The organism is Pseudoalteromonas sp. AWH4_217, assembly GCF_056161105.1.
Genome location: NZ_JBSWYM010000019.1, coordinates 1 through 115,343 on the forward strand (window position 1 = coordinate 1; position 115,343 = coordinate 115,343).

Here is a 115,343-nt window from a genome sequence, read left to right on the forward strand (position 1 = left end):
GCCGGGTGGCTCGCTGAGCGAAATTGGCAGCAATGCGCTGCTTCAGGGTCTTGCGGGGCCGCTTGGTCCGGTGATGTCGCTGACATCCAAGTTTTTTGGTGAGGACAAGTCGGCCACTGGGCCTGCATCGGCAGAGGCTGAACTGGCAGGCAAAACGCCGGGTGGCTCGCTGAGCGAAATTGGCAGCAATGCGCTGCTTCAGGGTCTTGCGGGGCCGCTTGGTCCGGTGATGTCGCTGACATCCAAGCTCTTTGGTGAGGACAAGTCGGCCACTCAGCCTGCATCGGCAGAGGCTGAACTGGATGGCAAAGCGCCGGATGACTTGTTGAACGAAATTGGCGACAGTGCGCTGCTTCAGGGTCTTGCGGGGCCACTTGGTCCGGTGATGTCCTTGTTCGCGCAGCGTCAGGCAAAGCCAGAAACGGGTAAAGCCAATGTGCGCTCAGCTAAGTCGATTAAAAGCCGCTTGTCGGGTCAGGTCGCCAAAGCGCTCAATGGTCGAGGTGCTGATGCGCCGTTAACCGCAAAATCCAAAACAAATACGACTGTTCTGCAACCTGAACTACCTGGTTTTAAATTGCCTGTGGCAGCGAATGACTCAGCATTCTTGGCACAACAAAGTCAGTTGAAAACGCCAGTGGACGGTGTGTTAGGCGCACTGGGTATAACCGCAGGGCCACTTGGCGCGGCGCTGCAACTGGTGCAGGGAGGTCAGTCACAACCTGCCTCAGCCAGTGCAGCTCAATCTGGCCCAGGTGGCAGCCTGATCTCGAAGGTGCTGGGGATGGCACTGGGTCCCATGGGGGGCGCTGCGACGAGTTTATTGGGTGGTTGGTTCAACAAAGGTGCCGGACAGGAAAGGGCTGAGGGCTTGCATAGTCTTGTGTTACCCGATTCATCAGCGCCGAATTTTGATGGCGCAAGTAGCGTGTTTACTCAGGCTGAAGGCTTTGTCAAAAACCAGTTTATTAACCCCTTTAATCTGGTTGCAGGTACGGCTTCGGCTTATGCAGGGTTGCAAGGTCAGCCACGCAGTCCTGCGCATAAGGTTGCCAAAGTCGGCAACCTGGCGGGGGACGCACTGAACTACCATACCCTTTGGCAGGCGGCCAATGATGATGCTCTGAGTGGCTCGCAAAAAGCGGGTGTGATTGGCGGTACGCTGGGCGGCATGTTCTCAGCCAAGGCCGTGAGCGGGTTGATGGAAAACAGCCGCAACCCCTGGCTTAAGATGGCAGCACCGTTGGCCGGGTTTGCGACCAATGCACTGATGGGCTCACAAGTAAGCAGTTGGTTTGGTGATGAACCAAAGGCGAACGCCAAAGGTAATGTTACCGCCCAGACTGCGCCGCCGTTTGACCCGGACGCTCTGTGGCATTTGTCAGACTCCGAAGCGGCGCGTAGCGCGTCTGAGTCTTCACTTCTTGCATCCGATAACCGCAGCGCACAGGTGACGGTGAACGCCAATATTACAGTCAATGCACGCAGTGGCGAACAGGCGCAAGACATTGCGATTCAGGTCAAGCAGCTACTGGAACAACAGCAACAGCAGGCCATTTTGGACCTCAATGCTGGCTATTTCAATCATGTGGCTTGATAGCCCAATCCACAATTCAGGTGAACTATGAGTAATACCAATCATGCCAGACACATGATGCAGCTGGGCAGCTATAAGTTCTCGGTCAGCTCGGCTGCATTTAATAAGTTGAAGTACGACACACAATACCGCTGGAAGAGCCTGGAGGCACCAACGGATGACAACAGCCCGTTAATGCAGTTTATCGGCGTGGGTGAGCAAACGCTTGACCTGGAAGGGACTATTTTCCCGCAAATGGTAGACAACGGGCTTAAACAACTGGACTACATGCGAGAAGAGGCCGCCAAGGGGCAGCCTTTAACGCTGGGTTATGTAGAGCAAAGTGGCAACACCAGCCCCAGTGTGGGGCGGGTGCTGGGTAAGTGGATCATCAACAGCATCAGTGAAACGCGCACTTTGTTTTTTAACGACGGTATTCCACGTGAAATTCAATTTTCTATGCGACTGGGTCGCTATCAGGCGATCCTCAGAGAGCCTGAGTAGGAGGTATCATGAAAGGCGTAAGTTATGTAACGCGCGATGGTGATTGTTTGGATCTGATCTGCTATCGCCATTACGGACAAAGCTCAGGTACGGTGGAAAAGGTGCTGGGGGCTAATACCGGCTTAGCCGGGCTCGGTGCGATTTACCCGGCTGGCATTGAGATCTTTCTGCCGGAGTTGCCCAAGCCTAAGACCAAACATGTGATCAATATTTGGGATTAGTTATGAATCAGCAACCCTATTTTTCTATCAAAGCCAATGGCAATGAAATCACCCAAAGACTGAAAGATCGGATCGTTGAGGTCGAGGTAACGCAGCGAACGGGTTTGCTCAGTGATGTGTGTAAGGTGCGGTTTGATAACCTGGAAGAGTTTCCTATCCAGCTGCCAGAGCCGGGAAACGTGCTGGAAATCGCGATGGGGTACAAAGATGGTACGCCGGATACCCATGCTGCGCTTACCCCGGTGGGCAAGTTTGATGTCGGGGCGTACGAACTCACAGGGCCTGCCAGAGCACTGACTTTATATGGCAACAGCATCATGTGGGATGTCGACTTTAAGTCGCCCCGGTTTCGTTCCTGGCCGCAGCAAGGTAGTGAAACGCCCATCACATTGGGAGATTTGGTGGCGCAAATTGCCTCTGAATATGGCTTACAAAGTGGGGTCAGTGATGCATTGCGTAGTATTACTCTGTCACATCTGGAGCAAAGCGAAAGCGACATGCAGTTGCTCACGCGTCTTGCTTTGCGCTACGACGCCGTGATGAAAGTGGCGGCCGGTAAACTGCTGTTTGTGACCAAAGGAAGTGGGCAGTCGTTGTCCGGTCAAACCGTGACCTCGGCCACGCTGAGTAAAAACCAAATTATACACTGGGCCAGAGTGAGTAATCATTATCACCTGGTAGGGGCCGTACAAGGCTTCTACCACGACTCAGACCAGGCGCAGCGGATGTCGGTGCAGGCTGGCAGTGGCGCGCCTGTGATTAAGCTGCCTTACCTTTATCCGGATGAAGCCAGTGCACAAGCGGCTGCTGATAGTCAGCTGACGCGTCTTAAGCGCGCCCATGGCGCGGTTCGACTTACTGTGCCTGGCAATCCAGAGATTGTAGCCGGTGCATTAATCTCGGTTGATAGCTCAGTGGATCATCTTGAAGGCGATTTTTTTATCACTGAAGTCACGCATCGGCTGACATCAACGGGGTACATTAGCCTGATCAAGGCAGAGCAACCCAATTAACCCTGCCCTCATGTCGGCCAGACGTGATTTAGTCCATTCTCTTTTCCTGCCTCCTCATTACCTGGCGTGACTAATATGTCAGGTAATGCCTATCCCTGCGCCAAACTAGAATAACTCTATATCTTCACCTGGGCTTGCTTGTTCCTGCCTTTCCTGCAGCATATCCAGTACCTCTGTCAACTGCTCTTCTATCACCAATCCGGACTGTACTTTTTCTTCAGCAGCGCTTTTGGCTGTTTGGATCATGTTGACCAGCAACTCCTCTGAGGCTTCTGAAATATCGTTGTCGATACTGAGGGTGGAGAACAAAACTTCTAATTGTATTTCCATATCGTCAATTAAAGTGACAATACCATTCTTAATGTCGGTATTTTGTGCTCTGAAATCCTGAATGGTTTGCTTCATGGTTTGTTCTGCCAGTACTTTGCCAGTGCATTGTTCCAGCCCGTCCATCATATAGGCCAGGTAATCTCGCATCGAGCCGGCTCTGTCCGGATCTTCAGGCATGTTTTTAACCAGCAAAGAAGCATGACGCCAGTTAAATGCACCTCTGTGTTTGCCAAATGTCATTATCCGGTTTGCGCCTTGTAAGGACTCCAGTAAAGCAGCATCAATATTTTTGGCAATCTCGTCATCAAAAAAACAGGGGTTGGCTTTTTGATCGCGGAAAATCAGCGAGCACTTCAGCCCAAATCCGCGGGTGAGTTTAAACACTGCCTGAGCAAGATGTGTTAAATCATGGCAATGAAAACTGTCTCGATAAAACCCCATCACAAAGCCGAGTGATGACAGATCGGACAGTGCTTTAACGGCGACTTCGTCGGCATGGCCTGAGCTCGCTTTATGTGCTTTGAGCAGAATAGATATTTTTGTCAGCAGCTCCTGTTCATCAACCGGTTTGGCAATAAAGTCGTTGCCACCGGCATCGTAAGCCTTTAACCGCTCTTGCAATGAGTTAAGGTTTGAAAAAAACAGAATGGGCATGGTATGACCGGCAAGCCTGATTTTATAGGCTGCTTCATAGCCATTCATACGTGGCATCTGAATATCCATCAAAATAAGACTCGGCGGACGTGAATCGACCAAATTAAGCGCCGCTTCGCCGTCTTGCGCGACTTCTATCCGGTACAATGGTGACAGCATATGTGTATGATATTCTAAAACAAAGTCGTCATCATCAACGATCAGGATTGTCTCCATTCAGCTCACCAGTTTAGTTAACATCGTCGAGGCTGACAGGTGCAATATGCTGCTATTTACTTCGTTCAGCCCCCAGGCTCTCAATTCAAGACTAGAATACAAAAAGAAACTTTACCAATGACCTGGTGGATGGGGAAGGCCGTGAAACTTTTGTTGTTAGCACTCGTATTTACGCTGATTGCCGGGTGCTCTGATTCATCTCGCACGCAGCTCAGAGTCGGGTTTAATCTCTGGCCGGGCTACGAGACACTTTATTTGGCCAAGCAAAAAGGTCTGTTGAAAGAGAATATTAAGCTGGTTGAGCTGCTGTCTGCGACCGATACCATGGATGCATTTCGTCATGGTCGTATTGAAGTTGCGGCACTGACGCTCGATGAAGCCTTACTGTTGGTTGCTGAGGGGATTGCACTCAAAATCGTCCTGATCATGGACATATCAAACGGGGCCGATGCGGTGGTTGTGCGTGAGTCAGTCTCTGAACTGGCACAACTCAAAGGTAAGCGCATAGCATATGAACAAACTGCAGTTGGTGCCTTGATGCTGCATGAAACTCTGGATGCGGCACAACTGAGTATGGCGGATATTGATGCGGTGCACTTGCCTGTCAATCAGCACTTTAGGGCCTTTCAGTCACGTGCTGTTGATGCGGTAGTGACATTTGAGCCGGTCACCACTCAGCTTGTGAATCAGGATCATAAAGTCATTTTTGATAGTGCGCAGATCCCGGGAAAAATCGTCGATGTACTGGTAGTGAGAGCGGCACATCTTGCCCACTATCATGAGGCGTTGCAGACATTGGTTTCGGCTCAATTTGCGACGCTGGCATATATAGAAGCACACCCGGAAAACGCCGCACAGCTGATGTCTCCCAGGCTTGGACTGCAACCACATGAGCTTTTGGCAGCACTCGGTGGCATTGCGTTAGCCGATGCCCCGATCAACCGCACTTTGCTGGTGGGGAAGGGGACAGAAGCGCCTTTGTATTCAACTGTAGAGCAGCTGTTATCTGTACTGGTAGAGCAGAATATGATTGAAGAAGTAACAGATGTGCGTGGCCTGGTTGATGCGAGGTTTGTACTGCAATGAGGCAGCCAGGTGTGCCAACGTCCCTGGCATTTTGGGTGCCTGTGGGCGTTTTGTTACTGTGTCTGGCTGTACTGAGTCTGAGTACTATGGTGATTTACACCGGTAGTCGGGATGCCTCTTATTCAAGCCATCAGTCACATGCCAATTATTTGCTGATGACGTTGAAACGACATGTAGAAGTAAACCTGAGCTCGGACAGGCCTGAAGAGATCCGCCATGATTTATCTGTTATAGGCACGGTGCCGGAAGTCGTCAGCATTGCGGTTGCGGATCATACCGGGCAAATATTATTCAGCAATCAGTTTGTCGAGATTGGTAAACCTTTACAGGACATTGCCAGTCACGGCTCGGATCAGGCGGTCAACGTTGCTCTGAACAGCAGTATGCCGCTGTTGACCTTTTCAGCTGATCGTACACAGCTTGAGGCGTTTCAGAGCTTTGCCTTGCCCTCCAGTACTGAACTTCGTTCTACCCGCCTTGGTATCATTTATCTGCATTACAATCTGGCGCTGAGTGAACAGGCGTTGTGGCGCAATATCCGGTTTAACCTGGCGCTGATGTGGATAGGCTGTGGGGTATTAATCCTGATGGTAATGATACTGCTTAGAAAGCGGGTCATTGCACCTTTGGGAGAGCTTGCCAGACAGGCCTCTTTGCTTGCTGATGGGACCTATACGCATCAGACAGTAGAATCCGGGTTTAAGGAAATTGCCACGCTGACGGAGACGTTTAACTGGGCCGCTAGCGCCATCCGTGAACACCTTGCCTTGTTGGATAAAAATCAGCGTGAGCTTGAATCCCGCGTTACATTGCGTACCGCGGAGCTACAAAGCGCGAATCTCAATTATGAGCAGGCACAAAAAATGGCGCGTCTGGGACGCTGGGAGCTTGAACTGCAAAGCGGTCTGGTTCATTTGTCTCAGGAGGCCTACGAAATCATAGGTGCATCTCCCGCGCAGCCTGTGACCGTATACACCTTATTTGGTCATACCAATAACGTGAGCGGACCGGCGTTGCAAGCGATTTTTGATAACCAGCAACAGCACCATGACTTTAATTATGAATTACGTGACAATGATGGAGTTTGTCGTTTTATTCGGCTGGTGGCTGAGCGTTATCTGGACAGCAGTACGGGACACTATAAGTTAGTGGGCATTGTGCAGGATATCTCTGAGCAGATGCACAAAGAACGCTCACTGATAGAAAATCAGGCCATGACACGTGCCATCATTGATACGGCAGCTGATGCCATCATAGTGATCAATACTCAGGGGAAAGTGCAGGAGTTTAGCCCGGCAGCCGTGGAGATGTTTGGTTACACGCGTGATGAAGTGTTAGGAAACAACTTGCGAATGCTGATGCCAGAGCCATACCGAAGCAACCATGACCAGTATATACAAAACTATTTTGATACAGGCGTAAAAAAAGTTATAGACAACAAACGTGAGGTGACCGCACGTAAGAAAAATGGTCAGTGTTTTCCCATCGACCTGGCCGTTGCAGAAACTAAAGTGGGAGAGGCGAATTATTTCACCGCCATCATTCGGGACATTACAGAGCGCAAAGACGCAGAGAAAAAACTCCTTGAAGCCATGCAGGCCGCACAGAGTGCTACCCGTGCTAAGTCAGAGTTCCTGGCCAATATGTCTCATGAAATTCGTACCCCTATGCATGCAATTACGGGATTAACCCATTTGGCGCTCAAAATGGATACGTCGCCGAAAATGCATAACTATCTGAAAAAAATACGTTATGCAGCAGATAACCTCCTGGTGATCCTGAACGACATTTTGGATATTTCTAAAATTGAGGCGGGCAAATTGAGTGTTGAGTCGGTCCCTTTTCGCCCGAAAACCCTGATTGAGCATGTTAGTGGTCTGGTTACGGCTTGGGCTGAAGAAAAGCAGCTGGACTTTGATGTGAGTCAGGACCCTACTTTACCCGAAGTACTCATTGGCGATTCGCTCAGGCTCAGTCAGGTATTACTCAACTTGCTCAGCAATGCAGTCAAGTTTACCCCTCAGTATGGCAGCCTTTCTCTCGAGCTGACGGTGAGGTCCCTGACAGAATCGAGCGCGCACATCAGGTTCACGGTATCTGATTCCGGCATTGGTATCTCTAAGAGCCAGCTACAATCATTGTTCACCCCGTTTACCCAGGCAGATACGTCGACCACCCGGCAATATGGTGGCACCGGACTGGGCCTGGCAATCAGCAAGAATCTGATAGAACTGATGCACGGTCGGATTTGGTGTGACAGTGTCGAGGGGAAAGGCGCACGCTTTTTTGTTGAGGTTGAATTGCCACTCGGTGAGGCGATGGCCGAGTCTACGGCACAAGCCAGCATACAGCTTGAACAAGGGGCGATGTATGGTGTGCTTGAAGGTGCAAAGGTGTTACTGGTGGAAGACAACGATATTAATCGTGAGATTGCCCAGGAAATTCTGGCGGATGCAGGTATGCAGGTCATTACCGCAGAGCACGGCAAAGAGGCCCTGGCGAGATTACAGGAAACACCTGTTGATTTGATCCTGATGGATTGTCAAATGCCGGTAATGGACGGCTATTCAGCCACCCGGGAGATCAGAAAAAGGCTGGTCTGCCGACGACTCCCGATTATCGCCCTGACAGCCAATGTCATGCCACATGACCTTCAGGAGATAAAAGCCTGTGGTATGGACGACCATATTGCCAAGCCGATTAATGTTGAACTGGCCTATCAAAAAATCTACCACTGGCTGAGCCGCAAACCGGGTAAGGCTGAGCCAGAAAGGCCCTTAGCCAAAGAGTCAGAGCAATCTCGTATGACACGACCCGAGCCCACCCCATCGCCAAATCAAGCCGCAGGAGATTTACTCGATAGGGCGCAGGGACTCAGGCATGTAAACGGTAACGAAGCTTTTTACCGCAAAATGTCGGATAAGTTTATTTTGAGACAGGAGGCATTTTGTGTGCAACTGAAAGAAAGGTTGCAAGAAGAGGACATCGAAGCGGCTGCCCGAATGGCACATACATTAAAAGGGCAGGCAGGTTATCTGGGGCTGGTGCGCTGTGCTGAGCTTGCGGCGCAGCTGGAGCAGGCCATTGCGCAGCAAAATCCTCTGCAGTCAAACTTGATTCTGGAACTTGAAGACGTATTGACGCGTTCCTGTCAACTGCTTAAAGCGTCACCGTAGGGGCCGGGTGACAGAATGTTTAATTTGGACGGCTAAACATCTAGAAGTTGAAATTTATTCCCGTTGCTTCATAATGTCGCAAGTTAGCGGATCTATCTTTAAAGGTCCTAGTCACTGAGGGGAATATCATGCCAATCACAGTCACCGACGATTTACCTGCCATCAGCCATTTGCGTCATGAAAATGTCTTTGTGATGCCACAAAGCCGAGCCAGTACGCAGGAGATCCGGCCTATGCGGCTGGCGATACTCAACCTGATGCCCAATAAGGTGGAAACAGAAGTACAGTTTATTCGTCTGCTGGCCAATACGCCCTTGCAGGTGAACGTGGATCTGTTGCGCCTGGACACCCACCGCAGCTCCGACAATTCCGAGCAGCATCTGAATATGTTTTACCGTTATTTTTCGGATGTCAGAGAAGAAAACTACGATGCGCTGATTGTAACCGGTGCACCACTTGCTCACCTCGAGTATGAAGAAGTGACTTACTGGGAAGAGTTGCAGGCATTTTTCGACTGGGCCGAACACCATGTAACCTCAACGCTGTTCTCCTGCTGGGCGGCACATGCCGGCCTGTTTCATCATCATGGCCTGAAGCGGGCGCTTAAAAAAGACAAGCTGTGCGGGGTGTTCCGCCATCACTGCTACTTTGAACATGGTGCACTAACCCGTGGCTTTGATGATGAGTTTTTGGTACCCCATTCACGATACGGCCATATTGAGGCCAGCCAAATTGAAGCATGTGACGAGCTGGTGACACTGGCTGGCTCTGAGCGAGTCGGGGCCTATTTAATTAAAAATGTGTCTGGCAGCCAGGTGTATATTACCGGGCATCCGGAATATGATGCCGATACCCTAAGCAAAGAGTATTTTCGCGATTGCGAAAAAGGGCCGGATGCACCCAAGCCGGAGAATTACTTCCCCGAGGATGATGTAAACGCCAAGCCATCAAAGACATGGCAAAGCCATGCCTTTTTGTTATTCTCCAACTGGTTAAACTACTATGTTTACCAGACCACTCCGTACGATATTAATCTGGTTAGCCAGGATGTAAGGACTAACAATTATGCCGAATAAACATATCACCACCGCGGCTGATGGTGCAGCCATTGCCGATGCACTTAAAACGGCCATGCAACAGCGTATTTTGATCCTCGACGGTGCTATGGGCACCATGATCCAAAAACACAAATTTGAGGAAGAGGATTATCGGGGCGAGCGTTTTAAAGACTGGCATGTCCTTATCAAAGGTAATAACGACCTGTTAAGCCTGACTCAGCCTGACGTGATCCGCCAGATCCATCGTGAATATCTTGAAGCGGGTGCGGACATTATTGAAACCAATACCTTTAACGCCACCACTATTTCGATGGAAGATTACGATATGGCCAGCCTGAGCCGCGAGATCAACGTCGAGTCGGCCCGTCTGGCACGGGCTGTATGTGATGAGTTTACCGCCAAAGACCCGAGTAAGCCGCGTTATGTGGCCGGTGTTTTGGGGCCAACCTCAAAAACCTGCTCGATTTCACCTGATGTGAATGACCCAGGTTATCGCAATGTCTCGTTTGATCAGCTGGTGGCGGCCTATATTGAGTCGACCGAAGCCTTAATTGAAGGTGGCGCACATCTGATCCTGATTGAAACCATCTTCGATACGCTGAATGCTAAAGCGGCGGCTTATGGGGTGGAAGAAGCCTTTGAGCGCACCGGTATAACCCTGCCGGTGATGATCTCCGGGACCATTACCGATGCGTCAGGGCGTACCTTGTCGGGCCAGACAACCGAAGCCTTTTACAACTCTATCCGTCATATCAAACCGATTTCCATTGGACTGAATTGTGCACTTGGCCCGGATCTGCTGCGAGCCTATGTCGAAGAATTGTCGCGGGTGTGCGAAACCTATACGTCTGTGCACCCTAATGCGGGCCTGCCGAATGAGTTTGGTGAGTACGACTTGGAAGCCCCCGAGATGGCACAGGAAATCATTGACTGGGGTAAGGAAGGTTTTATTAATATTGTGGGTGGTTGCTGCGGTACAACACCCAACCATATTCGCGCTTTTGTAAAAGGGCTGGAGCAGGTGGCACCGCGCACTTTGCCTGAGCTTGAAGTAAGAATGCGCCTGGCGGGCCTTGAAGCCTGTAATCTGAATTAGGAAGTACTGATATGACGCAATCTACAGCCATTTTTACTAACGTTGGTGAAAGAACCAATGTGACCGGCTCGGCGCGTTTTAAGCGTTTGATCCTGGAAGAAGATTATGAAGCCGCGCTGGATGTGGCGCGCAGCCAGGTGGAAAACGGCGCCCAGGTGATCGACATCAATATGGATGAGGCGATGCTGGATTCTAAGGCCGCCATGGTTAAGTTCCTGAACCTGATTGCCTCAGAGCCGGATATTTCCCGCGTGCCAATCATGGTCGACTCTTCCAAATGGGAAGTGATTGAAGCGGGCCTGAAATGTATTCAGGGTAAGGCCATCGTCAACTCAATTTCACTCAAAGAGGGCCGAGAGCCGTTTGAGCGTCAGGCGAAGATCATTAAGCGCTTTGGTGCGGCTGTGGTGGTGATGGCGTTCGACGAAACAGGCCAGGCCGAAACAGCCGACCGCAAGTTTGAGATCTGTGAGCGTTCTTATCGTATTCTGGTGGATGAGCTGGGTTTCCCGCCGGAAGACATTATTTTTGATCCTAATATCTTTGCTGTGGCAACGGGGATCGAAGAGCACGATAACTATGCTGTCGAGTTTATTGAAGGCACCCGACGCATCAAGCAAAACCTGCCGCACTGTAAAGTGTCGGGCGGGGTGTCGAATGTGTCTTTCTCGTTCCGCGGTAACAACCCGGTGCGTGAAGCCATTCACTCGGTGTTTTTATATCATGCCATTCAGGCCGGTATGGACATGGGCATTGTCAACGCGGGTCAGCTGACGGTATACGATGATATTCCCGATGAACTGCGCAAGGCGGTAGAGGATGTGGTCCTCAACACTGACCCCGGTGCCGGTGAGCGTCTGGTAGAGATAGCGCCTAATTACTCGGGGATGGCACAGGCTGAGAAAGCGGAAGATCAGGAATGGCGCAGCTGGCCTGTGGCCAAGCGCCTGGAGCATGCGCTGGTTAAAGGCATTACTGAATTTATTGAAGAAGACACTGAAGCCTGTCGTCAGCAGTTTGATAAACCCATTGAGGTGATCGAAGGCCCGCTGATGGATGGCATGAATGTGGTCGGCGACTTATTTGGTGCCGGTAAAATGTTCCTGCCTCAGGTGGTTAAATCTGCACGCGTGATGAAACGGGCAGTGGCCTATCTGGACCCTTACATTGAGGCGGAAAAACAGGCTGGCCAGAGTAATGGTAAAGTCATCATGGCGACGGTTAAGGGAGATGTACACGACATAGGTAAAAACATTGTGGGTGTGGTGCTGCAGTGTAATAACTATGAGGTTGTGGACTTGGGCGTGATGGTGCCGGCAGAGAAAATTCTGCAAACCGCCATAGATGAAAATGCCGATGCCATTGGTTTATCGGGTTTGATCACGCCTTCGCTGGATGAAATGGTGCATGTCGCCAAAGAAATGACCCGTCGAGGGTTTGAGATCCCATTGCTGATCGGTGGCGCAACCACCTCTAAAGCGCATACGGCGGTGAAGATTGAACCGCAATACGACAAGGGCGTGGTTTATGTGAACAATGCCAGCCGCGCGGTGGGTGTGGTTTCCAGTTTACTGAGTGCCACGCAAAAGCCCGGCTTTTTGGAAAAAACCGCCAGTGAATACGTTAAGGTGCGGGATCAACAGGCGCGTAAAAAGCCCCGCTCAAAACCCGTGACCTTAGCCCGCGCGCGCGATAATGCGGTTAAGCTTGACTGGGACAATTACACCCCACCGGTGCCCAAAAAGCTGGGTATCACTGAGTTTAAAGACGTCAGTATTGCCACCTTGCGCGAGTATATCGACTGGACGCCCTTTTTCATGACCTGGACGCTGGCAGGCAAATACCCGCGTATTCTGGAAGATGAAGTGGTGGGTGAGGAAGCGAAAAAGCTTTTTGCCGACGCCAATGCCATGCTCGACGAGCTGAGTGCTAAAGGCAGTTTACAACCGCTGGGCGTAATTGGCCTGTTCCCGGCCAATCGGGTGGGCGATGACATTGAAATCTATCGCGATGAAAGCCGTGAAGAAGTGCTGCTGAAGTCTTGTCAGTTGCGTCAGCAAACCGAAAAAACCGATTTTCCAAACTATTGTCTGGCCGATTACATCGCGCCGAAAGGCACGCCGGATTATTTTGGTGCGTTTGCGGTTACCGGTGGCCTGGAGGAGGACGATTTAGCCGAGATGTTTGAGCAGCAGCAGGACGATTACAACAAAATCATGGTGAAAGCTGTGGCAGATCGTCTGGCCGAGGCCTTTGCTGAGTACTTGCATGAGCAGGTGCGTAAGCAATACTGGGGCTTTGCTGAGGACGAAAAGCTCAGCAATGAAGAACTGATCCGCGAGAACTATCAGGGGATCCGCCCGGCGCCGGGTTATCCTGCGTGTCCTGAACACACTGAGAAAGACAAGATCTGGCAGCTGCTTGATGTAGAAAACCGCATTGGTATGAAGCTCACCAGCTCTTACGCCATGTGGCCGGGCGCGGCGGTATCTGGCTGGTACTTCTCGCATCCGGATTCTAAATACTTCGCTGTGGCAGCGATTCAGCAAGATCAGGTAGAAGATTATGCCCGGCGCAGTAACATGACGCTGGCAGAAGCTGAGCGCTGGCTGTCGCCCAACCTGGGGTATGAACCTCAGTCGTAATTGTGCATATGCAGGGTGCCACTTTGGCACCCTGACTTTTTGTCGGCAAAAAGTCAGTAAATTTTGCTTGCATTAAACCACTTTTTCGATATTATTACTCCCTTGCTTTAAATAACCTCTGATTTAAAGCGTCATAGAAGTAATGCCCTCTTGCCTTGATCCAGTAAGCCCGCATTAAAAATTACAAGTAGAGCTTATTATAGTCAGGCGATATACCACTGCAGTTACCCCAGCCGGGGACGTTGTGAATGCAGATATTAAGATCGCCAGTACCATTTCCTTTGAAGCGCTTCGGTTTGTTGACTCAAAAGTGTCGAGAAATTGTTCGCAGATTTTTTCAGGTTTGGTATCAAACTGTCATAAAGCTCGTTTATTGTCTAAAGCGTTAGCCCTCAGGCTACGCATTATAAAAGTGAGTTTTATTATGTCTTATACATACAACGGAACAGAGATCCGTGTTGAGCAACCAATTCGCTCAATTTCGGTGAACAAATCAAAAGTCGTTTTTGCTGATGGCACAGGCCGCAAACAAACGCAATTTTCAAGTGGCAGCGAAGCCCGTCACTTCCTGAACTGGTTGACGCGTGCTTGCTAAGTAAAACAAGCATATCAACTCAGACACAGCGCCGAGGTAACTGACAAGTTACGTCGGCGTTTTGCTTTTAAGCATTGCACTTGTTGCTTTTCTAATGTACCTTCCCGTAGTTTTCATGGGGACATGCCATGAAGACGTCAATAATGTGAAAACGAAAGAAAAACGATATTAGGAAGCCAACAATGGACTCGACTTCTACCACCACTGCTGCCGAACCGAGCAGTCGACCTACACCATCCCAACTGCAATTCACCGGTACTGGCAAAGAATATTTTGGTATCTGGATTGTCAACCTGTTACTGACGCTGGTGACACTGGGTATCTATTCAGCCTGGGCGACGGTACGGACTAAGCAATATTTTTATGGCCATACCCTGTTAGACGGGCACCGGTTTGACTATCTTGCTACACCAATTCAAATACTCAAAGGCCGCTTACTCGCCGTAGGCTTGTTTGTGATCTACAGTGTGGTGTCGAGTTACTTCCCGCTAGTGGGCGCGATGATGGCATTTGCACTGGTATTGCTGGTGCCCTGGATGATCAATCAGGGGCTTAAATTCAGCATGCGCATGACCCGTTACCGCAATATTCGCTTTGCTTTTAAGGGCAATTTGGGCGAGGCGATGGTGAACTTTGTGGTGCTACCATTTGTCAGTATTTTTACCATGTATCTTTTGATGCCCTGGGTGCTCAAGCGTATTGATGCCTACATTCACAGTAATATTCGTTACGGCGATAAGCCAGTACAAGTAGAGTTAGAGGGCAAAGAATACTATGCAGCCGCATTACTGGTGATGTTACTGGGCATCCTTGTGATGATGTTGCTGGGTCTCGCATTTAGCCTGGCAGGTGGTATCAACATTAACCCTGATGAGCTGGGAGCGGTCAACTTTGGCATGTTCCTGATTGTGCCTTTGTATTTGTTTGTGATTTCTGCATTGCAAGGCATCTACCAGGCGCTGATCCGCAATCATATTCTGAACAATGCGCAAATTGATGAGGTTGCAGAATTTAAATCAACTCTGGCACCGCAGCGTTATGCCTTGATTCTGGCAACCAACGCAGCTGCGATTGTATTGACAGCTGGCCTGGCATTCCCCTGGGCTAAAGTGCGTAAAGTCAGAGCACTGGCTGAGGCAACTCAGGTGGTGTTGCTGCCAGGTGCAGACCATGTCCTGGATAGTGCGCAGCAGGCTGAGTCTTCCTTTGCAGAAGAAGCCGCTAATGTGTTTGACGTTGATATCTCGTTGACCTGATGATCCGGGGATATTTTTACCAGCCAAACAGCAGCCGGGTGCAAGAAGCAGTTGCCCGGCTCAGCGACAGTCACATTGCCATTTACGTGGACGATGAGTGTGTGTGCGAAAGTGCGGTTGAGACACTGACCGTTTCGGCCCACTTACCCGGGCAGGCCAGTGAGCTGACTTTCACTGACGGGGCGCGCTTTGTGCCGCTGGATGTGTCACATCGTTGGGCATTTCAGTCAGGTAAGAGTTCGCTACTGGCTAAGCTTGAGTCCAATCTGGCCCTGATCATGTGTGCCTTGGTGGCGACGCCTGTGTTGCTGTATGCTTTGCTCTTTAAGCTGGTACCCGGGATTGCGGTGACTGCCGTACAGACCATGCCAGATGTGGTCGTGGAGCAAATGGGCCAGCAATCTATGGCGCTCATTGAGCGTACAGTGTTGTCACCCTCGGCACTTTCTGAGCAAGAGCGCTTGGTCATTGAACGACTGTGGCAAGACACCGTTACTCAGCTTGACCTGTCAGCAGAGAAATATCGCGTTGATGTCTATCACTCTGAGCATTTTGGCGCCAATGCTTTTGCGCTGCCACATGGGCAGGTCGTGGTGACCGATGAGTTGGCAAGACTACTGGCCGACAACCCTGATGCGCTCAGAGCCATTCTGTTACACGAGATTGGTCATGTAGAGCGGATGCACAGTGTACGCCTGGCGTCTCAGGCGGCGGTGGCCAGTATTGCCATTGCCATGCTGGTGGGTGACATGGACATAGTTGCTGAAGTGGTATTAGGATCGGGCAGTGCCTTGCTGGATCTGCAGTTTTCTCAAAATATGGAGTGGGAAGCAGATAACTATGCGCTGGCGCAGCTTTATCGTCTGGGATACAGCGGTGAGCATTTTGCTCAGGCACTGGAGTCACTTGCTGAACTTGGTGAGGAACATGAGCAAAGCTGGTTAAAGTACCTGTCTACGCATCCCAGTTTGCAGGAGCGCATTGAGCACGCCAGAAGTTACACCCCATCTCCTTGATAGAGGAAGACAATACGATTTGCTATTGATGAGCGTCTGTTTGCACATCGAAATCGCTGTTTTTGTAAGGCCTCAGTGAGGCCTTTTTCTTTTTTGGTTAGCCATCCACTCATTTTCTATAGCAAAAATCCCCAGACTTTTAAATGAACTATTTTATTCTCTTTTAACCCTTTATTATTGTTCCAAAAATCGCGATTTGCCGGGGGTTTTTACGGCATTGTGCTTATCTTTTGTTATTTTCAGGTTAACTTATGTTCGTTCCTTCCTGTATACTAGAGGATGCTGTGATTGAACTGTGTGCTGGGGAGGCAAATGAAGTTTTTGGTTTTGTTATTGCTCGTTGTGTCGCAATGTGCCAAAGCCCACAACCCTTTGATTGTTGATATCATTAGCAGCGAGAATTTTTCTCAGCGTTATCAGGCATTTTTACAGGGCCGCTCAGTGCTTGATGTCACCGATTTTCGGCCAACCACGCAAGGCTCCCACATTGAAATCATCGAAATGGTGTTGTTGCAGCAAGCCTTGTTCCTGGGCGGCGAAACCCGGGAGGTGGTGTTCAACCCTAAACCATCAGTCAATATCCTCGAATTCACAGACATGATAGCTGGAGAGAGCCTGATCCTGGCGCGTACCGTCTGGCATGAAGATGTGATTAATTATCGTGGCTCAGTGTATGTCAGTGATCCGGTCGTCAAATTCGGAGAGTATGAAGCCGGAATATATGTCGCGAAACGTAATCAGGCGTTGCATCAAACTACTCAGGACGGGCTTGAGCAACTGACGCTGGTGGCTAATCCTCGCTGGCGGGTAGACTGGCACGCCCTGACAAACAGCAACATGAACCTGGTGAGCTTTATTGGCCCGTGGGAAAGCATGCTTAACATGGTAGAAACCGACATCGTTGATGGCATGTTGGTAAATTTTAGTGTGAGTGAATCTTTGCAGCTGGTGTTTGAAGGGCGTGACTATGTGCCTATAGAGGGTGTGAAAATGGTATTGCCTGACTCACGCCACTTTATTGTCAGCAAGCGTCATCCCGAAGGAAGTCAGATATTTGCTGCATTAAACCGCGGTCTTAAAGAGCTCAGACGTCGTGGGGTTATCCGCAAAGCGTTAACGGAGTCGGGGTTTATTAATCGTAAGGTACAGGACTGGAACGTTATCAATCGCGCTATGTTGCCGCAGGAGTCCAGACCATGATCCGCCTGGGCGTTCTGACGGGCTGGTTGCTATGTATCGTGTTCAGTGTGTGTACTGCGGCAACTGAGCTGGCGTCACCCAGTACACTTGAAAAGTCGTTGGCCAAATTAAGTGCTACGCTTAAAAGCGATTTTGACCTCTCGCTATTACCTGAACTCAGAGCGTTGCGACGCGATGCACAGGCGATTGACGCGCTGGAAATTGTTGCGCAAACCTTGTTGCTGGAAGGTCAGATCCGTCAACAGTATGGTGACTATCAGCAGAGCCTGATATTGCACAACGATGCGTTACAACTAGCTATTAAGCGAAAAGATTTGGCGTTGATGGCACAAAGCCGGCTCGCTATCGCCAAGTTAGAGATGGACCTTGAGCGCTATAACTATGCACAGCGCTCTTTGGATGATGTACATCAGTTGATCACCCAGTTGAACAATCATGCTCAGACCATGCCCTATGTCGCTCAGTTACTGCTATTAGAGCACAGGTTATGGCAAGGCTACTTGTATGTGCTACTGGGGAGCTATCATCAGGCGGTGGCTGAATTGCATACCGATGACCTGGTCGTCACGGGCGCACCAGAGTTGGTCGATAAACTGTATCTGGTACGGGCCTGGGCATTGCTCAAACTTGGTCGCTTTCAGCAGGCGCAGCCTATCCTCAATCGGGTCGCGCAAAGCGACACACTCATTCGTAATCAAAGAATGAAGATCCGTTTCAAGCTATTGCAGTCCATGGCCTGGCTGCAATCGGGCGATTTTCAGCAAACACTGGAAACGGCCATGCCTGCGTTAAAAGCAACCTTTGCAACACGGTTTTTGGAGGAGCAGGCCGACTTGCAGTTTGTATTATCCAATGCCTATGTACAGCTGGGTGATTATCAACAGGCACACCTATATCTGAAGCGCTACGCACTGACCAAAGATGCGCTTAACTTTCAAAAACGCAATAACAAGTTGCTGCAACTGGAATCGCAGTACGCACTGGCAACACAAAAGCAGCAACTGAGCTTACTGGAAAAAGACAATGCCTTGCAGGCGCAAGAAATCTTTCGTCACCAACAAATTCTTGAGAACACCCGTCTGGCGCAGCAACGCGGCGCATTGTTACTGATCCTGGCATTGGCATTATTAGGGTTCTTATACTGGCGATGGCAAAATAAGCGTAACCTGTCGTTACTTGAAGAGCAGGTAAAACAGAGAACGGCTGAACTGGATGAGCGGAATCGACGACTGCAAACCCTGAGCTACTCCGACAGTCTGACCGGTTTGCACAATCGGCACTACTTCTTCAGTGAGGCTGATAAACTCCTGACGCAAGCGCGCAGTGCATCGCAGAGCACAATTTTTTGTCTGATAGACATCGACCACTTTAAACAGATCAATGACAGCTATGGCCATGCAACGGGCGATCTGGTGTTACAGCAATTTGCTGAGGTCGTTACAAAAACGCTGAGAGAGCAGGATGAGCTGGTTCGCTGGGGGGGAGAGGAGTTTTTATTGGTGATGCCCCAGACCGATATGTTAACCGCGCAACAGGTGGTTGAGCGGCTTCACAATGCGGTGGCACAGTTTTCGTTTTGTCAGGATAGTCAGCCGCTTAGCTGCACCTGCTCGATTGGTTTTGCCGCTTTCCCGTTACGTTTGGCTGAGACACAGCATGGCAGTTGGGAGCAGGTGTTGGAGTTGGCGGATAATTGCCTGTATCGGGCTAAACATGGTGGCCGTAATGCCTGGGTTGGCCTGAACCTGCCAGCCCAGCCTCTGGGTATGACGTTGCAGCAAGTGCAACAGAATTTGGATGCATTTACCGTAAGCAGCACAAAACTCGCCGGGTAAGCCTTGTTAGTCAAAGGGTGGTGAAGAATAAAATATTGCAGTAGTTGAAGGATGGGGTTTTAAACTGGTGAGCTTGGTCTATGCTCTTTAGATAAGGGAAATATAGATGACTCGCTTGTGATACTTAATTTGCCGGACAACCCCAGAATACTGATTGTTGACGATGATCCCAGCAGCATTCTGATCATCAAAAAAGCCGTGAGTGATTTAGGCGAGGTGTTTTCAACTTCTGAAGCCAGTTATGCGGTGACGCTGATAAAAGAAGTAAAGCCGCATGTGATCTTGCTTGATATCGACATGGGCGAGTATAACGGTGTGGATATTTGCCGTCTGCTCAAAAGTGACCCGGACACCGCGCATTATATCATTATTTTTATTACCGCTAGCCGCGACCCTGAGATCGAGTTTAAGTCGCTGACTGAAGGGGGCGCCGATTATATTCCCAAACCTATAGACCTGAAAATCTGCCGAATGCGGGTCTATAACCAGCTAGCCATACTGGCCTATCAGCAAAATCTGGAGCGCACTTCGCAAGCGCTTTATCAGGAAAAGCAACGCCTGAAAGTGACACTCAATTCTATAGGCGATGCCGTAATAGCGACAGACACACAGGCTGTGATCACTTACATGAACCCCATTGCCGAGCGCCTTAGCGGGTATGCCGCAAGCTATGCAGTAGGAAAGCACATTGAAGATATTCTCGATTTGCGTGATGCATCGTCACAAAGCCGCTCTTTTAACCCCGCCGTGATGGCACTGGAAGAAAAACGCAATGTGGCGATGGCACTCAACTGCCAGCTGCACAGCCGCGAAGGTCAAATTTACAGGGTTGAGGATTCTGCTGCACCTATTCGCGATGAAGACAATACCATCATCGGGGCCATTATGGTGTTTCATGATGTCAGTGAATCGGTGGCGATGGCGGTAAAAATGAACTTTCTGGCCAATAACGACCAGCTGACCGGATTACCTAATCGTATTTTGTTGCATGATAGGTTGCAGCATGCCATTGCCTGTTCCAAGGCCTCCGACACTTACACTGCGCTGTTACTCATAGATCTTGACCATTTTAAATACATTAACGATGCGCTGGGCCACTTTCTGGGCGATGAATTAATCAAGAAAGTGGCAAAACGGCTGGAGTCGGTGATTGACCCAAACGCAACGCTGGCACGAGTTGGTGGTGATGAATTTGTGTTGGTCTTAGAAGAAGTGCGCTCCGTCAATTATGTGGCTGTGGTCGCCAGCAACCTGATTGCCAGCTTTAAAGAGCCTTTTATGCTGGAGCAAAAGGAATATCAGATTTCGGTCAGTATTGGCGTGAGCATGACGGAGCTGGATGCGAATGAGGAAGAGGTCATGATGCGCCATGCCGATGTGGCCATGTACCGGGCGAAAAATCAGGGACGCAATGCGGTATGTTTTTTTTCTCAGGAGCTGGAAGCAGAACTGATGAAACGTCATGGGCTGGAACACTTGCTCCGCGAAGCCCTGGAAAAAGAAAGCTTAAACGTGCTGTTTCAGCCTCAGATAGAGATAGCATCAGGACAAGTGTGCGGCTTTGAGGCGCTGGCCAGGCTGCAGGACAGCGACGGAAATTGGATTTCACCACTGGAGTTTATCCCGCTCGCTGAGGAGATAGGTCTGATTGATACTTTGGGCCATCAGGTGCTGCAAAAAAGCTGTGAGTTTGCCAGCCAGTTGGTGACACTGAGCAGGGATCTTAAAGTGAGTGTTAATGTCTCTGCGCAGCAGATCCGTAACCGGCAATTTATTGACTATGTTGTCCAGTGTCTGGAGTCGAGCCAGGTCCGTAGTAGAATGCTGGAGCTGGAAGTCACCGAAAGTGCCCTGATTGAAGATTTTGAGCAGACGCGAAGGACGTTGTTGGCGCTGTCGAACATGGGGGTCAGCATTGCCATAGACGATTTTGGTACGGGCTATTCCAGTTTATCTTATCTGAAATCGTTTCCGCTTGATGTGCTCAAGATAGACAGGGCGTTTATTATGGATATGAGCACTGACGAGCAGAGCCTTGGCATTGTGCAGACCATTGTTTTGCTGGCTCAGGCACTGGGCCTGAAGCTGGTTGCAGAGGGGGTCGAAACGCACTCTCAGCTGACTGAACTAAGCAGCCTGAACTGTGATGTGGCACAGGGATATCTATATGCCCGACCACTTGATAGTCAGGCGGCCTATGAGTTTGCTGAGCACAATTTGGCAGCGGGTGCCAAGCCAGGGTGATAGCGGGTAAGGCTAAACACGGTTCAGCTAATAGTGAAAAGTCTTTGCGGGAGTCATGTAAAGTGTGCACCATAGACTATAGTTTGAGTGTAGCAGCTGTTTTTAAAGTTATTTTTTCGGTCAAAGGCCAGTCTGTGCAGGCTTATGACCGAGCTGACATCAGTAAAAAACCATTAGAAAACACCCTGTATACAGGGGCAAAGGTCATACTATGATAAGGATCCTGTCGGCAAAACAAGGTAAGCAAACGCGTTGGTTTGCAGGCGTGTTCAGCCTGTTTTTGCTTCTGTTGATTGCACTGGCGTTGTTTTTCTTTGAGCGCAAGCTGCAACGCGAAGTACAGCTTGAAGTAGAAAGCCAGCTCAAACTGAATACAGCGCATATTGCAGAACAATTTGAGCGGCGCTATCGGGCTGATTTAAGCTATCTACACTTTTTGAAAGACACCCCGCCTTTTCCGGGCATAGCCCGCGCATTGAAAAACAATGGCGTTGATCCACAGGACAGCCAGCCCATTGAACTATGGAAAACGCGCATCGCCACCATCTTTAAATCTCTTATTCATAACAACTCCGAGTTATTGCAATTGCGGATAATCATGCCGGATGGCCGGGAGTTTGTCCGGGTGGACAGGCTAAGGGGCAAAGTTGCGCGAGTTTCTGAAGCCAAACTGCAGGATAAATCGAATAAAGATTATGTTCAGGAAACTCTGGACCTGTCCGAAGAAATGCACTTTGCATCGCGTATTTCGCTGAATTTTGAGAATAACAAAGTTCAGCGACCGTTTACCCCTGTGCTGCGTATCGCCATGCCTTTGTTTGATGCAGACAACGATCTGTTTGGTTTATTGGTACTTAATTCCAGTGCCCGGCAGCTGATTGAATTGCTCAATGATGACACCGCAGAGTATTATCTGACCGATCATCAGGGGCACTATATTTATGGCCCTGAGCCGGTGTTTCATTACACCCGGGATCTGGCCAACCCACGTCTGTTTGATGACGACTTTAGGTTACACAGCACGGCAAAAGGGCGGGTTGACGGTGCGGCAAAACACGGCTCTTTGGCAATGCAGGTTGCCATACAGCGAGAGTTAAACAGCGGTTATCAGGGACCTGGGCAAGAAATGGTTATTACCGCCATTGCCCTGCCGCAGCGGGCTGCGGTGCTGTTAAATGAGCGACGCTTGTCAAGCTATATGCTGCTGGCTGTTGTGACCTTGGTGTTGCTATTGTTTATGGGAGGCATTGTACTTTTTTATCGTAATCGTGAGCAGTATCAGGAAGACAAGGCGGTCTATGAGTCTATTATTGACGGGGCTGATGAGCCTATTATCAGTTTTGATACTCAGTTGAATGTGCAGACCTACAACAGCGCGTCTTTGCTGATTTTCCCCAGTCTGGCAGCCAGCGAGCGGCAGCACAAAATTACCGACTTAATTGAGTTACCCATGGATCGTTTGCAGGACGCTGTGTCTTTCTTCAAAAATGAAGACGGCACAAAAGACACAGACTGGTACGAAAGCTACACGTTACAAGACCAGATCCGGCATGTAAATTTTACCGTTTCACCTGTACGCGGTCCCGACAGTCATCTGGTTGGGATCACCTTATTTGGTCGCGACACAACCAAAGAGAAGCTTAGCGAGCAGCAAGTTAAAAGTGCCAACGAAAGTTTGGAGCGTTTGGTACAAGCGCGCACGGCAGAGCTGGAAGCAGAAAAAGCCAAGGCGGTAAAAGCCTCGGCGGTTAAAAGTGCCTTTATCTCTACCATCAGCCATGAAATGCGCACGCCACTAAATGGTATTTTGGGCACGCTTAACCTCATTCGTCGTGAACCGCTCACCAAAAAACAGCTGTCTTATCTGGAAATGACCGAAACCAGTTCGTCGACACTGGCCTCTTTGATCAACGATATTCTCGATTTATCAAAAATTGAGGCCGGTAAGCTGGAACTCGAACAAGAGCCGCTCAATCCTATTTCAGTGGTAGAGCATGTTGTCACTTCCATTTCGCTAAAAGCCTATGAGAAGCAACTGAGCCTGGTGGTGGACGTAACAGATGTTGGCTTTGTTGAGCTGGCAGGAGATGCCGGACGGATTAAGCAAGTCGTCTTCAACCTAGTAAGCAATGCCATTAAGTTCACCAGCAAAGGGTGTGTTTGCGTACGTGCTCAGACTACGCAGGAAGAGGGTAAAGTGTTCCTGACGGTGACCGTGGAGGACACCGGAGTTGGGATAGATAAACACAACCACCATAAAATTTTCTCTGCTTTTACGCAAGAAGACAGTGGTGTCAGTGCGGAGTTTGGTGGCACCGGGCTGGGTCTGTCGATTTGCAAAAATCTCTGTGAATTAATGGGCGGAGAAATTGGCTTTGAGTCGCAGAAAAACGTTGGCAGCAAGTTTTATTTTACTCTGCCGTTTGCGCTGGATACAGCCAAGCCTAAGCCCCATGAAAATACCCTGGATGGACGGCGCTTCGAGCTTTATGTGAGAGATACCCGCGAGCACAGTTATCTTTCACATGTGATAGGTAAATATGGCGGTATTGTGGTGGAGCGCGATGGTGAGTTTGTCGTGCTTGATCATGACCACCCCCATATGCAGAATGTGGTCGATACCCCTATATATGAACGAACCATAGTGTTGTATAGCGAGTTTACGCATCAGAATGTTACACAGGGGTATCTGGCTAAACTGGTTAAACCTATCCGTTTGGGGGCTTTTTTGTCGGTCTTTGACCAGGATGCGATTGCCAAGATGCTGAAAAATCAGCATCAGGTCATGGTACCCAGCATACAATGTACTGAGCAGAACGACCTGGGCGGTGCAACGGTGATGATTGTAGATGATAATCAGATCAACCGGGAAGTTGCCCGGGGGATCCTGCAGGGGATCCATACCCAGGTTGTGACCTGCCAATCAGGCCACGAGGCACTGAGCGCACTATTAAACGCCGAAAAGAACAACCTGCCTGTATTTGCCGTTTTAATGGACTGCAATATGCCAACTATGGATGGCTACCAGGCAACGCGTTTAATCCGGGAAGGAAAAGGGGGTGAGTCTTTTCGTCATATCCCGGTGATTGCGATGACGGCCAATGCGATGTCGGGAGAGCGCGAACGGTGTCTGGCTGCGGGCATGGATGACTACGTGACTAAGCCCATACAGCCCAAGTTGTTGTTTGATGTGTTGTCTAAGTTTAAGTCTTACCAGCAGCCAGCAAAGGATTATTATTCATCACATCAGCCCGCCAATACGCCTTCACCTGTCCCCTCTGGGCAGAGTGTGCCAGTTCAGGAGGCTGGGCAGGCGCCTGAACTGTCGGGTAAAGTGCTTGAGGTGGATGGAACCATTGCACGTTTGCAAGGCGATTCTGAGCTGTATCTGCAAATTTGTATGCTGTTTTATAATAAAGCTCCTCAGAAATTGTTATCTCTGAAGGAACACAGCAAAAAACAAGATCATGCTCAGGTGAAGCAGATCAGCCATGCCTTGCGCGGACAAAGCGCAGACATAGGAGCACAGCGGCTGACCCAGTTACTGGCCAAGCTGGAAGAAGGCGCCAGCCATGAAGATGGAGCCGATTACGACACGCTGGTCGACAGCATTGAAGCTCAGTATCAGGTCCTGGAGCAGGTGCTGCAAGAAGACGTGTTTAATGTGTCACCGGCTTCAAAACAAAGCAATGAAAGTTAGCGACTCGACACAAAGGACAAAGTGCCGGGCACTTCAAAACAATGGCGGGGCGAAATAAGGCGAGTAATGTGACAAACCACCTGGATGCACCACAACAGAACAGCAGGCCACTGTGGCAGCTGCTTTGGCCTTTATTGCTCGTCATGGGGTTGGGCACCTTGGGTGGCTGGTATAGCCACCAGTCTCATCTACAAGGTATTGATACGAGGATAAGAGAGGCGGTAACAGCCGACCTGACACAGCTTACTCAGGCTGTGCAAGAGCGGATGGCATTGTATCGGTATGGCCTGGCAGGCTTGCGCGGTGCTACTCAGACTGTGGGGGTAGAGCACTTTGACTACACGCGTATGCAGCGTTATGCCGGCAGTCGCTATCATGAACAGGAGTTTCCCGGTGCCCGGGGATTTGGTTTTATCCGGTTTGTACCTTTCGAAAATAAAGCGGAGTTTGTGCAGGATGCGCGACAGCAACGCCCTGATAAACAATTTGATATCAAGCAGCTAACGCCCCACGAACAAAGTTTGTATGTGATCCAGTTTATTGAACCTGAATCGCGCAATAAACAGGCTGTAGGGTTGGATATTGGCTCTGAAACAATGCGCCGGGTTGCGGCAACTGAGGCCGCCAGACGTGCCGAAGTAATGCTGACGGCACCCATCACTCTGGTGCAGGCCAATCAGAAAGTACAGCATGGCTTCTTGATTTTAATGCCGGTTTATACCCAAAGTGATGCACCAGATACCCCGGCAGAGCGCATGTCGCAACTTGCGGGCTGGAGTTACAGCCCAATATTAATTGATGAAGTACTGGGTTCATTAACCTGGATTAAACGCAACCTGGTTCTTAAGGTCAAAGACATAGACCGCCAGGCCAGTACCTTGTTTTTTAGCCGCGGCGAAGCACAGATACAGCTCAGCCAGTATCGGGCACATAGTGTGATGCAGTTGTACGGTCGCACCTGGCGGCTCGAACTTAGCCCTACGGCCGATTACATTCAGGGACTTGGGTTACCCAGCCCATACCGGGCATTGCGCGAAGCGGTCATGATCACTCTGGCATTGATGCTGGTGGTATTTTGTGTGCAATTGCTGGTCTTGCGTGCACATCAGTCTAAAGCACATCAACTGGACTTGTCTGAAACCCGCGAGAGGGCGCTATCTGAAGCCAATGCCGTATTAGAGCAAAAAGTTCAGGCCCGAACCGCTGAAATAGAACAAGTGGGTGCACTACAGCGCAGTATTTTAGACAGTGCGACCTATTCGGTGGTGGCAACCGACGTGGATGGGGTCATTACGGTGTTTAACCCTGCGGCCGAGAAATTGCTGGGTTACAAAGCTGAGGAAATGATTGGCAAACTCACGCCCGCAGTGTTTCATCTGGAACTGGAAGTGGTTCAACGTGCCGAAGAACTATCACAGGAGTTGGGTTATCCTGTGGAGTCAGGCTTTGAAGCCTTTGTGGCGAAAGCGCGGCTTGGCAAAAATGACATCAACAACTGGACCTATGTTAAAAAGAGCGCACAACTCACCCCCGTGCGGCTGAGTGTATCACGGTTACAGGATAATCAAGGCCAGCTGGTGGGATTTCTGGGGGTGGCGTATGACCTGACTGAACAACTGGAGCATGAACAGGCTCTGGCAGAAGCCAAACAAGTGGCAGAGCAGGCGACCCGGGCTAAGTCTGAATTTTTGGCCAATATGAGCCATGAAATCCGCACACCCATGAACGGTTTGTATGGCACTTTACAGCTACTGAATGAAGAACCCCTGTCCAGCAGAGCGAAGGAATACCTGGAAAAAGCGACTTATTCAGCCAGAGCTTTGATCACTATTATCAATGATATTCTGGATTTCTCAAAGATTGAGGCTGGCAAGCTGACGTTGGAGGTTCGGCCGTTTAACCTGAGTGAGTTGATCAGCCATATTCAGGCAGATTTGCAAACGGTGGCCTCTCAGAAAGGGATCTACTTATCTGTGACGGGCAGCTTTGAGCACGCTAATTGGGAGGGAGATGCCGTTAGGATCCGACAGATACTACTTAATCTGCTTTCTAATGCCATTAAGTTTACACAACGCGGTGGTGTAGATCTCGAGATTGAAGAAGTACAAGGTGAGCCAGGCGTGGTATTTACCGTGCGCGATACTGGTGTGGGCATTGGCAAAGAAGCGCTGGAGCGCTTGTTTCAACGCTTTGAGCAGGCCGACAAATCAACCACCCGAAAATTCGGTGGCACGGGTCTTGGTTTGTCTATTACCCATTCTCTGGTTGAATTGATGTCAGGCAGTATTGATGTGCAAAGTATGGAAAACGTGGGTAGCGTGTTTACGGTATTTTTACCGTTAGAAAAAAGTGCCAATACACAGGTGCGTTTTTCAGAGGAGTTGGTGGCACTTCCTGAGCTGTCTGGTGTTCGGGTTTTGGTGGCTGAGGACAACGAAATTAACCAGTTGGTGATCCGTGCCTTGCTTGATAAAAGTAACGCGGATGTGGTGCTGGCAGCAAATGGCCAGGAAGCGGTCACTCAGGTAAAACGCCAGCGCCCTGATTTTGTCCTGATGGATATTCAGATGCCTGTGATGGATGGGCTTGAAGCCTGTAAGTTAATAAAACAGCAACATCCGACATTGCCAGTGATAGCCCTGACTGCTAATGTGTTAACCGAAGACAGACAAAAATATCAGCATGCAGGTTTTGATGGTTACATTGCTAAGCCCATTGAGCAAACAGTGTTGTGGCAAGTGATTACTGAATGTGCTTTGCAGCCAGATAACGCGCTGGGTCGGTTGAAATCTGTATAATAGGCTATGATTGTAGTGTTATCCTCGTTAATTAACTCAGGCTGTTTAACCTGTCTTAGTGTTGGGGGAGAATGGCAGAATCCGAGGTAAACGGGATGGAATTCGATGTTTGAAATTGTACACAGTATCGAGAGTTGTACGGTATTGGTGGTCGACGATTCAAAGCTGGTCCGTAAGCTGGTCAGCAGAATACTAAAGCCAGTTTGTCGCACAGTCAGCTTTGAAAGTGCAGAAACAGCGTTAAAAGTGTGTCATAAAATTAAGCCAGACTTAATTGTTATGGACATTAATTTAGAAGGCATGTCAGGGCTTGAAGCATGCAAAGCGCTCAAGGCACAACCTGAACTTGCCGATATTCCACTGCTTTTTATCACCTCAAACCAGGAGCCAAAAGTACAGGAAAAATGTTGGGATGCAGGCGCTGTAGATTTCATTGAAAAACCGCTCGTTGCCAGTACGCTGGTGAAACGTATTACAACCCACCTCAAGTATAAAGTGCAGGCCGATATCCTGACCAACCAGTCGTTTGTAGATGGTCTGACCGAGTTGTATAACCGTCGCTTTTTTGATATCGAAATTGACCGTCTGTTAAAAGATAGCTTACGGCGCCGTGTGCCCTTGACCTTGTTGCTGATAGATATCGATTTTTTTAAGAAATTCAATGACAGCCTGGGCCATCTGGAAGGGGATCAAGCACTAAAAAGCGTGACCAGACAAGTATCTGAGTGTACCCGGCGCCCCGTAGACTTGGTTTGTCGCTATGGGGGGGAGGAAATTGCGGTACTGTTACCAGATACATCAATACACAGTGCCCAACAGTTTGCATCTGAGGTAGTACAAAGCATAGTGGATCTGGCCATTGTCCATCCGTGTTCTCCTCACAATTTTGTGACTGTGAGTGTGGGCTTGTCGTGTACAGGAAGTACCAAAGCTGCTACGCCTGCCGAACTGATTGAACAGGCAGATAGCGCGCTGTATAACGCAAAAGAGTCTGGCCGCAACCAATACCAGGCATGTATGGCTGTGTCGTCATAATAAACCTTTCAAGTTTTGACTATTCACCTGCTTGCAGAGTTAATGTTTTGCTTGATATGGCAGAGGCGCTTTGTTCACTTACTAAAAGGCTAGCCGTTACTTTCTTGACAATACTCTGATGCACAGTGTGCGTGCGGTCTCATCCAGTTTGGAGCCGAACAGTTCAAAGAATGAAATATTGCAGTGTCGTATGTATCCGATACAGGCCAATGCAAGGAACAACCAAATAAGGTGATTTTGCCAGGCATTCAGAGCCCACTGGCCCTGCCAGGTGTATCCGGTCTGATTGAACGGATATAAGTACTGGATTGGCCATTGATACCCACCCGGCCCTCTTGAACCGGTTAGATCGGTGAGCAGGTGTAAATGAACCGCGAAAAATGACATCAGCCATACACACATTTTTTGGGTTCGAGCCAGTAAACTTGCACAAGTTGCGATACTAAGCGCAAACAGCAGGTTATGGCCTAAAACATGATGCCACTGGTGATAGAATCTCGTTGTGCCTGTGAGCCAGTCAGCCAGCAGGCCGATGCCATCTGTGTCAGGGGACAAGCCCGCTAAAGTGATAAGTATCCGTTCTCGCTTCGTTGAGACTGTACTGGCACCGCATAGCCAGCTCATCATCAGGTGCCCACTCGGTGTCATGTATTCCTCTGGTGGTTGTGTTTGTCTATTTAGCAACGCGGCGTCGGACTAAGATTACGCAGCATGTTACATGGCAGGGGTAATCCCATTCAAACAAGTAGCTGTCCACTTTTTCAGGCCAACGCTGAGCTTTGCCGAGGGCTACCCAGATTAAAGCTACAGACATTTTGCGGTTTTAGATAATACAAAACCTGAGGGCGCCTGCACGACTACTAGCTTTGAATGAGTCACTTTTTTGAATGGGTTAGTATAAACTAGCCCCATATTAGATTATACAAAGCAATAAAAATGAGTACAGTGCTACCTATCCAGGCCGTTTATGATCAACTGCTATCGCAACTCACTACGCAACCCCGAGTCCTGTTGCAAGCGCCACCTGGCGCGGGTAAGTCGACCTGGCTGCCGTTGCAACTGATGCTGGATGGACACTTTAAGCGCATCATAATGCTGGAACCCAGGCGACTGGCTGCACGTAATATTGCCCGTTTTCTGGCTGCGCAACTGAATGAGGCTGTCGGTGAGCGGGTGGGTCTCAGGATCCGCCAGGAAGTGAAAGTCTCCGCACGTACCCAGCTTGAAGTTGTGACTGAAGGCACGTTAACACGCCTACTTCAGGCAGATCCTGAGTTGGAAGGGGTCGATTTACTTATCTTTGATGAGTTTCACGAGCGCTCTTTAGCAGCAGATACGGCATTGGCATTTGCACTGGAGTCACAACAGGCTTTGCGTGACGACCTGCGTATACTGGTTATGTCGGCGACTCTGGATAGTGAGCGATATCAGCAATTTCTGGATTGCCCGGCAGTGCGCTCCGACGGACGTAGCTTTCCGATTGATGAGATATATACCCCGCTCAAAGATGAAAGCCGCTGGCTAGAGCAAATCCCGTCCATAGTGCGTCAGGCACTCAGTGATCAGACTGGCAGTGTACTGGTGTTTTTACCTGGGCAGAAAGAGATTCGATATGTATCCGATGCACTTCAGGACACGATTGTTGCTGAACCACATCTGTTGTTAGCAACATTATCCGGGGAGCAGGATAAGCAAACTCAGCAGGCTGCCATTGCACCTGCACCTAAAGGAATGCGTAAGGTGGTACTTACTACCAATGTAGCCGAAACCTCATTGACGATAGAAGGTATCCGTGTTGTCGTAGACAGTGGCAAGCGGCGGGCAGCGCATTACAACCTGCGTACAGGCGTAAGTGAACTGATAACCCAGTCTATTTCTCGTAGCTCCGCGGTGCAACGAGCGGGGCGGGCAGGGCGTATTGAAGCCGGGGTCGTTTATCGGTTGGGGAGTAAGGCGTTGTTTGAACGTCGAGATGCCCATGACCGGCCTGATATTCTGTGTAGTGATCTGAGTGGTCTGATGCTTGAAGCTAAAGTGTGGGGCAGCGAAATTCACGAACTGGCGTTACTGGATATGCCCACAGATGCGCAGCTTGCAAAGGCGAATGAGCTGTTAAGCGCTCTTGAGCTGATAGATGATCGTGGACGGGTTACGCCATTGGGCAAACAGGTCCAGTCGCTGGGGACGGATCCTCGCTTCGGGCATATGTTATTAAAGTCACAAGAGTTGGAAGCTGAATATCCGGGTATTGTAGAGCTTGGCTGTTATTTTGTTGCGCTATTAGAGAGCCGGATATCGGCATCCGCTGAACTCAGCGTTGCCCTGCAGCAGCAAGCTTCTCGCCCTCACCCTGCGTTTCGCCAGCAACTGTTATTCTGGTTACGCCGCGCACAGTTACAGCATAGATCTGGTGAACTGGCGATAGAGCATTTACCGCTGGTGGTTGCGCTGGCGTTTCCGGACCGCCTGGCAAAACGTCGTGGGCAGGGCTGGGTGCTGGCAAATGGGGCCGGTGTGAGTGCGCACAAGGAATATTGGCAGGATGCCAACTACCTGGCAATTGCCGATTTAGGCGGACATAAAGGTCAGCAGATATTTAGCGCAACTGCTTTTGAGCCCAAACATGTTCAAAACGCCTTGCCTCATTTGTTTTGTGAACGTGATGTATGTGAGTTTGAGCAAAAATCAGGACAGTTTGTACATGAGCAACGACTGTATCTGGGACATTGGATCTATACCGTGAAGCCTGCGCCCGGCCCGATAGACACTGAGTTACGAACTGAGGCCTGGCTGACTCTGGTTCGCCAGCAAGGTCTGTCGATGTTTAAAGACTATGCGGACTGTGAAGACTTATTGACCCGGATGGCGTTAGTACAAGCGCTATACCCTCAGGAGTTTCAGGCAATTGATGAAGCCAGCTTGCTGACAAAGGTGGATGTTTGGCTTGCGCCCTATCTGAACGATGTGAAACAACTTCCCCAGTTAAAAAAGCTTGATTTACACGCTGCCTTGTTAAGCAATCTGGAGTGGTCGCAACAGCAGCGTCTGAATGCGTTATTACCTCAGCGAGTCACTGTACCAAGCGGATCAAATATACGTATTCACTACCAGCTTGATGGTCCGGCCCGTTTATCGGTGCGAATGCAGGAAGTATATGGAATGAGTCATAGTCCGGTATTATGTGAGGGTCGTCTGCCGGTACTGATGGAACTCCTGTCTCCGGCGCAGCGCCCGTTGCAACTCACCCAAGACCTGGCGCATTTCTGGCAGTCCAGTTACCGTGAAGTACAAAAAGAGATGAAAGGACGCTATCCTAAGCACTTTTGGCCAGATGATCCGGCAACGGCTCAGGCAACGAATCGGGTAAAGAGCCGTATGTGATCCCTGGCTGGCGGGTTGTTTTCAAAAGCAGCTTTAATTCATCGCGTACCGGGCGTCAGTGCGACGCTTTTGTCATCAGAGAATGTCGTTGTTTCGATGTGTATTGGGGTTGCTTCCCGTCGCCATATTACTTAAACCAATGATGGTTGAATCACAGTATGTATTGTTGTGATTCTCGCAATGTTTTGGGGTTGTGCTATTCTGAATAGATCTATCACACAGTGTTTCGGGCGCATGTGAAATTAAAACACCTGCTTATCGCAACCTTTATCGTAGTGACGGCATTACCCCTGTTTATTGGACTGTACTCTCTCAACAGTTACACGGGCGTGCAGTATCGGGAGCAGGTTAAGTCTAATCTGAGTGCGATTTCACAAATAGCCAAACTGCGGATCCTTGCTGGCGTAGAACGCGCAAACGACAATGTGGCGCAAATAGCCAGCAGAACGCAGCTGCGCCGATCATTGGCGTTGTGGAATAACACGCAGGAAACCCAGCACCAGGCGCAAATCACCCGGATCATTAATGATGCCGCCATAGACAGGTCTTACCTTAAGAGCATAGGCGTGTTTGATAGTCAGGGACAGTTTGTTACTGCAACCAATGGGTTTGAAAAGCTCGATAGCCTGGCAGCTGCACAATTTGAAGATCGTCCCATACGTCTGGAACAGCATAATGGGCAGGTGCAGTTAAGCCGTGTGGCGCCTTTGTTGTTAGACGGACGACTGGTAGGCTATGTTAAGGTGAATTTTTCGACTCAATTCCTTAATCAACTGGTCAGAGACCGAACCGGTTTGGGTCAGACTGGGGAATGGCTTATTGCTGTACAGGACAGCAATGGCGACGCCCTGTTTGCGACGCCTCTCAAGTACGACCCTAAAGCCGCGTTCACGCGTACAGTCTCCTTTACCGAAGGCACTGTGCCCATTATACAAGCCTTGTCTGGAAATGAACTCGTCCTGGAGCAGTCCCCTGACTATCGTGGCGTCCCCGTGCTCGCATCAACTCGTTACATCGAACAGTTGGGCTGGGGACTGGTGGCCAAAATGGATGAAAGCGAAGTGAATGCCATGGTCTATGCCAATCGAACGGTTATCTATGCCGCTGAGCTGGGTATTGTGTTAATGGCTGTGATTGTGGGTATTGGGTTGTCGATTTACATTTCTCAGCCCATTGAGAACCTCAAATCCTATATCGAAAAAGTAACCCATGAGGGGGAGCTGAGCGATCCACCAAGGGTCACGCGTGGCTGGCAAGAGGTTCGTGAGCTGACTGCCCACTTTAGCTATATGATGCGCACACTCAGGGCACTGAATGATAACCTGCAAGACAAAATTGATGAACGTACGGCGGAGCTCACTAAGGCGAATGCTTTGCTGGAAAAGACCGCCAACCAGGATCCATTGACGAACCTGTTTAACCGACGTTTTTTTACATTGCGTTTTGAGCAGGAGTTGGACCGTTCATCCCGTTACGGGTGTTTGTTTGCGCTGGTTTTGCTCGATATTGACTATTTTAAGCAGATCAATGACCAATGGGGTCATGATATGGGTGATGAAGTGCTTAAAGAGGTTGCACGGTTTTTATTGGCGTCGAGTCGCAGCTCTGATTTGGTCGCGCGTATTGGTGGCGAAGAGTTCTGCATTTTGATCCCTGAATGTGAACAGGACAAAGTGATTGTTTATCTGGAACGTCTGCGTTGCGATCTGACTGAACTAAACTTTACCGCAAAAGATACCTTGTTTACCATTTCAGCCAGTTTTGGTGTGGCATTTTACCAACCCGGTATGGACAGTGGAAAAATACTTTTAAAACAGGCGGATGAAGCACTTTATGATGCAAAACGCGCAGGTCGTAACCGAGTGCGCATTTTCCAAGGGGAGCTTCATGCCTAGCTTTCAAGCTACTCTTTTTTGTAAACATCACCCGAGCGGCCTGGTATGGCTACCTTCTGGTAAGCGCAGTAGGTGCTTGCCACTGAGTTCCTAAATTGCATTTTAGTGGATTGTGTTTTTTTACAATGTCTTTAATATTAATATTTTCATGGTAACTTAGCTTTAAACGTCCCTGCTAACTATGTCTGATCTTACTTCTTTTGGTTAATTTTGTGTTAAATTTAAGTTGAATATCCAGCTGTGCTTGTTTAACATGATTGCGGCAGGTGGCTGAGATCGTTCTATTCAATAAGAAATGAAAGGAAAAGCCCATGAAAGCTACTACCAAGAAAAACGACCATCGTTTAAATGTGAAAGCAAAGAAATTGAAGCAGTTAAACGGTTATGGCTTGTCAAAAAAACAACTTGCTAAGGTATTTGGCGGCATAACTTCTGATGGCGACCAGCCCAGAGACTGTGAGCAGAGTACTTTGTCGTCGCAATACTGCTAGTGTCGCGCTATATAAAGGACAAAACATGAGTGAGTTTTATCTAGTAACGGGATGGACGTTACGATGTTTACAGCTGATGGTTGTTATATATTTGTTGTATTACTTCAAGCAGTACAGGTTAAATCTTCTGTTCGGTGGAAAAGCGAGTCTTAAAACAATCTCAGATCATAAACTTCATTCATGTTTCCTGACTGCTCTGACGTGTCTGATTTTCAATATAACAAGTGGCCAACTGGCATCATTTATCCTTGCTTTGGAAATCGATTTGCAGATAAAGATCCAGATATATTACTTCACCTTGGTGTGTTGCGGGGTTTCTTATGCGGTTACTCTGTATATTGTGCACTTGATCCGAGGTTGTTTGTTCACACAGGCTGCACGCTATACATTATATATTACTTTCTTACTGGTTCTGTTGAATGCGTTACAATTAATATTGAGAGGTTTCCTTGAAAGCAATACAATTTATGCGTTTTATGGTCCAATAACCGTTTGCGCCAATATTATGATCTGGTTAATTGTTGCCAAGTATCCATTCTATAAGTTTATGGAATCGCGGATCAGACAGGAGGCATAAGCATGCTATTGTTAGCATTGACAATTATTGCGCTATTTTTATTGCTTGCCATTATGATAGGGGCGTGTATTCAGGGGACTGAATTACATGGACCCGAGAAAAAAGTGCAGAATTTCTTTATGCGTTTTCGGGCTGAAGAAGATGCTAAACAAGAACTATATGAATCGGCGTATCGGATCGTTATGGATTTAGGTGATGCACTGGATGAAGAAGATATTATCGCGCAATGTGATGCGGTTCGCAGTGCACATGACCGAGCCCGAGCCTTTCGTGCCAGGGCGGCAGATAACGCCATGCCTGTGTCTTCTTCAGTATTGAGGCAGGGCCTCAAGGTCGTCAAGTAACCCGGTTCTATAATAGGGTTTTATAGACAATGCTGACCTGTGCTCATCAGGTCAGCATATGGATTGTGTTGTACATTTTTAGAAATTAATGACTGTCGACACGGCTTCTTCTTTCGCAGTTTCTATCGACAGCTTAATGGTGCGTTTTTGCCAGTCTATATCTAGCATGCCGTAGTTGCTGCCAGATTTGTTGATCAGGTGACGATTGCTGGTAGTCAGGTCCGCAATATCTTTGCTGACTACACCAACCTGGCCGGTTGGAATCGTCGCACCACTGGCCGCACAGTTACCCCATTCACCTTTTATGCCATTGCCATTCTCGTCTACCTCGGTGTAGCACCAGGGCTTATCATGGTCCCGGGTAATACAACCCTGATAGGTCACGGCAGCGTACTTGGCTGGAAACTTACATTGCTTGGTATAGTTGCCATCTCCTTTGGTATCTGCGTATACAGGCAAGCGCAGCGGGTTCTCAATATGATAGGGCCAGTTTTGACCAAACCCGGAAGCTGTTACCTCATAGACTCTGGCCATTTTACCGTGCTCTGTACTGGCGGGGATATCTTTTTGTAGTAGTTCACCCCAATGCTGGTCGCCGGATAAGAAAATCACGGCCTTTGCGTTGCCTGCATTGATTGATTTTTGTACTAATCGTAACAGGCGTTCTCGCTCCAGAGGAACCTCTGCCCAGGACTCATAGCTGGTGCCTGACATCTCTGATTCTTGCAGGTTACTCAGTGCTTGCTCAAACTTTTTACCATCACCATATGCACAGTAACTGTTACGACTGCGACCCTGATATAAGGGGGGAAGGACTTGGATCCCGCTGGCAATGAGCTTTATTTCAGAGGGCTTGTTGAGCTCCTGTTCCAGCCATTGCCACTGTTGCTCACCAAGTATCGTCGTGGCGTCGCCTTCACATGCGCCATAATTAGAAAAGGTGGGAGAGCGGAAATATCGCGCGTCCAGTGTTATGACATGGGTTTGCTCGCCTTTCTGTCCCAGCATTTTGGCTTCATAAATGCCCGCCCGGCCATTTAGTCTGGGATCATCTGCGGGCGCATCAAAGTGTCTTAAGTATTCGAGCTGGCTTTGTGCACGTTTAGGGTAGTGTTTGCCATCATTATTGCGACCAAAGTCGTGGTCGTCCCAGGTCGCCATGACCGGGATCCCGGCTGCCAGAAATTTTTGATATTCAATATTGCGTTTCTTATCATCATATTTCTGCCTCATGGTGCTCATATCTGTGGTGTCGGCATAGATATTGTCGCCCAGCCAGAAGAATAAATCGGGTTGGTGTCCTATCAGGCGTGCCAGCGCTTCAGGCATATCGCCCTGTGTTTTAAAGCAAGAACCCAGTGCAACCCGGTCAAGGCGTTTGTTCGGTTGAGGGTGAGTGTGGCTTATGAGTGGTTCAGGCTCTTCGGTGGCACACTCTTCCCAGCTACCTTGTTCATCAACATAGCACCAGGGGGCACTATGATTGCGTGTTGTACAACCATAAAATTGCTCTCCCTGATAGTTGGAGGGAAGGTTACAGCTTTTTCCTGTGACTGTGGTAAACGCTGGAATGGTCTCAACTCTGACATTACCCCAGCTAGAGCCGTCAGTGGCTTGCTTCAGGTAACACCATTGGCTACCTGAGTTATTTTTATCGGTGGTACCCTGATAGCTGGCACCCAGATAGCTAAAGGTACTCTGACATTGGTCGTAATGTACCTCAGGTGCACCAAGAGAGTGGAAACTGCTGAGTGCAGCGCTGATGCTAAGTAATAAGCGTATTTTTTTCATTGTTTTACCTGGTATTAACGTAAGCAGCGCGACACGTTTGTGCTCGCACATTCTGTTTGTATTTCCTTTGTTAATTCAACCCAGATTGCCTTTGCTAATTGTAGTGTGTTGGTGCTCGGGTCGTTCTCTTCCTGCTGAGAAGGCGCTATTTTAGAGACGAGATGTGAAAAAATGCTTTCAACTTTATGTCAAAATCATGTTCTGATGCTTTGTGCGTTTTATTGTTGTGTTTTCTTGTCAGTTTGATGTGGAAAATTAATTAATGCCGTATGTGTAATGAGGGGATGATTTATGAGACCTTATTTTTTGTATCTATTTTGTTGCAATGGTTCTTTATTTGTTTCTAATCAATTTTTATGAATATTTTCATTGCTAATTTTGTTTTTGTTGGGTAATTTATTTCTGCTGATTTAGTCTTGTTGTCTATTGCTTTTCAGTGTTATTTTTACTAAATAAGGATGATTTAAATGAAACTTAAACTAAACAAAAAGAATCTTGCGACTCTATCTAATAATGCCAAACCATTTGCGAAAGAGTTAACACCCCAGGTTGCTGGTGGTGCGCCGGTTAAGCCTTGTACGGGTTGTGTAAGCGGGTGTGGTATTATCCCGGAAATGTAATTATTTAATGTTGTATTAAACGGGCGTTGAAGCGTATTTTATACAGCCCGTTTTTTATCGTTAAAGTGTTTGACAAGTTTTTGTTTTATGTGTTTTATTGGTTTTGGTTAGTGAGGGTAATATAAAATTAAATTTAGATGGAATTATCTTTTATAAAACAAAAGATAAAAAATCTAAATCAAAAAGGAAAATTAGCCCTCAAGGAAACTAAACGTATTGGTGGTGGCTGAACAACTCAAACTGGATGTTATGAAGACGGTTGAGAGCGTCACTAAATCTATTATTCAATAATACGCTATCACATTAGATCCAACCCGTTTGTACCATAAAGTGAATTTGCGTGTTTTAGCACTTTGTAACTTTAATCTTTAACTACAATGTGTTTATTCGAAGTAAATGACCGCTTATTTTAATTGGTATATCCGATCTATTTAAACAGAAGGAAACTCGTTATGAAACTAGCAGTGAAAAAACAAAAACTTAAAAACCTGAATGACAGCATGAACATCAATGCCAAAGAAACAATTAAAGTTGCAGGTGGCGGTACAGCGACTTCAGCTTTGAGTGGCTGCAGAGAAGAGCCTTGCCAGCCGTTTTAAAATAACTGGGTGGCGACTTTTACATGGCTCACTTTGTAAGTTTGAGTATGTAAAGAAAGTCTCCTGTCATTTTTTAATCGGGCCACAGATGTGGCCCGATTTTTATTCCGCTTCTTAACACCTTAACTTAGCCCGTCTTCATTGGTCATACCTGATTGACATCAAAAACCAATCTTTTATTACTAGTATCAAAGTATTAAAAGGTGTAGGTTAGTTCATGCATCAAATTAATTTTAATAACTAATTCATGTCAAGGATGCGCTAGTTATGACAGCCTGTTCACTAAGGCAGGGTCTGGCTATTGTCTGACATGGTGTATGTGCCACTTCTGATGTTGTTAAAGCGCCTGCTTGCTATACAGGGGTTACATCAGGGGTGGCTGTGGTATACATTTTGCCGGTTCCCCCAGCCTGGAACTGAGCTGCTTTGTGCTGTAGGAGTTTACGTGCAATTAAAAAACCGTTTGAGTATCGTTGCTGTTCTGCTTGCTGTAATTCCCTTACTTATCACCTGCTTTGTTATCGGCTTGCTGGCATATCAGGAAGGAAAGGCCGCCGTAACAAAAGAAATTGAAAATAACCTGGTATCGCGTCGCAACGCGATGCAAACTCAGGTTGAACGCTATTTTAAAACGATTTCTGATCAGGTCGTGACCCTGGCAGGATCCACCATGGTGATAGACGCCAGTCGGGCTTTTTCCCAGGCATTTACAAGTTACCCACTTGCCACCTCGGATGAAGGTCCCGCTCTGAGTCGTTATTATAGTACCCAGTTTCTCCACCAATACGAGCAAAAAAATCGCGGTGATAGCCTGAGTATGAGTCGGCTGCTCGCAGGTTTGAGCCCCACGGCCCGGGCTTTACAAACCCACTATATCGCAGCTAATCCCCACCCGTTAGGCAGTAAAGATCAGCTTCTGGATGCAGGTGACAATAGTACCTATAGTGCGGTGCATCGACGCTATCACAAAGCGTTACGAGAGTTTCAGGCGCGTTTTGGCTTTTACGATGTGTTTATTACAAATCCACAAGGGGATGTCGTGTACTCCGTATTTAAGGAACTGGACTTTGCCACTTCCTTAACCGTTGGGCCGTTCCGGGAGTCTGGTTTGGCAAAGGCCTATGAGGCGGCTCGTACACAACAGGTACGCCAGGGTCACTTTGTGGATTTTAGTCCCTATCTGCCTTCTTACAATGCTGCTGCTGGCTTTGTCAGTTCCGCGATTCTGGCTGATGATGGCACGCTACTTGGTACTTTGATATTCCAGTTACCTGTTGATGAGATTAATCGTATGTTGACGCTGGATGGACAGTGGCGTGCTCAGGGGCTGGGAGACAGTGGTGAGGTGTATCTGGTCAATCAGCGCAAGCTGTTGCTGAATAACAGTCGATTTTTTGTCGAAGATCCGGGGGGCTTTATCGCGCAGCTCAGAACCTTCAATGTTGATACAACCATGGTTGATAACATTGAGCAGAAACACACGACCATAGGTACACTCCAAATTGATTCTCCCGGCACCCGCGCTGCGCTGGCAGGCCAAAGTGGTTTTGCTATTTTTTCGGACTATCGGAGTGTGCCTGTGGCATCAGCCTATGCGCCGTTGGATATTGACGGATTACATTGGGCGATTGTGAGTGAAATCGATGAAAGTGAAGCGTTTGCAATGATTTCTGAGCTGAAGTATTCCGTGCTCAGTTCCTCTGTTTTGTTCGTTTCTGTGGCTGCGATCATCGCAAGTCTGGTTGGTTTCTATGTGGCGAATCGTGTTACACGACCAGTCATTGCTGCCAGTAAGGCGATCCGTGGCATTGCCGATAATAACGACTTCAGACTGCGTGCGCCCGATGAAGGAGATGATGAGATCCGTGATTTAAGTCGTTCAGTAAATAGCTTGGTTGAGCGGTTGCAGCATAATTTCGCTGACTTGCTACACAGCGCTCATACACTCAAGGAAATGTCAGTGGCGCTCTCTGATCGCGTGGCAGGCCTCATTGATGGTGTCAATAAGCAATCGCAGGATTGTGAGCAGTCGGCTACGGCCGGGCAACAAATGCAATATACGGTACAGGAGGTGGCCAGCAGCGCACTCAATACTTCAGAACAGACCCACCAGGTGAGTTCTTTGACCAGCCAAACTAATCAACTAGTGGAGCATTGCGCTGAGGTCTCAGAGCAGCTGGCTGAAGAAATGGACAAGGTCGGGGATGTGATGAATGGCTTGTCGTCTCAAAGCGAACAGATAGGAAGTGTGCTGGATGTGATCCAGTCCATAGCAGAGCAAACTAACTTACTGGCGCTGAATGCCGCCATTGAGGCTGCTCGGGCTGGTGAATCCGGGCGAGGTTTTGCTGTGGTAGCAGATGAAGTACGGGGGCTGGCGCAGCGCACTCAGCAGGCAACCGAAGAAATTGAGCAGATGATTAAGGCGTTGCAAAGTGGAGTGGGCGAAGCTCGTCAGTCCGTGCAGCAAAGTCGCGAGCGCTCTGTTGATAATGCAGAAACTTCTGAGCGGGCAAAAGACTCGTTGATCGATGTGTCTGATGCCATTGAGCAGATTGTGGCGATGAATACTCAGGTTGCGACGGCAGCAGAAGAGCAATCGGCGGTTGTGGCACAGATCAGTCAGGCCATCAGTGCCATTAGTGAGGAGGCCAATGGTAATCTGGGGCGTAGCCAGGATATTGACGACCGATCACAACATCTGGCGAAGCTTGCCGTTCAGCTGGACGATATTCTGGCACGTTATCAGGTATGATTTTTACTGTCTGTTGCGAAGAGGATCTTTAGCAATATAAGCCACCTCTCCCAGTGGGTTGTAACTACTGGGTTTGTCTATTTGGAACACTGCCAGACGCTGATATAAATGTGGGATCAGTAGATGAGTAAAGCCACCGCCATTGTGCTGTGTGCTGTCTAGCCAGGCGTTGAGCTCGGCAGGCGAAGGTGGCAAAATCAAAGGGCTGGCTTTGTCGTGGTAACGGCGTAGTTTAGGGTGTGCAGGCAAGGTGATCACTGAGCAGGAGTAGTGTTTTTGCCCATTGTCCGGGTGGTGCCACACTTTATATAACCCGCCTAAGCATAATGCGCCATCAGGGGCGATAAAATCATAATAATGCTGTGGCTTGCTCTTGGTGAAAAGGGTTTCGCCAAAGCCTTTTACCACGATAATACAGCGGCTGTAGTGAAATGGCAGATAGGCAGCGCTGCCTTTAACGTGAAGTTTGTCATAGCGACTGTTAAATGACGTGTATTTGGACGGTTTAAAACCTTGCCCGGGCTTTGGCTCTAGCAACAGCCACCAGGTTGCGCTACTGAGTTGCCGCTGGCCATTTTCTTCATGCACAATACTGATGCTGTCCGCTGCTTTTTTGAAGCGGCCAAAGTGCATGTTTTCTCTCGGGTTCGCAATGCCCAGCCCCTCTAATATCTCGATCACAAAGGGATCATCGGTGATATTTAATCGCCCACACATAATACGCTCCTGTTGTCTCTGTTACTTTAACTGACTCTGGTTGTCACTGCTTGATCTGGATTAACCGTTATGTGTTCTCTGTGCTGTTTAGTAGGTCTGCCTGCAGCGAGATACACACAGCATGCTTGCACTTTGGTCAACAGTAATTATACTGTATAAATATACAGGTTGAGGTGTGTTATGAGCAATTTAATTGAACGATTACAGCGTCAGGATTTGGTTTGGCAGGGCTCAGGGCTTATTGGACGTCAGCAACACAGTAAAGAACTCACGGCGACAGGATATACAGAGCTGGATAAACTCTTACAGGGTGGCTTTCCTAAAATCGGCGTCGTGGATTTGCATACTGAGCTAGGCATTGGTGAGCTGAGATTGTTATTGCCCAGTCTGATGCAACAAAGTGGTTTAACGGCGGTCATTAATCCGCCGGCTCGCCTGAATGCCGATGCTTTGCAGCGTATCGGAATGGACACCGGCAAATTGCTGGAAATCACCCCAGGGTGCCCGCAAGAAGCACTATGGGCTGCTGAGCAGTGCCTGAAAAGCGGCGCCTGCAACAGTGTCTTGGTATGGCATGGAGCACTCCAGGTGCATCAGGTCAAGCGTCTGCAGCTGGCAGCTCAGACTGGCGAGGCGTGTCTGTATCTTTTACGTCGTGAACACTATGGCGAGGGGACCTTGCCGGTGTCTTTAAGCCTGGGACTTAACCCACATACCAAAGGTCTGAGTATCACAGTTAAAAAGCGCAAAGGCGGCTGGGCTCAGTCCCAATTTGCACTGGATATGTCACTGCTCTGGCCTGAGCTGACCGAACAATTTCATACTCAGAGCAAGGAAGTACCAGATGTTGCACAGCAGTATTCTACAGGCAGGTAGTGGTAATGACTTTGTGGTTGTATTTACACTTTCCTGCTATTCAGCTCGATAAACTGAAAATCGCGGAGCAAACGCAAAAATCGGATGAGACAGAACCTGATGGTATCACCACTGAGTTATCTCGGCCCTGCATCATTGTCGGTGGGCGTGACAACAGGGTGATGCAGCTGGATCAGGCTGCTGCACAACTGGGGATATCGACGGGTATGGGACTGGCGGCCGCCGCGGCCCGCAGTCGAGAGCTGGTTGTACATCCCTATGATGAAGCCGATGAAAGCCGAACGATCCGTGAAATTGCCCAGTGGTTGTATCTGATCACGGCAGATATTGCTCTGTTTGCGCCTCAGGGCTTATTACTGAAAGTCAGCGGTATGCTCGCCATGTACCGGGATTTATCTCACTACCTGAGCACGTTGCGCTCACATCTGGATACACAGTCCTTTACCTATCGGTTTGCATTTGGCTACTCCCCGGAGGCCGCCCGGTTGCTGGCAAAACAGCATGGCGCTTTGGCACATCAGAACCCCGAAGCGCTTGAAAAAGCCTTACATGGCCTGCCGTTGGTGGCCTTATCACTGCCTGCTAAACAGCTTGAGCGGCTACAACGGGTTGGGTTTAAAACTGTCGGCGAGCTGTTCGCGTTGCCTCTGGTGGAGCTGGGAAAACGTTTCGATTGTGAGCTGGTACAGTATGTGTCCAGGCTGCGCGGGAAAGTGCCTCACCCTGTGACTTTTTATCAACCAGAGCCAGAGTTTGAACGCTATTTGCCACTGTTGTACGACATAGAAAACCTGGACTGGCTGAATAAACCGCTGCTTAAACTGTTGGTGCAACAGGAGCAGTTTTTACGGTTACGTAATCGACATGCCAGACAATTAATACTGACCTTGTATCAGCGCGATGCTGAACCCCTACAGCTTGAAGTGGGTCGTGCAGAAGGTACAGATCGGGCCGATCTGTGGCTGAACTTATGCGACCTCAAACTCAGCTCAGTGACGCTCAATGGTCCGGTACAGGCAATAGGACTAAAAGTTGCACAGATGTGTCAGCCCGATGAACTGATGCATGACTTGTTTGCCGAGCAACGCGGTACGATGACGTCTGCTGGTCTGGTCGCTGTGTTGCAGGCTAAATTAGGTGAGCGTGCGGTACAGGGACTGACAGCCTGTGATGATTTGCGCCCTGAGCTGGCAACTGGATACTGTACGCCACTGAGTATGCCGGGGACACCTTTGTCGGGGACACCTTTTCCGAAGGTACCTTCGTTATACCCTGAAATGGGCTATCTCAGACCCGCCTTTTTACTGCCGAGTATCCAGCCATTACAGCATAAAATTAATGTCCACTTAGGCCCTGAACGGATCTGCACTGGCTGGTGGGATGCTCATGAGGTTGAACGAGATTACTTTGTGGCTCAGGATGCACAGGGGCGCTGGTTATGGGTGTTCCGAGATCGTCAGCAGCGCTGGTTTTGCCATGGGGTTTTCAGTTGATGGCAACGAATAAGTCAGCGATGTTCGCCTTACCCGTTTCTTCACCGGGGATAAAACAGACGGTTGGCCAGGGGACGGATGAGCCACCCGGAAGCGAAAGGCTGCCTGGTTATGCTGAGCTGTTTTGTCAAACTAACTTCTCTTTTTTAGAGGGCGCATCGAGGCCAGAAGAACTGGTGCGCCAGGCTGATTTTCTCGCTTATACTGCGCTTGCCATTACCGATGAATGCTCCTTGGCTGGGGTAGTGAGGGCGCATACGTTAATTAAGGAGCTGCAACTTGATTTACAACTGGTTGTGGGCAGCCTGATGCGTTTTGAGTCACTGGACATGGTGTTACTTTGTCCGGATAAAGCAGCCTACAGTGAGTTATGCCGGGTGATCACCAATGCCAGGCGACGTGCTGAAAAAGGTCACTATCAGCTGGCCGAATGGGATTTACTGTCGTTACGTCACTGCCTGCTTATCTGGTTACCTAAAGGAGATGACCGAGATGAGCACTGGGGAGCCTGGTTGGTACGTCATCATAAACATCGTAGTTGGGTGGGCATGCAGCGCCATTTAGTAAACCAGGAGCAACGTTTTATTGCTCACTGCGAGACATTAGCTGCGCGCTATAAGTTACCCATTACGGCATGTGGTGGTGTGTTAATGCATAGCAGTGAGCGACTCAGACTACAACAGACACTGACGGCCATTCGGCTTAATCTGCCGCTTGAACAAGTCAAAGGCCGGTTATTGGTTAATGCCGAACGCGCCTTGCGTAGCCGGGAAAAACTCAGCAAGCTGTTTAAGGCACCCTGGCTGGCAGAATCTTTACGCATAGCAAAGCGCTGTCATTTTAATCTGGACTCTTTGCGTTATCAGTATCCGGCAGAGCTGGTGCCCGCAGGAAAAACGGCGATGCAGCATTTACGCGATTTAGTAAAACATGGGCAAAAAAAGCGCTTTCCACAGGGCGTGCCGCCAGAGATAGCCGAGATCATAACTAAAGAGCTGGCACTGATTGAGGAGCTGGACTATCCCTACTTTTTTCTCACCATTCATGATCTGGTACGTTTTGCACGTAGCAAAGCGATTTTATATCAGGGGCGGGGCTCGGCAGCCAACTCAGTGGTGTGTTACTGCCTGGAGATAACAGCGGTAGATCCACGCCAGGTGTCGGTGTTGTTCGAGCGTTTTATTAGTAAAGAGCGTAACGAGCCGCCAGATATCGATGTGGATTTTGAACATGAACGTCGTGAAGAGGTGATCCAGTACATTTACCATAAATATGGCCGTAAGCGCGCCGCGCTGGCTGCAACGGTGATCAGCTACCGCTTTAAGAGTGCCGTCAGAGACGTCGGGAAAGCGCTGGGAATTGAAGCAACTCAGCTGGACTATTTTATCCGCAATGTGAACCGTCGTGACCGTGGTCAAAACTGGCAAACTCAGTTGAGTGAGCTCGGCTTGCAGCCAGATTCACTGAAAGGGCAGCACTTCATCAGCCTGGTTGAAGAAATCATGGGTTTTCCCCGCCACCTTTCTCAGCATGTGGGCGGCTTTGTGATCTCTGCTGGCCCTTTGCATGATCTGGTACCCATAGAGAATGCTGCTATGGCAGAGCGCACAGTGATCCAGTGGGATAAAGACGACCTTGAAAGCCTTAAACTGCTTAAAGTCGATGTACTGGCATTGGGTATGCTGAGTGCCATTCGTAAAACGTTTGCACTGATCGCACAGCACACATCAAGACAGCTGGATTTGGCTGAGTTAACCCGGATGGGTGACGACCCTCAGGTATATAAAATGCTTCAGCGGGCAGATACTGTCGGCGTATTTCAGATAGAATCCCGCGCACAAATGAGCATGCTGCCCCGATTAAAACCCGCCTGTTATTACGATTTAGTGATCCAAATTGCCATTGTCAGGCCGGGGCCAATTCAGGGGGATATGGTGCATCCTTTCTTAAAACGTCGTAATGGTGAAGAAGCCGTGACTTATCCTTCCGAGGAGGTGAAGTCTGTGTTGTCTCGCACAATGGGCGTCCCTATCTTTCAGGAGCAGGTGATTAAACTGGCGATGGTTGCGGCAGGCTTTTCCGGTGGGGAGGCAGATCAATTGCGCCGGGCAATGGCGTCGTGGAAAAAAAGTGGTGAGTTGATGCAGTTTAGAGAAAAGCTGATCAACGGGATGCAAGCACGGGGCTATGAAGTGAGTTTTGCTGAACGTATTTTTGAGCAGATCTGTGGTTTTGGTGAGTATGGTTTTCCGGAAAGTCACTCCGCCTCGTTTGCTGTGCTGGCTTATGCATCAGCCTGGTTGAAACACTATTATCCGGCGATGTTCTATACCGCACTATTAAACAGTCTGCCAATGGGGTTTTACAGCGCCTCACAATTGGTCCAGGATGCCAGGCGTCATCAGGTGGAGGTTTTGCCTGTGTGTGTCAATGCCTCTGAGTACGATCATCATATTTGCCAGCAACAGCAGCGATTTGCGATTCGACTTGGGTTGCGTCTGGTAAAAGGCTTACAACGTGACAATGCTGAGCAGTTACTGGCTGCTCGCCCGGGTAGAGGGTTTCAGAATATCGGTGAGCTAAAGCGCATCGGGTTGTCTGGTAATGCACTGGAGTGTCTGGCGTCTGCCAATGCGCTTAAAGCGTTACAGGGCGACCGTTATTCGGCTCGCTGGACACTGATGGATCAGGAACAGGCCTTGCCATTATTTGCCACACGCACGGAGCCTGACGGTACGCATTCGCTGGCGGAATCGCAATCTTGTATTTTTCAGCCAGATGACATGGACGACCTGGTGGAAGATTATGCGGCGCTGGGTCTCACTCTGGGTCAACACCCGGTAACGCTGCTCGATAAGGCCGGTAAACTGGGTCGTTTTACTCGCATGGCGCAGCTCAGTGCTTGTCGGCATAAATCTGTGGTGACTGTGGTAGGGATCGTGACTGGTAAACAGGCGCCGGGCACTGCGGGTGGGGTGACCTTCTTTACGCTTGAAGATGACACCGGCAATATCAATGTGGTGGTATGGGCGGGCACTGCACGTGCTCAAAAGCAGGCTTACCTCAGTGCTAAACTGCTGGAAGTAAAAGGTATTGTTGAAAAAGAAGGCGAGGTGATCCACGTCATCGCCGGTCGGCTGGTTGACCGCAGTGAGATCCTGGGCACCTTGCACAGTAAGTCCCGGGACTTTCATTAAGCTACAAATCAGCCAAAACAAAGCTCAAGACTGGCACAGCAAAAAGCGCTGCGCCAGAATACCTAGGTAAAATTAAGTTCTGAGTCTGAATTTACGAACCAATTGAGCCAGTTGCTCGGCTTGCTTATTGAGCTCCTGTGCAGACAAAGCTGCAACCTGAGTATCCTGCAGTGAACTTTGGCTGGATTGCTCTATTTTAGAAATGTCCCGAGCCATTTCACCAGCCACGACTGATTGTTCCTCGGTTGCAGTCGCTATCGACTGGATCATAGAGGCAATTTCAGACGCACCACGAACAATGTCATCCAGCTGAGCTCCCGCAGCTTCAGCCATAGATACACTCTGGTCAACTTGAGACACGCTGTTTTGCATTGAACTGACGGCATGTTCCGTCTGAGACTGGATCGACTGAACTGTAGAAACCACTTCCTCCGTCGCTTTAGAGGTACGCTCAGCCAGCGTTCTGACTTCATCGGCGACTACGGCAAAGCCACGCCCCTGTTCGCCGGCTCGTGCAGCCTCAATAGCGGCATTTAAGGCGAGCAGGTTGGTTTGCTCGGCAATACTGCCAATCACGCCAATCACGTTACCAATCTGACTACTCAGTTCGCCCAGGTGAGTCACATTTTCAGCGGTTTTCTGCACGTTTTGTGAGGCAGTTTTAATTTTACTGACGGTTTGTCCGACGGTATCTCCGCCTCCTGAGGCCAGTGTACGCGCCTGGTCGGCGTGGCTGGCTGCGACCTGGCTCTGTGACGCAACCTCTGAGACTGTGGCGCTCATCTCCTCAATGGCGGTGGCAACCTGAGTCGACTGATCGGCCGATGAGCGGCTGCGCGAAGCGATTTGGTCATTGGCTTCGGCGATGTCATGGCTCGAAGTACGCACATCATCTACCACCTGAGCAATTGAGTGTAATAGCTCGTTCAAAGAGCGAGCCATTTTATTGGTGGCTTCGGCCAGTCCGTCAATTTCGTCCTGGCCTTTGTGCACGATGTCTCTGTCTGAGATATCACCTGCACTGATCCGTTCAGCGACTCCCAGTACCTGATTTAGTCTGGATACGATTGAGCTGCTAATAATATAGGCAATGGCCATACCCAGAATTGCAGCGATCAGTGTGATCACAATAATCACGATAGAGGTTGAGTTGAGCCCCTCAACTAACAGCTCCAGTGCACCAGTGGCATCATCGATTTCCTCTTTTGCAGAGACATCGAGGATCTTTGCTATATCCTGAATGTATTTTCTGTCCAATTCGCTGAGCGTCGCTGTTGCCTGTTTAAAAGCTGTTGGATCATAGCTGCTGAAGACGGTAGCCGCTTCATCGCGTATGGCTTTATATAAGCGTTTAATGGTCGCGATATCCTGTAACTCATTCGGTTTTTGTTCTAGAGGTATCAAAAGGTTCAGATATTCTTCAAAGCTGGCGGCATCGTCATTAAAGTCTGCTTCTGCATTCGCATTACCCGTTGTATGTGAAATAATCGCGGCTATCATATCGCCGGCTTCATCCACAAGCTCTAAATAGTAACGGACACCCGGCAGGTCATCGTTGAGTGACTCCTGTAAATCGGTCGACTGCATAGCATCGTTAAACTCTTGTTCTTTAAGCTTATCTAGCAGAGACTCTAACTGTTCTCCGGTGGTCGACTCAAGGCGGTCAACCCGGGTTTTTATACGTTGATAGGCATCGGGATCATAGCGACCAAAAACATCCTGATTGACTCGCTGGTGGTAAGTCGTGATGCTTTTGAGAATGTGAGCCATTTTTTCCCGGTCAGCCTGTTTGGCTGATTCATAGCGGTATAACTCGGTGTGTACTTCCTTGAACTTTCGAAATACCTCATTAAACATGGACTTCTTACTGGTATCCCCATTCATATATTCGAGCGCTGCACTTTTGAGCTGGTGTTCGGTGTCGAGCAAGCGGCTATAGAGGATCATGCCCGGGAGGTCATCGCCTGTGACTTCCTGAGCCCGGGCTGTTTCGGTTGCAACTTTAAACCAGACGAGTGTACTGGACATCACCATCAGCACAATAAGAACACCAAAGGCCGAGTAGAGTTTGTTACTGAGTTTCATAGAATCACCAAGTTCGAAAGAGGCGTCATCCGTGGCGTACTTTTCATTGTATTGTCGTCCATAATTAAAGTCGTTAATTGCAAAAAATGACAAGTTTTATCTGCAGTCAGAGTATGAGTGATAGGCAGGCTTGTTGCTTTTTGCTGATTATTTTAAAATTTTGTTTTTGAATCGTTCCAATTTTGTTCCAGTTAAAGAGAATATCTGGTTTATTCTAAAAACAGGGCTAAAGTAGTCTGATTAGAACGGCTCTAAATAACGTGAAATTCATCATATATCTTTGTTTATTATAAAATATTTAAGGTTGAACGCGAAGGGGGAAGTGAGGTTTTACAGCCAATCAGAGCAAATAGAGAAAAACTTATTGTATTTACCTGTCAGGTTATGAAATATTTTATATCTGTATTGTGCTGACCTGGCAGGCGAAGTTATCAGGTGTGCCAGAGATATACGCATGCTGTCCCGGTGATGCCTCTTACACGATTTTTGTTGTAAAAAGGGTAATATTCACTCTCCAGGCTTTCACTCTAATTTGATGATATTCATGTATAAAGGGAACAAAGAAAACAGTGAAACGGGGCTGAACTAACTGGTCAGATGTGTTAGGGTGAGGTGTTATCTAAATCCAACAGGTAAGCGTTATGGCAACACCCTTATTAAAAACCTATAAGAAGTTTAAATGGTTGCCCTTTGGCAACTGGCTATTCAGCAAGGCGGTCTGCAAGCGAGCGCCTTATTTCGGTACTATTAAACCTAAGATCACTCACCTCAGTGAAGGGCGGATCACGGCGCAAATGCCCAACAGAAAAGCCGTGCACAACCATATTGGCACGGTGCATGCGATTGCGCAGTGTAACCTCGCTGAACTATGTGCTGGAGTGGTGACCGATGCCAGTATACCGTCGAAAACACATCGCTGGATCCCCAAAGGAATGACAGTACAATATCTAAAAAAAGCGGATACTGATCTGCACGCAGAAGCGACGATTTCACTTCCACGCGAGTGGCAGGATAAAGAAGAGCTGATAGTCCCGGTTGAGGTGTTCAACAGTGACGGGGTGAAGGTATTTCATGCCGATGTGACTATGTATATTTCGGCGAAAAAATAGTCATTGGCCCGCGAGCAGCGGGCATTTTTCTATCAGAAAGTATAGCGATACTTTACTTCTGCCTGGGTGTATTCCACACCGTTGGTGTACTCCAGCACCGCAGCGGAGCGCTGCGTAAGGTCCAGGCGCAGGCCGATATTAACAAAAACACCATCGTCATCATCTGTAGAGTTATCCAGTAACTCATAGCCCGCTTGACCATAGGCGCTAATGTGTTTGGAGAAGGCGTGCTCGTACTCACCGTAAAGGCGACGTGTATCTGCGGTTGAGTTAGAGCGATTAGTTGACACTTCAAACTCACCAACCTGAGCGCCAACTGCCAGGCGTCCACTGTCCGTTGAATGCAGAATGTAGCCCAGATTAAACGTCGTTTCGTCAACGTCGTATTCCCCATCACTAAGATTGTCGAAGAATGCCAGGCTGTCCGAATGCTGATCGATTTTGAGTCCCATAAAGAGACCGCTGGCAAATTCATAACTGCCCGCAATCATAAATCCCCGAGGAGTAACTGAACCCGGTGAACCATCCAGCTTGGTCTTACCATAACCCACTTCCAGGAAGCTTTTACTCAGTTCAGCAGCCTGAGAGCCTAAAGAGGCAGTAGCCAGTAGCAGGCCTAAAATATGCTTCTTCACTTTATATCCTTTTATTTGCTTAGTATGGGATTAAAAAAACGAGCCTAACAAGCTCGTTCTATTAAAGGCCTGCAATGAGCAGGCCTTTTTTCAAATCAGAAAGTATAACGGTATTTTACTTCCGTTTGGTCATACTCCACACCGTTGGTGTATTCAACGACAACACCTGAGTGAGCAGTAAAGTCAAATCGCAGACCGGCATTGAAGTAGACGCCATTTTCGTCACTAATAGCAGTTGGGAAGTCCAGCATCTCATACCCAGCCTGGGCAAATGCGCTGAAACGTTTGCTAAGCGCATGCTCGTATTCGCCGTAAACTCGACGGGTGTCTATTGAAGTACTTCTGCCGTTTAGGGAAACCTCAAACTCACCTACCTGAGCACCTGCTGCAAATCGACCATTGCCGGTCTTGTGCAATATATAGCCCAGATTAAAGGTGGTTTCATCAACGTCATAGTCGTCACTGATTAAATCATCAAAAACATTTAGGGTATCGGAGTGCTGGTCGATTTTTAGTCCGATGAAAATGCCGTTAGTAAATTCGTAACTCCCTGCAAAAATAAAACCTTGTGGATCTGAACCACTTGGGGCGCCATCCAGGCTCGTTTCACCATATCCTACTTCCAGGTAGCTTTTACTTAGCTCGGTAGCCTGAGAACCCAAAGACGTGGCAGCGAGTAGTAGACCTAAAATATGCTTTTTCACTTTATATCCTTTTATTTGCTTAGTATGGGATTAAAAAAACGAGCCTAACGAGCTCGTTCTATTTTTATAATATGCGTGAAATGTATCACTATCAGATACAAAAGTGAAAGGCTAAGTCTATGTTTTGTGTTAATAAATGTTACCGATGATACGCTTTGGGTGCGCTATTCAACCTTCGCTGGCTTTATCCAGAGGCGTGACGTTTGATTGCTCTGCACGATGGTTTAACTGGCCTTGTATATGGGCACCAGCCTGAATACATAGCGTATCATGTTCAATGTCCCCGGTGACTCTGGCACTGGGCTCCAGCGTGACGCTGTCGGCGCTGATACCACCCTGAACTTGTCCTCGTACCTGAACCTGGTTTGCAACGATATTACCCTCGACAACACCCGTTTCACCAATGATCAACTGAGTCACTTGCAGATCGCCAACGACTTTGCCATCAACCTGAATTTCACCATCACACTGGATGTTACCTGTGATTACGGTGTCGGGGGAAATAAGCGAGAAAGGAAATGAATTTTTCTTTTTATTGAACACGTTTGAGCACTCTTGCCAGTTTTACAGGGTTTATATGCTTTTTATCCTGTAACACCTCATAATGCAAGTGCGTACTGGTACTACGACCTGTGCTGCCCATCAGCGCAATCACGTCTGACTGCTTGACCGTCTGGCCTTTTTTCACTTTGATGGTGTGCAAATGACCATAACGCGTGACAATGCCGTTGGCATGTTGAATTTCAATAAACTTACCGTAGCCGCCATTTTTACCGGCTTTGCGCACCACACCATCGGCTGGCGCAATGATCTGGGTTTTGTGCCAGCCTGCCATATCTACGCCTTTGTGGTAGGCGCGACGGCCAGTGATGGGGTCTTTACGAAAGCCAAAAGCGCTGGAAATATAATATTTGTCGTGCGCAACCGGCATCATTTTAGGCGTTGAATGTAATAGGTTTTCTAACTGATTGAGTTGTACAGAGTCATCTATTAGCCGGGTGTAGTGTGCATTTAACAGCGTGGCATCAACCTGATGATACGGACCACCCTGTGCGGTGTTATTGTCCGTTGTCAGGGATAAGCCGGCTTCGTTAAATCCGGCCATTAGCTGGTTATGGCGCGCCGAAATAATCGTTTGCAATGTCTCAAGCAAAGCGGCCTGTGCATCATCCAGGTCATTGCTGTGTGCCTCAAATTCATGGCTGTCATTGATATCACCAGCGGCAGGCTGCGTATCATTCTGTTGTGTACTCTCTGGCAGAGATAGCGCTGCGTCTGTCTGCTCAGTGATGGACGTCGGCAGAGCACCGACAATTTCACTGAGTACAGTATGCTGTTCGTTTAAGGTGACAAGCTGTGTATGTTGTTCAGTCAGACGTTCGGCCAGCAGCTGTTTTTCTTTTGCCCAGGCTTGCTGTTGAGTCTGTAGTTCAGCCTGTAGGGCATTAACCGTTTTTTGTTGTTTAAAAAACGCTGATGTACTGATAACTAACCAGGTAAGAGCACCACAAACCAGCACCAGTGCAATAAATTGCAACCAGCCGGGCACAACCATCATACTAACCTGACCATTCTGGCGCATCATTAGCTGTTTAGGTTGAAATAGCGATGTGATCAGGCGTTTGATATAGCGAAACATAACACGTAAAAATTTAAATTAACGACTCACTTTAACAATTTTTATGCAAAAAGCCAGTATTTACTTACAAAAAAAAGGTGTACTTAAGCACACCTTTGTTTTGTATAGAAAAGCTTTTGCGTTTGCGATTACTTCGCTGGCAGGATAGTGCCTTCGACTGAACCGAAACCGATACGTGCAAAGCCGTTGGCTTCACACCAGCCACGCATAATGACCTTGTCGCCGTCTTCTAGGAACTTACGCTCTTCACCATTGTCCAGGGTGATGGTATCTTTACCGCCACGAGACAGCTCAAGCAGTGAACCCGCTTCTTCGTGCTCTGGACCAGACTGAGTACCTGAACCCAGCATGTCGCCCGGCAGGAAGTTACAGCCGTTTACTGTGTGGTGAGTGACCATTTGTGCCACTGTCCAGTAGCTGTGCTTAAAGCTTGATTCTGACAGCTTGCTTGGCGCTGCATTGGCTTCACGCATTTTCGCTGTTTCAAGTAGCACGTCCATCTGGATATCAAACGCACCCGATTCACGGTTTTGTGCAGACTCAAGATACTCCAGAGGCTGAGGGTCTTGTTCATTACGGTGCCAGTTAGTGCGATACGGCGCCAGCGCTTCTGTGGTGACAATCCACGGTGATACAGTAGAGGCAAAGTTTTTCGCCAGGAACGGGCCTAACGGCTGGTATTCCCAGGCTTGCAGATCACGGGCTGACCAGTCGTTGAACAGACAGAAACCGAACACATGGCTTTCGGCATCTTCAATCGAGATTGAATCGCCCAACTCGTTCCCTTTACCCAGGTAGATACCCAGCTCTAGTTCGTAGTCCAAGCGCTTACAAGGACCGAAAGACGGTGTATCTGCATCTGGCGCTTTAGTCTGACCTTTAGGGCGTGGGAAGTTTTGACCTGACACGTCAATCGATGAAGCACGGCCGTGGTAACCGATTGGTACCCACTTATAGTTAGGCAGCAAAGGGTTGTCCGGGCGGAACAAGCTACCTACCGCTGTAGCATGGTAGATTGAGGTGTAGAAATCTGTGTAGTCGCCAATATGACACGGCAGTGCATATTCAACGTCGGATTGAGCAACTAATGCCGCTTCCAATGCGCCCTGATGCTCAGAGCCTTCACGAAGAGCACGAGATAACGCCAGACGCAGAGCAGACCAATAATTTTGACCCATACCCATAAACTCATTGAGCTTAGGTGCGTTCGCCGCTTCAACCGCGTCCTGTGCTTCGCCGCTGAAAATACCCGCTGCGGCAACCACTGCTAAATCCAGTACTTGATCGCCAATGGCAACGCCGCCACGGAACTCTTCTGCACTGTCTTTACGACGGAATGAGGCAAAAGGCAGGTTTTGAATAGGGAAGTCGGTGCCGGCCTGGTTAGCGCTGGCAACCCAGCTCTTCAGATTAATGTCGTGCGTTTCGTTGATAAAAGACATGGTCTTTCCTTTTTGCAAGTTTGAGGCTGTTCTCAGATGTGGTGATAGCGTTTTGATTTTTCAATGCAACATCTGAGTCTCAGACAAATTAAACGGCAAAAGCAGCCACAAGGCATCGCCCCAAGCTGCTTTTAAATTTCTACTCTCAAAGGAGAATTAGATCACGCCGCGGCGTTCCTGATCACGCTCGATAGACTCGAACAGTGCCTGGAAGTTACCTTCACCGAAACCACCGTCGTCAACACGCTGGATCATCTCGATAAAGATAGGACCAAACAGGTTCTTAGTGAAGATCTGCAGCAGGTAGCAATCTTCGCTCTGGCTGTCTACCAGGATCTGGTGCTCTTTGATCTTTTCACGGTCTTCTTTAACCCAAGGTACACGGTCAAAAATGGTGTCGTAGTAGTGATCAACAATGTCTAATGTTGCAATGTTAGTCTGGTCAAGTTTATCCAGTGACGCAACCAGGTCGTTGGTCAAAAATGCCAGGTGCTGTACGCCCGGACCATTGTACTCGTCCAGGTACTCATCGATCTGGTTGTTGTTGTCGTCTTTACCTTCGTTAATTGGAATAGAGAAGGTGCCACACGGAGACTTCAGTGCGTATGACAACAGGGCTGTCTTCTGACCTTTGATGTCGAAATAACGGACTTCAGTAAAGCCGAATACGTCTTTATAGAAGTTTGCCCATGTTTCCATGGTGCCTTTGTATACGTTGTTAGTCAGGTGGTCGATACGCAGGAAGCCTTTGTCCTCAACAACCACTTGCTCTTCCAAATCAACAAAGTCTTGCTCGAAGATAGAACCTTTATCACCGAATACGTCGATGAAGTAGATCAGGCTGTCGCCGATGCCGTAGATAGCAGGGTAAGGCAAGTCTTTATGGGTTGAATCAGTTGCTGGTTTTGCACCGCGCTCAACCGCAATTTCGAACGCTTTTTGCGCGTCTTCTACACGCCAGCCCATAGAGCAGATAGCCGGACCGTGGCTCTTAGCGAACTCAGCAGAGAAACCGCCGCGCTCTTTATTCAGCAGGAAGTGAATGTCGTGCTGGTTGTAGTATAGGATGTCTTTGTCTTTAAACTTTTTCAGTTTAGAAAAACCAAAATCGGCAAAAATCTTTTCCATGTAGTCCGCATCTGGTGTTGCGTACTCGGTAAACTCAATGCCAACTAGGCCTAGAGGATTTGTTACTTCACTCATTGTCATACTCCCGCTTAAAAGCACTGGATCGCTATTTGTTTTGTGCTGTGGATGATTAATCAAAATGCTCAAAAGGGGAAGCTATCGGCATGAATTAGACTGTGGGGCATTTGTAAATCTGGTTGGACAATTTAGCTAATATGAACACCAAAATAACCCTTATAATTTTTCATCCAAAAATTGCTCTTTAAAGCGTCAAAATTCATAGTGGGAAGGAAGGTGAAGAAGTGCTAGGTAATAATGTAATATTATGAATTATATGCTCTTATTTGTACTTCTGGATTTTAAAAAGCGAGAATAGCTAATTTTTACTTTTACTTGATGAAGCTCAAAAGTCGAATGTATATGTACACAATAGTTTACAAAGTAGGGCTGAAAATGAAAAAACCGCGCATAGTCGCGCGGTTTTTATCTACTAAATATTTGTGCCAAAGATTAGCGTACGCCGTGCATCAGACGTGTAATTGCTGGAGCTGCCAGGAAGTAAATGACGGCACCACCAACGCCTAACCAGACTAACTGCATAAATACGTCAGAGTACTGTGCAATTGAGCCAACAGCATGACCCGATTCACCTCCACCACTGGTTGCGATGGATGCGATGACACCTGCTAAGTATTGTGCCATAGCGATAGACAGGAACCAGCCACCCATTGCCAGGCCAACCTCTTTTGGCTTGGCTAATTTAGTTACCATAGACAGGCCAATCGGAGACAGACATAGTTCACCCAATGTGTGGATCAGATAACACAATGCAAGCATGTAAGCTGGTACCTTACCACTGGCATCCTGCATAAACTGAATAGCAAAAACCAACACGTAAAAGCCTAAAGCGGCGCCTAGCAGGCCGAAAGCAAATTTACGAGGAATAGAGGGGTTTGCTTCTCGTTGATCCAGTTTAAGCCACAGTGCAGCTAAAACAGGCGCAAACAAAATAATGAATATAGAGTTGGCAGATTGAAACAGTGTGAAGTGAATTGTCGTGAAGCCGATATCCAGATTGACATGATCTTTGGCAAAGAAGTTTAGTGACGAGCCTGCTTGCTCAAACAGCGCCCAAAAAACGGTATTAGCCAAAAAGAGCAGCAACATGGCGATGTATCTGTGTAGTTGTTTCTTATCGCCCGACTGGAAACCACTATATAAGAAGTATGCGATCAAACCTAACATTAAAAAGGCAAGCAGGTATCCAAGCAAAGCACTGTTACTGAGTAGATAGAAAGCAGGTACAACCAGTAATACTGCACTTGCTGCGACCACAGCAAAGCGTGGCCAGCTCGCTTTTGCATTTTCAGCTTTACCAACACCATTTAACCAAGACTTTTGTAGTTGGAAAACCATAACTCCAAAAATCATACCAATGCCAGCTGCCAGGAAGCCATATTGATAGCCCCAGATAGCACCAATGATAGTGGCACAGATAATAGGCGCAAGTGCGCCTCCTAAGTTGATCCCCATATAGAAAATGGTAAAGCCTGAATCCCGACGCGGGTCACCCGGCTCATAGAGCTTGCCTACAATGGTTGAGATGTTTGGCTTAAACAGGCCATTACCCATTACGATAAATGCGAGACCAAATAAAAAGGTCGTGAGGTCGGGTGCCATGAGCATAAACATGCCGACGGCCATCATGATACCACCCAGGATGATCGATCTTTGGTAGCCGATCAGCCGGTCAGCTACATAACCACCCAAAATAGCTGTCATGTACACCATTGAGGTGTAACCACCATAAGTTAAGCTAGCCTGCTTAGCTGCTTCCTCTGCTGTAAGGTGATCAAAGAAGGCGATAGCGACATAAGGGGCAAGAACGGCACGCATACCGTAATAACAAAATCGTTCCCAGAATTCTGCCGAGAACAGCATCCATAACCCTTTAGGATGTCCTAAAATGGTCGGAGCCTGTGTATTTGAACTCATAAGTTTTTATCCAGATTAAAATCACAATGTGTTGTTTTGGCCTTAATATTATCGATGTCGAACGTACTGAAGATGACAGTCATATCAAACATACTTTGAACGGGTGGCCAGTCCCCAAATGATTTCCAAGTTAGGTCAGTGTTGACTAACTATTCATTAAAAGCGCGTCAGTATACCTAGTGGGATGGCGATGGGGAAGCCTTACCAGCTGGGTGGGACGCTTTTTGTATACAAAAAAACCAGCCTGTCAGGCTGGTTTTTGTGCATTTAGAGCGATTGTTCCGGTTATCGGCAGAAGTTGTCGACAAAGGTCAGGTCGTTAATATGCTCAGGACCTTCCATCACTAAAGTTGCAACGGCTGTGTCTGGATTCATTTGCCAGATTTGCGCATTGCTACCTGCTTCGCGACCAGAGACGTACAGTTTGCCGTCGGAGGTAATGGCCAGACCAGAAGCCCAGTTAACACCGTGCTCACCAATTTTAGTCAGTTCCATATTACCTTCATCCAGCGTATACAGTGCCTTACCGGTTAACACGTAAAGGACGTTACCGTCTGCTGAGTACGCGATGTCACCATGGCTGAAATCATCGCCAGAGTAAGACAATTTACCCAGTACGGTTTTTTCACCGCTGTTCATGTCAAAGTCGTACATGTAGGTTTTACTGGTGCTGCGCAAAGATACGCCGTCTGGTGTAACAGCAGAGCGATATAAAGGCCATGAAGTTGCATTAGCTACGCTATATTGCTGGTTGCCATTGAGATCCAGCGCCCACAAAGTAGAAGCTTTAGACTTGCTGTCAGTCTGCTCCATGAAATAAAGCACACCGTCTTTGCTTGCGATGTTAGATGCGGTGTGTGTTACCCCTGACACAGTGCTGTACTGACCAGCGTCAACATCAAAGTGATACACATAACCACTTTGTGATGAGCCGTAATTGTTGATACCAAATAAACCTGTAACACAGTCAGCAGTGACCGAGACGTTGTCCAGTAGTGCACCGTATGAGTCTGAGTTGCCTGCGCCAACGAATTTCAAAGTACTTGCGTCACTGTTTGCCGTTACCGTGATAGTGTAGTGTTGCCAGCGTCGTTGCGTACCATTTAGCTCTGCAATGACCTGGTCGTCCCAATAGACGGTTGCTTTATTGGTGGTGCTATTGTTAGTAACACGAGGTGAGTAGTAAAAACTTACGACATATTGTTTGCCAGCTTCCGTCGCCACGCTTTGGTATGCGCTGTAGTTACGGGTTGAGTCCAGCTCAAGGTATTGCTCACCATCTTGTGCCTGAATAAGGCCAAGGCGGTTTGTCTGAATTTCAAACTTAGCGGAGCTGCGGCTCCAGCCGGGCAAAGTTCTGAACAGACTCCAGGACCCATTAACGGCATCTGACTGTTCAAAAGAACCATTGGTGATCAGGTTTTCACCGGCGTTTGCAGCAAAGCTGCTGATTAGGGCGGCACTCAGGCCAAGCGCAAGAACTGATAATTTCATAGACATACTCCAGGGCTAAATTCTATTTGTGTAAATAAAATGTTATCCCTAATCAATTTTAACTAATCCCATTTTCTTACTTTTACACGGTTTGGTCAATTAGAAATCAAAAAAATGACTGTTAGTTCCGATTTATGCCTCAGTATTAGAATATAAAATGATACCAAAGGATTGGTTTTTATTGTTTATGTACCTAATACTTTTACATGTCATCCGAATAGTCACAGTTCGCATTTTGCACAGTTTTGCATTTTGCGAGGCCTGTCTCGGCCATTTCGCTTAATAAAATTGCACAATGCGAAATGACACTGTTTTTAAGTCATTCAGAGATGATTAGAGCAAGGAGCGTGCCTACACTGGCCTGGTGCAGGCAAACAGATGTATGAGCGTTGTTAATCCTTGCCGCGATTAAGCCAGCGCTCCGTCAGCCAGCCCGGTTTTTGGCCCCTGTTCAGCGCGGCCAGAACCGTAATGGCGCGTTCCGGTGTGATCCGCTGTGTGGCAATATCCTGATAAACCTGTTGTGCGGTTTTCTTTCTTTTTACCGCAGCACCGGCGTCGAGAAACGACTCAACCACTTGCAGTACAAAGCGTGTAACACCAGAGAGGCTTTCCGGCCCCACAGCTTGTTCGTCGCTGGCGCTTTGTTGAGTGAGCCGCTCGGCCAGGTGGCTGAGTTCGGCCTGAGCGAATTCGCTTTGTGCCTGAGGGAGCTTGCTGAGGGTTTGCAGCATGTGTGAAAAGTAATCGCGCTCTATACGATTGACCTTATCAAGTTGTGTCAGCTTATTGAGGTCGCGACGAAACTGAGCATGACTGATCTGTGGCTCCAATAGCCGTTCGCAGCTGGCGTGCAAAGTATGCCAGTGCTGCCAGGCATAAACATAGTTTAGTCCCGGCCCCTTGATGTTTTGCATACCGACAATTAATTGATGTTGTCCGGCCAGCCCCAGGCGGGCGATACGATTGGTGAGCTCATCGGCGGTGATATGCGGGTTGTCTAACAAGTGCAATTTACTGTGCATTATACTGCTCAGAACCTGAGTCAGTTGTTTTCGGTTTGCACTCAGATCGTCTAATGATCTGAGGGAATGTGCCAGTTGCCAGTTCTGAACCCGCAACCTGACAATACCTTGCTGAACTTTACCGTCAATATGCTCAGTCAGTGTTGTCGCCAAAAGGCTGTCATCAAACAAATGCGCGGTGTCCAGCAGGGGAGTCTCAAACAGACTGTTTAACTGCTGAATAAAGTGCTCCGGGCTTTCCCCGCATTTCCATTGCGTCAGCAGGCGTATCAGATCTTGCTTGTCATTATTATCAATTAGTCGGTTAACCCGAGTATCCAGTGCCTGATCCAGATAAGCCTCGAAGCCGTCGACGTTACTCCCGATCACCACTATATGATCGAAACTGAGGTCTTCCACCAGGATCTGTGCAAATACTTTTGACCGTGCAACCCGGTCATTACGGTTGTTCAGCAGAGCGATGGTTTGTGTCTCTGGTTTGTCGTTCAGGTCGAATAAGCCAAGACGGCGCCAGTTCTCCAGAGTCGCCAGGCGCTCATTGGCTGACATACTATTGACGAAAGACTGAGTCAGATGATCAACCGGCGCCGCTGTAAAATGTTGTAATACGCCAACATCCGGCACAATACGCTCGGCGGTTTCTTTATACACATAATCTTTATCAATACCGATGTACTGGGCCATTTTACATACCAGGGCAATGTTGTCCGGGTGTTCTTCATACGGGTATAAGGCGCGGATATCCGGCGTGATTTGAAAACCATCACCCCAGTGCAATTGGATCAGGGTTGATTGCTTGTGGTCCGCAGCGCGATTCAGAATTGGGGCCATGGTTTGTTCAGCGGTAAAGATCTGGGTGTGGCTGCCAATAAAGGCGGCCATTTCCCGCGCAACATCCACACCGCTTGGGCCAAGGATATCTTCATGGTCCGGATAGGTGTTGGTGATAGTGGTGAAGTTATCACGCATCCAGCGACGCAGGATCCGCACATATCTGGGGGTCAGGCCCATACACTCCCATAAAAAGACATCCGCGCGCACCGAGCGGGCAAAATCCAGCACGTCGCTTTGTTCCCAGATACTGGCTTTGTCGAAGGGTCTGAACAGGGGTAATTCATATTGCTCCCCTGAGCTGCGGGCAAAGATCATCATGGCCTCACACCCGGTTGTTTTAGTAACCACGCGCAGTGCCAGGCTACTGAACAATGCTGCTTTGAGCCGCTCGGTCCCCGACTTTCCCCGGGTGCCCCAGCCCCCAATGGTAACGGGGATTTTCGCACGGTTGCTGCGGATTTTGCGATTTAGCCGGATATGACGCAACCAGAAATAAGCAATAAAGGTCGACACAAAAAACACCAGCTGACCTATGCTGTTTTGATAAATAGAGTAAAGGTATTCTTTAAAACTGTAGCCCAGATTAACCAATACCCCAGGCACGCCTGCCCGGGAAAACAATTTTGCGATACCCGGCTCAACCGGGAAGGTGCAGCCAAGTTCGCTGCCATAAGGTTTAAACTCCAGATCAAAGCCAAGTTTGCGCAGTTGTGCAATATAATTTTGTTGCTCCAGCGCATTGCCCTTGCGCAGGCCGTCGATTTCAGCGTAGTTGACTGACAAGTGCCAATAGGCGCGGACCCGTTGCCACAGACGCTGTGGCGGTGTCACCACTAAAATGCCATCGGGGGTGTAATTCTTACTACTGGTCTTGAGTTGATCCTGGCTGAGCACCGACAACAAATAGTCGGGCAGGGGCAAATGTGGCCGTGCGCTGGCTTCTTTAAGGTGGTAAAGCGCCTCGCCCGGGACATTTGTGGCACTGATCTCAGCCGTGGTACAACTGGGCACATGGAGTTGTGCAGAGGGAATTTTGGCTCTGGTATGACTAAAACTCTGACGTTTATCTGTACTGGGTGTGAAAAACTCATGCCAGATCCGCCAGAAGCGTCGGCGGCGTTTGTAGTCTATCTGGATCCGCCAGCCTTGCTTTTCACGGTAGGCGTTAAAGCTCTGTTCATGCTGAGCCAGCATGCTGAGTGCTCGGCCCAGTGTATCCTGGTCGATATCGCCGGGTAAGTATACTGCCTCTTGCTCAGCCAGTACCTGGGCAAGTTGTGCATGCAGACTTTGTTGTGTGAAGCTAAATAACTGCTCGCGGGTTCGGGCAATGTAGCGCCGTACGGCTTGGTCAGGTTCACTCTCCAGAGCCTGATTTAATACGTCCAGATAACGTTGCATTAAAACTGTGTCTTGATTGTCAGAGGTATCGTCCAGTGTTGCTTCAACGGCCTCATTTAGCATGAGTCTGGGGCTTTGCTCCAACAACATACGCTTGACTTCCAGACACTCTTTGCCAAAGAGATGGGAGCGCCATAACTCAAATGCATACCCGTCAGCAGAAAAACGAGCCGCGGTAAGCTGCTTAACCAGGGTGAAACGTACTGAGTCGACTACTTCATTTTTGAAGCGTTGTTCCAGTAGTTCTCTGGCCAACTTATCAGGCAGGTTACGCAATTGCTCAATACACACTTGCCGTACTCGGGCAAACGGGTGCTGTGTTAACTCCCGCAACAGCGGAATATCCCGTTCAGCCAGTGGGTATTTATTGGCCAGAATTCGAGGCATTGCAGCCACAATGAACAGCTGATCATTGTGCTTATGTGCTGAGGTATTATCGTCAAGCGTTGTTTCTACATAGGCCCACATATAGCTGCGAACAAAGGTCGGGCGCTGGTGGATAAGAATCTCAAGAATATCGACGATGGCCTGGTAAGGGGTATTTTCTGCATCCAGTAGTTCTATAAGTTCGGCAACCAGTTCGCTGTCCAAGTCCGGATCGACTTTAAATTCATTGATCACGGAAACCTGATTGACGAGCGCGCGGATCATGCCATGACGGACGTGGGCATTGTTACTGGTGGCCATTAAACGCAAGAAAAAGGGTTGCAGATCCAGCTTTTTCCAGGCTTGTTCCAACTGATTGCCTGACAGACGCAGATAACGGTTGGTCAGGGCACCGAGTTTGGCAATAAAGAAGCGTAGATCTTGTTCCAGATCGGCAACCAGAGTTTGATAGCGGCCAATGACCGCACCTTCATCAAACCAGCGAGTAAACGCTTGTTTGTCCTGTTGCAGCTGGGTGCTAGACGCTCCCAAAGTTTCTGCATACTTGAGGATATGTAGCTGTTTCTCGGTAGCCAGCTCTGCTTTGCTGAGCCGTTCTACAAACGACTGATAGTCTGCATCATGCCCTTCCAGTTGTTCGTGAAGCCGCTCAATTTTATGGCGCAAAAACGCAATGGTCTGCAGCAGCTGCCAATAGTCTAGCTGCTCGTCTTTTGGCTGATTTTGTAATAGCTCCCATCCGGCCAGCTCCTCAATCAGCTGCTGGTATTTGTGACGGTGCAGATTCAACCAGAACTGTTCTGTATCGGCAAATAGAATTGCCTGAAGCTGGGTTTTTAATTGGTTATCTGCCATACAGATCCTGCTCTAAAAAATGCGTCAATTGCAGCGACTCAAAGATAATCTCGTCATGTGCAAACGGGTCAAAGCCACTGCGCTGCAAATTGCCCAGTGTGACCTCAAAACGAATGCTGTGGTTATTTCGGAACCAATCCTGTGTCCAGTTCAGACTGATCCAGCCGCCAGTGTGTTCGCTAAAGTCGAACAGCGTTTGCCAGCCCAACGTAGTCAGGTACTGCCAGGTCGCATTAGGCCGGTGATCATCGGCAAACACATAGCCACTGCTCAGGCCGACAGAAAAAATATGGCCCTGATAATATTGCTGCCACACACCACTTAATGAAGCAACATCAAGTGAGGTCCAGTCATCATTAGAGGTTGTCGTAAGTTGTGCACTAAGCTGACTGTCTACTCGGCTTTGATGACGGAGACGGTAACCGCCACGCCAGCCATGGCTATGGTTATGGCGGTAAAAGTTGAACATGGCATTACTGATGGTCTCATCCGCCAGATACTCGTCTTTTTCAATACTGGTGTAGTAATAAAATGGCTGCCACCACCATTGATGGCGCCAGTGTTGATCCTCACGCCAAATCTCTCCAATGGTTACGGCCCACTGGCTGGTCAGGTGTGTTTCCCGGCTCTGTGGCGACTCCTGCCAGCGGTTGTTCCACAACGCTTTGGCAAACCAGTCGTCTTCATCATCAAGCCAGTCATACTGGCCATTGATACTGAATGACGGTTCACTGGTGTTATTCAGGCGAAAGAAACTTTCCAGCCGATACCAGTGTTGCTGATGTCGGTTACGCAATCGTATGCCCAGGTCCAGCGTGTGTTCAGAGCCCAGTGGCTCACTACTTTGATAGATACCATCCCGATTGTATTGCATGACGCCTTCAACATGGGTGAGGTTGCCATCAGTCTGCATAATGGGTTCACGGTAGTGCGTTTTTGTTGGCGTATATACCAGTGTGGGCTGAGGCACTCTGTGTGGCTGCAAAGCAGGTGCCACGGCCAGTTTATGGCGATTGGGGTTAAGTTGCCAGCGATAGAGTCTGGCCAGGCTCGACGTTTGCGGTGCCAGAGTCAGCAGTCCGGCCGGATAAAAGCCTGACTGCTCCCGGCGGGTTTTCTGTTCGACGTATTCCAGCTTAAGGATGGCGTCTTTACTTAGTTTAGCAGTGATCGGGTTGCTGTCATTACCATAGTAGAAGAGTTGCTCAGCACCCAAATCGATCGTTTGCCAGGCGCCTTGTTGGTATGCCTCGACCTCGACACTGAGCAGCTGTGCGGCAAACGGGTTGAGCCAACGCAACACCAGTCCCCCGCTGGCCAGGTCTGCACGCGTTAACCCGAGCTCACTTCGGTTGCTGTCAAGGCGCCAGTGCACGTTGCCATCGGCGCGCTCAACACTGAGTTGCGGTCGTTGATGTTGTTGTAATAACTCCGCATTGGCGAAGTGTAAGACCAGCCTGACCTGCAATGACTGTAACTCCCTCAGATCCAATGCCAGGCTATGGTTAGGGCGTAAGATCAGCCCTGGTAAATCGTCATCGCGACTGGTGTGGCGGCTAAACTGCTCAGCGGCACTGCGTGTAGACAGCGCAGATAAATCGACCAACTGGGTACCTGCATAATTTTGATAAGCTCCGAACGCTTGCCAGTGCCCAAAGCTCTGGATGCGGTTATACAGCATGTCCAGTGCCGGGTTTGGCGAGGATTGCATCAGCCTTGCTGACAGGGCGGTATATTCATGTTCACTGAGTGTCTGGCGCTCAAGACGATAAAGCGCATTGAGTAGCAGAGTGCGTTGCAAAGCATCAGACTGTGCACCGCTGAGCGGTGTTTGATAGAGCAAAGACATAAAGTCGTCATGCCACAAAGTCCCCTTCATATCCTGACCTGAAGTGAGAGCATGCTCAGGTGGTAAAGCATCAAACTGGAGCAGCAACAGTTGGTCGCTACTGAAGGTCAATTGCTCTCCGGGTTGAAGCGAAAAATAACCGGTACTGGCTATGGACAAGCGTGGCTGATCGTGCTCGTCTATACGCAGCGTGGTGGTCGAAGGCACGTCGTTAAATATTGGCATTATATCACTGTGTGCTGAGCGATGTGCTCGCAGCCAGACTATTTCGCCTTGTTGTGTCTCTGCCGCCTGGGCTCTGGCGCTGACTTTGAGCAGCATAGGACGATGAGCGGTGAGAGAGAGGCTTTGATTAACTATCGGGTACGCCGAGGTGTTGCTTGTTTCGCTGAGCAGTGTACTGACACCGTGGTGATGTAGAGAATAATCAACAACTGGTGGATGGCTGGCCGGCACAGTATAGCCAAGTTGCTGACGGACTGGGTGCAAGTCGTCATCGTCTTTATGTGTATCATGCCCTAACCACAGAGCATAAAGGTTTTGTTGTAATTCGACAAAACTGCTGCGCAGTGCTGCCTCGCAGGCTGGCAGTGTTTTGTGCCACATACTGCACAACCCCTGAATGCTGTGAATCGAACGAGTGCTCTGGTAGTGCTTCAATAGTTGCTGAGCGGCATAATGTTGTAACTGAGGGTAAGGGTGGCTCAACAGAGCGCCCAAATAGCGCTCAGCAGTATTGTGTTCTCCCAGCTCAGAAAAAGCGGCCAGACGTAGCTGCCAGGCTCTGATCACGACTTCCTGATGGGGGCTGTCTATCAGTGACTTCAACAAAGGTAACGCCTGCTGTGGGTCTTGCTTTAGCATCATTTCAGCTTCGCCGAGACGATAGTGCCAGTGGCTGGCGCTGAGACTGCTTTTGGTCGTTGAGTGCTGCGAATGAGTCAGCACAAACCGAGACAAACCTTGCTGGTAGGAATGGGCAAGCCTTTGCAATTGTTGCTCCAGGCGATAGGCAATAGCCGGGCTTTTGTCGCTGAGCAAGCCCGGGCGCTGATACAAAACGGCATTGTTTGGCAAAGACTGTAACTCTCTGACACGTAAAGCCAGATCCACCTCAATGGGATCGCTGACAGTGACACTGAGTTGCTGCGCGTCCAGTGGCAGAGGCAGCTCCAGCATTGCAAAATGTCCGGATGGCAAGAGATCTATGGTGTGCCGATAACTGTCTATTTCCACTATCAGCTGGGTAGCTGTGGTTGTGCGTGCATACAGCCTGAGTGTCGGGGACAGGCGTTGTTGATCAATCAGCTCAAACTGAACAGGGCCAGAGAGGGTATGATAGTGCAGTAACTGGCGCTGTTGGGTTGCATACAGGCGGTCGGTTGCAAAACGATAAGCCTGAGTTACGGTTTGCTCACTGACATGAGTGGTAAATGGGTGTTCAGCGCGTTTGGGCTGTAAAAAACGCACTGTGCCTAACGTATCTTGCAACTCTGACAGTCGCTGACGTCCCAGTGCACTAGTTTTCGCCAGATCCGCCGAATGCAAAGCCGAGATAGTGTGATGCTGATAGACCTGCTCCAGCTGCCACTGCAAGTTATCTGTCCAGTATGGGTTAAACAGGGATTCCGGCCAGGTTTGTGCTGCGTCGGTATCAAACAAGCCACGCTCCATGCGCACCAGGTTTAGCAAGGTATCGCCCTGGGCTTCAAGGCGCAAATAGCCTCCGGCTGGCACGGCAATATAGTCGCTGCTAACCAGGCCAATAACCTGATCGTTATTGAGCTTTACGTCATGGCCAAATCGGTGTTTACGCAACTGCGGGGCAAATTCCTCGGCGGGAGAATCGCTTAGAGAGATCTGACTAATCACGGCGTCATTGAGTCGAACCGAGACTATGCCGGGCTGTGCCGGGTCGGGCAGAATGCGCCGGGCGTTTAATTTGAGCTTAGTTGCCTCGGCAAAAAACAGCTGAATACTCTGCCTGTTGTTTAAGCGATAATGTGTGGTGTGGGTCTGCGCTTCATAAAGTTGCATTGCCGGAAGTGCAAGCTTGACCGGAATACGAAACGGATCCCGGTGTCGATGAAACAACCCTTGCCAGGCTGAGAATTGCTGGATCTCTTCACTTGGATTGTAAAAGCGGATCAGGCGCGTAGTGCCAGCAGCAGGCAGCTGACACCGGTTTTGTTCACAGTGAAGTTCAGCCCGGGTAATACGCTGCATGGCGTGAGGAGACTGTCCCTGCCACATTTGAATGACCTGTGCTTCGCTCTGCAGACTGAGCCAGCGGCCAGCCGGAAGCAGGATGAAACGGGAATGTTCTGCATCCAGATTGATGTCTGCGGCATTACGGTGCAGCTGCAATGTACCGGGCTCGAACCAGTCCGGAGCACTGTGCAGTGCCGCGGGCTGTGCCTGCGCAGGCAACCAAGTGCTTGTCAGGAGCAGGAGCAAAACAATCAAATAAGGCATAGGGCAAACTGTTCCAGAGTTTGAGGATTTGATACCAGTCGCTCTCGCATTGGGCGACTTATCTCAATATGAATAAAAAAGCCCGCGGGCAAGCCGAGGCGATGCATAATGTTGCGTGTACCACCCAGCTCAGATACCTGATGCGGGTATTGATAGGTATGCTCGCTGACCTTTGACAGACACTGGGCTAATTGTGTCAAAGCCGGGGTGTATTGTCTGCCCTGACTGATAATGAAATCTGCGAGACGGCCATGTGGTGTACGACGCTTATTCTGATTAAAGCCATGTATTTGGTACAAATGACTGGCTGGATAGCGCCGTGCGAAAGCTTGTGCCGCGGCGGCATGCAAGCCACTGGGACGGTGTGAATAGTCCATACTGTACAGATCTGGGCTTGGTTCATTTCGGTGCTCAGTGTTGATAACCATGACCTGACAGCGGGTATTGAACACGGCTTTGCCAATGCTGCCTGTCAGTTGATCATGAAACTGATGAGGTACGGAGAGCATACAGGCGCTTCCCTGAGGGCGGAAATACAGGTCGCCACCGCCAAACTGAGCTGAGCTGGCACGCAAAGTGACCAACCCTGGTTGGCTTCGCAGTTGCCAGGGCGGCAAGGCAATCGGCTGTGCGAACCAATTGTACAGTACTTGCCAGCTGGGGCTTAGCTGCTCAGGCGTCTCATTGGTGTACCCCTTGCTTGCTAGCAGGAGCGATGACAGAAAAAGAAGTGCTTTAATATTCATGTTGCCACCATTGCGGTTGAGGAGGAGGCGTTGCATATTCTTCCAGCAAGGCAAACCACAGCGGTTGCTCTGCCGACAGGCTTAGCTGATGTAACTGTTCAATATCCGAGCCCACTGTCAGCGTAACGGAAGGGTAAGCTGTCAGTGCCGGGTTTTTCGGGTGCAGTAAGAAAGCGGGTAACTCTTGCTCAGGTGCCAAAGCATATCGCTTGCGCGAAATACTATATTCATTGGTAAAAGCACGACTAAAACGTCCATCCAGCTGGGTATTCATAATGAGTGGGTGTTCAGGGCGATTACCTCTGACAAAGGGTTTGATGACAATCGCCATCGGCTTATCTTTGGCGCGATAATCCTGTATCAGAGTTTGTCCGGGTTGCAACTGGAACAGACGTACTTTCCAGTAATCACGGGGCGTTCCCAGGTTGATAAAATGCTGTGAAGACGCATTTGATAAATCAGGTAAGCTATCCAGCTGCGTGATATCCTGTTCGGTGTAACGGATCCCCTTGTCACTGAGAGTAATTAACCTGGGAACAGGCGCCAGGGCCGGATCACTTTGTTGCAAGCTGAGCTGAGCTTGTTGCAGCTGCGCCAGATTTTCTAACGGCGCATACTGAAACGGGGCCGCCGGCTGCGGTGGTGCAAAGTACTTGGGCGGACTGTAGACAAGTGCAGTATTCGATACCGGTAAACGCACAAACAGGGCTTGTGACAGGTAACCCGTTTGTTTTTCCTCTAAAGGAGGAGGGGCGCTGAATAGCCGTACCTTGAGGATCTTCTGCTGCTCAATAAAATAGAATTCATTATCGGCACTTTGGCTAAACCAGGCACCGACCTCAGTGAAGCCGGTTTGTGGTGCGTCACAGAGCGTGGCACACACATAGTTCTGATGATGCATGGCGCCATGACGACTCTGCATTTTTACGGCTACTTGTTCGGTACTGCTGAGCGTGATCCTATATGCTTCACGGCTCAGGCGCAGAAATCTTTTTTCGCTGTCGGAAATGGCTTCTCGTCGGGTTTCCGGGGTGATTAAACGGTCAAAGCCACTATTCAAACCCGTCAGAACGAGCTCCTCAGAGCGCAATAGCTGCTGCCGGGCATCATAGACCTTTGCCTGTACTGTGCTACCCACTGGACCACGCATATCGAGCTGGATATCGCTTCCACCCTGGACGGTGAACTCGGCCTGGCTGGCCTCATCCAGCTGATAGTAATAGCTGTGCAAGGGGGGAACGATTTGGTCCAACTCGTCCCGCCAGGTAGTGATCATCTCAGAACGAGAGCGGATCACCAGTAATCCGGGTTGCAGATCCGGTAACAGGAACCGCGTCGGGTCATCTGTCTCTATCAGGCTCAATGTCACTGGGGCTTGATGCTGTGTGAGGTCGTGCCAGAACAGTTGCAGATCTTTGCTGTTTCCTTGTGTTTGTACGCTCAGGTCCCCGGTGTTGGTTAGGCGTATCGAAGCGGCAAGCCCAGGTCGGGTATAGTATCCATCCAAGTCAAATTGCTCGGCAGAAAAGTCATAGGTGATCACATTATAGGGTAGGGACTCATAGAGAATATCGGCGTCAAAGTCGATACCTGGGATCCCTTGCGGTGCCAGTTTTCGCCAATCGTAAGAGACTGCATTGGTAATTTGCAGCGGCTGCAAACCACTGTTTCCCAATGTATGGTAACTGGTCATTCGCTCTCGCCATTGCTGAGGCAGCTTCAGCCAGGTACGGGTTACATCATCCGCGTTGGTTGGGGTCTTACCATGGATACGCACGACAACGCCTCGCAGGCTGGGCTCTTCCGGAATTAACCGTAAGGAAATTTTACTGGCACGTGTCAGCTGCTGCCAGTCAACATAAAATGACTGACCAGATGTCACAGCCAGCGCCTGCCGGTCCTCAATCAATTGTTTTACCTGCTGCTGGCCTTCCTCCAGTGCAAGCTTAGACGCATGATGATAAACATGTTTTTCCAGTTCATTGTCCTGACTATCCAGCAGCCGGTATTCAATCGCATAATTGATTGGTTTATCGAAAACGGTTTGACTGGCAAATATGGCGTTCGACAGCACACGAATTGCAACTGTCCGTGATGTAGGAAAAGTATAAATGAGCGGACGATCCGGACTCAGCCAGTGTACCACTGAGCGCGTTTCTTCTTCACTGCGCGCTGCAATACGCTCAGCCGAATTTAGCCAGACGTAAAAATGCAGTGCAACACGGTACCCCGCGAGTAACAGGAGGATTACTAGCAGCGCCTGCAGTACTCGTTTAATCCAGTACATTTGGCCCTCCTTGCATCATTTTTTCAAGTGCTTCTAGGGTAATGAGCCGGTTGCGCTGAGCAAGGTAAACCGCCGCTGTTTTGCCAGCCAACTGCATTTGCAGCCCGAGTAATCCATTGTCGGAAAGTCGGATTGCTTGCAGGGTGCAGTGTGGTTTACCGTCGCACAAGGCACTTAACCAGGGGAGATGCTGGGTTTGGGCATAGCGGCCGATTATCATGTCAAGTCTTTGTCTTTGCTCTTGCGATAACCTGGCCCAGTCATCTGGCCCTGTTGCCGCAAGGCGCACCTGCATAAAGCTGGGGTGAGCGGATACCGCAAGCAGCCGCTCCTGAAGCGCTTGCTCAGAGACGGCGTAGTGCTGCTTAAAATCGGAGGCCAGCCACAAGGTTGCCAGTTCACTGTCTGGGCTGAACAGACGGTAGCCTGATTGCGGAGACGAGCCAATTTCCAGCCCCCGGGTAGCAATCTGACCAGAGACTTTCTCTACTGTTATCCCCAATCGTGTCATGGCCTTATGCAGTGCATTAATGGTAGACGTATGTCGGAAATCAGGTTGAGTAAACTGATACGCAATGGCGCTGGGGCGGATCTGTGAGGGCGCGCTGTGGCTACGTACCTGCAAGCTTAACACAGGCATCCCCGGGTTGTGCCGTACTGCACTTTGGTGTACCACGTTATAAAGTGTTCGTGTGTTGGTCGGTGCCATGACGTTTGCCTCTTCACTGGCATAAGGGTGGGCACCGGCAATGAGCAGTGCCCGGGCACCGCTGGTCTGGAACAGATCCGTTGCAAACTGTAGCGTATTGCTTTCGAACAGTGGCCGTGGCACCTGAATTGTTAGCGGCGCAGTGGCGTTGAGGTTAATGACATAAAACCCCTGCCCTTGCTGGTAATAGCTGACTTCTGGCAAAGGACTGATGATCACCAGACGTTGGGCATCATTCATGATCAGCTGCAAGCGATAGCCTACCATGTTGGCGAGCCGGTTAAGCTGTTGCAGGCGATTGAGATCATCGTCGCCCAGTGAACGTGAACGCAGCTCGTAGGAAAGTTTGAATAAAGGCTCGAGGACCTCGTATTCCCACAATGCAGCTTCGTTTTCTGCAAGCATCCGAAAATGACCGCTGCCCTTGGCACTAATATGTTGAGAAAACTGAGTAACCAACTCTTCAAGTGGCAGACTAATCCGTTCGACAGGGTACTGAGGTGCATTCACGTTACTTCTTGCTGTATGTGACAAGAGGGTGGCGTAACTCAAGTTGTCGAAGAAGGTTTCCAGCATAGCGCCCTGATAGCCAGGGTAGGGCAGGTTGTCCTCACTGAGCAGACCAAACTGGCTACGCTCAAACCCTAACAGGCGGGTTAACTGGCGCTGTGACAGCGAGTCGGGTAGCTGATTGTAAATCCAGAACTGACTGTTGTCGTCAAAGCGCGTTTGCCTCAACTGAGGCCGTGTATATTGGTTAATGGCCCTGAGTTGCAACACCTGATTGGTGTTTAGTGCGCTAATAAAGGCCTGATAATAGGCGCTTTGTGGCCGGGTTTGTTGACTGGCTGCCGATGGTGTCACCCGAGTGCCCAGTGCCAGTGCACTGCTCCCTAAAATGGCGAACAGTTGCCCGGCGGCATCACCTGCCAGACGTTCACTGGTCGGGTAGGGGACGGTCACTATATGTTCACGAACCGGAGATTTAGCCAACGCAAATAAACCTCTGGGGTGTGTTGTCTGAGTATCTTTGATCACCAAAATGGCAGGATTATCAATGAGCACAAAGCCGAGCTCTGCCAGTACCTGAGCAGCGCGGTATTGGGTGTCGGGATCCTGAGGGTTCTCATTCAGCAATCGAATGGCCCCTCTAAAACGTTGCAATTGCTGGGCTTGCTGATAATGGCTGAGGTTCAGCAAGTCGTACCGTGCGGTATACAGATAGCTTTTGTATTCACTGACATGATGACTCAGCGGGGCACTTTGGGCTTCATCAACTGCAGCGGGTTGTGTTGGGCTGTGGATCAGAGATGGCACAAACATGATGGCGAAGCCGATACCAAATGCCAGCAGGCCTCCGATCATTGAAGTCTGAAAAGTGGCCCGCAGTACCAGACCCAGAGCGTTCTTCTGATAGATTTTGAGTGCCAGCAAGGTGGATAGCATATAGCCGAACGCAAATGTGTCCGTGGCTTTGAGTGTCGGGAAGTAATCGACCACAAAGTAATTCAGCAGCAGCTTGTAGATAAAGCCAATGTTGAAAAACAACAATAACAGCCGCGCACCCTCAAAATTTGCATGTTTGAGGCGGGTAAAGTTAAGCAAGATGGCGCCCAGTGATAAGATCACTGTCGTTTCGATAAAGGTCGTGAGTAGCTTACTGGGCTGCATGAGCTGCAGTGCCAGCAGTGCCGGTAACATAATGCCATTGAATTCCCAGCCGTAACGAATATTGGCCCGAGAGGCCAAAAAGGCTGTGATAACCAGGATGATGTACGCTTTAGGCGCAGCCAAAATAGAAGCGGCAACCGCTTCATACATGATGGCGAGGTTTGCAATGCTGAAATTGGTAAACGGCATCAGGACAAATCGCACCAATATAAAGGTGATGGCCAGCTGGACTAATGTCACTCGCATACCATAGCGGAAACCACCATTCCACATCACGTTGGCGGTCAGTGCAATGATCACCAGCCCCAGGCTGTAGAGCTGTCCGGCATAATCGAAGGTAATATCCCACAGCGCCAGCACCTGACCTATCTGAGGCCAGAACAAGGTGTCCATAAACACCCGGACCAGAATACTGATCAGAATAATGGCAAAGAAGCGATCCCGGCCAAACATTTCTGCATATCCCAGCCGCTCCATCACCACCTTGGCACTAAATCGCATCAAGACATAGACAACGATGGCTTCAATCACAATAACGACGGCAGACACGGGGCTGACAATCAGCAAGGGCACCAGATATCCGGGTACCACCAAACCTGTGAGTGGAAAGCCAAAACGCAAGTTCAGCATGCAAACAACCGCAATGCCTACCCAAACGGTGGTGATAACAGACTGGCCCAGCCCGCTTCCATCTGGAAAAAGTGGTAACACCCAATCCATTACAGCGTGCGCTCCTTATTGATGTCGCCGTCGCTACTGGGCGTCACAGACGTAAGCTTGCTCAATAGCGCATGGGGATCTTCGAGTTGCTGTAACAGGGTTGTGATGTCGATAAATTCAAACAAAATACCAGCTACCGAGAAAGGCTCACCTATGGTACTGCTGACCTGGCTTGCGGAGAGTGAGCGAATATTAAGGATATAGGTGTCTGTACCGAGGGTTGCCGGCAGAAATAGCTCGCCCTGTTGCAGGGTCAGGTAGCGCAGTTTGCCTTTGAGTGTCTCTTTTGGCATCGAAGTGATCTTGTCCAGCAGATCCAGTGCGGTCATTTCGAATAGTGCAAGGTGATGCTTTTTAGCCAGTTGTTCCAACGGTTGATTGGTCTGTACTACCTGGCCAAACAAGTTAAATAACACCGCAGCCGTACGGATCTGATTGAAAACTTGCTCCAGCGTCGAGAGCTTTTGTTCCATTTCCCCAATGGCAGATTTTACTTTCTGGCTCAAAGGCTTTTCAAGTGTCAGAGTCAGTGCGCGGGTCAGGGGGCTTAAGGAGGCACGTTGCTGGTTTTGCAGCATTCTGTAGTGGAACAGCAGCTCACCTATCTGACTTGCAAAGCGATTAACATTCTTGATAAACGCTTTTTCATCAAATTGTTCGTTCGGGATCACCGTCATTGCCCAAAACCCCCGAATGTCGCCGGCATACATTAAAGGCACAACAAACTGACGCTCAAGCTCCTGAAGACCACTGAAAAACGGACGTGAGGTTTGTACGGCACCGAAGGCTTTGATGGCGTCGGAATAAGGCGGACGCTGATAATCACGACGCTGCTCCACGATGTCTTCAATATTGCAGTTGATGGCACGGATCTCTTCGAGCCTGTGGTCACCCTCAAGACGGGCAAGAAAAATGGAACGATTGAGTGCCAATTGCTGATTCACCAGGGTAATAATGGCATCCCAGGGCGTGCTCTCGGTGCTGATAGAACGCGGTAAATAGCGGCCCATCATACGTTGATGGACATTGGCAATCAGCTCCAGCAGCTCGTTTTCTTCGAGCCATTTACGGGAGAAAAATACCCATAACATAGTCACTAAGTTAATCACCAAAAGCTGCCCTATGGGCAATAAGTACTGGAGCGTGACCATCACCAGATAACTGGCCAGCAGGCTTGCAAGAGATAAACTGGCTGCGATAATGATGCTCAGTGTGAGCGTATTTTTCTGATATACAATGAGTAATAGTGCCAGCAACCCCAGTTGTAACGCCACAGACTGCCATTGTGCCAGGCGAGTAATTAACTGGTCTTTTTGCAGACTGTCTGCAACATAAGCATGCAAATAGACCGGATTGTTTGCACCGTGCAGCTTGGGTGCCCGCAGTGGTACGCTAAAACCGAGTTGTTGCTGAGCAATTAACACCACCTTGTCTTCGAGCTGGCTGAGTAACACATCTTCTTTGAGCAATCGGGTGCTTGAAAATTTAGGCAGCGCGCTGGGTGATAGCGCAAAGTTGATCAGTTTACCGGTGTTGAGGTGTTGCGGTCCATAAATGCTTTGCCAGACATTTTGACATTTATCCCGAGGCTCACCGAGCACCATGTTATAACCTAACCAGGGTTGTACCTCTGGCAGGCAATAGCGTGGGTCAGCGAAGGGAAAGTACACATTGGCAAACGACATGCTTTGTTTCGAGACAACATCGGAAAGCACAATAATGGCATTCACTTTATGGTTAAGCAGTTGGGTGATGAGCTCAGATTGCTGGCGTTGTAAATTTGGCGACTCAATCACCACAATATCACTGCTCTGCTGCTCAAACAATTGATTAAACTGGCTGTAGACATAGGCATTCAGGCGTGCAAATGAGCCATGTACGGCAAACACCAGAACAACTAAAAATAGCAGTAAAATTGACCAAAACGGCTTTTGTCGCTTGATCATAAAGACTTGTTGTTTGAGCGACACACGCCCCCCGAAATACCTGGTTATGTTAATCGTAAGCAGAAAAGTGCAGTGTCAACGTGACGGGGTCGTCGGTTTCCAGTGCCATAAAATCCAAGCCATGCATGCGTTCTGCTTGCCATAACCTATTGTTGAGACTAAAAGATTTTTGCCATGAGATCAATGCAAGCTGATCTAGCATGATGGTCGCTTCGCCTTGCTCTGGCGGTGCCTGCTTGATTGCCAGTTTGACTGCGCGTGCAGGCAATTGCTCAGGCCCCAGGGTCTGGCTGTCATCCGGCAGGGTAATGTCATGACGAAATGTCTGCCAATCGTAGCTACCTGATTCAATCAGACCGACTTCCTCACTGGAAAATTCCAGGTTGTCTTCCGCGGTGACTATGCTCAGCTCAGCACCCAAAGCGCCAGCATTGTCACCTTTTGCATAGCCAAACAGAGTTAATTCAGAATAGGCTTCTAGTGTCGACTCTGCTGGGGTGATTGGCATGGTACGTAATGTTTGTTTAAACGGCATACGGATAGGCCGATTATTAAACTGTGTTCGGGATAAGCACATGCCTTGCGTGCCACGCATTGCGCCGGTCAGACAGGGTGTAATGTCATCACTTTCATGTTCCCAGCGGGTGACTTCATTCACTTCATCGTCATTGTCCCAGTCTTCAAAATCGCCAAACCACATCAGATCTCGGCCAAGTGTTACGTCTGCGGTGCCTGTGCTGGTAATTTTACTCAAAAACGCGTTGCTGGGTGCATACTCACGAAAATCAACAAGGTGTTCTCCTGCTGCCAAGTTCAATGTGACAGTTTTTACCTCTTGTACACCAGGCGGTGTTTGGAAATAGACATCTCCATAACCTGGTCCGGGCACAATGGCAATCTCAGGGCTCGAAAACTCAGCCAGTCGGCGGATGAGATAGTCACTCAAAAAACCACTCACCAGCTTGGGCTGATAATCCTCCAGGTAAATAGGGTAGGCTCTGGCGGATTGTGTTTTGGGTGATAGGGTTGGGTCGACCCGTACAGAGACGGCAACGCCCAGTAAGGTCTCATGTCGGTTTTGTTCAAATACAAAGTTGCCCAGGCCCAGTAAGGCAGGTACACCGTTATAGAGACCAAAACCCTGAGCCACATGAGGGTGGTGGGCTATCATCAGATCGGGTGCGCGACGACTGACGAATTCAAACCGGTTGTTGATATAACGGGTTGGTGCATAAGAGTACTCATCTCCCCCATGTAGCTGGACAATAGCGTAATCACTGTTGTTACTGGCTTGCTCAACGGCGGCGCTGAGAGCCGTGCTGTCGGTCAGGTCGGCAGCGCCTCCTTTGTCAGCGGTGGCGATATAAGTGACCTGATGGTCTTCACCGGTAATAGAAGTGGCCGACACCAGCCCAAGCGTTGTGTTACCCACCTTAACAAGGCGGGGAGCATAGGCTTCAGTGGTGTTGTTACCGGCGCCACTGTGGCTAAAGCCTGCCTGCTCAACAAATTTGATGGTGTCCTCTAACCCCTTTTGCTGATAGTCAAACACGTGATTGTTACCCAAAGCGACATAATCGATGCCGATTGCGGTTAAGCCCTGCAGGGTATCCGGTAACGAAAAAAAGGCGAACTCTTTGCTTGGGTGAACCGTTGTGGGTGTTGCAAGCACTGGTGATTCGAGATTAACGGAAGCAAAATCGGCGCTAGCCATGATAGGTTTGACAAACTGTGTCAGGGCAATGGCACTGCTTGCGGCATTACCTGGCCGGATCATGGCTTCTTCAACATCGGGTAACAGATTTCCCATAGTGGTCAAAGAAGGGTCCATATAGCGACGGCCAAACATGGTATCTCCACCAAACATCAGCTCGCTGCTGGTGGCACTTACCTCTTTTAACACAACAGGCAAAGGTTGGTCCTGGTATGCTTTGCTGTTGACGACCATCACAATACGTTCATACCCGGGCACTGAGATAGCCAACGTCACGTTGTCGCTACTCAGGTCTGTCAGTGTTAACTGCCCTTGTGCATCGGTACGATACTGGTTATCGAAAAGCTGTACACTCGCATCAGTTAAGGCTGCGTCATTAGAACCCAGCAGCTGCAACGTTAAACCACGCGTTTGATTTTGCTGCTCTTGTTGCTGCTTTTGCTCTTCCTGCTGTGCTTGTGTCGGGCCAGTCTCGTAAGGGTCCTCTACAGAGCAGGCGCTGAGAAAACACATTACGGGAACAAATGGAATTAATTTGTAAATATTCAAGGCTGCCCCTTAACCTGTACGGCTTAATATCTAGGTCTTTTGTATTATAAATTCATTGTTCACCAAACTGCAATCGTTAAGTATTAATAATGCGTACATTGATGACTGAGTTATTGTACGCATTAATACGTATTTTTTTCACAGGGAGAATCTCTCTTTTTCATTATAGTTGCTATGGCTAAAATCTCTGTCCAAATATGTTTACGTTTTGCTAGTCTGGGGTCTATTCTTAGAGTATGATCCCGCAAAAGGTAGAAAACCGTTTTGAGGAACAAATGCGTTTAGAAATTCACTGTGCCGATCGGATCGGTATTGCGCAGGAAATTTTGAATATCCTGGTTAAGTACCGGGTTGATCTAAAAGGAATAGAAGTTGATTCCGTCAATTGCAGAATGTATGTGAGTTTCCCCCCTATTGAGTTTGAACAGTTTCAGAAAATTATGCCTGAAATCAGACTGATCGATGGGGTGGAGGATGTCAGAACAACGGCTTTTCTGCCTTCTGAACGTGAACACAACGAGCTCAACACCTTACTCAGTGCACTTCCCGATGGGGTTATTTCCATTGATGCGAAGGGTTGGGTGCGTCATTGTAACGATGCCGCATGTCGCGACCTGAACCAACCTGAAGCGGAGATCATGGGTGCCAATATTAATAACCTGCTGAAAGGGTTTAATTTTACCCGCTGGCTGGAAGGAAAAGATGTATTGGGCCAAACTACGCGGGTTGAAGTAGGCGGCGAAGACTTTATTGCTGATATTTTACCCATCTCTGTCCCACAAGGTCCTGAAGGAGATGTGCTGGCAGGGGCGGTGATCAATATTAAATCACAAAGTCGACTGGGTCAGCAGGTTAGCGCGTTTCGTCGCTACGGGCAGGAGAGTTTTGCTGCCATCCATAGCCAGAGTACGGCGATGCGACGAGTTGTCCGCGAAGCGCGAAAAATGGCACAGCTTGAAGCCCCAATTTTAATCACTGGTGAAACGGGGACAGGTAAAGAGCTACTTGCACGAGCCTGCCATTACGCGTCTAACCGCTCATTAAAGCCTTTTATTGCACTGTCATGTGCCTCTTTACCTGATGATGTCGCCGAGTCAGAGTTATTTGGCTATGCCGGTTACGAAGAAAACAGTGCGCCGAAACGAGGCGTGCTGGAGCAGGCTGATGGAGGCACCGTATTCCTTGATGAAGTTGGTGAAATGTCAACTCAGCTACAAACCAAATTGCTGCGCTTTTTGCAAGATGGCACGTTCCGAAAAGTGGGTGATGAGAATGAAGTAAAGGTCAATGTGCGCATCATCGCCGCGACGCAAAAAGATCTTCCTGCAATGGTGCAAGAAGGTAGTTTTCGTGAAGATCTCTACTATCGTATCAATGTCTTAACGCTGGAAATTGCCCCTTTGCGTGATCGCAAAGCTGACATTAAGTCACTTGCAGAGCACTTTATTCAAAAGTATGCACAGCAAAGTGGCCATGCAACACCGGCGCTGGATGAGGAGTGCCTGCAGTTCCTGGAGCAATATCCATGGCCGGGTAATGTCAGACAACTGGAAAATGCCATTTATCGTGCTGTGTCTATGCTGGACGACAATGAGCTGCGCATTGAACACCTTCAATTACCAACCTTTACCCATGATCTGGGTTATTTGGAATCGGACTTCGAAGGCACATTGGAGCAGGCGGTTAAGCGTTTTGAAGCAACATTGTTGCGTAAACTCTACCCTGCTTATCCCAGCTCACGTCAGCTGGCTAAACGCTTGGGATTAAGTCATACCGCGGTTGCAAATAAGCTCAGAGAGTACGGTATTAATCGAAAAACAGTGAAAGTATAAGGTAAGGGGACTGTCAGTCCCCTTATTTCTTCGTCCCCATATTTTTAGTTACGCCATCCAGTTTAATATTATCTATACCTTGCTCGGTAAACTTGATAGTGACACTGATATTGTTGCGAACCAGGAAATAATCAATATCGTCCAGACGCAACACATAATCGCCTTTTACGGGGCTCATAAACTGCTTTTTAAATAGCTCAAGTTTGTGATCCCCAAGCTGCCAGCTGAACCCTTCGATAAAACCAGGGTTAAACTCCTGGATCCAGACCTTAGAATCATCTTTGCTCAGTGTAATGGCAACAGAGTACGATTCTGGCAATTGAGCCATATCATAGCTGTTATCGCCAATACGAAACTTTTGAGCATCCCCTTGCCAGCCAAAGCCAAAGTTAAAATCTTTTTCTATGCCGGTGGGATAAACCAGCTGACCTTTGCCGGGCAAATCAAAATCAGCCCAGGCATGTCCTGCGCTGAACAAGGTCAATAAATACACTAGCTTGGTTATATATTTCATCAAGTTACACTCTTCTTAGTCTTGCATAAAAGTTAATGCACAAACGCACTTTTCGCAAGTTGTGGATGAAAAGAGTGGTTTAAATCCTGCTTGTTGTGAACCCCGGCTGTGCTAAACTCGGGTTTTATGCTAACTGGTTGGACCAATAACATGAATTTATATTTCCGCTTACTGTGGTTGTTCTGGCGGATCCGTCAGAACAAAGCCACGCAACCTCTGCTCGACGAGATTGATATTAACTTCAGAGCGTTGCCGAGTGATTGTGATATTAATTTACACCTGACTAACTCGCGCTACCTCGCCATGATGGATTTAGCGCGTACCTGGATGACTGAGCGAGTTGGGCTTTTCAGTGCGATTATGAAACGTCGCTGGTTTCCCATTGTGAATGCTACTGCGATAACCTATATCCGAGACATCAAACCACTGCAAGAGTTTACTGTGTCAACGCGGCTAGTTGGATGGGATCACAAATATTTTTATATTGAGCAGAAGTTTCATTCAGAGCGCGGTCTGCATGCTATCGCTTATGTGCGTGGCGTGTTTAAAAGTCGTCAGGGCGTGATCAGTGTTGAAGAAATGCTGGAAGTTGCCGAGTTTACCGGTGAAGCGCCAATTTTGCCTGAAGAAGTGGTTCACTGGAAAGAAATGCTGGAGCAAAAGAAAGCACGCAATAATAAAGTGGCATAAAGGGTCATAGTGTTTATGACCCCTGGGGATTGAGAAAGTAACTCTGTATCGTGCCCACATAGTGTGGGCACCTTAAATCATTAGAACTTGTATTTCACACCGAACATGGCAACAATCGGGTCTAACTCTACATCTGAAGTTAGCGCTTGCTTACCGTCTGCGTAAACGGTTGCATCAGTATTGATGTCCATCTTAGAAATCATACCGTGCAGGCCCCACTTGTCGTTCAGGTCATAGTTGAAACCGACCTGAAGTGCTACACCAAATGAACTGTCCAGATCCACCTTAACATCATCAGTGCCTAATACACCCTTAAGTGCCGCACTTGCTTCTTCGTCGAAGAACACTGTGTAGTTCAGACCTGCACCGATGAATGGGCGGAACTTATCATTTGCACCGAAAAAGTGATACTGCGCCAATAATGTCGGCGGTAAGTGCTTAACAGAAGCAATCTCTACGCCACCCAGTTGCGTGCTCGGGCTACCCGGAATATAGCCAACTCCTTCAACTGTGTGCGAAAACGGAGTCGCTGCAATTAATTCAAATACAATGTTATCGTTGTACTGGTAGTCAAATGTAAGACCCAGTTGCGTATCAGAGTCAGCCACCAAGCCTGCTGTTTTGATTTCATTCAATGCAGAGCCAGTATCACTCGGATTAACGTTAATTGCGCCCACATTTACACTGAATTGAGCCTGAGCCAGTGGAGCAGTCAACATCAGCGTAGATAGGATAGCGGCAGTAAGTTTTTTCATTTTCATCTCCTGAACCTGTACAAGGTAAATCTTTTTGTTGCAGCTATCATAGGCTGATGGGATTTTTCAAAAACTGTTCTAGATCAATATTCAAATTGCGAGGTTTCAGAAAAAATTGAAAACTTGATTTAGATTAAGTTTTTGACTCAGATGGCCTGGGATGGCAGCTTAATTATCCTGGATCATTTCGGTTTCACAGCCGCCCAGATGTTTCAGGAGTTCATCAAGGTGGCGCTTAGTGACGTCATTGAGCATGTCGCGATTGAAGCGCAGTGCCAGCTGGCACATTTTGGTATCGACAAAGCCTTCAACCGCCACGATGCGAACGGGCACTGCGTATAAAGGAGAGATCAGCAAATTTCCACCGTTCAGATCAAAGACATCCAGCTCAAGTTCATAGGTATTAAACAAGTGCATTTCTCGGCTATACGGCGATTGCAACAACATGCCAGTTTGACTGATGTTTTTTACGTGCCCCGATAATGTGCGGCTACCAGTGCGGATCCGAACACTGTGTTCTGGCAAACCGGATAGTCTGATGGCACCACGACGGCTGATGGTGTTCCAGGATTTATGAACCGTTTCTTCGAGCTTGTCGGCGGTAAAGGGTTTCATCATATATTGTGATACCCCATTTTGGATAGCGCAAACCACATGCTCCCTGTCCCCCAGCGAACTCATCATGATGAAGGGGGTTTTACTGTGCTTTTTCGACTTTCTGACTCGTTTAAGCAGTTCCTCTCCGTCGATGTTTGGCATTTGCCAGTCTGCAATGATGATATCGATATGGCGGGCGTCGAGCAGTTCTAGTGCAGCCTGACCATCCTCTGCGGTGTAGACATTTTCTGCGCCTAACCGGTTGACTAAAGTAGTACGAACCAGGTTTCTAACCAGCTGGCAGTCGTCGACGACCAAAAAACTGACATCCTGCATTACTAGTTCCTTATCTTGCAGCAATTATAACCCAATAGTGACTTCCGGGACCCAAGATTAGGTTATCAATACTAACCTTCACATACTTAGTTCTAGCATACACAGGGCAATTGACAACTTGTTATCGAAATTGACCAATATATGACAGAGTCCTGGGTGTTATTGTGTTCTTCGCAATGGGTGTTTGTCACAAAACTGCCTTGCAGACGACATGAACTGGTCACGCTCAGGCGGTGTAATCGGGAGAGAAAAGCATGACCACTGGATACCAAGTGACACGCGTTGTGTGACTGAACCGGATCCCAGTGCGCTCAATATTCAGAACACAGGAAATGTAGAGTATGCCTTCCCATGCGACGAAATCTGCTGCTAAACACAGCCCGCAACATGATACCGTCAACACCCTGAGACGTTTGATTACCGCGCCGTCTGTCACCCCTGATGATGCCGGTACAATAGAATATCTTTCACAGCGCCTGAGTACTTTAGGATTTGAATGTACGCCACTTGACTGTAATGGCGTTCGCAATTTGGTTGCCAGACGGCAGTTTGGCCCAGGTCCTGTTATGGCTTTTGCGGGGCATGTTGATGTCGTACCGGCCAATCCAAGAGGCTGGATAGCACATCCTTTCGCTGCGGCTGTGATTGATGACGTTATATATGGACGTGGAGCGGCAGATATGAAAGGCGGTGTGGCTGCTATGCTCAGTGCAACTGAACGTTTGTGTGAACAGGCGCAGCATTGTCAGGGCACGCTATTTTGGTTAATCACTTCAGATGAAGAAGGTGAAGCCGAATATGGCTCTAAAATCATGGCAGAGTATTTGGCTCAACAAGGCGTTACACTCGATGCTTGTCTGGTTGGCGAGCCTACTTCACATCAACAGGTTGGTGACACGATTAAAAATGGCCGTCGTGGCGCCATCTCCGGACGTATACAGATACAGGGTAAAGCAGGGCACGTCGCTTACCCCGAGCAAACCGTTAATGCGGCCCATATTGCCGGTGAACTGGTAAATGAGTTGGCAAACCTCAGCTGGTGGAAAGATGTTTTGGGTTCGCAAACGAGTTTGCAGGTTACCGGTCTGACTGTACCGGATATCGTCGATAACCTGGTGCCGGCAAGCTGTGAAATAACCTTTAATGTGCGCTATAGCCACGCGTATAAAAGTCGGGAAATCTATCAGATAGTTGCGCAGGCGCTGGCGCCTTGGGGTGACCATGTCAATGTGCAATGGGAGCGCCCCTGTGAGTCCTATTACACGGGGAATCGAGAAGCTGCATGCTTTCTTAGCCTGGTTGAACAAGCGATATTTCGGGTCAGAGGTCAGTTTCCGGCACTCAGTACAGCGGGTGGCACGTCGGATGGTCGTTTTTTTGCCTCAAGTGAGACTCAGGTGATTGAGTGCGGGGTCAAAAACGACTCTATTCATCAGGTAAATGAACACGTATCAGTAGCAGATCTCCATGCCATTGAGGAGATCTATACCGCTGTTTTGACCGACTACTTTGGCGTTTGAACCCCACACTGTGGAAACTACTGCGCCAGTTCCTCGCGCAGTTGTTTCTGCATGGCTCTTAGCCCCTGTATTTTCTCTCTTGCTTCCTGAAGTTGTTGCTCTGGGAGTTTATGCCTGACTCCTTTTTCCAGCAGCAGCTCTAGTCGGGCGACTTTTTTATCCACTGCGGCGATATAGTCCTGTTTCATCTTATCCATTTCGTCAGACTGATAGGCCTGGTAGGCTTGGTGATCGGATAGGTCTCCAGAATATACCCGGGCCGGTGTACTTGAGGCTATAGGCGGGATATAAGGTGCGTCTTCAGGCGCAGGTTCTTCACTGAGGTCGGCTACAGCAGCAGGCATTTTAGCTGTGCTGACCAAAGGCATCGAAATCGCAGTGGTTTCGGAGACGGTTGATGTGTTGTGTTGATATCCAGCTTGCTCAGAGGGGGCAGAGGTGCGCTGTGAGTGCACCTCTGCAGTGGGTAAAGGCGCAAGGGATGACAGGGCCCAAAGTGCATAACCCAAACCTGTCAGGACGAGCGCCAGTGTGACTGCCTGTAACCGGGTCATCAGAGTGTTACCCCATTTTGTGTTTGCCAGCGCCTGAATTTTTGCTGATAAGCTGCCTGGGCGTGTTGTATGGTCAGCGCTTCTAGTGCCTGATAACGCACTGTTTCACTGTTCTGAGCGTAATAGGCATATTCTGGGTGCTGGGTATACACCACAGCCCACCGACCTGATGGCGTCCGCACCGGAGGGGTTGCTTTGCCTGGCTGACTGCTAAAAGCCAGTTGTGCAAGCCAGCGTTTTTGATGTGCCCGGGTTATAGAGAACAGTGTGGCTTTGCCAGCAGCGTCGAACTCATTGTGTTGCCGTGTCTCTTTTAGTGCCTGTGCCAGGCCTTTTTTACTCATGAGGCGATGAAATTGTTGTGCCTGCGCCTGTGATTCAAAGGTGGTTGCCATGGCTTTCAGTGTTGATTTGTACCTGAAGTCTTTGCGATGCTGCTGATAATAGCGGTGTATTTCAGCTTGTGAGATAGTCGCTCTGAGTTGCTCCAGATATGAGCTGCGCTCACCGTGCAGTTGTGCTTTTATCCCTAAAAACGCCAGCATAGGAGGACGTAATAACTCGCCTTTAGCCAACAGTTCCAGGCGTGACAGGGTTAGTCCATGCTTTGCCAGCAGAGGCGCGGCTCTGTTGGTGAGGTGCGCATAGTAGCGCCGCTCATCAAGCTGGTGAACAAGCAAGTCGATGTCACCCTGATGAAGGCGAAATCGATTCTGCATCGATTGACTGATGAGTAGATCCGCCAAGGTTACTTTGGGTGTGTCGAGCACCCGCACTTGCTGCCACTGTTCGAGTTGCCTGGTTTGGTAGTTGCCATTAGCAGGGTAATCTCCAAGCAGTTTAGAGAGTACTTGTGCGCTAAAAGGGGCTGCTGATTTCTCTTTTGTGATGGATTTGAGTTCGGGAAATTGATGCGTAAGCAAAGTGACAATAAGACGACGTATATGGTAGTCATTATCAAACCCGACACTGGATTGACGGATCATCAGCTCGGGGTTAAGTTGCTGGGCTGTAGCCAGCAAAAACTGATTTTCAAGCAAGTGCTTATTCAGGTCTGCCGAGGATAAACCGCGCTCCTGCTGCGTATAGAGAGATTGCATCAGAGCCAGTTCAGGCTTAGTTAGTTGAGTCAATGTTGCCCAACATGGCAGGCTTAAACAGCCTGCCAGGAGTAAAACAACGTAGTTCATTAACGGGCTACCATGGCATGATTAAGCATATGTACAACCATTGCGATAGCATGCGGGATAACCTGACGTGCGGTATTCACACGATCATAGTGATCCTCTGAGTTTAGTACAATGCCACCTTGTGAGTAAGAATAGGCACCGCCTTGTGTCAGTAGCGGACGAATATCTTTGTTTGCAGCATCAGGAGTGGAGAAACTGTCCATTGCCTGCTTTACCAGTGTGAGGCTATTGAGGTTTTCTTGATCATAGTAATCTTTCACCCAGGATTCCCAGCTGGCGTGATTAAGGTCAGAGGTCGTCCAGGTGTGGTGAGGTTGAAGGAGATCCGTTGTGTGAAATACGAACCCCAGGATCTGTGGGTTACCATTTTGCAGATAGCTTTGATACCAGTATTGTCCCAGGTTATCGATTGGCTGAAATGGCATCTCTTCAAAGTCGTCGTACATGCTATATCTGGAGTGACTGTCTAAGCGGTAATTTTTCTCTGTAATACCATAACTGTCATATTCACTGTCATCAGCACTAAACCAGCCCGTTTCACCCCCTTTGCCGTCATCGAGATAGTCGCCTTTTAACCAAGTGGCCGCCATGTTGTCTACTGTGCCCCAGACCGTGAGCTTGTCATAATTGTATCCACCAAAGTCGTTACCATGGACGTCAGCGCCTTGGGTGTGATTTTGGAAATGCCAATAGCTGGTGTATTTAACAATACTTTGAGCTGCGCCCCACAACGGTGCCTGCACACAGTCACCAGTAATCGCACCACAGAAGAAAGTATCTTCAAAGTCATCGACGTCATAGGCTGCTTGTCCCATTACTTCTGCAAGCTGGGTCACACTCATGCCATGCGACTGAGCATACGCCTGAAGCTTGGCAAATTGCGTGGTTGACGGATTTTGTGCCATGTAGTTGACGGCGTCGATAACGATGCGCTTATGTGTTTCCTGACTAAACGCCTGTGTCTCGGCGGCTGTCAGAGTCAGTGCGCAGAGCAATAATAGTTTTTTCATTGTAGTGTTGTTCCAATAGTTAGAATGTAGGCTCTATATGAGCCTCGGGAATTAGAAAGTCCTTGTGTTACATTAGTATTAAATATTGGTTAAATAAAATCTTAATTTCGACACCTTGTTGTCGTCGTTGACCTCAGGTATCATGGGGACTTAATTTAGGCACATGAAAAGTTCTAATAACGATGAAAATTATAAAGTTACTTTCTGCTGTGCTGCTTTGCCTGACGCATCAGGTGTATGCCAATGACAGCGCTGGTGATAAAGAAGACTGGCTAGAAGACAATGGACTGGAATGGCAGTTGAGTATAGGTGCCTTTTACGTAGACATGGCGTTACCTGAGTTAGTCGGCGCCGATAACTCTCCGGCACCGGCTACTTTGCGGGCAGACATCAAACTACAATACAAAAACTTTTATCTGGTGACTTACTCTGGGGATTTTTTTGGTGGTTCTGATCTTGGGTATCAGTTCATTCAAGAAGAAGAGTGGGGACTGGATATCATTTACGGAAGTTATCAACTGCCCTTTACACAAAGAGGTTACTTCGATACCGATGATCCAGTGGTGAAAGAGCTTGAAGGCATAAAAGACAGAGATCCCGATCAGTCACTGGGGATCGCGTATTATCGTGCCGTTGGCGATTATCTGGCGGTGGCTGAACTGGTCTATGATGTGTTTGGCGATACTAATGGCTGGGTTTTTCACCTGGAAGCAACGCGTAACTTCGAGTTACGTAATTGGGATCTGTGGCTTAACTTTGGTGCCAACTATTACTCCAGTAATTTTAATAACTACTTTTATGGCGTGACCGAGGAAGAGCGCAATGATTATCTTACGCCATATGAACCTGGCAGCGGAATGTCTGCATTTGTTCAAGCTCAGTTAAGTTATCCAATCGCTGAGGACTGGGAGTTTAGTGCAGGAATGTCTTTTTTAGTTGGCTCCAGTGAAGCAAAAGAGAGTCCACTATTGGAATCAAACCATGCCAGAGTGCTTTTTACTGGAGTGAAATATGTATTCTAGACTCACTTCAGCCATTACTATCGGGATGCTCTGCGCTTCGACAACCGCGCATGCTGCTTCCAAAGAAGATAGGAAAGGGATATTACAGGCCGCACCGAATAAGTGTGTTGCATTGCATGAAGGAAGAACTTGCTACACTGATGTGACGTTCTCAATATCGGCCCCGCAAATGGGTGACTATTGCATAAGAGAGAGCAGCTCAAAGAAGATTTTGCAATGTTGGGCTAATGTGAGCCATTTTGAGTATTTGCTGGCTTTTGGATCTGCACAGAGCGTCAGTTATGAGCTGATCTCTAAAACTAAGCGCGATGTCCTTGCTGTGACTACCATCAATGTCAACTGGGTTCATAAGGTACGGAATAAAAAGCGACGCTGGCAGCGTCTGTTTTAATACCCAGCCGCATTTGTAATGAAGAAGCATGGCGAAAATTTGCGAGTTTACCTGGGAAATGGAATGGGCTCTCAGCCGCGTTTTAAAGCCAGTTGTCCGTCGAGCTACCCGCGCTAATTTGGTTGTGTATCACTGCGGGTTACCTCACCTGGTTGTTGCAGTAAAGGCTAGCGTCATTTAGCTAGCCTAACGGTGTGGAACCTACTGACACTGCTCCACTAAACCTCTCAGGTGAGAGCCTATGTCTTCGCTTTTGCTCTGTCCCTGCTCCAGCAAAGTTTGAGCTTGCTGTTGCAGCTCTGCCAGCTCATAGTTTGCCAGTAAGGTTTTTAGGTAGCTCATTGTATCGGCACCTGCCTGCAACAGGTTCGGCAGGCTTTCCATTGAAAGCTCTTGGTCGGCCAGGCCCGTTATTGTGTCCATCAGATCTGCCAGATTTGCACTGTCCTGAAGTGCACCTTCCACCTCGATCATCGACCCCATAGGATCGGCATTGAGTTGCTTAACGACACAACTGGCCATCGTGCCAGCCTCGGCCGACTGACTCATTGCTGCCAGGCCATGCTCTCTGATATCCGCAATGACTTGTTCCAGTTCTTGGTTATTTGCCAGATATTGTTGCTCTATTTTAGCTTTCGAGTCTCCCAGAAAATCACATCCGGTCAATGCGAACAAACTCATGCCATAAATTAAAGAACGCTTCATATTAAGTATCCAAAATCAATCCACTTATTGTCAGTTTACTGGCTTCGCGGTCCGTTGTCATTATGACAGTCTGTATGTCTATCGCACAATATAGCCCGCATTTACGCCGTCCTGTTCACATCACCTGATGGTTGATCATGACTATCATCATAGTTGGTACAAGTACAGCTGCCGGAATGTTCAGCTGGGGGCCTGATAAACTTAAGTTCTCAGGCGTGCGGCGGTCTGGTTGCGATATCGGTCAAGCTGTACAACATTCGAGATACCAAACAACTCTGACTTGATGATATTGGCAAACACATGTAAAGCGCGTTTCCAGGCATTGCGTACGGCAAGTGTAAACTGTGAACCTAAATGCAGCTTAAGTACCTCAAGTAAGCTATTACAAAAGGTGCTGATATCTTTGACTGAAGGGCACAGCGCCGCGATCAAAATACTCTGCTGGCGAAGAAACTGAGTCAGCTCATGTTGCCTGGGCAGGTGAATCAGGCATTGCTGCATAAAGTCGTGTAATCGATATTCTAAAGACAAAACATGCTGGTCCGATTCAGGCAATGTCATGCTGACCCGGCATTGTTTCAGTTTATTGTAAAAGCTTACGCAGAAGCAGTGAAAGTTAGGCTTAAGCGTCGTGAAAGATTGGTTTAATAGCTGGTACTGATAGGGTGAAATACTCATAATCGCTCCACATACGATTAGAGCGAATCCATTTGCTCAAGTAATTGCGCAGACTCACTAAGTCACCCTGCTTAGGCTGATAATGAGAGCTACAGTAACTTGGGTAAAAGTAATGATGGCCTAATATGTTTGAATTGCGGTACAACATGCACCATCACTTTCAGTATAGGTAGAATATGATCTGATGCGCAAACTTTATCCGAATTATTGTGTTTAAAAAACACTCAAAAGCCTGCTATCAGCTCACCACAGGGCGAAGCTGATAGCATGAAAAACACTATTTAATCGGAGAAAGTAACTTAGGATCGGTGACTAACTGTCTGACACCATGGGCGTGATCCTCTTCAAATACATTGTCTTCGCACCACTTGGCCAGGCTGTTGATATCAACTTTGGCGCAGGCCGGTCTGACACTCCAGGTGACCTGAAGGGGCGAGCACTGCTTGTTGTTGTAGCTTGGCCCTGTAGTAGAGCCCAAAAATTCAACCGGTTTACCGGTCGTTTGTGGGATATATTTCGCTTGATGGTAGCCATTGACTATGTTGCCATCATAGCTTAAATCATTGAAGTCCAGTGCATCTTCATCGTTCACAACGAGGAAAACCTGAGTTTCAACACGTAAATCGGGATTGGCACATTCGTTACTCAGACAGGACCCCAAACCTTTTCCAGGGACTACATCACATGAACTGTGTACCCAGTGTACTTCAATCGTATCGCCGGGTTTGACGTTTTTACATACCTTGCCTTTTGGCGCACGTAATTCAGCCTCAGTCAGGCTGCTGGTGGCATTACATTGATAACCGCCGTACTTGCCGTTACCTGCAAAAACGGCAAAGTCTTTTGCCTTGTGTTCGGCATTCTTATGAAAGTGGATATTACATAAGTTCATCTCACTGGCAGGCGGCGCAAGAGAAAAAACGCGTTTATTTTCGCCATGCAGTTGATCAATATCCCGTGGGGTTTGTGGTCCAAAACCTTCACAACTGTTTGCTAAGGTGTTGAAAGTAAGTAGTGTTAGCGCTGTCATCGAGACGCCTATAAATGCCTTTTTCATGACTGGTTCTCCATCAATTTATATTAACTCGATGGGCCGCCAGTATAGATGTTTAACTTTTAAGAACAAGCTAAATGGTAAAATAATGTGAATGAGTGGTTTTTTATAAGTTAATATCGATGTTTTTGTTCGCTATTCTCGATCTCATGTTGGTTAATGGTAAATTATTTCGAGTGTTTAGGGCGCCGTCACCATTGCTTCAGCTTTTCGCCCTGATAGTCGCAAAGGCAGTACATTAAGGCGCCATTTTGGTTAAAGGCGGTATCTAAGGTTGCGTATTTATACAACTCTCTCTATAATACACGCCAGTTGATGCAGCCAGACTGCACGTTGACGCGGGATGGAGCAGCCTGGTAGCTCGTCGGGCTCATAACCCGAAGGTCGTCGGTTCAAATCCGGCTCCCGCAACCAAGCTTAAGAAATGACTTCATTTCTTACAGTTCGCGCATTCATCGTAATGCGCGTTTTGCGTTTAAGCATTCGCTTAATTTAGGCTGATACAGCCCGCAACCAAGCTCGGCCACTGGCCACACAGTTTGTTTTTGGTGTGACGCCCCGCTTGGTTCGGGGCGTTGTTGTATCTGGAGCTAAGCAATAGAGCCCAGCCCAGAAGCAAACAGCTGAATCATTAGGGCTTTTGAGCCCTTTTTTTGTTTGTATGGAGGTAATTTGTGACAAAACTCGAGCAAGAATTAACGACTATGTTAGAGCCGGCTGTTGAAGCCTGTGGCTTCGAATTGCTCGGTCTGGAAGTGATGCAAGCCGGTCGTCATTCGACATTGCGCATCTATATTGACCATGAAAATGGCATCAATGTAGATAATTGTGCAGATGTGAGCCGTCAGGTCAGTGCCATTCTGGATGTCGAGGACCCCATTACAAATGAATACAACCTGGAAGTGTCTTCACCTGGTGTAGACAGACCATTATTCAAACAAGCTCATTATGAGCAGGCAGTGGGCGAAGAAGTGCGCTTGCGTACAAAGCTTCCACAGGAAGGTCGCCGTAACTTTAAAGGCGATTTAATTGCAGTTAATGGCGATATGATCACGCTATCCGTCGATGGCCAGGAGCATCACCTTATGCTCAGCAACATCGAGCGCGCGAACATGATCGCAAAATTTTAAAATTAGGTGCGAAGGAAAAAGGGCAAGCGAGGCAATACTTATGGCAAAAGAAATATTATTGGTTGCAGAAGCTGTTTCCAATGAAAAAGCAGTCCCAAGAGAAAAGATTTTTGAAGCATTAGAGTTCGCACTAGCGACGGCCACCAAAAAGAAACACGAAGGTGAGATCGAAGTACGCGTTTCTATCGACCGTAAGACTGGTGAGTATGACACTTTCCGTCGTTGGATGGTGGTAAATCCGCAAGAAGACGGCTCTTTGGAAAACCCGTATGCAGAGATCACTTTTGAAGCGGCACAGGTTGAAGAGCCTGACATTCAGCTTGGTGACTTTGTTGAAGAACAGATTGAATCTATCCAGTTCGACCGTATCACGACTCAGATGGCAAAACAGGTCATCGTTCAAAAGGTTCGTGAAGCAGAGCGTGCATTGATTGTTGACGCTTATAAAGATCAGGAAGGTGAACTGGTTACCGGTGTGGTGAAAAAAGCATCACGCGACACTGTGGTACTGGACTTGGGTAATAACGCTGAAGCGGTTATATATCGTGAAGATATGCTGCCGCGTGAAAGCTTCCGCCCGGGTGACCGCGTACGTGGTCTGCTTTATGCGGTTAAGCCTGAAGCGCGCGGTGCGCAGCTGTTTGTAACACGTTCTAAACCTGAAATGCTGATGGAACTATTCCGCATCGAAGTACCAGAGATCGGTGAAGAGATGATCGAGCTCAAAGGTGCTGCACGTGATCCGGGATCACGCGCTAAAATTGCGGTAAAATCAAATGACAAACGCATTGACCCTGTAGGTGCATGTGTCGGTATGCGTGGTGCGCGTGTTCAGGCAGTATCTACTGAGCTGGGTGGCGAGCGTGTTGATATCGTACTGTACGATGACAACCCGGCTCAGTTTGTTATCAATGCTATGGCACCGGCGGAAGTTGCCTCAATCGTTATGGATGAAGACACCCGTACGATGGAAATCGCAGTAGAAGCCGATAACCTGGCACAGGCGATTGGCCGTAACGGTCAGAACGTACGTCTTGCCAGCCAGCTGACTGGTTGGGAATTGAACGTGATGACAGTGGAAGACATGGAGCGCAAGAACGCAGAAGAGTCTGACAAGCTGATCAACCTGTTCACTGAAGCGCTGGACATTGATGATGACTTTGCCACGCTATTAATCAACGAAGGTTTCTCAACGCTTGAGGAAGTGGCTTACGTGCCAGTTGCAGAGTTCCTTGAGATCGATGGTCTGGACGAAGACACAGTGGAAGAGCTGCGTAAGCGTGCAAAAGATGCATTGACAACGAAAGCGTTGCGTGACGAAGAAAGCCTGGAAGGCGCAGAACCAGCAGAAGATTTACTTAACCTTGAAGGCCTGGATCGTCATCTGGCGTTCGTTATGGCCAGTAAAGGGGTGATCACGCTGGAAGATCTGGCTGAGCAGGGTATTGACGAATTAGTCGAAATCACTGAATTATCTGAACAACAAGCGGGTGACTTGATCATGGCCGCACGTAATATTTGTTGGTTTGGTGAGCAATAGTAGTTTATTAACGGGAGGTAACGCATAATATGGCAGAAGTGAGCATAGAGAAACTAGCCGAAAACATTGGTACAACTGTTGATAAATTACTCCAGCAGTTGGCAGATGCAGGGATCACCAAAGCCACTGGCGACCATGTTACTGAAAGTGAGAAAGCACAATTGCTTGACCATTTGAGTAAGCAACACGGCGGTACCGGTTCTGAAGGACCGGAGCGCATGACTTTGCAACGTAAAAGCAAGAGCACTCTGAGTGTGACAGGCTCTCACGGCAAGGCAAAGTCTGTTCCGGTCGAGGTACGTAAAAAGCGCACTTACGTTAAAAAGAGCGCAATCGAGCAGCAAAAAGAGCAGGAAAGACTCGCTGCAGAGGAAGCTGCGCGCAAAGAAGCAGAGTTGAAAGCTCAGCAAGAAGCTGAGCAAAAGGCCAAAGAAGAAGCCGAGCGTAAGGCACAAGAGGAAGCCGAGCGCAAGGCACTAGAGGAAGCTGAGCGCAAGGCTAAAGATGAGGCAAAACGTGCAGCGCAAGCTGAACGTCAAGCGAAAGAACAGCAGAGTGAAGAAGTGGATAGCGCCCAACAAGAGAAAGAGAAACTAGAAGCAGAGCGTCTGCGAAAAGAAGCAGAAGCAGCTGCCCTAAAGAAAGCAGAAGAAGAAGCCAAGCGTAAAGCAGAAGAAGCGAAACGCTTAGCGGAAGAGAATGAAGCCCGCTGGAAAGCTGAAGAAGAAGAGCGTGCACGTCGCGAAGCTTCTGCAGATCACCACCTTACGACGTCGACTTATGCACGTGAAGCAGAAGACGAGTCAGATGCACAGGAAGAAAAGAGTGCACGTCGTAAGAAGAAGAAAAAGCCAGCTGAAAAAGTGGCTCAGCCAGTACGTGGCAAAGGTAAAAAAGGCAAGCTTAAAGCACCTACCTCACTACAGCATGGCTTTAAGAAGCCAGTTAGCGAAGTGAAGCAGGAAGTCCGTATCAGCGAGACCATCACGGTTGCTGAGCTGGCATCACGCATGGCTGTAAAAGGCGTTGAAGTCGTTAAGACCATGATGAAGATGGGTGAAATGGTTACCATTAATCAGGTCATCGATCAGGAAACTGCGCAGGTTGTGGCTGAAGAAATGGGCCACAAAGTTGTTCTGGTGAAAGAGAACGAGCTGGAAGAAAAAGTACTGAGCGAGCGTAACGAAAGTGAAGCGCTAGAGCAACGAGCACCAGTTGTTACCGTTATGGGTCACGTTGACCACGGTAAAACTTCAACACTGGATTACATCCGTAAAGCTAAGGTTGCTGCAGGTGAGGCCGGTGGTATTACTCAGCACATCGGTGCATACCATGTTGAAACAGAAGGCGGCATGATCACTTTCCTGGATACTCCGGGACACGCAGCGTTTACCTCAATGCGTGCACGTGGTGCCAAAGCGACTGATATCGTTGTTCTGGTTGTTGCAGCTGACGATGGTGTAATGCCACAGACTAAAGAAGCGGTACAACACGCCAAAGCGGCAGAAGTCCCTCTGATCATCGCTGTAAACAAAATGGATAAAGAAGGCATTGACCCGGATCGCGTTAAAAACGAACTGGCTCAGCTGGACGTTATTCCTGAAGAGTGGGGCGGTGATACGCAGTTCGTTCACATCTCAGCAAAAACTGGTCTGGGCATCGACGACCTGCTAGAAGCTATCCTGATGCAGTCTGAACTGCTTGAGCTGAAAGCGGCACACAAAGGCATGGCATCAGGTGTGGTTATCGAATCTCGTCTTGATAAAGGTCGTGGTCCGGTTGCAACTGTACTGGTTCAGTCTGGTGAGCTTAACCAGGGCGATATCGTACTGTGTGGTCTGGAATATGGCCGTGTTCGTGCAATGAAAGACGAAAACGGTAAAGACATCACGACTGCAGGTCCTTCAATTCCGGTTGAGATCCTGGGCATGTCAGGTGTACCAGCTGCGGGTGACGAAGCAACCGTTGTTAAAGACGAGCGTAAAGCACGTGAAGTTGCACTATATCGTCAGGGTAAATTCCGCGATGTGAAACTGGCGCGTCAGCAAAAAGCGAAGCTTGAAAACATGTTTACTAACATGACCGAAGGCGATGTGTCTGAAGTGAACGTAGTACTGAAAGCAGACGTACAGGGTTCAATCGAAGCCATCTCTGATTCTTTGGTTAAACTGTCTACAGACGAAGTTAAAGTGAAGATCGTTGGTAGCGGCGTGGGTGGTATCACTGAAACTGACGCAACGCTGGCTGCTGCGTCTAACGCTATCATCGTGGGCTTTAACGTTCGTGCTGATGCCTCTGCACGTAAAGTGATTGAAGCTGAAAACCTGGATCTGCGTTACTACAGCGTAATCTACGACCTGATCGAAGAAGTGAAGCAGGCAATGTCGGGCATGCTGGCACCTGAATTCAAGCAAGAGATCATTGGTCTGGCTGAAGTACGTGACGTGTTCAAGTCGCCTAAGATTGGCTCTGTTGCGGGTTGTATGGTAACCGAAGGTGTGGTTAAACGTAGTGCACCTATCCGCGTACTGCGTGACAATGTTGTTATTTACGAAGGTGAACTTGAATCACTGCGCCGCTTTAAAGATGACGTGGCAGAAGTTCGTAACGGCATGGAATGTGGTATCGGCGTTAAGAACTATAATGACGTTAAGGTCGGTGACCAAATCGAGGTATTCGAAACCGTTGAAGTACAACGCTCGTTGTAAGTCAATCAGGGTTCAACCTTGAAATGGGGGCGTTAGCCCCCATTTGTGTTTGTGTTTCCTCTAGTGGGCGATTGTATGCATTGCCCGTTTTAATGATTAAATTGAAGTGGTGAAAATGAGAGAATTTTCTCGTACTGATCGTGTTGCACAACAGATCCAAAAAGAAATTGCCGTGATTTTGCAGCGTGAGATTAAAGATCCGCGTTTGGGCATGGTCACTGTATCGGCTGTAGAAGTATCGCGCGATCTGTCCTACGCCAAAGTCTTTATCACTGTCCTCGGCGGTGATGACGATAAAACCAAAGAAAACCTGTCTATTTTAAATGAAGCGACAGGCTACATCCGCTCGTTGCTGGGCAAACGGATCCGCGCCCGGATCATGCCTGAATTACGCTTTGTGCTGGACAACTCACTGATGGAAGGCATGCGCATTTCTAACCTGGTTGATGAAGTGATCCGCAAAGACAATGAAAAGCGTGGTGACGAAGCGCAGCCAGATACGAAAAGCGACGACGGAGAAGCCTGATGGCGCGTCGTAGTAAAGGCCGTCCGATAGACGGGATTGTGCTGCTCAATAAGCCGCAGGGGATCTCCTCCAATAAAGCCTTGCAACAAGCCAAAGGCATTTACTTTGCGCAAAAAGCGGGCCACACGGGTGCGCTCGATCCGCTGGCAACGGGCATGCTGCCAATCTGCTTTGGTGAAGCGACCAAGTTTACCCAGTTCCTGCTGGATACTGATAAAACTTATGTCGTCCGTGCCAAGCTAGGCGAACGTACCACGACGTCAGACTCAGATGGCGAAGTGGTTGAGACACGCTCTGTGCAGATCACCCGCGAGCAGCTGGAGCAGGATGTTGCCAGTTTCCTGGGTGAGTCTGATCAGTACCCGTCGATGTATTCGGCGCTTAAATATCAGGGGCAGCCTTTGTACAAGTATGCCCGCGAAGGTATCGAAGTGCCACGCAAGTGTCGCAAGATCAACGTTTACTCGATCACATTAGATGAGTATGACGACCAGGCACAAGAGATCCAGATGACGGTGCATGTTTCCAAAGGGACTTACATTCGCACCATAGTAGACGACTTGGGTGAGAAGCTTGGGTGTGGGGCGCATGTCATTATGCTGCATCGCTCTGAAGTGGGCCATTATCCGAGTGATAAAATGATCACGCTTGAAGAGCTTGAAGAAAAGCTTCAGCAGGCCAAAGCAGAAGATTTGCCGCCGTCGACTTACATCGATGCGTTGTTACTCCCTATGGACACTGCACTGGTTGATTTGCCAGCGGTAGAGATAAGCGCCGAGCAAGGTGTAGCATTCAGTCATGGTCAGACCGTGGTGGTTGGTGAGCTACCTGAGGGTGTATTGAAGGTCGTGGCTGATGGTCGCTTTGTTGGTATTGGTGAGCGTAATCAGCACGGCCATTTGAAGGCCAAGCGTGCCTTATCCAGCGCCCAATAAAATTTTTTGTCAGCGGGGGGAATTGCTGATACAATGCCGCCCGCTTTGTCGCTTTGGCTGAATTAGTGATCGGCTGAAGCATTACTTAAACAATTGGAGTTTATTATGTCACTAAGCAATCAAGAAAAAGCAGAAATCGTAGCAAAATTCGCACGCGCAGAAGGCGACACTGGTTCTCCTGAAGTTCAGGTTGCACTGTTAACTGCTGATATCAACAAGCTACAAGGTCACTTCGCTAACCACAAGCATGACTTCCACTCACGTCGTGGTCTGCTACGTAAAGTAAGCCAGCGTCGTAACCTGCTTGACTACCTAAAAGGTAAGAGCGTAGAGCGTTACTCTGCACTAATCAAAGAGCTTGGCCTACGTCGCTAAGAACTTGATTATTTGTCGGATTTTTATCCGATAAGAAAAAAGGGGCTAAATCGCCCCTTTTTTTGTGGGTATATACTCAGTATACTTATGCCCGAGCCGCCATTCTGGTGGTTCAGCGCCAAGTCTGCAGCCAATTGTAGTGCTTAAGCGGATCATCTAGCTCTGTTTGGTTTAGCCTTTTTTATCAAATAGTTATTAGTCACTTTAGTCCTCTTAAGACTGTAATTGGTCGTTGTTGGCGCTTATATGTTATTTTTGTAAGGAATATATTTGTGCAAGCAATTATTAAAGAATTCCAACTTGGTCAACACACAGTAACCCTGGAAACCGGTGCGATTGCGCGTCAGGCTGACGGTGCTGTACTGGCCAGTATTGGCGACACTTCTGTACTAGTCACTGTTGTAGGTAAGCGTGAAGCTGCACCTGGTCAGGACTTTTTCCCTCTGACAGTAAACTATCAGGAAAAAATGTATGCGGCAGGCCGTATCCCTGGTGGCTTCCTGAAGCGTGAAGGCCGTCCTTCAGACAATGAAACGCTAATTGCGCGTCTGATTGACCGTCCAATTCGTCCACTATTCCCGGACGGCTTTGTAAACGAAGTACAAGTTATCGCGACAGTGGTTTCTTCAAACCCTGAAATTCAACCAGACATGGTTGCAATGATTGGTACTTCAGCAGCACTAGCCATTTCTGGCGTGCCATTCAATGGTCCAATCGGCGCCGTGCGCGTTGGTTTCACTGATGGTCAGTACGTGCTGAACCCGTCAGTGACAGAGCTTGAGCAAAGTAAACTTGACCTGGTTGTTGCGGGTACCGAAGGTGCTGTACTTATGGTTGAGTCAGAAGCTGAAATTCTGACTGAAGAAGAAATGCTAGGTGCGGTTGTCTATGGTCATGAGCAATCACAGGCTATCATCAAGGCTGTGAACGAGTTTGCTGCAGAAGCAGGCAAGCCGGCTTGGGACTGGACTGCACCAGAGAAAAACGTTGAGCTGTCTGACAAAATCGCAGCCATCGCTGAGCAAAAAGTAGGTGACGCATACCGCATCACTGATAAAGTTGCTCGTAAAGATGCACTAAGCGAAGCAAAAGCGGAAGTGGTTGAGAAGCTGACTGCTGAGCTGGCTGAAGGCGAAACGCTGGACGAGCAGGAAGTGTCTAAGCTGTTCAGCTCACTTGAGAAGAAAATCGTACGTGGCCGTATCATCGCGGGTGAGAAACGTATCGATGGCCGTGAACCAGATATGGTTCGTGCACTTGACGTGATGACTGGCGTATTGCCACGTACACACGGTTCAGCCATCTTCACACGTGGTGAAACTCAGGCTTTGGTTACTGCTACCTTAGGTACAGAACGCGATTCACAAATGATGGACAACCTGATTGGCACGCAGAAGCATCACTTCATGCTGCATTACAACTTCCCTCCATTCTGTGTAGGTGAGACAGGTTTCATTGGTTCTCCTAAGCGTCGTGAAATTGGCCACGGTAACCTGGCTAAGCGCGGTGTACAGGCGGTTATGCCAACACTTGAGGAATTCCCGTACTCTGTACGTGTGGTTTCTGAAATCACTGAATCAAACGGTTCGTCTTCAATGGCGTCAGTATGTGGTACGTCTTTGGCTCTGATGGATGCGGGTGTACCAATCAAGTCATCTGTTGCGGGTATCGCGATGGGTCTGGTTAAAGAAGGCGATGACTTTGTCGTACTTTCTGACATCCTGGGTGACGAAGACCACCTGGGTGACATGGACTTTAAAGTAGCGGGTAACAGCGCGGGTGTAACTGCACTTCAGATGGATATCAAGATCGAAGGTATCACGAAAGAAATCATGCAGATCGCACTGCGTCAGGCAAAAGCAGCACGTCTGCATATCCTGAGCGTGATGGACCAGGCAATCGCCAGCCCATCTCAGGATCTGTCTGAATTCGCACCACGTATCTACACCATGAACATTCCACCTAAGAAGATTGCAGACGTAATCGGTAAAGGTGGCGCAGTGATCCGTCAGCTGACGGAAGAAACAGATACAACCATCGAAATCGAAGATGACGGTACCATTAAGATTGCTGCAACCAACGGTAACAGCGCGAAAGAAGCGATTGCTCGCATCGAAGCGCTGACTGCTGAGCTGGAAGTGGGCACTATCTACACAGGTAAAGTAAACCGCATCGTAGACTTTGGTGCTTTCGTAAACGTACTACCAGGTAAAGATGGTCTGGTACACATTTCGCAGATCAGCAAAGAGCGCGTAAACAACGTGGCTGATCACCTGAGCGTAGGCCAGGAAGTGAAAGTGAAAGTACTTGAAGTAGACCGTCAGGGTCGTGTGCGTCTGAGCATCAAAGAAGCATTGGAATCAGATGCGGCACCTGCTGCTGAGTAAAATCTGATAAAGAAACAATGAGTTTCGATGAAAGGGGCTGAATGGCCCCTTTTTTTGTGCTTTAATGATCGCTCGATGGTTGTAGCCAACGCGTGAACCCGTAACATGCCCAAAAGGGGAAGTAGATTGAGATTGTTATTATTACCTTTGTTTTGTATGAGTTTGTTGGGGTGCCAGTCAACTCAGCAGGGCACTGATACACCCAATGTCACAGTACCTTTTGCTGTGCCACTGGCGGCTAATTTTCGTAATGAAATAGCCATCGCAAGATACAGCGAGCTGTTACAGAACAAAACGTTGGATAATGAACAACAGGCACAGCTGTTTTATAATCGCGGTATGCTATATGACAGTCTGGGATTGACCACGCTGGCACGGATAGACTTTAATCGTGCAGTCAAGCTTAAGCCAGATTTGGCTGAAGTTTATAACTTCCTTGGTATACATCACACACTGCGACAGGAATATGGCACAGCGTATGAAATGTTTGACGCGGTACTTGAGCTTAACACAGACCATGAATACGCCTACTTAAACCGAGGTATAGCCTTGTATTACGGTGAGCGCCCGGCACTGGCCGTGAGTGATTTTGAGGCTTTTCTGGCACGTTCTCCCCAGGACCCTTACCGCCTCATGTGGCTCTATCTTGCAGAATCAAAGCTAGATCCAATTGCGGCAAAAGTGGCGCTTAAGCAACACAGCCAGGCTTTGAATAATGACGAATGGGCGACACAGCTGGTTCAGTTATATCTGGGAGAGTTGTCTCAGCAGGCGTTCCTTGCACAGGTTGGAGATGGTGTTAAGTCACAGCAGGAGTTTGCAGAGCGTCTGTGCGAAGCCTATTTCTATCTTGCCAAGCGTTACCAATTTGAAGGTAAGACTGGAAAAGCTATCGAGTATTTTAAATTGGCACTGGCCACCAATGTGTACGAATTTGTCGAGCATAAATACGCTCGTCTGGAATTACAAATCATTGCAGACGAAATGAATCAGGCGGATGTAGGCTAACGCTATGTCTGCTTCTGTGCTTCGCTATGTGGTGATGCTGGTTAGCATTACCCTCATAGCGGGCAGTACGGCCAACCCCTGGCTATTGCACTCCCCCAATGCGCGTCAGGCACACTTATCGTTGCTTAAGCGTAGCCCGCAGAGTTTTTACCTCGACACCCGACAGGCCAGCTTATTGTTGCCTGAGCTACCCGATGACACTGTACTGGCATTGCGTCAACTAGGATTGCCAGAGGCTGCTTTCGAGTGGGCGAACAGGCTGCTCAAAAAAGGCGATTTGAGCACCGCTGTAATGCTTGCCAGCGCACATTGGAACGCTGCTGACGCACAAGCTCACAGGCGTTTATTGCAATCACTGACTGCGATTCAGGCTGTTCCTGAGATAATTCAGTTGTCTGCGCAGTTCACCCTGCCTCAGCCATACATGACATTATCACAACTTATGCAAGGGGTGTCTCCAGGCCAGCTTGGTCGTTCTGATTTAAACCGACTTGCGGTGGACACATTAGATAAGGTCAGCTGGAATAACTCAGCATGTCAGCGCCGAGTACTAATGCTGAGTGACTCCTGGTTGGGCCTTAATAAACTGGAGCAGCTAAAAGCGCAGTATCTTACGGTGCCTTTACCGTATGCCGGAAGCTATTGCTTTGCAGGTCCGATCTATATGGGGGCAGACTTACAGTGTGGTGTTAAGGCACGCAAGTATGCACATTGTGATGTTGTTAACATGCCTGACAGAGTACACTGGTCTTCGGCGGATCACTTAGTATTAATGACAGGGCAGGGTGAGGCCAATGTCAGTCGGGGGGTAATGACTTTAAACCTCAAAAGTGACTACAAGGTGTTTATTCATGAATTGATGCACTTTAGTGGCTTTGAAGATGAATATGCCATTGGCGCAGAAAAGGCAAAGTGGCTATGTGCGACCCCAGGTCAAAAGGCGCCCAATTTATATGTTGGCCACACGCCTCCTAAGGGCTGGTACCCCAGCCACAGCTGTGAGGCTGGGGCGTTGCCTGCCTATAAACCTCAGCAAGCCATGTCAAACATGCAATATCAGAGCCTGGCGTTGTCAACACGTTACAAAGAACTTTGGTTATTGGCATTTCAACAACAGCGCAATAAACCAACCAACTTTCAGCGATTTATTCAGGCCAAATTAGCCGCAAGGGGTTAAAAGCCCAGTTTATTTATGAATTTAATCTGAATTGTTTGTAAATGTTGGCTAAAATGGCAGCGTATAGAGCGCGAAAGTCTAGACAACTCAAATACTAATCAAGTATAACTGGTAAGCGTTATGTGTGATAAAAACGTGCGCAAAATAAATCAGATAGTCTATGCATAACACTAGCTACACACTGCGCGCTGTTCCGTTATTTACGGTTATTGAAGATAAAAGGTTTTCTTTATGACATTGCTTTGGATACCCTTGCTATCCTTATTAGGCAGTTTACTCTCATCATTTACAGGTAAACTATCCCGCAATCACTCGACTGCGGTAACTTTGCTTGCGCCCGGACTGGCACTTGCGCTGGCCTGCTATATGGCTCCGGAGGTGTTTGCCAATGAACAGCTGCGTACCACGATTGAGTGGATCCCGCTGTTGGGCTTAGAACTCTCATTCCGCTTAGATGGTTTATCATTGTTGTTCGTTTTCCTGATCCTGGGAATCGGCATATTGGTGATCTTCTACGCGCGTTACTATCTCAGCAGTAATGATTCCATGCCCAAGCTCTACGCATACTTAATGCTGTTTATGACGGCTATGCTGGGTATTGTGATGTCGAATAATGTATTGCAACTATGGCTATTCTGGGAATTAACCAGTATCAGCTCATTTTTGCTGATCAGCTATTGGTGGCACAAATCAGAAGCCCGTAAAGGGGCAAAAATGGCACTGGCAATCACCGGAGGCGGTGGTCTGGCTCTGCTTGCAGGTTTACTATTGCTGGGTGATATTGTCGGAAGTTATGATCTGGACATCATTCTCGCCAGCCGTGAACTGATCCAGGCTCATGACCTATATGAATTAGCCCTGATCCTGGTATTACTGGGTGCTTTCACTAAGTCTGCACAGTTTCCGTTCCATTTCTGGTTACCACATGCCATGGCTGCACCAACACCTGTGAGTGCTTACTTACATTCGGCAACCATGGTTAAAGCGGGTATTTTCTTGCTCGCGCGTTTCTATCCGGCGCTGGCCGGGACCGAAATTTGGTTTATTCTGGTTGGATTAACCGGTCTTGTCACTTTACTGGTCGGTGCCTATATCGCTTTATTTAAGCATGACCTCAAGGGACTGCTGGCATTCTCGACCATTAGCCATTTGGGTCTGATAACCTTGTTGCTCGGTTTAGATACTGAACTGGCAACGGTCGCGGCTATCTTCCACATTATTAACCATGCGACTTTCAAAGCCTCGCTATTTATGGCTACAGGGATCATAGATCACGAAACCGGCACTCGAGATATGCGCAAGCTAAATGGTATGTGGCGATTTATGCCATACACAGCAACGCTCGCTATGGTGGCTGCGGCTGCGATGGCCGGTGTTCCCCTGTTAAACGGCTTCTTGTCAAAAGAAATGTTCTTTGCTGAAACTTTACATCAGCAGTTGCTAGGCTCAATGTCCTGGTTGATCCCGATTCTTGCAACCATTGCAGGTGCCTTTTCTGTGGCATACTCAGCCCGTTTTATTCACGATGTGTTTTTCAACGGAGATCCGGTGGGCTTACCTAAGGAGCCACATGAGGCACCGCGTTACATGCGTGTGCCTATCGAAGTTTTGGTCGCATTGTGTCTGATTGTAGGTATGTTCCCGGGCTTTATTGTCAGTGATATTCTAAATGTCGCCTCTGCCGCTGTGTTGGGTGGAGAACCTCCTCAGTTTAAAATTGCAATTTGGCATGGCTTTAATTTACCTCTGCTGATGAGCGGCATTGCTGTGTGTGGTGGTTTGTTGATTTACACTCAGCGCCGTTATCTGTTTACATTCCAGGCTTCATTGCCTCCTCTTAATGCGAAAAAAGGGTTTGAGCACGCGATGTACAGAGTGGTTAGCTGGAGCCGTGCACGCATTGATGCTATCGAAAACGGGTCGTTACAACGATACCTGATGCTAATGTTATTAGTGGTCCTGTTAAGTGCAGGCTGGCCGCTGTTCGAAATGACCCAGCTAGTCGGTGAAAACAAACCAACACCTATCGATGTTCACAATGCGATTGGTGCAGGTTTGCTAATGATTGGTGCAATAGGCACAGTGATCTGGCATCGCACACGTATGGTTGCCTTGCTGATGATATCGGTTGTGGGCCTGATGGTAGCCGTCGCATTTACTCGCTTCTCAGCTCCGGATTTGGCACTTACTCAGTTAACTGTTGAAGTTGTCACCATCATTCTGTTGATGCTGGCGCTGTTCTTTTTACCGCAAAGAACACCGAAAGAAAGTAGCTCGGTACGCGTGTTGCGCGATCTGGGGATAGCTTCTGCCATTGGTGTCATAGTTGGTAGTATTTGTTATGCCTTGATCACACGTCCACTGAGTTCTATTTCTGACTTCTTCCTTGCCAATGCGAAGACAGGAGGTGGCGGTACTAATGTGGTGAATGTCATTTTGGTCGACTTCCGTGGTTTCGACACTTTGGGAGAAATTACCGTACTGGGTATTGCTGCTCTGGGGATTTATAAGCTATTGATCAATTTGCCGCTATTTATGCCTGGTAGTGACTCTGAGGGTCGCCCCTGGGCAAGAGAGCGTTACCCCATTCTGTTGGCGTCTATTTCTCAAAGCTTGTTACCGTTGGCACTACTGGTGTCGGTATACATTTTCCTGCGTGGCCATAACTTGCCCGGCGGGGGCTTTATTGCGGGTCTGGTTACTGCGATTGCCTTTATTTTGCAGTATATCGCGCACGGTTCGAATTGGATTTCAGAGCGCTTCACACTCAACTACCGCAAAATTATTGCCTCAGGTATTGCCATAGCCATGCTCTCAGGCTTGGGCAGTTGGGCATTTGACCGTCCATTCCTGACGAGCTGGTTTGATTACTTTGATTTGCCGGTAATTGGCGAGATTGAACTTGCCAGTGCGCTGGTATTTGACTTGGGTGTGTATATTACGGTTGTTGGTGCAACTTTGATGATCCTGGCGAGCCTGGGCAAGTTGACAGCCAATGCACCTAAAGAAGAGGTAAATATTTAATGGAGCTATTGTACTCATCTTGCGTAGGCCTGTTAGTGGCCTGCGGAGTATTCCTGATTTTACGAGCCCGGACCTTCCCGGTGGTATTAGGGCTTACTATGCTGTCCTATGCAGTTAACTTATTTTTGTTTGCGTCAGGCAGGTTGACCATGAACAAGGCAGCGGTTTTAGGGTTTAGTGACGGGTATGCCGATCCTTTGCCTCAGGCGCTGGTCTTGACAGCGATTGTGATAGGATTTGCAATGACGGCGTTTGTGGTCATTCTTGCTATTCGTGGCCGTGCCGATTTGGGTAACGACCATGTTAATGGTAGTGAAGTACAAGCGGCATCGCGCAATGTTGGCTCGCAACGTAAGGAGCAAAGCAAAGCATGACGCAGCATCTAACTTCTTTGCCAGTATTGCTGCCAATGCTGGCTGCTATCTTTATGTTGATGCCACCTTGTGGCAAAAATCTCAGGGCACGTCGCATTGTCTCAGTGGGCATGGGCGTACTCACTACAGTGGCATCGGCAATTTTGCTGCTGATGACCCAAGAACATGGCACGTCTGTTTATGCCATTGGTAACTGGTCTGCACCATTTGGTATCGTATTGATAGCAGATCCGTTGTCTGCACTGCTGGTCACACTGACGTCATTTCTCGGCCTAGTGTGCGGTTTATACAGTTGTGCCGGTGACGATGAGCGGGGAAGTTTTTTCCACCCGCTGCTACATTTTTTGGTCCTCGGCGTCAATGGTGCATTTCTTACGGGTGATGCATTTAACCTGTTCGTATTCTTTGAAGTACTGCTGATTGCCTCATACTCCTTGCTGATGCATGGTGGTGACAAACGCAATACACGTGCAGCCTTGCAGTATGTGATACTGAACTTAGTTGGTTCGTCGGTATTCCTGATTGCTTTGGGGATCTTGTATGGCACGCTGGGTACCTTAAATATGGCGGACATGGCACAAAAAGTGACGTTACTGCAAGGTGACGATGTATACCTGGCCAAGATTGGCGGGCTTTTGCTACTGGTTGTCTTTGCACTCAAGGGCGCACTATTGCCGCTTCATTTGTGGTTGCCAAACACTTACTCGACGGCGATGCCGGTCGTGGCGGCTTTGTTTGCCATTATGACCAAAGTGGGCGTTTATTCTATGATGCGTGTGTACACCCTGATCTTTGGTGAAGAAGCGGGTGAGTTAAGCCACATGGCACAAAACTGGCTCTGGTGGCTGGCAATCGCAACCATAGTGATGGGTGCCATCGGTGTATTAGCAAGTCAGGACTTAAGAAAAATGGTGGCGAACTTAGTCGTTGTGTCCGTTGGTACTCTGGTTGCCTTGGTTGCTGTACAAACAGTACAAAGCAGTGCGGCGGCCATCTACTACCTGGTTCATTCGACCTTGGTAAGTGCGGCGCTGTTTCTGCTGGCGGATCTTATAGCAAGACAAAGAGGTAAAGTTGCAGACAGGATCACTGCAGGTCGGCCTGTTGCACAACCTTTGCTGATAGGTGGTGCATTCTTAGTTGCCGCTGTGGCGGTCATTGGAATGCCGCCGTTATCTGGATTCGTCGGAAAAGTGTGGATTTTGAGATCAACGCTGGATACGCCGTATGGTAACTGGTTCTGGCTGGTGTATTTGGTTGCGAGCCTGGCGGTTCTAATCTCCGTCTCAAAAGCGGGTAGTACCGTGTTCTGGCATCATACTGGTAAAAGTGAGAGTGAACAGGAGCGGGCTCACCCAGCTCAGATCTGTGCCGTACTTTTATTGGTATTGTGTACACCTTTGATGGTGATTTTTGCAGGTCCTTTGAGTGAATATGCATTGCTTGCAGCTCAGGAGTTGCACGATTTCACGGGGCTACTGCAGGACGTGTTAGGAGGAGTAAACTAGATGCGTTTGGAAGCAAAATATAAATGGTTACCGACGCCGTTTCGCAGCCTAATGCTGTTCATTGTTTGGTTGTTGTTAAATAACAGCGTGGCACCGGGTCATGTAATCTTGGCTGCGATTTTGGCCGTTGCTATTCCCCTTGCGACTTTCCCATTTCGTACCAAACAACCTTTGGTATTGAAACCTGGTAAGGCACTGCAATATTTATTGCTTGTTTTGTACGATATATTGATGGCTAACATTGAGGTAGCAATCAAGATTTTGGGGCCGACACGAAAATTGAAGCCCGCTTTTGTAAAAGTGCCCATTGATCTGGCTCAGTCCATGCCCATTACCATCTTGGCAAGCACCGTGTCGCTGACACCGGGCACCGTGAGTGCAGAAGTCTATCCATGGCCTGAAGATATGGCAGATGGCGAACAGCCACAACAGCGTTACCTGTTGATCCATGTTCTGGATCTGGATGATGAGGCAGCGCTGATCGACACGATTAAAACGCGTTATGAAAAACCCATTAAGGAGATCTTTGCATGTTAGAGACGGTGATTCTGATTGTCTTTGCGATGATCGGTGTATCTTTGCTACTTAATCTGTGGCGACTTGTGGTCGGGCCATCTATTCCTGATCGGATTCTGGCATTAGATACTATGTACATTAATACGATTGCCCTGATAGTGCTATATGGCATGAACATGGGCACCTCGCTGTATTTCGAGGCTGCACTCTTGATTGCCTTGCTTGGCTTTGTCAGCACAGTGGCGGTATGTAAATACCTGCTGCGCGGCGATATCATTGAATAGGGGGAGCGAATGATGGAATGGGTTATTTCATTTTTGTTATTGTTAGGCGGCAGTTTAGTTTTGGTCGGCTCCATAGGCCTGGTCAAAATGCCGGATTTCTTCATGCGTTTGCACGGACCGACTAAAGCAACGACTTTGGGTATGGCCTGCTTATTATTTGCGGCAATGGCTTACTATGGTTTTTACGGGGAAGGGGTGAGTGTCAAAGAAATTCTAATTTCTATGTTCTTGCTTATTACCGCGCCTATCAGTGGTTATATGTTGATTAAATCGGCAATTCACCACAGATTAGACAGTATCGAGCCCACCCGTGGCAAAGACAAGATTGAGGAAGACTGAGTTTCTTTTTGATCGTGAGTCGCTGTAGTGCTTCAACAGCGACTCCTTTTGTTTGTATCCCCAACTTTTCATCCTGCTGAGCTGTTTAGTCTGCTCTCACCCATTCAACTCTTATCAATAAGTACAAATTATGTACTACCCTGGTTTAATGTAAAAAAAATCGCCCAATAGTGTAGTCATAATTACTTAAAGCTGTCATTTTAGAATACGCAAGATAGCGAAACTTTTGCTAAAGTTATCCCAATAAACAACCATTTGTGAGTGTTTTATATGCAGCATATGTCCATCAAAAAGAAGCTTATCCTGTTTGTGGTCACGCTGGTGACTGCCCTTGTTGCCTTGCTAGTAACAACGATGTGGATGAACCTGCAAAAAGAGAACAAAGTACAGAGTACACAGCTCAGAGAGCTGGCTTATCAGGAGATCAGAACGGGGTTAACGGCACAGGGACAATACTACGCACGTCAGGTTTCAGAGTTTATTAACTCCGCTTATCGGGTGCCCTATACATTGGCAGGCGCTCTGAAAGAAACTTCTGTCAGTACGCCATTGGCGCGTACTCAGGTGCAAGACCTGGTTGCCGGCGCATTGAAACAAAATCGTTTTGTATCCTCAATGTATGCTCAGTTTGAACCAAATGGTTATGACGGACAAGACCAAGCTTATACGTCTGGCGCCAGTCACTCTGCACCAGGTGATGGTACGCTGGAATTATATTTCACTCGAGATGCCAGCGGGATCACGCAACATCAAATTGAGTCAGCGGCAGATAAGTATTTAGACAAACGTAACGAATTTGGGCTTCGCGAAGCCGAATGGTATCTCTGTGCGCGCGACAGCGTGGCACCTTGTATTATGGAACCTTATTTGTACGAAATTTCTCCAGGAAACAAGATGTTGATGACATCATTAACGGTTCCTGTCGATGTTAACGGGCGTTTTCAGGGGCTGGTAGGGGTTGATGTGAACTTGCCGGTATTCCAGAAGCTGGTTGATGAATTATCAGAATCACTATATCAGGGGCAGGCGAAAGTCTCTTTGCTCAGCAAGTTGGGGTTGGTTGTCGGTGCCAGCCATTACGATAAGCTTGCCAGACCTTTGAAAGAGTCTGTTAATCCGGACATCGCAGAGAAGCTGTTGAACTTACATCAAAAAGGTGGGTTCAGTGAAATAGGAGATATGCTCGCTATTGCTGTGCCTATTGAGATCAAACTTGCCAATACGACCTGGTCTTTAGTTATCGAATTACCTAAGGAGGTTGCACTGGCCTCTGTTACCCAGATAGAACAACAAATAGAAGAGTCAACCAACTCACTTGGACGTTGGATGCTGTTTTTGGGCACTGTCGTTGCAGCTGTCGCATTGGGTCTTGCGCTGGTGCTGATTAACACCATCATTGGCCCGTTGACGTATATTGAGGAGCGAGTCGATAGTCTTGCTTCCAGCGAAGGTGACCTGACTCATAAACTGGAGGTAAGTCATCATGCTGAATTGATATCTCTGGCTAATGGCTTTAACCGCTTCACAGACAAACTCAGAAGCATGATCATTGATCTCAAAGAGTTGGCTGAGGAGTCATATGCCCAATCTCACAAGACCACAGAAGCTGCCATCAATATAAAAAACAAAGTATCGAATCAGCATCTTGAAATCGACAGTGTTGTGACCGCAATTAACGAATTGAGTGCAACGGCAACAGAAGTGGCCAGAGCCTCGGAAAAAGCAGCTTCAAGTACAAATCATGCTGTTGAGACGGTGCAAAGTAGTGAACGAAGTATAGTCAGAACAACAGAGACAGTGCAGGAAATCGCCGAGCAGGTATTAGACGCGAAAAACGCGTTTGGCAAAGTCTCTGAGCGCAGTGGTGATATTTCCAAAATCCTGGATGTTATTCGCGCCATTGCTGAGCAAACCAATTTACTTGCGCTAAACGCGGCGATAGAAGCGGCCAGGGCAGGTGAACAAGGTCGAGGGTTTGCTGTGGTCGCTGATGAGGTACGTGCACTGGCTTCAAAAACGCAGGCCTCAACCGATGACATTAGCAAGCTTATCGATAATCTGCAAAGCGAAGTCACCGGTTCAGAGCAGATCATTGAAAGGACAGTCAGTCAGGGTGAACAAGCGGTTTCATATTGCCGGGAGTCGGCAGAGTTAATGAGTAGCTTAGTGGGCGAGCTCAGCAGTATCTCAAATGAGGTAACACAAATCGCGACTGCGGCAGAAGAACAAAGTATGGTGACAGAGGAAATTAGCACCAACACAACAGGGATTTCTGACGCGGCAGCTGAACTGTCTGGCTTTGCTGATGAAGTAGAGCAAGCAGCAAGTGCACTGACCTATATAGTTGAGCAAAAGCACAAGCAGTTAAATCTACTTAAAACCTAAGTCCCACCTCTATCTGAATGTCGTACAGGGTCAACTCTGGCAATTAACGTCAGAGTTGACTATCATAACTGTAAATACATACAGTTATTTCAATGATGAAACTTTATATTGCCGAAAAACCGTCCCTTGGCAGAGCCATAGCGGATGTTTTGCCCAAACCTCATAAAAAGCATGATGGCTATATAGAACTGGCCAATGGGGATTGTGTTACCTGGTGTATTGGTCACTTACTTGAGCAGGCTGCTCCAGAAGACTATGATCCTAAGTATAAAAAATGGCAAATGATGCATTTGCCGATTATACCGCAGCAATGGCAGTTCAACGCAAAACCTAAGACAAAAAAACAACTGAGTGTTGTTAAAAAGCTCATAAAAAAAGCAAAGCATCTTGTTCATGCTGGCGACCCTGACAGGGAAGGGCAATTGCTGGTTGATGAGGTACTTCAGGATGCAAAGCTCCCGGTTTACAAAAAGCAAGATACACAGCGACTGCTGATCAGTGACTTAAACCCTTCTGCTGTAAAAAAAGCACTCAATCAGATGCGTTCCAATCAGGAGTTTGTACCTCTAAGCGTGTCAGCGTTAGCGAGAGCTCGAGCAGACTGGCTCTATGGTATGAATCTGACCAGAGCTTATACGTTGGTTGGGCAAAAAGCAGGGTTCCAGGGAGTACTGTCAGTTGGCAGAGTACAAACACCGGTCCTGGGGCTTGTTGTGAGGCGGGATATTGAAATTGAAAACTTTGTATCCAAGCCCTTTTATGAGGTGCAAGCTTATGTGAAGAAAAGTGATGGGAGTGAATTTTGTGCCAAGTGGCAACCCAGTGAGGCATGCCAGCCTTATATGGATGAGGAAGGCCGGGTGCTCGTCAAAGGCTTGGCTGAGAATGTCGCTTCCAGGATCCTGGACCAGAATGCCCAAGTTAAGAAAGTGGATGCGAAACCGAAGAAGCACAACCCGCCTTTACCTTATAACTTATCGGCATTGCAAATCGATGCGAACAAGCGGTTTGGTATGTCAGCGAAACAAGTATTGGATGTGTGTCAGGCGCTTTATGAGAAGCATAAACTTATTACATACCCCCGCTCTGACAACCGTTATCTGCCGAAGGGGCACTTTGCTGAGTCCAGACAGGTATTAGATGCGGCATTAAATAACCAGGGGCTGGAAGAAGACAAAGTTGCAGGAGCAGATCTGAACTTGAGGGGCAAATGCTGGAATGATGCTAAAGTTGAGGCACATCACGCCATTATCCCAACAGCAAAAAAGTTGAAAACGACTCAATTAGGCCAGTACGAAAAACAAGTGTACCAGTTAATTTGTACTCAGTATCTGGCGCAGTTTTACCCTGCTTATCGGTATACAGAAACCAAAGTGGAATTAGAAATTGCAGGCGGCGTGTTTATTGCCAAAGCTGAACAGATCATCGACCTTGGCTTTAAACGTTTATTTAAAGTGGAAGAAAAGAAGCAGGTTACTTTGCCCCAGCTGGAAGTTGGCGAGTTACTAAACTGTTTTAAGGGAGAAGTAATAGAGAAACATACTCAGCCCCCCAGTCACTTTACAGAAGCAACCTTATTAAGCGCCATGACAGGTATCGCCAGGTTTGTGTCGAACGCAGATATCAAGAAAGTGTTGAAAGAGACTGATGGGCTGGGTACAGAGGCAACCAGAGCCGGTATCATCGATTTATTGTTTAAAAGAGGCTTTTTGCAACGTAATGGCAAAAGCATTAAATCAACAGAACTAGGTATTGCGCTTGTCAAGACACTTCCTGAAGATCTGTCTTTGCCTGACCGAACGGCACTGTGGGAGTCTCAACTGGCGAAAATTGCAATGAAAGAGCAAACCTATCAGACATTTATGCATCCCCTTGAAAATGAAATAACAGGTATTATTGAACGCGCGAATACGAGTGACAGTGCTATGTTTAGTGGCCTGAAAAGTGGTAAATCCGGTTCGAGAGCCTCATTTTCTAAAAAAAGAACTAAAAAACGCGCAAGTACCCGAAATGGCCGTCGAACGTCAGCGGCTTAATCGGATTTTATATTTGCCTTGTAATTGGTGTGGATGCCACCATATAGATAGTCAAATATCAAAGCTGGTTTGAACATGGAAAATAAAATCTCACTTACACCGGAAAACATTCAACAGGTGTTGGCATCTTCGGATCCTGAAAAGCTCATATTAATGACGTTTTTTAGTGCTCAGGAACCAAACTGTATTGCGCAAGCTGATATTCTTGATGCGCTTGCTCAGCAATATCCAAATAACATAGTGGTTGCAACGGTAGATTGCGATCAACAGCAAATGCTTGCTTCTCAGTTGGCCCAACAAGTAGGTCTTCAGGCGCTACCAACTTTGGTTGTGTTGAAAGGCGGTACGCCTGTAGATGTTCTCCCTGGTGCGAAAACACAAGAAGAGATTTCCAAGGCTTTGTCGGAGCACCTGCCTTCACCTGAGCTGATCTTACTTGATCAAGCCAAGCACGCGCTTGCTAATGGCGAACTGAATGATGCCTTTGCACTGGCAAAGCAAGCTTATGGTATTGCAAAAGATAATCCACGAGTTTCGCTGGTGTTTGCAGATATCTGTATTCAGATACAAAAAGTGGAAGAAGCTGAGGCGCTATTAGCGTCTGTCCCGGCAGAAGCACAAGATGCCTACTTCACTAACTTAAAGTCGAAGCTGGAACAAGCCAAAGAGGCTCAGGAGTCACCTGAGCTTAAGCGTCTTATTGCTGAAGCTGAAGCTGCACCGGATGATTTATCTATATTATGTCAACTGGCTCAGGCTCAGGTCGATGCTGGAAAAAAAGCTGATGCTTTGGAAAGCCTGATATCTGTGCTAAGAAAAGACATGAACTTTGGAGAAGCCAAAAAAGGCTACCT

At 48.4% G+C, this 115,343-nt stretch carries 80 protein-coding genes, 1 tRNA gene and 1 pseudogene (1 of these 82 running past the window's edge); 53 read left to right on the plus strand and 29 right to left on the minus strand.

What is annotated here, in order from left to right; translation table 11 throughout:
• The 4 genes and pseudogenes from ACXAH1_RS19975 to ACXAH1_RS19990 all read left to right on the plus strand — a co-directional run.
• A pseudogene (locus tag ACXAH1_RS19975) lies at nt 1-1,597 on the plus strand (hypothetical protein); the annotation flags it as partial.
• Nucleotides 1,598-1,624: 27 nt separating this feature from the next.
• Nucleotides 1,625-2,080, plus strand: a complete 456-nt coding sequence (locus ACXAH1_RS19980) for a phage tail protein (protein WP_046005618.1) — start codon at nt 1,625-1,627, stop codon at nt 2,078-2,080.
• Between the two features lie 8 nt (nt 2,081-2,088).
• Complete coding sequence (locus ACXAH1_RS19985; protein WP_046005619.1) at nt 2,089-2,301, plus strand: tail protein X; 213 nt, start codon at nt 2,089-2,091, stop codon at nt 2,299-2,301.
• Nucleotides 2,302-2,303: 2 nt separating this feature from the next.
• Nucleotides 2,304-3,314, plus strand: coding sequence for a phage late control D family protein (locus ACXAH1_RS19990; protein ID WP_475199024.1), 1,011 nt, complete (start codon nt 2,304-2,306; stop codon nt 3,312-3,314).
• Between the two features lie 105 nt (nt 3,315-3,419).
• Here the strand turns inward: ACXAH1_RS19990 and ACXAH1_RS19995 are convergent, their stop codons facing one another.
• On the minus strand, nt 3,420-4,514 hold the full coding sequence (locus tag ACXAH1_RS19995) for a response regulator (protein WP_475199026.1): 1,095 nt from the start codon (nt 4,512-4,514) through the stop codon (nt 3,420-3,422).
• Nucleotides 4,515-4,655: 141 nt separating this feature from the next.
• Here ACXAH1_RS19995 and ACXAH1_RS20000 point away from each other — a divergent pair, with 141 nt between their 5' ends.
• The 14 genes from ACXAH1_RS20000 to ACXAH1_RS20065 all read left to right on the plus strand — a co-directional run bounded on the left by ACXAH1_RS20000 (nt 4,656) and on the right by ACXAH1_RS20065 (nt 29,254).
• Nucleotides 4,656-5,600: an ABC transporter substrate-binding protein gene (locus tag ACXAH1_RS20000; RefSeq protein ID WP_475199028.1), complete on the plus strand. Its 945-nt coding sequence runs from the start codon at nt 4,656-4,658 to the stop codon at nt 5,598-5,600.
• An 11-nt stretch (nt 5,601-5,611) separates the two neighbouring features.
• Nucleotides 5,612-8,776 (plus strand): PAS domain S-box protein, encoded by a 3,165-nt coding sequence (locus ACXAH1_RS20005; RefSeq protein WP_475199030.1) that lies wholly within the window; start codon nt 5,612-5,614, stop codon nt 8,774-8,776.
• Nucleotides 8,777-8,904: 128 nt separating this feature from the next.
• Complete coding sequence (locus ACXAH1_RS20010; protein ID WP_475199032.1) at nt 8,905-9,852, plus strand: homoserine O-succinyltransferase; 948 nt, start codon at nt 8,905-8,907, stop codon at nt 9,850-9,852.
• Nucleotides 9,853-9,907: 55 nt separating this feature from the next.
• Nucleotides 9,908-10,930 carry a homocysteine S-methyltransferase family protein gene (locus ACXAH1_RS20015; RefSeq protein ID WP_475199152.1) on the plus strand — a complete coding sequence of 341 codons (1,023 nt, stop codon included), beginning with the start codon at nt 9,908-9,910 and terminating at the stop codon, nt 10,928-10,930.
• An 11-nt stretch (nt 10,931-10,941) separates the two neighbouring features.
• The gene (metH, locus tag ACXAH1_RS20020) at nt 10,942-13,575 is read left to right on the plus strand and encodes a methionine synthase (RefSeq protein ID WP_475199035.1); all 2,634 of its coding nucleotides are present in this window, start codon (nt 10,942-10,944) and stop codon (nt 13,573-13,575) included.
• Nucleotides 13,576-13,999: 424 nt separating this feature from the next.
• Nucleotides 14,000-14,170 carry a hypothetical protein gene (locus ACXAH1_RS20025; protein ID WP_164488164.1) on the plus strand — a complete coding sequence of 57 codons (171 nt, stop codon included), beginning with the start codon at nt 14,000-14,002 and terminating at the stop codon, nt 14,168-14,170.
• Nucleotides 14,171-14,352: 182 nt separating this feature from the next.
• Nucleotides 14,353-15,426: a YjgN family protein gene (locus ACXAH1_RS20030; RefSeq protein ID WP_475199042.1), complete on the plus strand. Its 1,074-nt coding sequence runs from the start codon at nt 14,353-14,355 to the stop codon at nt 15,424-15,426.
• Entirely contained in the window at nt 15,426-16,442 is a 1,017-nt protein-coding gene (locus tag ACXAH1_RS20035) for a M48 family metallopeptidase (RefSeq protein ID WP_475199046.1), read from the plus strand. Before ACXAH1_RS20030 ends, ACXAH1_RS20035 begins: the two co-directional genes overlap by 1 nt.
• Nucleotides 16,443-16,754: 312 nt before the next feature.
• Nucleotides 16,755-17,642, plus strand: a complete 888-nt coding sequence (locus ACXAH1_RS20040) for a hypothetical protein (RefSeq protein ID WP_253049436.1) — start codon at nt 16,755-16,757, stop codon at nt 17,640-17,642.
• Nucleotides 17,639-19,477, plus strand: coding sequence for a GGDEF domain-containing protein (locus ACXAH1_RS20045; protein WP_475199052.1), 1,839 nt, complete (start codon nt 17,639-17,641; stop codon nt 19,475-19,477). Before ACXAH1_RS20040 ends, ACXAH1_RS20045 begins: the two co-directional genes overlap by 4 nt.
• A gap of 117 nt (nt 19,478-19,594) precedes the next feature.
• Nucleotides 19,595-21,721, plus strand: a complete 2,127-nt coding sequence (locus ACXAH1_RS20050) for a two-component system response regulator (protein WP_475199057.1) — start codon at nt 19,595-19,597, stop codon at nt 21,719-21,721.
• Between the two features lie 211 nt (nt 21,722-21,932).
• Entirely contained in the window at nt 21,933-25,421 is a 3,489-nt protein-coding gene (locus ACXAH1_RS20055) for an ATP-binding protein (RefSeq protein ID WP_475199060.1), read from the plus strand.
• A gap of 68 nt (nt 25,422-25,489) precedes the next feature.
• Nucleotides 25,490-28,219 carry a CHASE domain-containing protein gene (locus ACXAH1_RS20060; protein WP_475199062.1) on the plus strand — a complete coding sequence of 910 codons (2,730 nt, stop codon included), beginning with the start codon at nt 25,490-25,492 and terminating at the stop codon, nt 28,217-28,219.
• A gap of 105 nt (nt 28,220-28,324) precedes the next feature.
• Nucleotides 28,325-29,254 carry a diguanylate cyclase gene (locus tag ACXAH1_RS20065; protein WP_475199064.1) on the plus strand — a complete coding sequence of 310 codons (930 nt, stop codon included), beginning with the start codon at nt 28,325-28,327 and terminating at the stop codon, nt 29,252-29,254.
• Between the two features lie 96 nt (nt 29,255-29,350).
• Here ACXAH1_RS20065 and ACXAH1_RS20070 read toward each other — a convergent pair whose 3' ends face one another.
• Nucleotides 29,351-29,902, minus strand: a complete 552-nt coding sequence (locus ACXAH1_RS20070; protein WP_475199067.1) for a metal-dependent hydrolase — start codon at nt 29,900-29,902, stop codon at nt 29,351-29,353.
• A gap of 297 nt (nt 29,903-30,199) precedes the next feature.
• Here ACXAH1_RS20070 and hrpB point away from each other — a divergent pair, with 297 nt between their 5' ends.
• The 4 genes from hrpB (at nt 30,200) to ACXAH1_RS20090 (ending at nt 35,942) form a co-directional block, all read left to right on the plus strand.
• Complete coding sequence (hrpB, locus tag ACXAH1_RS20075) at nt 30,200-32,635, plus strand: ATP-dependent helicase HrpB (RefSeq protein WP_475199154.1); 2,436 nt, start codon at nt 30,200-30,202, stop codon at nt 32,633-32,635.
• Nucleotides 32,636-32,871: 236 nt separating this feature from the next.
• Nucleotides 32,872-34,530 carry a sensor domain-containing diguanylate cyclase gene (locus tag ACXAH1_RS20080; RefSeq protein WP_475199070.1) on the plus strand — a complete coding sequence of 553 codons (1,659 nt, stop codon included), beginning with the start codon at nt 32,872-32,874 and terminating at the stop codon, nt 34,528-34,530.
• Nucleotides 34,531-34,841: 311 nt separating this feature from the next.
• Nucleotides 34,842-35,021: a hypothetical protein gene (locus tag ACXAH1_RS20085; RefSeq protein WP_475199071.1), complete on the plus strand. Its 180-nt coding sequence runs from the start codon at nt 34,842-34,844 to the stop codon at nt 35,019-35,021.
• A 579-nt stretch (nt 35,022-35,600) separates the two neighbouring features.
• The gene (locus ACXAH1_RS20090; protein ID WP_475199073.1) at nt 35,601-35,942 is read left to right on the plus strand and encodes a hypothetical protein; all 342 of its coding nucleotides are present in this window, start codon (nt 35,601-35,603) and stop codon (nt 35,940-35,942) included.
• 78 nt (nt 35,943-36,020) lie between these two features.
• Here the strand turns inward: ACXAH1_RS20090 and ACXAH1_RS20095 are convergent, their stop codons facing one another.
• A complete protein-coding gene (locus tag ACXAH1_RS20095; protein ID WP_475199076.1) occupies nt 36,021-37,733 on the minus strand; it encodes an alkaline phosphatase D family protein in 1,713 nt (570 codons plus the stop codon).
• A gap of 467 nt (nt 37,734-38,200) precedes the next feature.
• Here ACXAH1_RS20095 and ACXAH1_RS20100 point away from each other — a divergent pair, with 467 nt between their 5' ends.
• From ACXAH1_RS20100 to ACXAH1_RS20110, 3 genes are all read left to right on the plus strand, one after another.
• Entirely contained in the window at nt 38,201-38,353 is a 153-nt protein-coding gene (locus ACXAH1_RS20100; protein WP_475199078.1) for a hypothetical protein, read from the plus strand.
• Between the two features lie 452 nt (nt 38,354-38,805).
• Nucleotides 38,806-38,952, plus strand: a complete 147-nt coding sequence (locus ACXAH1_RS20105; protein WP_475199079.1) for a hypothetical protein — start codon at nt 38,806-38,808, stop codon at nt 38,950-38,952.
• Nucleotides 38,953-39,397: 445 nt separating this feature from the next.
• Nucleotides 39,398-41,707, plus strand: coding sequence for a methyl-accepting chemotaxis protein (locus tag ACXAH1_RS20110; protein WP_475199081.1), 2,310 nt, complete (start codon nt 39,398-39,400; stop codon nt 41,705-41,707).
• Nucleotides 41,708-41,710: 3 nt separating this feature from the next.
• Here the strand turns inward: ACXAH1_RS20110 and ACXAH1_RS20115 are convergent, their stop codons facing one another.
• On the minus strand, nt 41,711-42,424 hold the full coding sequence (locus ACXAH1_RS20115) for an SOS response-associated peptidase family protein (protein ID WP_475199083.1): 714 nt from the start codon (nt 42,422-42,424) through the stop codon (nt 41,711-41,713).
• A 180-nt stretch (nt 42,425-42,604) separates the two neighbouring features.
• On the opposite strand from ACXAH1_RS20115, the gene imuA reads away from it, so the two are divergent.
• Genes imuA through ACXAH1_RS20130 form a run of 3 tightly spaced genes read left to right on the plus strand, consistent with a single transcriptional unit; the run spans nt 42,605 to nt 47,990 of the window.
• Entirely contained in the window at nt 42,605-43,300 is a 696-nt protein-coding gene (gene imuA, locus ACXAH1_RS20120; protein ID WP_475199084.1) for a translesion DNA synthesis-associated protein ImuA, read from the plus strand.
• A gap of 5 nt (nt 43,301-43,305) precedes the next feature.
• A complete protein-coding gene (locus ACXAH1_RS20125; RefSeq protein ID WP_475199087.1) occupies nt 43,306-44,793 on the plus strand; it encodes a Y-family DNA polymerase in 1,488 nt (495 codons plus the stop codon).
• Entirely contained in the window at nt 44,739-47,990 is a 3,252-nt protein-coding gene (locus ACXAH1_RS20130; protein ID WP_475199089.1) for an error-prone DNA polymerase, read from the plus strand. The genes ACXAH1_RS20125 and ACXAH1_RS20130 overlap by 55 nt, the downstream gene beginning before the upstream one ends.
• Before the next feature lie 72 nt (nt 47,991-48,062).
• On the opposite strand, the gene ACXAH1_RS20135 is transcribed toward ACXAH1_RS20130, so the two are convergent.
• Nucleotides 48,063-50,075, minus strand: a complete 2,013-nt coding sequence (locus ACXAH1_RS20135; RefSeq protein WP_475199090.1) for a methyl-accepting chemotaxis protein — start codon at nt 50,073-50,075, stop codon at nt 48,063-48,065.
• Between the two features lie 641 nt (nt 50,076-50,716).
• On the opposite strand from ACXAH1_RS20135, the gene ACXAH1_RS20140 reads away from it, so the two are divergent.
• Nucleotides 50,717-51,184: a hotdog fold domain-containing protein gene (locus tag ACXAH1_RS20140; protein WP_475199092.1), complete on the plus strand. Its 468-nt coding sequence runs from the start codon at nt 50,717-50,719 to the stop codon at nt 51,182-51,184.
• 32 nt (nt 51,185-51,216) lie between these two features.
• Here the strand turns inward: ACXAH1_RS20140 and ACXAH1_RS20145 are convergent, their stop codons facing one another.
• The 15 genes from ACXAH1_RS20145 to ACXAH1_RS20215 form a co-directional block, all read right to left on the minus strand.
• Nucleotides 51,217-51,819 (minus strand): outer membrane beta-barrel protein, encoded by a 603-nt coding sequence (locus ACXAH1_RS20145; RefSeq protein ID WP_475199095.1) that lies wholly within the window; start codon nt 51,817-51,819, stop codon nt 51,217-51,219.
• A gap of 95 nt (nt 51,820-51,914) precedes the next feature.
• A complete protein-coding gene (locus ACXAH1_RS20150; RefSeq protein WP_475199097.1) occupies nt 51,915-52,523 on the minus strand; it encodes an outer membrane beta-barrel protein in 609 nt (202 codons plus the stop codon).
• 168 nt (nt 52,524-52,691) lie between these two features.
• On the minus strand, nt 52,692-53,066 hold the full coding sequence (locus ACXAH1_RS20155) for a bactofilin family protein (RefSeq protein WP_475199098.1): 375 nt from the start codon (nt 53,064-53,066) through the stop codon (nt 52,692-52,694).
• Nucleotides 53,056-54,162, minus strand: coding sequence for a peptidoglycan DD-metalloendopeptidase family protein (locus ACXAH1_RS20160; protein WP_475199099.1), 1,107 nt, complete (start codon nt 54,160-54,162; stop codon nt 53,056-53,058). The genes ACXAH1_RS20155 and ACXAH1_RS20160 overlap by 11 nt, the downstream gene beginning before the upstream one ends.
• A 128-nt stretch (nt 54,163-54,290) precedes the next feature.
• Complete coding sequence (gene fahA, locus ACXAH1_RS20165; protein ID WP_475199100.1) at nt 54,291-55,604, minus strand: fumarylacetoacetase; 1,314 nt, start codon at nt 55,602-55,604, stop codon at nt 54,291-54,293.
• 156 nt (nt 55,605-55,760) lie between these two features.
• A complete protein-coding gene (gene hppD / locus ACXAH1_RS20170) occupies nt 55,761-56,807 on the minus strand; it encodes a 4-hydroxyphenylpyruvate dioxygenase (protein ID WP_125719936.1) in 1,047 nt (348 codons plus the stop codon).
• Nucleotides 56,808-57,242: 435 nt separating this feature from the next.
• A complete protein-coding gene (locus ACXAH1_RS20175) occupies nt 57,243-58,727 on the minus strand; it encodes a peptide MFS transporter (protein ID WP_475199104.1) in 1,485 nt (494 codons plus the stop codon).
• 285 nt (nt 58,728-59,012) lie between these two features.
• Nucleotides 59,013-60,221, minus strand: coding sequence for a DUF642 domain-containing protein (locus ACXAH1_RS20180; protein ID WP_475199106.1), 1,209 nt, complete (start codon nt 60,219-60,221; stop codon nt 59,013-59,015).
• Between the two features lie 392 nt (nt 60,222-60,613).
• The gene (locus ACXAH1_RS20185; RefSeq protein ID WP_475199108.1) at nt 60,614-64,723 is read right to left on the minus strand and encodes a poly-gamma-glutamate synthase PgsB; all 4,110 of its coding nucleotides are present in this window, start codon (nt 64,721-64,723) and stop codon (nt 60,614-60,616) included.
• Nucleotides 64,713-69,047 (minus strand): hypothetical protein, encoded by a 4,335-nt coding sequence (locus ACXAH1_RS20190; protein ID WP_475199109.1) that lies wholly within the window; start codon nt 69,045-69,047, stop codon nt 64,713-64,715. Before ACXAH1_RS20190 ends, ACXAH1_RS20185 begins: the two co-directional genes overlap by 11 nt.
• Nucleotides 69,035-69,793: a hypothetical protein gene (locus tag ACXAH1_RS20195; protein ID WP_475199111.1), complete on the minus strand. Its 759-nt coding sequence runs from the start codon at nt 69,791-69,793 to the stop codon at nt 69,035-69,037. Before ACXAH1_RS20195 ends, ACXAH1_RS20190 begins: the two co-directional genes overlap by 13 nt.
• Nucleotides 69,783-72,080 carry a hypothetical protein gene (locus tag ACXAH1_RS20200; protein WP_475199112.1) on the minus strand — a complete coding sequence of 766 codons (2,298 nt, stop codon included), beginning with the start codon at nt 72,078-72,080 and terminating at the stop codon, nt 69,783-69,785. Before ACXAH1_RS20200 ends, ACXAH1_RS20195 begins: the two co-directional genes overlap by 11 nt.
• Nucleotides 72,067-75,180: a poly-gamma-glutamate biosynthesis protein PgsC/CapC gene (locus ACXAH1_RS20205; RefSeq protein ID WP_475199113.1), complete on the minus strand. Its 3,114-nt coding sequence runs from the start codon at nt 75,178-75,180 to the stop codon at nt 72,067-72,069. Before ACXAH1_RS20205 ends, ACXAH1_RS20200 begins: the two co-directional genes overlap by 14 nt.
• Complete coding sequence (locus ACXAH1_RS20210; protein WP_475199115.1) at nt 75,180-77,150, minus strand: hypothetical protein; 1,971 nt, start codon at nt 77,148-77,150, stop codon at nt 75,180-75,182. Before ACXAH1_RS20210 ends, ACXAH1_RS20205 begins: the two co-directional genes overlap by 1 nt.
• Nucleotides 77,151-77,175: 25 nt before the next feature.
• Complete coding sequence (locus tag ACXAH1_RS20215; protein ID WP_475199116.1) at nt 77,176-79,389, minus strand: CapA family protein; 2,214 nt, start codon at nt 79,387-79,389, stop codon at nt 77,176-77,178.
• A 275-nt stretch (nt 79,390-79,664) separates the two neighbouring features.
• On the opposite strand from ACXAH1_RS20215, the gene tyrR reads away from it, so the two are divergent.
• Nucleotides 79,665-81,221, plus strand: a complete 1,557-nt coding sequence (gene tyrR / locus ACXAH1_RS20220; RefSeq protein WP_253049568.1) for a transcriptional regulator TyrR — start codon at nt 79,665-79,667, stop codon at nt 81,219-81,221.
• Nucleotides 81,222-81,243: 22 nt separating this feature from the next.
• Here the strand turns inward: tyrR and ACXAH1_RS20225 are convergent, their stop codons facing one another.
• Entirely contained in the window at nt 81,244-81,735 is a 492-nt protein-coding gene (locus tag ACXAH1_RS20225; protein WP_253049510.1) for a hypothetical protein, read from the minus strand.
• 150 nt (nt 81,736-81,885) lie between these two features.
• Between ACXAH1_RS20225 and ACXAH1_RS20230 the strand changes: the two genes are divergently transcribed.
• Nucleotides 81,886-82,425: a thioesterase family protein gene (locus tag ACXAH1_RS20230; protein WP_475199118.1), complete on the plus strand. Its 540-nt coding sequence runs from the start codon at nt 81,886-81,888 to the stop codon at nt 82,423-82,425.
• An 80-nt stretch (nt 82,426-82,505) separates the two neighbouring features.
• Here ACXAH1_RS20230 and ACXAH1_RS20235 read toward each other — a convergent pair whose 3' ends face one another.
• Nucleotides 82,506-83,180 (minus strand): OmpW/AlkL family protein, encoded by a 675-nt coding sequence (locus ACXAH1_RS20235; RefSeq protein WP_138550247.1) that lies wholly within the window; start codon nt 83,178-83,180, stop codon nt 82,506-82,508.
• 168 nt (nt 83,181-83,348) lie between these two features.
• A complete protein-coding gene (locus ACXAH1_RS20240) occupies nt 83,349-84,113 on the minus strand; it encodes a response regulator (protein WP_475199120.1) in 765 nt (254 codons plus the stop codon).
• Between the two features lie 341 nt (nt 84,114-84,454).
• Between ACXAH1_RS20240 and dapE the strand changes: the two genes are divergently transcribed.
• Nucleotides 84,455-85,633 (plus strand): succinyl-diaminopimelate desuccinylase, encoded by a 1,179-nt coding sequence (dapE, locus tag ACXAH1_RS20245; RefSeq protein WP_475199121.1) that lies wholly within the window; start codon nt 84,455-84,457, stop codon nt 85,631-85,633.
• Between the two features lie 17 nt (nt 85,634-85,650).
• Here the strand turns inward: dapE and ACXAH1_RS20250 are convergent, their stop codons facing one another.
• The 3 genes from ACXAH1_RS20250 to ACXAH1_RS20260 are packed head-to-tail and all read right to left on the minus strand — an operon-like array spanning nt 85,651 to nt 88,387.
• Complete coding sequence (locus ACXAH1_RS20250) at nt 85,651-86,187, minus strand: hypothetical protein (protein ID WP_475199122.1); 537 nt, start codon at nt 86,185-86,187, stop codon at nt 85,651-85,653.
• Complete coding sequence (locus ACXAH1_RS20255; protein ID WP_475199124.1) at nt 86,187-87,377, minus strand: peptidyl-prolyl cis-trans isomerase; 1,191 nt, start codon at nt 87,375-87,377, stop codon at nt 86,187-86,189. The genes ACXAH1_RS20250 and ACXAH1_RS20255 overlap by 1 nt, the downstream gene beginning before the upstream one ends.
• Complete coding sequence (locus ACXAH1_RS20260; RefSeq protein ID WP_475199125.1) at nt 87,377-88,387, minus strand: phospholipase C/P1 nuclease family protein; 1,011 nt, start codon at nt 88,385-88,387, stop codon at nt 87,377-87,379. The genes ACXAH1_RS20255 and ACXAH1_RS20260 overlap by 1 nt, the downstream gene beginning before the upstream one ends.
• Before the next feature lie 182 nt (nt 88,388-88,569).
• On the opposite strand from ACXAH1_RS20260, the gene ACXAH1_RS20265 reads away from it, so the two are divergent.
• Together ACXAH1_RS20265 and ACXAH1_RS20270 are read left to right on the plus strand one after the other, a co-directional pair.
• A complete protein-coding gene (locus ACXAH1_RS20265; protein ID WP_475199126.1) occupies nt 88,570-89,409 on the plus strand; it encodes a MipA/OmpV family protein in 840 nt (279 codons plus the stop codon).
• A complete protein-coding gene (locus tag ACXAH1_RS20270) occupies nt 89,399-89,800 on the plus strand; it encodes a DUF3019 domain-containing protein (protein ID WP_475199128.1) in 402 nt (133 codons plus the stop codon). The genes ACXAH1_RS20265 and ACXAH1_RS20270 overlap by 11 nt, the downstream gene beginning before the upstream one ends.
• 201 nt (nt 89,801-90,001) lie before the next feature.
• On the opposite strand, the gene ACXAH1_RS20275 is transcribed toward ACXAH1_RS20270, so the two are convergent.
• From ACXAH1_RS20275 to ACXAH1_RS20285, 3 genes are all read right to left on the minus strand, one after another.
• A complete protein-coding gene (locus tag ACXAH1_RS20275) occupies nt 90,002-90,505 on the minus strand; it encodes a hypothetical protein (protein WP_253049530.1) in 504 nt (167 codons plus the stop codon).
• A gap of 201 nt (nt 90,506-90,706) precedes the next feature.
• Entirely contained in the window at nt 90,707-91,183 is a 477-nt protein-coding gene (locus ACXAH1_RS20280; protein WP_475199129.1) for a globin, read from the minus strand.
• A gap of 277 nt (nt 91,184-91,460) precedes the next feature.
• Nucleotides 91,461-92,240, minus strand: a complete 780-nt coding sequence (locus tag ACXAH1_RS20285; protein WP_253049534.1) for a delta-class carbonic anhydrase — start codon at nt 92,238-92,240, stop codon at nt 91,461-91,463.
• Nucleotides 92,241-92,574: 334 nt separating this feature from the next.
• Here ACXAH1_RS20285 and ACXAH1_RS20290 point away from each other — a divergent pair.
• From ACXAH1_RS20290 to ACXAH1_RS20380, 19 genes are all read left to right on the plus strand, one after another.
• Nucleotides 92,575-92,651 (plus strand) — tRNA-Met (locus tag ACXAH1_RS20290).
• Between the two features lie 260 nt (nt 92,652-92,911).
• A complete protein-coding gene (gene rimP, locus ACXAH1_RS20295; protein WP_138550236.1) occupies nt 92,912-93,367 on the plus strand; it encodes a ribosome maturation factor RimP in 456 nt (151 codons plus the stop codon).
• Nucleotides 93,368-93,407: 40 nt separating this feature from the next.
• Nucleotides 93,408-94,907, plus strand: coding sequence for a transcription termination factor NusA (gene nusA, locus ACXAH1_RS20300; RefSeq protein ID WP_253049536.1), 1,500 nt, complete (start codon nt 93,408-93,410; stop codon nt 94,905-94,907).
• Between the two features lie 29 nt (nt 94,908-94,936).
• The gene (gene infB / locus ACXAH1_RS20305; protein WP_475199132.1) at nt 94,937-97,615 is read left to right on the plus strand and encodes a translation initiation factor IF-2; all 2,679 of its coding nucleotides are present in this window, start codon (nt 94,937-94,939) and stop codon (nt 97,613-97,615) included.
• 115 nt (nt 97,616-97,730) lie between these two features.
• The gene (gene rbfA, locus ACXAH1_RS20310; RefSeq protein WP_125719883.1) at nt 97,731-98,141 is read left to right on the plus strand and encodes a 30S ribosome-binding factor RbfA; all 411 of its coding nucleotides are present in this window, start codon (nt 97,731-97,733) and stop codon (nt 98,139-98,141) included.
• Nucleotides 98,141-99,076, plus strand: a complete 936-nt coding sequence (gene truB, locus ACXAH1_RS20315; protein WP_475199134.1) for a tRNA pseudouridine(55) synthase TruB — start codon at nt 98,141-98,143, stop codon at nt 99,074-99,076. Before rbfA ends, truB begins: the two co-directional genes overlap by 1 nt.
• A gap of 105 nt (nt 99,077-99,181) precedes the next feature.
• Complete coding sequence (rpsO, locus tag ACXAH1_RS20320; protein ID WP_010385052.1) at nt 99,182-99,451, plus strand: 30S ribosomal protein S15; 270 nt, start codon at nt 99,182-99,184, stop codon at nt 99,449-99,451.
• Between the two features lie 272 nt (nt 99,452-99,723).
• Nucleotides 99,724-101,838, plus strand: a complete 2,115-nt coding sequence (gene pnp, locus ACXAH1_RS20325) for a polyribonucleotide nucleotidyltransferase (RefSeq protein ID WP_475199137.1) — start codon at nt 99,724-99,726, stop codon at nt 101,836-101,838.
• Between the two features lie 105 nt (nt 101,839-101,943).
• Nucleotides 101,944-102,846, plus strand: a complete 903-nt coding sequence (gene nlpI, locus ACXAH1_RS20330; RefSeq protein WP_253049546.1) for a lipoprotein NlpI — start codon at nt 101,944-101,946, stop codon at nt 102,844-102,846.
• Nucleotides 102,847-102,850: 4 nt separating this feature from the next.
• Nucleotides 102,851-104,023 carry a hypothetical protein gene (locus ACXAH1_RS20335; RefSeq protein ID WP_475199139.1) on the plus strand — a complete coding sequence of 391 codons (1,173 nt, stop codon included), beginning with the start codon at nt 102,851-102,853 and terminating at the stop codon, nt 104,021-104,023.
• A gap of 231 nt (nt 104,024-104,254) precedes the next feature.
• The gene (locus ACXAH1_RS20340) at nt 104,255-107,047 is read left to right on the plus strand and encodes a monovalent cation/H+ antiporter subunit A (protein ID WP_475199141.1); all 2,793 of its coding nucleotides are present in this window, start codon (nt 104,255-104,257) and stop codon (nt 107,045-107,047) included.
• Nucleotides 107,047-107,421 carry a Na+/H+ antiporter subunit C gene (locus ACXAH1_RS20345; protein WP_475199143.1) on the plus strand — a complete coding sequence of 125 codons (375 nt, stop codon included), beginning with the start codon at nt 107,047-107,049 and terminating at the stop codon, nt 107,419-107,421. The genes ACXAH1_RS20340 and ACXAH1_RS20345 overlap by 1 nt, the downstream gene beginning before the upstream one ends.
• Complete coding sequence (locus ACXAH1_RS20350) at nt 107,418-108,929, plus strand: monovalent cation/H+ antiporter subunit D (RefSeq protein WP_475199145.1); 1,512 nt, start codon at nt 107,418-107,420, stop codon at nt 108,927-108,929. The genes ACXAH1_RS20345 and ACXAH1_RS20350 overlap by 4 nt, the downstream gene beginning before the upstream one ends.
• Entirely contained in the window at nt 108,930-109,466 is a 537-nt protein-coding gene (locus ACXAH1_RS20355) for a Na+/H+ antiporter subunit E (RefSeq protein WP_475199147.1), read from the plus strand.
• The gene (locus tag ACXAH1_RS20360) at nt 109,460-109,729 is read left to right on the plus strand and encodes a K+/H+ antiporter subunit F (protein ID WP_010385043.1); all 270 of its coding nucleotides are present in this window, start codon (nt 109,460-109,462) and stop codon (nt 109,727-109,729) included. Before ACXAH1_RS20355 ends, ACXAH1_RS20360 begins: the two co-directional genes overlap by 7 nt.
• A 9-nt stretch (nt 109,730-109,738) precedes the next feature.
• Nucleotides 109,739-110,068: a Na+/H+ antiporter subunit G gene (locus ACXAH1_RS20365; RefSeq protein WP_253049559.1), complete on the plus strand. Its 330-nt coding sequence runs from the start codon at nt 109,739-109,741 to the stop codon at nt 110,066-110,068.
• A 270-nt stretch (nt 110,069-110,338) separates the two neighbouring features.
• Nucleotides 110,339-112,453, plus strand: coding sequence for a methyl-accepting chemotaxis protein (locus ACXAH1_RS20370; RefSeq protein ID WP_475199150.1), 2,115 nt, complete (start codon nt 110,339-110,341; stop codon nt 112,451-112,453).
• Between the two features lie 95 nt (nt 112,454-112,548).
• Entirely contained in the window at nt 112,549-114,489 is a 1,941-nt protein-coding gene (locus ACXAH1_RS20375) for a DNA topoisomerase III (protein WP_475199156.1), read from the plus strand.
• A gap of 75 nt (nt 114,490-114,564) precedes the next feature.
• A protein-coding gene (locus tag ACXAH1_RS20380; RefSeq protein WP_475199151.1) for a tetratricopeptide repeat protein crosses the window boundary here: on the plus strand, nt 114,565-115,343 show its 5' portion. It continues 79 nt past the right edge of the window; the window shows 779 of its 858 coding nt (coding positions 1-779); its start codon is at nt 114,565-114,567; its stop codon lies beyond the right edge, outside the window.

Bases quoted from the DNA above. Each gene is read 5' to 3' on its own strand.
- tyrR (WP_253049568.1), top strand. From the start codon at position 79,665: ATGCGTTTAGAAATTCACTGTGCCGATCGGATCGGTATTGCGCAGGAA.
- nusA (WP_253049536.1), top strand. From the start codon at position 93,408: ATGGCAAAAGAAATATTATTGGTTGCAGAAGCTGTTTCCAATGAAAAA.
- ACXAH1_RS20175 (WP_475199104.1), bottom strand. From the start codon at position 58,727: ATGAGTTCAAATACACAGGCTCCGACCATTTTAGGACATCCTAAAGGG.
- ACXAH1_RS20200 (WP_475199112.1), bottom strand. From the start codon at position 72,080: ATGTACTGGATTAAACGAGTACTGCAGGCGCTGCTAGTAATCCTCCTG.
- ACXAH1_RS20035 (WP_475199046.1), top strand. From the start codon at position 15,426: ATGATCCGGGGATATTTTTACCAGCCAAACAGCAGCCGGGTGCAAGAA.
- imuA (WP_475199084.1), top strand. From the start codon at position 42,605: ATGAGCAATTTAATTGAACGATTACAGCGTCAGGATTTGGTTTGGCAG.
- ACXAH1_RS20185 (WP_475199108.1), bottom strand. From the start codon at position 64,723: ATGGCAGATAACCAATTAAAAACCCAGCTTCAGGCAATTCTATTTGCC.
- ACXAH1_RS20350 (WP_475199145.1), top strand. From the start codon at position 107,418: ATGACGCAGCATCTAACTTCTTTGCCAGTATTGCTGCCAATGCTGGCT.
- ACXAH1_RS20115 (WP_475199083.1), bottom strand. From the start codon at position 42,424: ATGTGTGGGCGATTAAATATCACCGATGATCCCTTTGTGATCGAGATA.
- ACXAH1_RS20065 (WP_475199064.1), top strand. From the start codon at position 28,325: ATGTTTGAAATTGTACACAGTATCGAGAGTTGTACGGTATTGGTGGTC.
- ACXAH1_RS20090 (WP_475199073.1), top strand. From the start codon at position 35,601: ATGCTATTGTTAGCATTGACAATTATTGCGCTATTTTTATTGCTTGCC.
- ACXAH1_RS20340 (WP_475199141.1), top strand. From the start codon at position 104,255: ATGACATTGCTTTGGATACCCTTGCTATCCTTATTAGGCAGTTTACTC.
- ACXAH1_RS20275 (WP_253049530.1), bottom strand. From the start codon at position 90,505: ATGAAGCGTTCTTTAATTTATGGCATGAGTTTGTTCGCATTGACCGGA.
- ACXAH1_RS20085 (WP_475199071.1), top strand. From the start codon at position 34,842: ATGAAAGCTACTACCAAGAAAAACGACCATCGTTTAAATGTGAAAGCA.
- ACXAH1_RS20095 (WP_475199076.1), bottom strand. From the start codon at position 37,733: ATGAAAAAAATACGCTTATTACTTAGCATCAGCGCTGCACTCAGCAGT.
- ACXAH1_RS20100 (WP_475199078.1), top strand. From the start codon at position 38,201: ATGAAACTTAAACTAAACAAAAAGAATCTTGCGACTCTATCTAATAAT.
- ACXAH1_RS20250 (WP_475199122.1), bottom strand. From the start codon at position 86,187: ATGACCCGGTTACAGGCAGTCACACTGGCGCTCGTCCTGACAGGTTTG.
- ACXAH1_RS20335 (WP_475199139.1), top strand. From the start codon at position 102,851: ATGTCTGCTTCTGTGCTTCGCTATGTGGTGATGCTGGTTAGCATTACC.
- ACXAH1_RS20195 (WP_475199111.1), bottom strand. From the start codon at position 69,793: ATGAATATTAAAGCACTTCTTTTTCTGTCATCGCTCCTGCTAGCAAGC.
- ACXAH1_RS20160 (WP_475199099.1), bottom strand. From the start codon at position 54,162: ATGTTTCGCTATATCAAACGCCTGATCACATCGCTATTTCAACCTAAA.
- ACXAH1_RS20015 (WP_475199152.1), top strand. From the start codon at position 9,908: ATGCAACAGCGTATTTTGATCCTCGACGGTGCTATGGGCACCATGATC.
- ACXAH1_RS20205 (WP_475199113.1), bottom strand. From the start codon at position 75,180: ATGGATTGGGTGTTACCACTTTTTCCAGATGGAAGCGGGCTGGGCCAG.
- fahA (WP_475199100.1), bottom strand. From the start codon at position 55,604: ATGTCTTTTATCAACGAAACGCACGACATTAATCTGAAGAGCTGGGTT.
- ACXAH1_RS20140 (WP_475199092.1), top strand. From the start codon at position 50,717: ATGGCAACACCCTTATTAAAAACCTATAAGAAGTTTAAATGGTTGCCC.
- ACXAH1_RS20030 (WP_475199042.1), top strand. From the start codon at position 14,353: ATGGACTCGACTTCTACCACCACTGCTGCCGAACCGAGCAGTCGACCT.
- ACXAH1_RS20190 (WP_475199109.1), bottom strand. From the start codon at position 69,047: ATGCCTTATTTGATTGTTTTGCTCCTGCTCCTGACAAGCACTTGGTTG.
- ACXAH1_RS20135 (WP_475199090.1), bottom strand. From the start codon at position 50,075: ATGAAACTCAGTAACAAACTCTACTCGGCCTTTGGTGTTCTTATTGTG.
- rbfA (WP_125719883.1), top strand. From the start codon at position 97,731: ATGAGAGAATTTTCTCGTACTGATCGTGTTGCACAACAGATCCAAAAA.
- ACXAH1_RS20125 (WP_475199087.1), top strand. From the start codon at position 43,306: ATGACTTTGTGGTTGTATTTACACTTTCCTGCTATTCAGCTCGATAAA.
- ACXAH1_RS20255 (WP_475199124.1), bottom strand. From the start codon at position 87,377: ATGAACTACGTTGTTTTACTCCTGGCAGGCTGTTTAAGCCTGCCATGT.
- ACXAH1_RS20180 (WP_475199106.1), bottom strand. From the start codon at position 60,221: ATGAAATTATCAGTTCTTGCGCTTGGCCTGAGTGCCGCCCTAATCAGC.
- ACXAH1_RS20010 (WP_475199032.1), top strand. From the start codon at position 8,905: ATGCCAATCACAGTCACCGACGATTTACCTGCCATCAGCCATTTGCGT.
- ACXAH1_RS20285 (WP_253049534.1), bottom strand. From the start codon at position 92,240: ATGAAAAAGGCATTTATAGGCGTCTCGATGACAGCGCTAACACTACTT.
- ACXAH1_RS20365 (WP_253049559.1), top strand. From the start codon at position 109,739: ATGATGGAATGGGTTATTTCATTTTTGTTATTGTTAGGCGGCAGTTTA.
- ACXAH1_RS20055 (WP_475199060.1), top strand. From the start codon at position 21,933: ATGATAAGGATCCTGTCGGCAAAACAAGGTAAGCAAACGCGTTGGTTT.
- ACXAH1_RS20240 (WP_475199120.1), bottom strand. From the start codon at position 84,113: ATGCAGGATGTCAGTTTTTTGGTCGTCGACGACTGCCAGCTGGTTAGA.
- ACXAH1_RS20370 (WP_475199150.1), top strand. From the start codon at position 110,339: ATGCAGCATATGTCCATCAAAAAGAAGCTTATCCTGTTTGTGGTCACG.
- ACXAH1_RS20345 (WP_475199143.1), top strand. From the start codon at position 107,047: ATGGAGCTATTGTACTCATCTTGCGTAGGCCTGTTAGTGGCCTGCGGA.
- ACXAH1_RS20355 (WP_475199147.1), top strand. From the start codon at position 108,930: ATGCGTTTGGAAGCAAAATATAAATGGTTACCGACGCCGTTTCGCAGC.
- nlpI (WP_253049546.1), top strand. From the start codon at position 101,944: ATGCCCAAAAGGGGAAGTAGATTGAGATTGTTATTATTACCTTTGTTT.
- dapE (WP_475199121.1), top strand. From the start codon at position 84,455: ATGCCTTCCCATGCGACGAAATCTGCTGCTAAACACAGCCCGCAACAT.
- ACXAH1_RS20025 (WP_164488164.1), top strand. From the start codon at position 14,000: ATGTCTTATACATACAACGGAACAGAGATCCGTGTTGAGCAACCAATT.
- metH (WP_475199035.1), top strand. From the start codon at position 10,942: ATGACGCAATCTACAGCCATTTTTACTAACGTTGGTGAAAGAACCAAT.
- ACXAH1_RS19995 (WP_475199026.1), bottom strand. From the start codon at position 4,514: ATGGAGACAATCCTGATCGTTGATGATGACGACTTTGTTTTAGAATAT.
- ACXAH1_RS20225 (WP_253049510.1), bottom strand. From the start codon at position 81,735: ATGAAATATATAACCAAGCTAGTGTATTTATTGACCTTGTTCAGCGCA.
- ACXAH1_RS20045 (WP_475199052.1), top strand. From the start codon at position 17,639: ATGATCCGCCTGGGCGTTCTGACGGGCTGGTTGCTATGTATCGTGTTC.
- rpsO (WP_010385052.1), top strand. From the start codon at position 99,182: ATGTCACTAAGCAATCAAGAAAAAGCAGAAATCGTAGCAAAATTCGCA.
- ACXAH1_RS20375 (WP_475199156.1), top strand. From the start codon at position 112,549: ATGAAACTTTATATTGCCGAAAAACCGTCCCTTGGCAGAGCCATAGCG.
- ACXAH1_RS20235 (WP_138550247.1), bottom strand. From the start codon at position 83,180: ATGAAAAAACTTACTGCCGCTATCCTATCTACGCTGATGTTGACTGCT.
- ACXAH1_RS20105 (WP_475199079.1), top strand. From the start codon at position 38,806: ATGAAACTAGCAGTGAAAAAACAAAAACTTAAAAACCTGAATGACAGC.
- ACXAH1_RS19990 (WP_475199024.1), top strand. From the start codon at position 2,304: ATGAATCAGCAACCCTATTTTTCTATCAAAGCCAATGGCAATGAAATC.
- ACXAH1_RS20360 (WP_010385043.1), top strand. From the start codon at position 109,460: ATGTTAGAGACGGTGATTCTGATTGTCTTTGCGATGATCGGTGTATCT.
- ACXAH1_RS19985 (WP_046005619.1), top strand. From the start codon at position 2,089: ATGAAAGGCGTAAGTTATGTAACGCGCGATGGTGATTGTTTGGATCTG.
- ACXAH1_RS20070 (WP_475199067.1), bottom strand. From the start codon at position 29,902: ATGACACCGAGTGGGCACCTGATGATGAGCTGGCTATGCGGTGCCAGT.
- infB (WP_475199132.1), top strand. From the start codon at position 94,937: ATGGCAGAAGTGAGCATAGAGAAACTAGCCGAAAACATTGGTACAACT.
- ACXAH1_RS20040 (WP_253049436.1), top strand. From the start codon at position 16,755: ATGAAGTTTTTGGTTTTGTTATTGCTCGTTGTGTCGCAATGTGCCAAA.
- hppD (WP_125719936.1), bottom strand. From the start codon at position 56,807: ATGAGTGAAGTAACAAATCCTCTAGGCCTAGTTGGCATTGAGTTTACC.
- truB (WP_475199134.1), top strand. From the start codon at position 98,141: ATGGCGCGTCGTAGTAAAGGCCGTCCGATAGACGGGATTGTGCTGCTC.
- ACXAH1_RS20130 (WP_475199089.1), top strand. From the start codon at position 44,739: ATGGGTGTTCCGAGATCGTCAGCAGCGCTGGTTTTGCCATGGGGTTTT.
- ACXAH1_RS20270 (WP_475199128.1), top strand. From the start codon at position 89,399: ATGTATTCTAGACTCACTTCAGCCATTACTATCGGGATGCTCTGCGCT.
- ACXAH1_RS20280 (WP_475199129.1), bottom strand. From the start codon at position 91,183: ATGAGTATTTCACCCTATCAGTACCAGCTATTAAACCAATCTTTCACG.
- ACXAH1_RS19980 (WP_046005618.1), top strand. From the start codon at position 1,625: ATGAGTAATACCAATCATGCCAGACACATGATGCAGCTGGGCAGCTAT.
- ACXAH1_RS20230 (WP_475199118.1), top strand. From the start codon at position 81,886: ATGAATTTATATTTCCGCTTACTGTGGTTGTTCTGGCGGATCCGTCAG.
- ACXAH1_RS20260 (WP_475199125.1), bottom strand. From the start codon at position 88,387: ATGAAAAAACTATTATTGCTCTGCGCACTGACTCTGACAGCCGCCGAG.
- ACXAH1_RS20265 (WP_475199126.1), top strand. From the start codon at position 88,570: ATGAAAATTATAAAGTTACTTTCTGCTGTGCTGCTTTGCCTGACGCAT.